This is a genomic window from Brachybacterium phenoliresistens (assembly GCF_000576425.1).
In the GTDB taxonomy this organism is placed as follows: Bacteria; Actinomycetota; Actinomycetes; order Actinomycetales; family Dermabacteraceae; genus Brachybacterium; species Brachybacterium phenoliresistens.
On record NZ_KK070002.1, the window covers coordinates 1 to 97,089 of the forward strand.

Here is a 97,089-nt window from a genome sequence, read left to right on the forward strand (position 1 = left end):
ACCCGGCCGGCGGCCCCCGCGCGACGGCGCAGGACCTGCTGCGCCGCATGCGCGTGGACCGCGACGCCGCCACCGCCGACGGCCCCGTGTGGTCGCCCGTGGCGACGGGCTTCGCCTCCGTGCCCTCCCCCGCGCTGCCCGAGGGCACCACCGGCGGGCTGGGCGGGCCGGTGCTCACCGTCCGCACCGCGGAGGAGTTCGCCGCGGCCGTCGCCGCCGAGGGTCCCGCCGTCGTCCTGGTGGAGGGCACGATCGTGTTCGCCCCCGGCACCATGACGGACGTCTCCGCGCACACGAGCATCCTCGGCGTCGGCGCCGGGGCGGAGATCGTCGGCGGCGGGATCCGCCTGCTGCACGTCTCGAACGTCATCATCCGCAACCTCACGTTCCGCGACTCGTACGTCGCCGGGGACTGGGACGGGAAGTTCGACGACAACGACAACGACGGCATCCGCGTGGACACCTCGGACCACGTGTGGATCGACCACTGCGAGTTCGCGCGCCTCGGCGACGGGCAGGTCGACATCCGCAAGGACTCGCGCGAGGTCACCCTGTCGTGGTCCGTGCTGCGCGACCACAACAAGACCCTCGGCGTGGGCTGGACCGACAACCTCGTGACCACCCTGACCATCCACCACGTCCGCTTCTCGAACGTGCACCAGCGCAACGGGAGCATCGACCAGGTGCGCATCGGCCACGCCTACAACGTGTGGCTGGCGGGGGCGAGCTCCTACGGGATGGCCTCGCGCGGGGCGACCCAGCTGCTCATCGAGCACAGCGTCTTCGAATCCGTGCGCAACCCCATCGGCCTGTCCAGCCCCGAGTCCCGCGTCGCCCAGAACGGCAATCTGCGCGAGGGCTGCTGGGGAAAATGGGAGGACAACGGCATCGACGTCGACCCGGCCGATCACTACGACTACGCCCTGGACCCCGTGGATGCGGTGCGGGACCTGCTGACCGCCCACGCCGGCCCGCGCACCCGGCGCGAGCTGGTGCCGCGCACCCTGCACGTCGCCCAGGACGGCAGCGGGGACATGCTCTCCGTGCACGCCGCGATCGGCGCGGCCTGGCGCAGCCCCCACCCGGTGGAGATCGTCGTCCACCCCGGCGTCTACCGGGAGGTGCTCACGGTGTGGCCGGGCTGCGACTCCCTGGTGATCCGCGGCGCCAGCGGGGACCCGGCCGATGTCACCCTCACCTACGACAAGCCGGCCACGGACTGGGCCACCGTCACGGTGCTCGCCGGTGCGGTCACCCTGGCCGCGCTCACCCTCGAGAACGCGTACGACGAGGCCGCGCACGGGGACCGGCCCGCGTTCCCGCTGCGCTCGGTCGACGACTCGCTGACCCTGCAGGACGTCGTCCTGATCGGCGGCCCGCACGAGATCTCGGACCCCCGCGCATGAGCGCCCGGCCCCCTGCCCCGCACATCGGCCCTCCCGCAGGGCCGCCGACCGATCCCGCCGCCCCTGCCCGGAAGGACCCCGCCATGTCCCGTACGCCCCGCCGTCTCGCGCAGATCGCCGCGGCCTCGGCCGCCCTGCTGCTGCTCGCACCCGTCGCCGCCCAGGCCGATCCGGATCCGGCGCGCGACCCGCGGCCCGCCGCGATCACCGAGCGGCAGGCGCTGCCGGACGGCGACGGCTGGGCGAGCGCCGAGGGCGGCACCACCGGCGGCTCGGAGGCGAGCGCGGAGCACGTCTACGACGTCTCCACCCGCGCCGAGCTCGAGGCGGCCCTCGTCGAGGCCGGGGACGCCCCCAAGATCATCCGCGTCCACGGCACGATCGAGGTCAACGCCGACGACGCCGGCACCCCGCTGAGCTGCGAGGAGATCGCCGAGGGCACCGGCTTCGACCTGGACGCCTACCTCGAGGCCTACGACCCCGAGACCTGGGGCACCGAGCGCGAGCCGGAGGGCCCGCAGGAGGACGCCCGCGCGGCGGCCGCGCAGAAGCAGCGCGCGCTGATCCAGATCGACGTGCCCTCGAACACGACGATCATCGGCGCCGAGGAGGGCGCGGGCCTGCGCGGGGCGAGCCTCTCGATCAGCGGCGTCGACAACGTCATCCTGCGCAACCTCGAGCTGTCGGACACCTACGACTGCTTCCCCGCCTGGGATCCGACCGACGGCGCGACCGGCGCCTGGAACAGCGAGTACGACAGCGTGCGGATCGTGAACGGCTCCACCCACGTGTGGGTGGACCACTGCACCTTCACCGATGCGCCGATGACCGACGACCAGCTGCCCGAGCACTTCGGCAGCACCTACCAGCGCCACGACGGCGCCCTGGACATCACCAACGGCTCCGACCTGGTCACCGTCAGCTGGAACCGCTTCGAGGACCACGACAAGCTGACCCTGGTCGGCTCGACCGACCGGACCGACCGCGGCGATCCCGGGAAGCTGCGCGTCACCTTCCACCACAACCTGTACGACGGGGTGGGCCAGCGCGCGCCGCGCGTGCGCTTCGGGCAGGTGGACGTGTACAACAACAGCTATGCGGTGCGCGAGGACCAGAGCGTGGGCTTCGGCTACTTCCTCGGGGTGGGCTTCGACTCCCACCTGTGGGCGGAGGCCAACAGCTTCGACCTGGGCGGCGTCGCCGAGGCCGGGGATGTCATCGCCGTCCTCAAGGGCACGCAGGTCACCACCCGTGGCAACCTGGTCGACGGGCGCGCCGCGGATCTGCGCGCCGCCTACAACGCCACCGTCCCCGAACAGGAGCAGCTGATGGAGGACACGAGCTGGACCCCGACCCTGCGCGCCTGCGTGGACCCGGTGCAGCGGGTCGAGGCCGTCGTCGAGGACTGGTCCGGGCCCCGCTTCGGGCCCGCGCCCGGCGGCATCGGCCCGGACTGCCGGGCATGAGCGGCACGGCCCGGGCGCGGCTGCGGGAGCTGCTGGGGATCGACCGCCTGGCCGCGACCGTCCCCGCCCGGCTCGCCGGCGGGGCCGATGCCGCGCCCGGGGTCGTGAGCACCACCGAGATCCTCGCGGCGGACGGCTCGGTCATCCCCGCCCACCTGCTGCGTCCCGATCCGGAGCGCGACCTGGGCGCCGCCGTGGTGCTCGTGGCCGGGCACGGCCGCGGCATCGACGACCTGGTGCGCACCGGTCCGGCCGATGAGTACCACGGCGCGCTCGCGCATCGCGTCGCCGCGGCCGGGTTCACCGTGCTCTGCCCGGAGATGCAGAGCTTCGGCCGGCGCCGCTCCGCACCGGCCCCGGGCGCCGAGCCCTACGGCCCGGCCGACAACTCCTGCCGCATCGACGCCCCGCGCCATCTCCTGGCGGGGACGACGCTGCTGGGCCGCCGGGTGCTGGATGCCGCCGCCGCGGCCGATGCCCTGCGGGCCCTGCCCGGGGTGGACGCGCAGCGGGTCGCGGTCGCCGGCGGCTCCGGCGGCGGCGCCGTCGCCCTGCTGCTCGCGGCGCTGGACGAGACGGTGGCCGCCTCGCTGGTCGCGACGTTCTTCTGCACCTTCGAGGCGAGCATCCTGGCGATGCCGCACTGCCCGTGCAACATCGTGCCCGGGCTGTTCGCCTCCGAGGACCCGGCCCTGCGCCTGGACATGGCCGACATCGCCCGGCTCATCGCCCCGCGGCCGCTGGTGCTCGAGGCCGGGCAGGCGGATCGGATCTTCCCCATCGACGCGACCCGGTCGGCGCACGCGGGGCTGGCGCCGGCGTGGGAGGCCCTCGGGGTCCCGGCGCCGCCGCTGGTGGTCACCGAGCACGGGCACCGCTTCGCCGGCGAGGAGTCGGTGGACCTCCTGGCCGCGGCGCTCGGCCGGGCCTGAGGCCGCCGGGGCCGCCGCCCGTTCTGCGCGCAGAGCGGGCGGCTGGTCGTCAGCGCCGGGGTGCGACGCGGAGCATGACCTCGCCCTGGTACTCCTGCGAGGACTGCATCGCCCCGCGGTACCAGGTGACGATCTGCCGCGACGGGTCCCCGGGCAGGGCGATGGGCCGGAAGTTCTCGACCTCGGAGTCCTCGGTGATCGCGGTCCACTCCCAGGTCTCGCCGCCGTCGGCGGTGCGGCCGTGGAAGATCTCGTGCCGGTCCAGGGCGGTCCCGTCGCGCGGGTCCACGATGCTCGACAGCCACAGGGCGTCGAGGTCGTCCGGGTCGATCGAGGCGAGCCCCGTGTAGTCCTCCTCGTGGGGCATGAGCTGCGGCCCGGCTCCGGCGAGCTCGCGCACCTCCCACTCCCCCGCGCCCGGCCGCAGCACGCCGCGGAAGAAGCGGTGGTCGATCGGCGCGTACTCCTCCTTCGGCGTGTTCCACGCCGGACGGGCCGTGTCCACGCCCAGCGCGTCGTCCGCGCGAGCGGTGAGGATCGCGACCAGAGTGCCGTCCTCGCCGCGGCGCACGTCGGTGGTCCAGGCATGGGTCATGACGCTGCCGCCCCAGGTGGAGCCGTTGGCGAAGACCTGCGTGAGGTCCTCCGCCCGCGGGGTCTCGTCCTCCAGCCCCCGGCCCAGCGGCGACACGACGGTGCCATCGGCCCGATGCAGGGCACCGCCCGCGAGATAGCCGTGCCAGATGGAGTTCGGGAAGTCCCGCGGGTGGTGCTCGGTGATGATGACGTCGATGCGGTCGTCGGTGCCGTGGCCGAAGCCGCCGAAGCGGGCGCCCGATGCATAGCGCGCGTAGCCGTTGACGTAGCCGATCTTCTCGCGGTGCAGCAGGCGGCCGCCGAACTCCCAGCTGCTGCCCTCGTCGTGGGAGACGAGGTAGCAGGGGTCGTCGTTGATCGCGCGCACGAAGCAGTACAGGACGCCGTCGAGCTGGTGGATGTTCTGGTAGGTCACGCCGCGGCCGCCGCCGGCGGCGCGGGCCTCCTCCTGCGAGCCGAACAGGTCCCCGACCCAGTCGAAGCTGTGCTCCTCGCCCCAGGTGGTGGGGTCGTCGACCTCGCTGATGCGCCAGCGGGTGAGCTCGTCGGACTTGTGCCGCGAGTAGACCGCGAGCCAGCGGCCGTCGCTGCGGCGCCACAGCGCCGGGTCGTCGTGGTCGTCGGACTCGAGGCCCGCGTGCAGGGTCACCGTCTGCGCGGCGCCGGAGGCGAGATCGACCACGTGCAGGTCGACGTCGCCGCCCCGGGAGTCACCGTCGGCGCCGGCCCGCGAGGCGACCGTGCCGATCAGGGCCCGGTTCGCGGCGGGATCGACGACGGCGCGCTCGTCCTGGAACCAGCACCAGGCGCCGTTGTCGGTGACGGAGAAGATCTGCGCGCCGTCGGCGGCGGCGGGCACCGCGGTCGCGGCGGGGGTCGGAGCGGCGGTCGGGGCGTCGGGGGAAGCGGAGCTGTCGCGTCCTTGCGATGTGGTCATGGGGCAAGTCTGCCAGGAATGGAAAGCGGTTCCCAGCCTCCGGGCCGGAAAACTGCCGGAAACGCGCCGCAAGTACTCGGGTCGGCCTCGGGTCGGCCTCGTGTCGGACCGTCGCTCGGGCCGCGATCTGGTCGAGGCGTGCACGGACGGCCGTCTCAGAGCCTCGAGCCAGGCGATTGCCTGGTCCGCGGACCTCAGGCAGCCGATCGTGCACACGGCCCGGGCCCGCCGACACTGCGGGCCGCCGGCGTCGGCGGCCGCGTCAGCTCCGAGGCGGCGACGGCGGCAAGAGCGGCGGCGGTGGGGGTGACGGCGGAGAGGGCGAGGGCGGCGAGGGCGGCGGCGGAGCCACGCTCTCGCGGCGCACCAGGTGCGTGGCCAGGCGGCGCGGCATCGCGGCGGCCCCGCCCGGCTCGGTGACGGCCCGCACGGCGGCCGCGCCCATCTCCTGGACCGGCACATGCACCGTGGTCAGGCGCGGGTAGGCGCCCTCCGACTCGGGGAGGTCGTCGAACCCGACCACACTGAGATCCCGGGGCAGCACCCGGCCCAGCCGATGGGCCTCGTGCATGATCGCCAGCGCGATCTGATCCGCCCAGGCCACGATCGCGGTGGGACGGTGGGCGTCCAGGGCGCTGCGGGTCTGCTCGGTGGCGCCGTAGAGCGACCAGCCGCTGGTGGCGCGGATCCGGTCGGCCAGTCCCGCCTCCCGCATGGCGCGCTCGTAGCCGGCGCGTCGCAGCAGGTCGGCGGGGGTGCCGCGCCCGCCCGCGTAGAGGATCCGGGAGTGCCCCTGCGCGATCAGCTCTTCCGTGGCCTGCTGACCGGAGAGCTCGTCGGTGGCCTCGATGTGCGCGACCCCGGCGGCATCCGTGCGGCGGGAGGCCACCTCGGCGAAGGCGACGTCGTGGGCGCGCAGCCAGGCGAGCTCCTCCTGGTCGAAGGTGTCCAGCACGCGGATCACCCCGGCGGTGCCGCGCGCGGCGGCGGCGCTCATCCACGCCTGCGCGGACTCGATGGTCACCACGAGCGCCACGTCCGCGGCGCGGGCCGCGGCGTGCATGCCCGTCATCAGCTGGTTCATCCAGCTGGAGTGCAGGTCGGGGACGACGACGTCGACCAGACGCGACCGGGCCGCCACATTGCGCTGGGCGGTGTAGGAGAGCTCGTGCAGGACCTCCTGGACGTGCGCACGGGTCGCCGGGGAGACGCCGGGACGGGCGTTGACGACCTTCGAGACCACCGCGACGGAGACGTGGGCCCGGCGCGCCACCTCCGAGAGCGTCACGCCGCGACGCCGGCCGTCAGGTTGCGTCATCGCGCCCTCCTCGTGCCCCTGGCCTGCACCCTCGCGGCCGGATCGTCCCGGCCCGGGGCCGAGCATAGCCGATGGAAAACTTTCTGCTTCGCTCTCTCCGATTGACCGGGCCCTTTCCCGGTGGTGCCATCGTCCTACCGATTTCCGGTCGACCCGCCACCAGGAGCACCCGATGTCCGCAATGTCGCGGCCCCGCCGCAGAGCTTTCCTCGCCGCCACAGCCCTGGCCGGGCTGGGGATCGCCGGAACCCGGATTCCCGCCCGCGCGGAGATCACGATCACCGATTCCGACGTGATCTTCCACGAGTTCACGAGCGACGCCGGGTTCGCCCATCCCGGGATCTCGCTCACCGCGGACGCGCTGCGGAACCTGCGCACCCAGGTCGCCGCGGGCGCCGAGCCCTGGCACAGCTACGCCTCCCAGCTGGCGCAGTCCTCCCGCGCCGGGCTCACCACGGCGCCGCGCAACCGGGACGGGGCCGATCCGGGCCGACCGCGCACCACCGTCTTCGCCAGCCGCGGCACCAACTCGCTGTTCATCGAGGATGCGCTGATCGCCTACACCCAGGCGGTCATGTTCGTGATCACCGGGGAGCCCCGGCACCGCGCGAACGCGATGGAGATCATCGGCCTGTGGGCGCAGATGGACCCCTCCGCCTTCGGGACCTTCCCCGATGCGCACATCCACACCGGGGTGCCGATGCAGCGCATGGCCACCGCCGCGGAGCTGCTGCGCTGCACCAGCGCGGCCGACGGCACCGCCGAATGGACCGCGCCGCTGCACGAGGAGTTCGGGGAGAACCTGGTCCGGCCGGTCATCGAGACGTTCCAGAGCAGCAACGACCACTTCATGAACCAGCACACGTACCCGCTGCTGGGCGCCATGGCGGGCGCGATCCTGCTGGACGACCGCGGGCTGTACGAGCGCAGCGTCGAGTGGGCCACCGTCAACGCGACGGCGAAGGACCAGGGCTTCAACGGGGCGGTCGCGCGGCTGTTCCGCTGGGTGGATCGCGACGACCTCACCGGGGAACCGCTGGCGCAGGGCCGGGTCCAGCACGTCGAGATGGGCCGCGACCAGGCCCACGGCTGCGGGGACCTCAACAACGCCTGGGAGCTCGCGCGGATGATGATGGCGCAGGGCACCCGCGTGGACCCGGTGGCCGGGACCGTCTCGGAGGCGGCCGATGCGGTGGGGCCCTACGAGTTCGGCGACGACCGGATCCTGGCGGCGGCGGACTACTTCTGGTCCTTCATGCTCGGCCATGATCCGGAATGGACGCCCGTGGCCTATGCGATCAGCCCCGACGGAACGATCCGGGACACGTACCGGCGCATCTCCCCCAGCTATCGCGGACGGTTCCTCACCGCGAATTTCTGGGATCTCGTGACCTATTACCGATATGAGCGCGGCGAGGAGCTCTCCACGAAGGCGCCGCATCTGGACGCGGCGTTCCGGATGCGTTTCGAGGATCGATTCCATTACCGGGGCGGCCTCACGAGCGCCTGGGAGAACGTCGACGGGGGCGGCGACTTCTGGCTGCACATCCCCGCCGCCGCCGCGGCCGATGGCGCGTCCCTGCTCCCCCGGCCCACGCCGGGCGCCGCCGAGATCCATCTGGCCGACCGCTGCACGGTCCTGGCCGGGGACGTCGACATCGCCCGCCCGAGCGCCGAGGCGCCGCACCTGAGCATCCACGCCGGGCGGGAGCCGTCGCGGGTCGCCGTGCTCAGCGCCTCCAGCCCGCAGGACCTCGTGGCGCTGCGGGTGCGCACGGACGGGACCGCCCTGCTGCGCGTCCTCCCCGGCGACCGGGCGGTGCCCCTGCCCGACACCGACGGGCAGTGGCGCATGGTCGCCCTGTCCGGCGGGTTCGCGGACCATCAGGAGCTCGAGGTGACGGCGACCGGCCGCGTGCAGGTCGACATCGGCCCCCTGCGCACCGATGCGGCCACGACGCTGACGCCGCCGGTGATCCCGGCCGATGCGCCGCGCCGCGTGATCGGCGTGGCCGGGGTGCCGCTGCGCATCGACCCGGGCATCCAGGGCTCGGGCGGGCAGCTGGTGCATGCCGCCGCCTTCCTGCCGTCCTGGGCGCGGATCGACCCGGCGACCGGGGTGATCAGCGGGGACCGCCCCCGGCCCGACAGCGGCGGTCTCACCTCCGTCATCGTGCAGGCCGAGGACGGCACGTCCGCGGTCGCCGGAACGCTGGAGATCGGCGTGGGCGCGAACCGGCGGGCCGCGCTGGAGCTCGCCGCCACCGGCCACGACCCGCAGGCCGACTACGTCTCCTGGAGCCTCGCGGCCTGGCAGGCCCGGGTCGACGCCGCCGAGGAGGCTCTCGGCTCGGCGGACGATGCGGACTTCGCAGTCCTGCTCGCCGACGTGGTGGCGGCCACCGCCGCGCTGGAGCTGCTCTCCCCGCGCCTCGAGGACGGATCCCTGGACTACGCGGGCCTGGTCACCGCCTCGACGCTGGGGATGCCGCCCACGGCGATGACCGACGGCGACCCCGGCACCTTCGCCTGGTACGGGATGGCGCAGGACCTCACCCACACGATCGAGTTCGGGCCGGACTTCGCGGTGCGGGCCGAGGCGTTCTCGCTGCAGTCCAACATCTTCGCGGACCGCCTGGCGACGTCGATCGTCCTGGGCTCCCCGGACGGCGCCACCTGGACGCGGCTGACCCCCGGGGCGGCCGAGCTCACCCAGGACCTGCAGCGCCTGGAGGTCGACCCCGCCCTGCGCGGCACCGCGTTCACCGCGCTGCGCATCCATCTCACCGACCCGCAGCCCGATGTCCTGTACGGGATCGTCCGCAACCTCATGGAGATCGCGGAGCTGCGCATCCACGGCGAGCGCGTGGAGACCGGCAATGTCTTCGAGACCATCGCCCTGAGCAGCGAGGATGCCCTCGCCGGGAAGGTCCGGGCGGGCGATGTCGTGCGCTGCGAGGTCCGCTCGAGGGTGCCGCTCGCCGCGCTGGACGTCCGCCTCCACGGCGCCGAGGCCGAGGTCGAGCTCGATGCCGACGGGCTCGGCGCCGTGGCCACCGCGGTCATCGGCGATGCCGGCGGCGGGCGGGTCTCCCTCGAGGTCACCGGCACCCGGGAGGACGGGACCGCCACGCCCACGCTCCGGAGCACGACCGACGGATCCTCCCTCCAGGTGGGCGGGGCGGCCGAGCGGCAGCTGCGCCTCGGCGAGGACGCCTCGATCGTCGCCTCGGCGCCGCAGTGGCCCGGCGGCGGGCTGGACGAGACCGCCGTCGCCGCGCTCGTGCACGACCGCGATCCCGAGACCTTCGCGGATCTCACCCAGGGGGCCGGGGCGTTCTTCCGCATCGACCTGGAGGCCGGGGCGCGATGCGTCCCCGAGGAGATCTGGATGCTGCCGCGCGCGTCCCATCCGCAGCGTCTGGACGGGACGCGCCTGCAGGGATCCGCCGACGGGCAGACCTGGCAGGACCTCACGGACCCGGTGGCCGGCGCCCGCGCCGGGACCTGGTCCTCGCTGCGGGGCGAGGAGATCCTCTCCGCGCAGGCCTGGCCCCACCTGCGCCTGATCAACGACACCGGCTGGAACGGGAACCTCGCCGAGCTCGAGATCTACGGGCAGGTGCAGCGATGACCCGCCCCGGGGGCCTGCTGACCCTGAGCCCGCCGCATCTGGCCGATGCCCTCTTCGGGCCCTCCCAGTCGGAGCGCCTGCACCGTCTGCTGCGCATCGGCCCGCCCGGGGTGGTCACCGACTTCGCGGCGATCGCCCCGGAGGTCCTCGCCCCGGTGCGCGTGCTGCTGACGGGCTGGAACCCGCCGCGGATCGACGAGGCCGTGCTCGCCCGGATGCCCGCGCTCGAGATCGTCTCCCACATGGGCGGGGCCCACCCGGACGCGCCGCTGCTGCGGGCGCGCGGGATCCGGACGATCGGCCAGAACCGCCGCAACGCGATCCCCACCGCGGAGTACGCCGCGAGCATGATCGTGCTGGCGAACAAGCAGGCCTTCCGCTCCTCCCGCCTCTATCGCCGCGAGCAGAGGTATCTCGACCGGGAGCTGCACTTCCCGGACTCCGGCAACCACGAGGCGCGGGTGGGGATCATCGGCGCCGGCGCGGTGGGACGCCACGTGATCGGCCTGCTCGCGCGCCACGACCTGGAGATCCTCGTGCACGATCCGATGCTGGCGGAGGACGAGGCCGCCATCCTGGGCGTGCGCCGCGCCGGCCTGGAGGAGATCTTCGCGAGCTGCCACGTCGTGTCCCTGCACGCCGCGGCGACGGCGGCGACCGCGGGCATGGTCGGCCGCGCCCAGCTGCGGGCGATGCCCGACGGCGCGACCCTCGTCAACACGGCCCGGGGCCAGCTCGTGGACCAGGAGGCGCTGCTCGAGGAGCTCGCCACCGGCCGCATCGACGCGATCCTCGACGTCAGCGAGCCGGACGTCCTCCCGCCCGGCCATCCCCTGTACTCGCTCGCCAACGTCCATCTCACCCCGCACATCGCGGGGTCGATGGGCCGCGAGCTGCACCGCCTGGCCGATGCCGCCCTCGATGCCGTCGAGGAGCATCTGGCGCCCGCGGCATCGGCCCCGGCATCAGCCCCGGCGCCGGCATCGGCCCCGGAACAGGCATCGGCGCCGTCATCGACCCCGGCGACGGAGGCGGCCCCCGCACCGGCCCCTCGGCCCTGACCACAGCCGCCGGCCGATCCCCTCGGCCCGGCACCCCACCATGCAGGACGACACGAAGGAGTGCACCACCATGGCAACCACGAGACGCAGCTTCCTGACCGGAGCCTTCGGCGCGGGGGCCCTCGCCCTCGGCGCGACCGGCTGCTCGGCGATCTCCGGCGAGGGCGGGGCCGCCGCTCCCGTCGGCAGCGACGGCAGCGGCTCCGCCCCGGCGCAGCTGCCCACCACCCTCGAGGCCGCCCCGCCCGAGGTCGAGGCGTTCCATCTCGCCGAGAACCCGGGCATGTCCGAGTCCTTCGCCCCGAGCGTGGATCGCGCCCCCGGCGACGGCAGCCTGACCATCTCCGTCTTCCAGTTCATCTGGGGCACGCCGCCGGTGGACCGCGAGAAGAACCCCTACTGGCAGGAGCTGGAGCAGCGCCTGGGCGTCACCTACGACCCCCAGTTCGTGCCCGCCGCCACCTACGACGCCAAGTTCTCGACCATGCTCGCCTCCGGGGACATCCCGGACCTGGTGTTCGTCAACGACCAGAGCGCCGTGCACCTGCAGGCGATCCGGGAGGGCGCCTTCGCGGACCTGTCCGAGACCCTCGGCGGGGACGGCATCTCCCGCTGGCCGAACCTCGCCGCCCGCTCGCAGGACGTGTGGCGCTCCTCCCTCAAGGACGGCCGGATCTTCCAGCTGCCCTCGATCGTCTGGCCCATCACCAACCTCGCGGTGATGCGCCGGGACGTCCTGGAGAGCACCAGCATCGGCCCGGAGCCGCAGGATGCCGACCAGCTGATGAAGGCCCTGATCGAGGCGAAGGGCACGACCCACGAGGGGCAGCAGGTCTACGGCTTCACCAAGATCGACCGGCCGATGTTCACCTCGCTGTTCCGCGTCGGCGCGGAGTGGCAGCGCGACGCATCCGGGGACCTGGTGCACATGAGCCAGACCGCGAACTACCGCGAGATGCTCACGTGGCTCGCCGCGGCCTGGAAGGACGGCGTGTTCGACCCCAATGCCCTCACCCCCGCCGCGGACAGCACCACCTGGCGCTCGGCCGTGGCCTGGGAGGCCGTCTCCAACGCCTTCGCCGGCCCCCTGTTCGCCGACACCGCCCGGGACCATCCCGGGGCGCAGCTGGACTACCTGCCGCTGCCCGGATTCGACGGCACCGCCCCGCTGTTCATCCGCAACGTGCCCTACGGCCGCTCCACGTCGATCTCCGCCGCCGCGGCCCAGGACGAGGAGCGCCTGACCGCGATCCTCGACGTCATGGACTACCTCTCCGCCCCCTGGGGCAGCGAGGAGTTCCAGTTCGTGCGCCACGGCATCGAGGGCCGGCACTGGGAGCTCGGCGAGGGCGGCCAGGTGCTGGGCATCGAGGAGCACGCCGCCGAGCTCGGGGTGCAGTACGTGGCCGTCGACTCGGGCTCCAACCCTTACCGCGGCCATCCGAGCGCCGCGGGCCTCGCCGAGCGGTTCTCCGCCGTCATGGAGTCCAACGCCGCGAACTCGCAGCCCCGCCTGCTCGAGGGCTACGAGTCGGCCTCGGCGACGTTCGTGACCAAGGGCGCCCAGCTCAAGCAGTCCCTGGAGGACTTCGAGAACGGCGTGATCACCGGGCGCGAGAGCGTCGACGACCTGGACGCCTTCGTCCAGAGCTACCTCGGCGCGGGCGGGGAGCAGGTGCGCAGCGAGTACGAGGCGGTGCTGAAGGCGGAAGGGCTGTGAGCACCGACGTCCATGCCGCGGGGCGGACCGGGCCCCGCGGTCAGGCCGGCTCCGGTGCGGCTGTCGGCGGTCAGGCTCACGGCGGTCCGGCCGCCAGTGGCGCGGTCGCCGGCGGGCCGGCCGACGGGGGCGCGGCCGTCGGCGGCGCGGCCGGCGCGAGGCCGGAGGGGGCCGCATCGGCCCCGCGCCCGGGCTCGGGGACGGCCGCCCCGCGGCGACGGCCGCTGCGCGAGCGCATGCGGCGCGAGCGGGCGATGTACGCCTTCATCGTGCCCGGCCTGCTGTTCTTCCTGGTGTTCGCGTACCTCCCGATGCTCGGGAACGTCGTCGCCTTCCAGGACTTCTCCCCGTTCCGCGGGATCGCCGGCAGCGCATGGGTGGGCCTGGACAACTTCACCGCCCTGGCGACCGACCCGGAGGTGCGCCGCGCCTTCGTCAACACGATCGTCATCGCCACCCTCCAGCTGATCTTCGCCTTCCCCGCGCCGATCCTGCTGGCGCTGCTGCTGAACAGCCTCCTGTCCGAGACCGTGCGGCGGTTCGTGCAGACCATCGTGTACCTCCCGCACTTCCTGTCCTGGGTGATCGTCATCGCCATCTGGACGCAGGTGGTCGGCGGGGACTCCCTGGCGACCTCGCTGCTGTCCCTGGTGGGCGTGGAGGGCTTCAACGCCATGGGCGAGGCGGAGACCTTCAAGATCCTCGTGGTCCTCCAGTCCATGTGGAAGGACGTCGGCTGGGGCACGATCATCTTCTTCGCCGCCATCGCCGGGATCCCCCGCGAGCTCTACGAGGCGGCCGCGGTGGACGGCGCCGGCGGCTGGCGCCGCACCTGGAGCATCACCCTTCCCGGCATCACCCCGGTGATCACCCTGCTGCTGATCCTCAACCTCGGCGGCTTCCTCACCGTCGGCTTCGAGCAGATGCTGCTGCAGCAGCCCGCCGTCGGGGCCGATGCCGCGCAGGTCCTGGACACCTTCGTGTACTTCCGGGGCGTCGCGGGAGGCCAGTGGGGCATCGCCGCCGCCGCCGGGATCGTCAAGGGCATCGTCGCCACCGTGATGGTGCTGGCCGCCAACCGCATCGCCAAGAAGCTCGGAAGCCAAGGAGTGTTCTGATGGCCGCACCGACCCTGTCCTCCCCCGCCGGCCGGGCCCGGCCGCACCGTCCCGCGCCGTCCCGCGGCCGCTCGCGCGGCACCGGCCGCGCCCCCTGGGAGCACGAGACCCCGCCGCTGGTGGCGGCGCTGAAGGCCGTCATCATCGTCGGGATCTCCCTGACCATGGTGTACCCGCTGGTGTACATCGTGATGATGAGCTTCGCCGCGCCCTCGCAGGCGCACTCGGGCACGATCCTGCCGACCGCCTTCTCCCTGGACGCCTACCGGGCGATCTTCCGCGGCGACGCGGTGCTGCAGGGCCTGGGCAACTCGCTGTGGCTGACGGTGGTGGGCACCTCCCTGTCGATGGTCTTCACCACCACCATGGCCTGGGGCCTCACCCGCACCCGCGACGTGCCCGGAGCCCGGCTCGTGCTGCTGCTGGCGCTGGGGACGATGCTGTTCAACGCCGGGATGATCCCGCACTACCTGCTGATCCGGTCCCTGGGGCTGCTGGACTCGAGCTGGTCGCTGGTGCTGCCGGGGCTGATCTCCGCGTTCAACATGGTCGTGGTGCGGAACTTCTTCATGGGGCTGCCGCGGGATCTGCTGGACTCGGCGCGGATCGACGGCGCCGGCGAGTGGCGGATCTTCCTGACCATCGCGCTGCCGCTGTCCAAACCGGTGCTGGCGGTGATGAGCCTGTTCTACGCCGTCGGCTGCTGGAACATGTACTTCAACGCCATGCTCTACCTCAACGACGCCTCGAAGTGGCCGATCCAGGTCGTGCTGCAGCAGTACGTGCTGGCCGGCGTTCCGCTGCCGGGCGCCGTGGCAGCGGCCGAGGCCCCGCCGCCGGCGCTGAGCCTGAACATGGCGATCATCGTGGTGGCGACCGTGCCGATCCTCGTGGCCTACCCCTTCATCCAGAAGTACTTCCGCTCCGGAGTGCTGACCGGTGCGATCAAGGGCTGAGCCCGGCCCCTGCCCGCCCCCTCCCCCGGCCGCGCTCCGGTACCCTTCGCTGGACCAGCACCGCGACGGCCGGGAGGAACGGGCAGATGCCGCAGAGGGTCACCATGGCGACCGTCGCCCGCCGGGCGGGGGTCTCGCCGATGACCGTCTCCAACGTCCTCAAGGGCAAGCAGAGCGTCTCCCCCGAGCTGCGCTCCCGGGTCGAGGCCGCCGTCGCGGAGACCGGCTACCGGTTCAACGCCACCGCGCGGACGCTGCGGTCCGGGCGCAGCGGGGTGATCGGTCTGCTCGCCCCGGGCAGCACCTCGCCGTTCTCCTACTACGGCATGCTGGGCGGCCTCATCGCCCAGGAGGCGCGCCGCCACGGCCTGACCCTCGCCATGGAGTCGCCGGAGCCGGGCCGCGAGGCGGAGATCGGGGCGATCGAACGCGCCCGCGCCATGAGCTACGACGGCATGATCGTCACGCCGCTCGCGATGGGCCCGGAGGACGGCCCCCTCCTCCCGCAGGACTTCCCCGTGGTGGTGCTGGGCGAGCGCCCCGCACCGCACGGGACCGCCCACATCTCGCTGCCCAACCATGCCGGGGCCTTCGACGCCACCACCCACCTGCTCGAGCGCGGGGCTCGGAGGATCGCCCTGGTCAGCGGCCGTCCCGGCCCGGAGGAGAACGTCCTGACCCGCCGCGCCGACGGCTACCGGGAGGCGCTCGCGGCCTGGGGGCCGGAGGCCGGCGCGCCGGTGCTGATCGAGGTGCAGGAGCTCGGCCCGCAGGCCGGGCGGGAGGCGGTGCGGGCCGCCCTCGCGCAGGGCCGGCGCCCCGACGCGTACCTGGGCATCACCGACTCGGTGGCGCTGGGCGTGATGCGCGGGCTCGCCGATGAGGGCCTGCGCGTGCCCGAGGACGCGCTCGCGATGGGCTTCGACGGCATCCCCGAGGGCGAGTTCTCGATCCCCTCGCTCTCGACGATCCGCCCCGATCACGCATGGATCGCCCGGCGCGCGGTCGACCTGCTGCTCGAGCGGATGGGCTCCGACGCCCCGGCGCAGCTCGGCGGCCTGGAGCTGACCGCTCCGCACACCGTCCTGCCCCGGGAGTCCACCGGGCGCTGACGCGCCGTCGCCGCATCTCGCCCCGATCCATCGGCCGGACCCCCTTGACCCCGCCCGTGTATCGATACATCATTCTGGTCGACGCCTTCCGTCCCCCTGCTCATCGAGGAGTACCCATGACCACCAGCCGCCGCCGCTCCCTCTCCACGGCCCGCACCGGCACCACCACCGGCCCCGCCCGCGTGACCGTCGACCTCGACCAGGGCGGCGACATCATCAACCGTCACGTCTACGGGCATTTCGCCGAGCACCTGGGCCGGTGCATCTACGGCGGGTTCTTCGTGGGCGAGGACTCCGAGATCCCCAACACCCGGGGGATCCGGGATGATGTCGTGGCGGCGCTGCGGGCGCTGGACATCCCGAACCTGCGCTGGCCGGGGGGCTGCTTCGCCGATGAGTACCACTGGAAGGACGGCATCGGCCCGCGCGAGCAGCGGCCGCGGATGGTGAACTCCCACTGGGGCGATGTGGTCGAGGACAACTCCTTCGGCACGCACGAGTTCATGGACCTGGTGGAGCTGCTGGGCACCGAGGCGTATGTCAACGGCAACGTCGGCTCCGGGACGGTGCAGGAGATGTCGGAGTGGATCGAGTACCTCACCCGTGATGACGACTCGCCGATGGCGGCGCTGCGTCGTGCCAACGGGCGGGACGAGCCGTGGAAGGTGCCGTTCTTCGGGATCGGCAACGAGACGTGGGGCTGCGGCGGGAACATGCGCGCCGACGAGTACGCGGCCCTGGCCCGTCAGTACTCGACCTTCGTGCGCGACCACGCCGGCAACACGGTCACCCGCATCGCCGCCGGCTCCCACGACGGCGACCTGGGCTGGACCGAGGAGCTCATGCGCGTCTTCGGCGACAGCCTCGAGAAGAGCCCCGAGCGCCGCCCCGGCCCGTTCCAGGCGATCTCGCTGCACTACTACACGATGACCGGCCCCTGGGAGGACAAGGGCTCCGCCACCGAGTTCACCGAGGACGAGTGGTACCTCGCCCTGTCCCGCGCCGCGCACCTGGACGAGCTGCTCACCCGCCACAGCACCGTCATGGACCGCTACGACCCGTACCGCACCGTCGGCCTCGTGCTGGACGAGTGGGGCACCTGGTGGAACGTGGAGCCCGGCACCAACCCCGGCTTCCTGTACCAGCAGAACACCCTGCGGGACGCGCTGGTCGCCTCGGTGCACTTCGACGCCTTCCACCGCCACGCGGACCGGCTGCTCATGGCGAACATCGCCCAGACCGTCAACGTGCTGCAGGCGATGATCCTCACCGATCCCGACTCCGGCGCCCTGGTCCTCACCCCGACCTACCACGTGTTCGCCATGAACACCGGCCACCACGACGCGGCCGCGCTGCCCGTGCACGTGAGCCTGCCCGAGGAGCCGCGCACCGTCGACGGCCGCGAGCTGCCGCTGCTCTCGGCGAGCGCCTCGACCAAGGACGGCCGCGCCCTGGTGTCCCTGTCCAACCTCGACGCCTCCGAGCCCCGCACCGTGGTGCTGGACCTGCGCGGCGCCGAGGTCACCGCCCACACCGGACGGGTCCTCGCGGCCGAGTCGACCGCGGCGCACAACACGCCCGAGGTCCCCGAGGCCGTCGCCCCGCGCGAGCTCACCGCGATCCGCCCTCACGAGCACGGCCTCGAGATCGACCTGCCCGCCGCCTCCTACGCGACGGTGGAGCTGACCCTGGGCTGAGGGCCCTCCGGTCGGGGGCCGACGGGCGGCACCCTCCGCACGGAGGCTTCCGACGCGGCACGACGACTGCACATGCGCAGTCGCCGTGCCGCTCGCCGGCGGGGCCGAGCACGAACGGCTGCCTCAGGGCCGATCGTGCACACCGCCGACGCCCCCCTGCCCCGCCCCGTCGTGCACCGGCAGCGCCGCGCACCTGCACTACCCTGCCGGGGTGACCCGCATCGGCATCATCGTGACCCACCCCGGCTTCTACTCCCGCGAGGACCCCGACCACGACACCGCGGCGCTGCTGCCGGCGCTGCGCGAGCGCGGCGCCGAGGCGGAGGCCCTCGTCTGGCACGACCCGGCGGTGGCGTGGGAGAGCTACGACCTGCTCGTCCTGCGCAGCCCCTGGGACTACGTGCTGCGCCCGGCGGACTTCCGCGCCTGGCTGGACCGCATCGAGGCGGCGGGCGTGCCGCTGCTCAACGAGCCCGCCCTGATCCGGTGGAACATGGACAAGATCTACCTCGAGCAGCTCGCCGAGGCCGGCGTCGCCGTCGTGCCCACCACCTACCTGCGGGAGGCGTCCGGGATCGCGGCAGCCCTGTCCTCGGCGGACGCCGAGCACGTCGTCGTGAAGCCGTCGGTGAGCGCCGGCTCCCAGCGCACCGGCCTGTTCGCGGCCGATGATCCCGCGGCGGCGCAGCTCGCGCGCGCCATCGTCGAGGCCGGCGACACGGCGATGATCCAGCCGGAGGTGCCGGAGCTCTCCGCCGGGGCGGAGAAGGCGCTGTACCTGGTCGACGGCCGCTTCACCCACGCGATCGCCAAGGGGGCGCTGCTCGCGCGCGGCGGCGGGATGATCGGCGGCGTCTACCAGGAGCGGCCGGAGCCGGTGGAGGCATCGGCCGAGGAGATCGCCGTCGCCGAGCAGGTGCTCGCGGCCGTGGTCGCTGTGACCGGCGCGGCGATGCCGCTGTACGCCCGGATCGACACCGTGCGCTCCGCCCGCTATGGGCTGGTGCTGCTGGAGGCGGAGCTGTTCGAGCCCGCGCTGAACCTGCACGTGGCCCCGCAGGTCACGGCGACCGTCGCCGAGGCGATCCTCGGCCGCGCCGAGGACCCGGCCCGGCCCTGAGACCGGAGCGCACGACGCCGCCGTCCCCGGGGGACGGCGGCGTCGCGACGGACCGGGACGCGCCGGATCAGCCGCCGGCGGCGGAGCGCTTCTTGCTGACCAGGTCGAAGGCGACGGCGGCCAGGAGCACGAGGCCCTTGATCGCCATCTGCCAGGACGGGTCGACCGAGAGGATCGACAGGCCGATGTTCAGCACGCCCATGATGAGCGCGCCGATCATCGCCCCGGAGATCCGGCCGACGCCGCCGGAGACCGCCGCGCCGCCGATGAAGCAGGCGGCGATGGCGTCCAGCTCGTAGCTCTGGCCGGCGCTCGCGACGGAGGACCCGGCCCGGGCGGTGACGACGATGCCGGCGACCGCCGCCAGCAGCCCGGCGAGCAGGAAGATCCCGAAGGTGACCTGCTTGGCGTTCACGCCCGAGAGCTCGGCGGCGCGGTAGTTGCCGCCGATCGCGTAGATGTTGCGGCCGAAGCGGGTGCTGCGCAGGATCACGGTGAAGATCATGACGAGCACGCCGACGATCACCAGGACGATGGGCAGCCCGCCGGTGGACTTGGCCAGCAGGTAGGTGAACACGCCGATCGCGAGGATCATCGCTCCGGTCTTGACCCAGAAGGCGCCGATCGGCTCGACCGCGAGGTCGTGGCCGCGCATGACGGCCCGGCGGCGCAGGCCCGACCACACCAGGCCGGCCGCCCCGAGGGCGCCCACCAGCAGGGTCACGCCGTCGAGGTAGCCGATCGGCGGGGTGTTCGTGAAGCCCAGGACGTTGGGCACGGAGCCGTTGGAGATCGCGTTGAACGCCTGGTCGTAGCCGGAGATCGTCTCGCCGACGAGGATCTGCGCGATGCCGCGGAAGATGAGCATCCCGGCCAGGGTGACGATGAAGGCGGGGATCCCGACGTAGGCGACCCAGAATCCCTGCCAGGCGCCGACGACCAGCCCCACGATGAGGGCCAGGAGGATCGCGACCGGCCAGGGCAGGCCCCAGCCGACCATGGCGATGCCGACGACGCCGCCGATCATCGCCACCGTCGAGCCGACGGACAGGTCGATGTGCCCGGCGATGATCACCAGCATCATGCCGATCGCGAGGATCATGACGTACGCGTTCTGCTGGATCAGCGAGGCCACGTTGTCGGGGGCGAGCAGCCGCCCGCCGGTGAGGATCTGGAACAGGATGATGATGCCCACCAGGGCCAGCATCAGCCCGGACTGGCGCAGGTCGATGTGCCGGGTCCGCCTCGTCCCGGCGGCGCCCTTCGGCCCGGCGGGGGCGCCGGTGCCCGGCGTCCGGTCTGCGGACGCGGTGGTCGTCTCGGTGCTCATGCGCGCACCCCTTCCTCCTGGGTCATGAGGCGCATGAGCGCCTCCTGGGTGACGTCCTCGCGGTCGATCTCGCCGGTGACGCGTCCCTGGTTGATGGCGTAGATCCGGTCGCACAGGCCGATCAGCTCCGGCATCTCCGAGGAGATGACGATGACGCCGCGGCCGGTCGCGGCCAGCTCGTGGATCAGCTGGTAGATCTCGAACTTGGCCCCGACGTCGATGCCGCGGGTGGGCTCGTCGAGGATCAGCACGTCGGGGTCGGTGTACATCCACTTCGCCAGCGCGACCTTCTGCTGGTTGCCGCCGGAGAGGTTGCCGACGACGGTCTCGACGCCGGCGGTCTTGATGCGGATGTCCCTCTGGTACTTCTGGGCGACCAGGACCTCGCGGTGCTCGTCGATCATGCCGCGGCGGGTGAGCTTGCCCAGCGCCGCCGCGGAGATGTTCTCGCGGATGGACTGGATGAGGTTCAGCCCGGCCTCCTTGCGGTCCTCGCTGACGTACGCGAGCCCGGCGGCGATGGCCCTGCGGACGGTGGAGACGTCGATCTCCCGGCCGTTCTTGAAGACCTTCCCGCCGCGGTAGGTGCCGTACTGTCGGCCGAACACGCTCATGACGAACTCGGTGCGCCCGGCTCCCATCAGCCCGGCGATGCCCACGATCTCCCCGGCGCGCACGCTGAGGTGCGCGTGGTCGACGGCGAGGCGGTCCGGGATGGTGGCGTGCTCGGTGGTCCAGTCCTCGATCCGCAGCAGCTCCTCGCCGATCTGCGGCGTCCGGTCGGGAAAGCGGGAGTCGAGGCTGCGCCCGACCATGCCGCGGATGATCCGGTCCTCGCCCGCATCGGGGTCGCGCATCGAGAAGCTCTCGACGGTCTCCCCGTCGCGGATGATGGTCGTCGTATCGGCGATCTCCTCGATCTCCCCGAGCTTGTGGGAGATGATCACGCAGGTCACGCCTTCGGCGCGGAGCTGGCGGATGAGCTCGAGGAGCTGCTCGGAGTCGTCGTCGTTCAGGGCGGCCGTCGGCTCGTCCAGGATCAGCAGGCGCACCCGCTTGGAGAGGGCCTTGGCGATCTCCACGAGCTGCTGCTTGCCCACGCCGAGCTGCCCGACGAGGGTGTCGGGGTTCTCGTCCAGGCCCACCTTCGCCAGCAGGCGGCGGGCCTCGCCGCGCATGCTCTCCCAGCGGATCATGCCCTTGTCGGTGTGCTGCCGGCCCAGGTAGATGTTCTCCAGGATCGACAGGTTCGCGCAGAGCGCCAGCTCCTGGTGGATGATCACGATGCCGGCGGCCTCGGAGTCCCGGATGGAGCGGAACTCGCAGATCTGCCCGTCGAAGACGATGTCCCCGGTGTACGAGCCGTGGGGGTACACGCCGGAGAGCACCTTCATGAGGGTCGACTTGCCGGCCCCGTTCTCGCCGCAGATCGCGTGGACCTCGCCGCGCCGGGCCTCGAGGTCCACGCGCTTGAGGGCGACGACGGGGCCGAAGGTCTTGCCGATCCCGCGCATCTCGAGGACGACGGGGGCGGCGGAGGCGTCGGCCGGGGCCGAGCCGACGGATCCATCGGCCGCAGGATCACCGGCGGAACCGGCGGGCTCAGGGGTGCGGGCGTCCATCACAGCCCCAGCTCATCGGCCGTGTAGAAGCCGGAGTCCACGAGCACGGAGGGGATGTCCTCCTTGGTGATGGACTGCGGCTCCAGAAGGAAGGTGGGCACGTCCTTGACGCCGTTGTTGTACCCGGCATCGGGCGTGATCTCCGGCTCCTCGCCGGCGATGATCGACTGGCACATGATCGCGGCGCGCTTGCCCTGCTCGCGCATGTCCTTGAAGACGGTCATGCCCTGCTTGTCGGCCAGCATGTTCAGCACGTTGGCCTTGTCGGCGTCCTGGCCCGTGACGAAGGGCCAGTTCTGGCCGGGCACGTAGCCGCGCGCCGCGATGGCCTGCTCGATGCCCAGCGCCAGGGAGTCGGCCGGGGCGAGCACCGCGTGCAGCGGCGTGCCGTCGGCGTAGAAGGAGTTCAGGCGTGTCTGCATCTCCGACTGGGCCTTGGCGCTGTCCCAGCCGAGGATGCCGATGCTGGTCCACTCCTCCGCGCTCGCGGGCACCTTCCCCGAGGGGGAGATCGCCCGGCCGTCGGCGAAGTAGGGCTCCAGCACGTCCCAGGTGCCGCCGAAGAACTGGGCGGCGTTGGGGTCGTCCGGCGAGCCGGCGAACAGCTCGAGGTGGAAGGGCCCGGGCTCGGACTCCATGCCGAGCGCCTCGACGATCGCCTCGCCCTGCATCTGGCCGACGCGGAAGTTGTCGAAGGTGACGTAGTAGTCCACCGCCTCCGAGCCCTCGATGAGGCGGTCGTAGGCGATGACGGTGATGCCCTTGGCGGCGGCCTGCTCGATGACCGGGCCCAGCACCGTGCCGTCGATCGAGGCGATGACGACGATGTCGACGTCGCCGGTGACCATGTTCTGGATCTGGCTGATCTGCTGGTCCGTGCGGTTGTCGGCGTACTGGAGCGTGGTGCGGTACCCGAGGGCCTGCAGCTCCTTCTCGAGGTTGGCGCCGTCGCGGTTCCAGCGCTCGAGGGACTTGGTGGGCATGGAGATGCCGACGTAGGCGTTCTCGGGGTCGATCTGCCGCTCGGTGGTGGGTCGCTCGGCGACGCAGCCGGCCAGGGCGAGGGCCGCGAGACCACCCGCCCCTCCGAGCAGTCGGCGCCGTGTGGGGCGTGGGACGGACATGTGTTCTCCTCGTCGTCGAAGGGGATCCGTGGAGAGGGACGGGCGGCCGGAGCACGGTCCGGCGGTCGAGGACGGGCCGAGATGGCGGGTCCGGGAGGGAGGATCGGGTCGGGGGGGGGATCGAGCAGAGGCGGGATGGAGCGGAGGCGGGGATGGGTGGGGGCGGGGATGGGGAGGGGGCGGGGATGGGGGGGGGCGGCCGATGGGCGCGGCCGGCGAGCGCCGACCACGGGAACCGCTCTCCGCACCCTACTCCTCGGTAGCACCGGGGCGGAGCAGGGTGCGGAGCGACGCGTGGAGCAGGGCGCGCAGCAGGGCGCGGGGCGCGGTCAGCTCCAGCTCTCGGTGCGGTCCTTGAGCTCGCGGTAGGCCTCCAGCACCTGCGGGGTGGCCTCCGCGGAGACGACCTCGGACCCGGTGATCTCCCAGCTCGGAGGCTGCTCGGTGCCCGCGAGCGCCCAGGCGGCCTGGCGCGCCGCGCCGAGGGCGACGTACTCGCCCTCGGGCGCGATGGTGACCTCACGGCCGAAGATCGCCGGGGCCAGGGCCCGCACCGCGGGGTTCCGGGCCGCGCCGCCGATGAGCGTGATGCGCCGTGCGGCGGTGCCGGTGCGCTCCTCGAGGGCGCCGATGCCGTCGGCCAGCGAGCACAGCAGCCCCTCGACGCAGGCGCGGGCGACATCGGCCCGGCTCGTCGCGGTCGACAGTCCCGTGAACGTGGCGCGGGCGGCGGGACGGTTCGGGGTGCGCTCCCCGTCGAAGTACGGCAGCAGCGTCGCGCCGCCGGCGCCGGGGGTGCTCGACAGGGCCAGGCGCGAGAACTCGTCCCAGTCCACGTCCAGCAGGGAGCGGCCGAACTCGAGGATCCGGGCGGCGTTGATCGTCGTGGTCATCGGCAGGAAGCGGCCGGTCGCATCGGCGAAGCCGGTGACCGTCCCGGTCTCGTCGCCGGGCTTGGCCTCGGAGACCATCGCGCACACGCCCGAGGTGCCGATGGAGACGGACACGTCCCCGGGGCCCAGGCTGAGGCCCAGGGCCGCGCCGGCGTTGTCCCCGGTGCCGGCGGCGAGGGCCGCCCCGCCCGCCGTGCGGGCCATGACCTCCTGCGGCGTCCGCGGCAGGCGCGGCAGCACGATGCCGTGGCCCAGGGCGCGCTCGGCGAGCTCGGGCGCCCACGCCTCGGTGCGCACCGAGTAGTAGCCGGTGCCGGTCGCGTCGCCGCGGTCGGTGAAGGGCTCCTCGCTGCTCGCCGAGAGGTCCAGCCCCGCCAGGTGCGCGGAGACGTAGTCGTGGGGCAGCAGGACCCGGGCCGCGCGCGCCGCGTTCTCCGGCTCGTGGTCGCGCACCCAGCGCAGCTTCGAGGCGGTGAACGAGGCGACCATCAGCGAGCCGATCTCCTCGACGCACGCCGCCGGGCCGCCCATCTCCTCGATCAGCGTCTGCGCCTGCGGCGCGGAGCGGGTGTCGTTCCACAGCAGGGCAGGGCGCACCACCTCCCCCGACTCGTCCAGCAGCACCATGCCGTGCTGCTGCCCGCCCACGGCCAGGGCATCGGCCTTCTCGAGCAGGGGGCCGGCGGCCTCGTCGACCGCGGAGAGCCAGGACCGGGGATCGACCTCGGTGCCGTCGGGGTGGGAGGCGCGGCGCTCCTCGAGCACCTGGCCGGATTCGGCGTCGACCAGGATGGCCTTGGTCGACTGGGTCGAGGAGTCGATGCCGAGCACGAGCGTCATGGACGGAACCTTTCAGAGGATGCGCCGGACGAGCGCGGGGACGTGATGGGTCGGCACGGGCGGGATGCCCGGAGCGGGGCCACGAGGGGATGCGGGCAGGAAGGGTGAACGGCGGGAGCGATGGGGCCGACCCCGGCGAGGGGGCCGACCCCGGCGCCAGAACCGATCCACGGGACCAATACGGGGACATGGGCCCATATACGGCCTGTATCCCCGTATTGGTCCCGTGGTCCTGCGCCGCGGGGGGATCAGGCGCGGAAGCCCAGGAGGTGCTGCATGGCCAGCTGCTGCAGGCGCACGAAGCCGTAGTTGCGCTCGCCGGCCTTGTCCGCGTCGAACTCCTCGAAGGAGGAGCGGTCCGCGAGCAGGTCCGCGAGGGTCTCGCCCTCGGCGAGCGTCGGCTGCGCGAGCTCCTCGATGCCGGAGTAGGCCAGCGCCTCCTGCACCTCGGAGTCGGCGCGGAAGGCCAGGGCGCGCTCCTTGAGCATCAGGTACATCTCCATGTTCGCGGCGGCGGAGTCGTACTGGCCGGTCTCGTGCTCGGTGCGTGAGGGCTTGTAGTCGAAGTGGCGGGCGCCCTCGTAGGCGCCGGGCTTGGACGGGAAGCCGTTCTCGAGCAGGTCCACGGTGAAGAAGGCGCTGATCAGGTCGCCGTGGCCGAAGACGAGGTCCTGGTCGTACATCGGGCCGTGCTGGCCGTTGAGGTCGATGTGGAAGAGCTTCTCGCTCCAGAGCGCCTGGGCGAGGCCGTGGGTGTAGTTCAGGGTGGCCATCTGCTCGTGGCCGGTCTCGGGGTTGATGCCCACGATGTCGCCGTGCTCGAGCTGCTCGATGAAGGCCAGGGCGTGGCCGACGGTGGGCAGGAAGATGTTGCCGCGGGGCTCGTTCGGCTTGGGCTCGAGGCCGATGCGCAGGTCGTAGCCCTTGTCCTTGATGTACCCGGCGACGGAGTCGATGCCCTCGCGGTAGCGCTCGAGGGCGGCGAAGTGGTCCTTGGAGCCGTCGTACTCGGTGCCCTCGCGGCCGCCCCACATGACGAAGGTCTTCGCGCCGAGCTCGGCGGCGAGGTCGACGTTGGCGAGCACCTTGCGCAGGCCGAAGCGGCGCACGGAGCGGTCGTTCGAGGTGAACGCGCCGTCCTTGAAGACGGGGTGGGCGAAGGTATCGGTGGTGACCATCTCGATGACCAGGCCGGTCTCCTCGGTGACGGCCTTGAGCTGGTCGATGATCCGCTGGCGCTCCTCGGGGGTGGCGTCGAAGGGGACCACGTCGTTGTCGTGGAAGGTGAAGCCCCAGGCGCCCAGCTCGGCGAGCTTGCGGATGTGGGCGGCCAGCTCGAGCGCGGGGCGGGTGGCCAGGCCGAACTGGTCGCGGGCCTCCCAGCCGGTGGTCCACAGCCCGAAGGAGAACTGGTCATCGCGGGTGGGGGTGGGTGCGGTCATGGTGCTCCTCCATCGGAACGGTCGCCTTAGTAAGTTACCGTTACTAATGTAGACGTGGGACCCTGGTCCGCACAACCCGAGCGCGCACATCCGATCCGGCAGAAGGAGCGCATCCATGCAATCGACCGATCTGAGAGAGCACAACCTCTCCGTCGTGCTGCGCTCCCTGGTCGCCTCCTCCGAGCCGGCTTCCCGGGCCGCGATCGCGAAGGCCACCCGCCTGACCAAGCCCACCGTGTCCAAGCTCGTCGAGGAGCTGGTCGGGGCGGGCCTCGTGCAGGAGGGCTCCCCGCAGGTGCGCGGGACGGGCCGGCCCATCGTCCCCCTCTCCCCCGCCCAGGGGACGCTGGTGGCCCTGGGCCTGGAGGTCGCAGCCGATCACATCTCCTGCCTCGCCGTGGACCTGGCCGGCCGCGAGGTCTCCCAGCACACCGAGTACCTGCACGTCACCGCCCGCTCCGTGGATGCGGCCGTGGACCGCTCCGCCCGGCTCATCGCCGCCGCACGGACCGCGGCGGGCGCCGTGCCCACCGTGGGGATCTGCGTGGCGCTGCCCGGCCGCATCTCCCCCGACGGCTCGCGGGTGCTCTCGGCGCCCAACCTCGGCTGGACCGATGTCCCCTTCGTCGAGCGCCTGGCCGCGCACCCGCTGCTGGACGGGCTCCCCGTGCGCGCCCAGAACGACAACCGCCTGGCGGTGAACACGGAGCTGGACCGGCGCCCCGGCGCGTCCTTCCTCTACGTGCGCGGGAGCACGGGCGTGGGCGGCGCGATCGTGCTCGAGGGCTCGGTCCTGGACGGGCAGCACGGCTGGGCCGGCGAGATCGGGCACACCGTCATCGAGCAGGGCGGGGCGCGCTGCCGCTGCGGCCGCCGCGGATGCCTGGAGGCGTACGTGTCCTACCACGCGCTGCGCGAGCGCGCGGGCCTGAGCGAGGACGTCCTCATCGAGGACCTCGTGGACGCCCTGGCCCTGAGCACCGACCGGGCCGAGGTCATCGGCACCATCGGCCGCTCCCTGGGGCTCGCGATCGCGAACGCCCTGAACGTGCTCGACCTGTCGACCGTGGTCCTCTCGGGCTACCTCGCCCCGATCGCGGAGGAGATCTCGCCCGTCGTGCGAGCCACGGTGGAGGCCCATGCGCTGGCCGTGGAGGCCGGGCCGGTGACCATCGAGCGCTCGGACGGCCTCGCCGACCCCTCCCTGCGCGGCGCCGCCCGCGCGGCCCTGGACCCGGTGCTCACCTCCCCCGGCACCTGGATCCGCCAGCACGTCTGACCGGCCCCGCCACGCGACCCCGAACACCCGGCCCCGCCGCGGGATCCCCGGCCCTCGTCCTGCGCGCGTCGATCAGCGCGGGGCGGCGGTGGACTCGCGCTCGACGAGGTGGGTCTCGAGCTTGAAGGGGTGGGCGAACAGGCCCGGATCCGCGGAGAGGGCGAGCAGGCGCTCGACGGCCACCTGCCCCATAGAGAACAGCGGCTGATGCACCGCGGTGAGCTGGGGAAACGTCCAGCGCGCGATCATCGAGTCGTCGAAGCTGATCACGCTGAGGTCCCGCGGCACCTCGAGGCCGCGCTCGCGGGCCGCCCGCAGCACGCCCACCCCGAGGGTGTCGGAGACCGCGAAGATCGCGGTGGGCGGATCGGGCAGCGCCAGCAGCCGCTGGGCGCCGCGATGCCCCTCGGCGTAGTCGAAGTTCGCGCCGACCACGAGCTCCTCGTCGAAGGGCAGGCCGGCCTGCTCGAGGACGGTCCGATAGCCGAGCACGCGCTGGCGGGCCGGGATCGAATCGGCCGGCCCGGACAGCACCCCGATGCGGCGGTGCCCCAGCTCCACCAGACGCTGGACGGCGGCCATGCCGCCCTCCCAGTTCGTGGCGGAGATCGTCACCAGGCCGCGCACCTCCTCGTGATGGACCACCGGGTCCACCACGATCAGCGGCAGGTCCAGGTCGCGGCTCCAGCGCACGTGCTCGGGCCCCACGGGCGTGGTCACCGCGACCACGCCGTCGATGCCGCGGGCGGCCAGATCCGCCATCCAGCCCCGGGACAGCGGGGCCAGGCGCTCCTCGCGCTGCGCCTTCATGACCAGCAGCTCGATGTCGGCACGGTGGGCCGCCTCCTCCGCCCCCTCGAGCACCTGCAGCTCGTAGGGGCTGGTCAGCGTGTTGAAGACGATGCAGACCCGCCGCCGGGGCGCCGGGGCGCGACGGCGGGGCTCGTAGCCCATCTCCTGGGCGACGGCGGTGACCTCGAGGCGGGTCTGCTCGCGCACGTCGTCGCGGCCGTTCATCACCTTCGAGGCGGTGGCCAGCGAGACCCCGGCCGCGCGCGCCACCTCCGTGAGGGTCACCCGGGACTCCTTGGGCACCATCGGTCCACCTCCTGCACCCCGCGCGATCGGACGTCTGTGCGGGAACGTTCCGAGCATCGTACCTCAGATTTCGAAAACTCCGGCTTCTTTCGAGGCGGCGAGGACACCTCGGGGGCCTCGCGCCGGCGCCCCGGTCCGCCCGCGGCGGCAGCGGCTCCCCCGGCCCGCCGGCCGACGCTCCGCGCCGCCGCCCGCCCGCCGGCGGCGCCCGCTCGTCGCGCCGCTCCGGCGCCCTGCGGGGCCGCGAGAGCAGTGCCGGACGGACCCGATGACGACGCCTCGACGGGCGAGCGCTTTCCATCTCGTTTCCATCGATGCAAGCCTCTGACCAGCCCATCCGCACTTCCTGGACGCCCGTGCATCACGATCGGGCATCGGCCTTGACCCGGCGCTCGTTGCTTTGTAAATTAGCCACACTTATTCCGGTGCGGACCGCGCACCGCCCAGCTCGGCACTGTCGACGGCGACCCCAGGAGCACACCATGCACACCCCGAACCTCTCGCGACGTTCCCTGCTCGGCCTCTCGGCCGGCGCCTCCGCGATCGCCCTGGCCGGCTGCGGCACCGCCGGACCGGGCGCCGGAGGCGGCGGCGGGGACACCGCAACTTTCTGGGCCCTTTCCGGCCAGCCCAACGAAGGCATCTACGGCGACGCGGTCGAGGCCTTCAACGCCGAGGGCGAGGGCACGGTCGAGATCACGTTCTTCCAGAACGACGCGTACAAGCAGAAGATCCGCACGGCCATCGGCGCGGGCGAGGCCCCGACGATCATCTACGGCTGGGGCGGCGGCGGTCTGCGCACCTACGCCGAGGAGTCCCAGGTCGACGACCTCACCGGGTGGCTCGGGGAGAACGCCGCCTTCCGCGACCGCTTCGTGGAGTCGGTGTGGGGCGCGGCGACGGTGGACGAGAAGGTCTACGCCGTCCCGCTCGGCTCCACGCAGCCGATCATCCTGTTCCACAACACGAAGGTCCTCGAGGACATCGGCGGCGCGGCCCCCGCGACCTGGGACGAGCTGCTGGACGTGGTGGAGAAGGCGAAGTCCGCGGGCGTGGCCCCGATCTCCCTGGCCGGCCAGTCCCGCTGGACCTCGATGATGTGGCTGGAGTACCTGCTGGACCGCGTCGGCGGTCCGGAGGTCTTCGCCCGCATCGCGGCCGGCGAGCCCGACGCCTGGCTGGACCCCGCGGTCATCACGATGGGCGAGCGGGTCCAGGAGCTGCTCGAGGCCAAGGCCTTCGCCGACGGCTTCGAGTCGATGGCCGCGGACTCCAACACCGACCAGGCCCTGCTGTGGTCGGACAAGGCCGCACTCATGCTCCACGGCGGCTGGACGTTCGGCTCCATGAAGGCCAGCGGCGGCGACTTCGTCCAGAGCGGCCGTCTGGGCTTCTCCGCCTTCCCCACCATCGAGGGCGGCAAGGGCGAGCTGAGCAACCTCGTCGGCAACCCCTGCAACTACCTCTCGATCTCCTCCTCCGCCACGGACGAGGCGAAGGAGGTCGCGAAGACCTACTTCCTGGACGGCTACATGACCGAGGACGTCACCAAGGCCATCGTCGAGTCCGGGGCCGTCCCGGTCGTGACCGGCCAGGACGACGCCCTCGCCGCGAGCGAGGACGCCGAGTACCTGCAGTGGGTCTACACCTCCCTGCAGGATGCGCCCGCCTTCACGCAGTCCTGGGACCAGGCCCTGCAGCCCACCGTGGCCGAGACGCTCCTGGTCACCATCGAGCAGCTGTTCCTGGGCCAGGTCACCCCCGAGCAATTCGCGGAGACGATGAACGGGACGGCGGCCTGAGCATGACGACCGCCTCCCCCGCATCGGCCCCGGCCCGGGCACAGCGCCCGGGCCGGCGGCCTGCCGGCGCGCCCGAGCCCGTCCAGCTGTCCCACCTGCTGTTCGCGGCGCCCGCGCTGCTGTTCTTCACCGTCTTCGCGCTGCTGCCGCTGATCGGCGTGGTGGTGCTGTCCTTCACCACCTGGAACGGGATCGGGACGATCGAGTTCACCGGGCTGACCAGCTGGAAGGAGGCGCTGACCCGCTCCTCGACGTGGCACGGCCTGTGGCTGGTGATGCTCATGATCGCCGCGACGTGGCTGCTGCAGACCCCGCTGAGCATCCTGCTGGGGACCTTCCTCGCCGGGGCGCAGCGCTACCGCAACGTCCTCGCGATCCTGTACTTCCTGCCGCTGCTGCTGAGCTCCGCCGCGATCGCGATCACCTTCAAGTCCCTGCTGGACCCGAACTTCGGCCTGGCCAGCGGGCTGAACATCGCCTGGCTCGCGCAGAACTGGCTGGGCGACGCCCGCCTGGTGTGGGTGGTGCTGCTGTTCATCATCGCCTGGCAGTTCATCCCCTTCCACACCCTCATCTACCAGGGCGCGGTGCGGCAGATCCCGGCGAGCATGTACGAGGCGGCGCAGATCGACGGCGCCTCCCGCGCGCGGCGCTTCCTCTCGATCACCCTGCCGCAGCTGAAGTTCACGATGATCACCAGCTCGACGCTGATGGTGGTCGGTGCGCTGACGTACTTCGACATCATCTTCGTCCTCACCCAGGGCGGGCCGGGCGTGGCCACCCGCATCCTCCCCCTGGACATGTACCTCACCGGCTTCCGCGGCAACGAGATGGGCGTGGCCAGCTGCCTCGCCGTCATGCTCGTGGTGATCGGCCTGGGCCTCGCGCTCGGCGTGCAGAGCCTGGGCGGCAAGGACGCCTCCGCGAGCCAGATGGAAGGAGCCTGAGCATGAAGCGCAACTGGATCGGAGGCACCTTCGGCTGGCTGTGGCTGCTGGTCGTGCTCCTGCCCATCTACTTCGTGGGGATCACCGCCTTCAAGTCGATCTCCACCTACTTCGGCTCCAACCCGGTGCTGCCCTCGCTGCCGGTGGCCGTCGAGAACTTCACCGCGGTGCTCGAGGCCGACTTCGGCATGTACCTCCTCAACAGCGTCCTGGTGGCGCTGGGGACCGTGGTGCCGCTGGTGCTCATGGCCTTCATGGCCTCCTACGCGATCGTGCGCGGGGCGCGGCGGGTCTTCGCCCCGGTGCGCAGCATCTTCCTGCTGGGCCTGGCGATCCCCGTGCAGGCCACCATCGTGCCGATCTACCTGCTCATCATCCAGATGCGCATGTACGACTCGCTGGCCGCGCTGATGCTGCCCGGCATCGCCTTCGGCCTGCCGCTGAGCATCCTCATCATCGCCAACTCGCTGCGCGACGTGCCCAACGAGCTGTTCGAGGCCATGTCCATCGACGGCTGCACGGAATGGCAGAAGATGTGGCGCCTCGCGCTGCCGATGACCCAGCCGGCGCTCGTGACCGTCGCCGTCTACCAGGCGCTCATGTCGTGGAACGGCTTCCTGTTCCCGCTGATCCTGACGCAGAGTCCTGACAAGAGGACCCTTCCCCTGGCACTGTGGTCCTTCCAGGGCGAGTACGCGACCAACGTGCCCGTCGTCATGGCCGCCGTCGTCCTGTCCTCGATCCCGATCCTCGTCCTGTACGCCTTCGGCCGCCGCTACCTGGTCAGCGGCATGACCGCCGGCGCCGGCAAGTGACGCGACCCCACCCCGACCCGCGCCGCGCATCGCGCCGCGCAGAAGGAGGAGAGACTTCGTGACCTCCCCGCATCCCGCCGAGACCGCCCCCGCCCCGCTGCGGGTGGGCATGATCGGCTACGGCTTCATGGGCGCCGCCCATTCCCATGCCTGGCGCACCGCCCACCGCTTCTTCGACCTGCCGCGCACCCCCGAGCTGCGCACCCTCGCCGGGCGCAGCCCCGAGGCCCTCGCCCAGGCCGCCGATCGCTACGGCTTCGCGCAGACCACCACGCGGTGGCAGGACGTGGTCGAGGATCCCGAGATCGACGTGGTGGACGTGTGCACCCCCGGCGACACCCACCACGAGATCGCCCTCGCGGCGCTGCGCGCCGGCAAGCACGTGCTGTGCGAGAAGCCGCTGGCGAACTCCGTCGAGGAGTGCGAGGAGCTGGCCGCGGCCGCCGCCGAGGCCCGCGCCCGGGGCGTCCGATCGATCTGCGGCTTCTCCTACCGCCGCACCCCCGCGCTCGCCTATGCCCGCCAGCTCGTCCAGGAGGGCGCCGTCGGCGAGATCCGCCAGGTGCGGGCCCAGTACCTGCAGGACTGGCTCTCCGACGCCGATGCGCCCATGACCTGGCGCCTGCAGAAGGACAAGGCCGGCTCCGGGGCCCTCGGCGACATCGGTGCGCACGTCATCGACCTCGCGCAGTGGATCACCGGCACCGACATCACCGCGGTCTCCGGCACCCTGCAGACGGTCGTGCCGACCCGTCCCGCCGCCGGGGACATGCAGGGCCTGGGCGGCAAGGGCGATGCGAGCGGGGAGCGCCAGCAGGTCACCGTCGACGACCTCGCCCTGTTCACCGCCCGCTTCGAGGGCGGGGCGCTCGGCGCGTTCGAGGCGACCCGCGTCGCCCAGGGCCGCAAGAACGCCATGCGCCTGGAGATCCACGGCGCGAAGGGCGCGATCGCCTTCGACTTCGAGCGGATGAACGAGCTGGAGGTCTACGACGCGACGGCCGGCGCCGGGCGCCAGGGCTTCTCCCGCGTCCTGACCACGGAGCCCGAGCACCCCTACGCCGCGGCCTGGTGGCCCACCGGCCACGGCCTCGGCTACGAGCACACCTTCACCCACGAGATCGCCGACCTCGTCCGCGCCATCGGCGAGGGCAGCGACCCCTCCCCCTCCTTCGAGGAGGCGCTGCAGGTCCAGCGCGTGCTGGCCGCCGTCGAGCAGAGCTCCCACGACGCGAGCCGCTGGACGTCGCTGCCCGCACCGGCCCCCGAGGCCGCGTCCCCGAACCCCACCGATGCCGCAGGAGGCACCCGATGACCGACCCCCGCACCGCCCTCGTCGTCCGCGGAGGCTGGGACGGGCACCAGCCCGTCGAGGCGACGAACCTGTTCATCCCCTTCCTGGAGGAGAACGGGTTCACCGTCCGGATCGAGGAGTCCCCCGCGATCTACGCCGACGCGGAGTACATGGCCACGGTCGACCTCATCGTCCAGTGCAACACGATGAACACCATCGAGCGCCCCCAGTTCGAGGGGCTGCGCGCGGCGATCGAGGCCGGCACCGGCATGGCCGGCTGGCACGGCGGCATCGCCGACAGCTACCGCAACGAGTCCGACTACCTCACCCTGATCGGCGGCCAGTTCGGCTGCCACCCCGGCAAGCATCCCGACGAGCGCACCGGCGAGCAGTCCGACAACTACGTCCCCTACACGGTGAACATGCTGCCCGCGGCGGCGGAGCACCCGATCACCCGGGGCATCAGCGACTTCGACCTGGTCACCGAGCAGTACTGGGTGCTCTCGGACGACTACATCGACGTCCTGGCCACCACCACCCAGAAGGTGCGCGAGTGGGATCCGTGGAACCGCCCCGTCACCTCCCCGGCGATCTGGACGCGCCAGTGGGGCCGGGGCAGGATCTTCGTGTCGACCCCCGGCCACCGCGTCGAGGTCCTCGAGGACCCCAACGTCCGCACCATCATCGAGCGCGGCATGCTCTGGGCAGCCCGCTGACCACCCCTTCGATCCCAGGAGAACCTCGCCCATGCGCATCGGCATGATCGGCTGCGGCAACATCGCCGCCCAGTACCTCGCCTCCTTCCCCCTCCTGCCCGATGTCGAGCTGGTCGCGGTCGCGGACCTCGACCCGGAGCGCGCCCGCGCCGTCGCCGCGGAGCACGAGGGCGTGCGCGCCCTCACCGTCGACGAGCTGCTGGTCGACGAGGCCGTGGACACCGTCCTGAACCTCACCATCCCCGCCGCCCACGCGGAGATCGACCTGCGGGCCATCGCCGCCGGCAAGAACGTCTACTCCGAGAAGCCCTTCGCCGTGGACACGGCCGATGGCGCAGCGGTCCTCGCGGCCGCCGAGCAGCGGGGCGTGCTCGTGGGCAGCGCCCCGGACACCGTGCTGGGCACCGGCACGCAGACCGCCCGGGCGGTGATCGACGCCGGGAGGATCGGCACCCCCGTCGCGGCGACCGCCACCATGCTCACCCCCGGCCACGAGCGCTGGCACCCGAACCCGGACTTCTACTACACCCCGGGCGGCGGCCCGCTGCTGGACATGGGCCCGTACTACATCCATGCCCTGGTCACGCTGCTGGGCCCGGTCTCCGCGGTGATCGGCGCCGGCAGCCGCTCCCGCGACGAGCGCGAGATCGGCTCCGGCCCGCGCGCCGGGCAGCGGATCCCCGTCTCGATCGACACCCACATCACCGGGGTGCTGGTCCACGCCTCCGGCGCGCTGTCGACGCTGGTCATGAGCTTCGACGCGGTCGCCACCTCCGCCCGGCCCATCGAGGTGCACGGCACCGAGGGCTCCCTCGCCGTGCCGGACCCCAACCGCTTCGAGGGGGAGGTGTCGCTGCACAGCCTGGGCGGCGAAGGCTGGACGGACGTCCCCGTCAGCGCCGGCTACGTGGAGGCCGGCCGCGGCATCGGCCTGCAGGACATGGCCGTGCGCGGCTCCGACCTGCGCGCGAGCGGGAGGCTGGGACAGCACGCGCTCGAGGTCATGAACGCCGTGCTCGCCTCCTCGGTCAGCGGCGCGCGGATCGAGATCGCCAGCACGGTCGAGCGTCCCGAGGCCGTGCCGCTGCAGGATCTCCGCACCGCGGCGACGGCCTGAGACCCGCGGAGGGAGCATCGGCCCCGGCCGATGCTCCCTCCGGGGCGGCCCGGCCATCGGCCCGGCCATCGGCCCGGCCGATGGGCCCTCCGGGGCGGCCCGACCGATGGGCCCTCCGAGGTGGCCGGAGCGGACTCCCTGCCACGTTCCCAGAATTTCGTCGAAACGCTTCGCCTGCATGGTCCACAATGGACCTGTCGCCCGGCACCCGGGCGGCCAGGATCACCGACGGCGCGCCGCATCGGCCGCGTCCGAGACAGGACACGCAGCATGGCAACCATGACCGACATCGCCCGCGAGGCGGGCGTCTCCCTGAGCACGGTCAGCTATGCCCTCAGCGGGAAGCGCCCGATCTCCCCCGCGACCCGGGAGCGCATCCAGTCGGCCATCGACCGCCTGCAGTACCACCCGACCGCGAGCGCGCGGGCCCTGGCCTCGCAGCGCACCTCCCTGCTCGGGGTCGCCGTGCCCCAGCGCGAGGACGTCGACGCCCACGTGATCATGGAGTTCGTCAGCTCCATCCTCACCGCCTCCCACGAGCAGGACTACGACCTCCTGCTGGTCGCCGCCGAGGACCACGAGCGCACCCGCCGGGTGATGGACGAGGGCAAGGTCGACGCCCTGATCGTCATGGACCTCGTCGAGGACGACCCGCGCATCCCCTCCCTCGCGGCGCTGCCGCGGCCGGTGGTGCTCATCGGGTACCCGCAGGAGTCCGGGGGGCTGGCCTGCGTGGACTTCGACTTCCTCTCCGGGGCGATGCTCGCCGTGCGCGAGCTGCACGCCCGCGGCTCCCGCCGCATCGGCATGCTCACCTCCCCCGCCGCGACGCACCGCCCCTCCCCCACCTACGCCCGGCGCTCCCGCCTGGGATACACGATGGCCTGCACCGAGCTCGGCATCGCACCGACCATCGTCGAGGTCCCCTCCGACGCCGAGTCCCTCGGCGCCTTCGTGCGCGAGCAGCTCGTGCAGGAGCAGCGCTTCGACGCCCTCTTCGTGCACCAGGAGCCCGCCCTCGCCCACCTGGGCCGGGCCTTCGCCGCCCAGGGCGTCGCCTGCCCCGAGGACGTGCAGATCGTCGCGATCTCCCCGGAGGACGTCGCCGTGAGCGGCCCCTGGGACGTCTCGAACGTCGAGCTGCCGATCAGCTCCATCGGCCGCACCGCGCTGGCGATGCTGCTGGAGATGCTCAGCGGCCCGGCCGCCCCGCCCCACTCCCGCCTGCTCAGCCCCACCTTCACCCCGCGCGGCACCACCCGCGCCTGAGGTCCCCCGCACCGGCCGGCAGGCGGTGCGCGGCGTCGCGCGCGAGCACGAACGGCGGCCCAGGAGCCGCGAGCCAGGCGATCGCCTGGTCCGCGGACGCTGGACCGCCGTGCGTGCACGCCGGAGTCGGCGCCGGATCAGCCGAACTCGGCGACGACCTCCTTGCGCAGGGCGTCCTGGTCCTTGGCGTTGGCCATGTCGACCTCGAGGACCTGCTGGTAGCCGAGGCCGTCGGCGGTGGACTGCATCTCCGCCAGGAGGGCGTCGAACTCGGCCTGGTCCTTGGCGAAGGCCATCTTCCAGGAGCTCTCGACGATCACGGCCTTGACCTGGTTGCGGATCGTGGAGATCTCCGAGGAATCCTCCGGCGCCACGTAGCTCGCCCCGGCGCCCACGGCCAGCATGTCGTTGGCCTGCAGGTACTCCATGGTGGTCGCGTGGCCGCCCATGCGGCCGGCCCAGTCCTCGGTGAGGGGGTTCGCGGCGGTGGCCTGGTAGGTCTCCCACATCTTGTAGTTGAAGGGGAAGCCGGTCTCGGGGTCCTCGTCGTTGCCGATGACCGTGGTGACGTTCAGCCAGGAGGTGCCGTCGATGTAGCTGCCGCCGCCCCACTCCTCGGGCACGTTCCCGCCCTCGCCCAGCAGCACCTGGCGGCCGAAGTCGGTCAGCTCGGGCTTGCCGTCGGCGTTCAGCTCCCAGGTCAGGCCCTGCGGCCCGGCGGCGCCCATGGTCTGGCTGGAGTTCGCGTAGACGCCCTCGGAGGAGTACAGCCAGTCGATGAACGCGGCGCCGCGCGCCGGGTCCTCCGCGTTCGAGCCGACGCCGAAGACCTGCTTGCCGCCGTACACCGAGGCGCCGTAGGAGAAGATCTTCTGGTCGGCCAGCGGCGCGATCATGAAGCCCTTGCCCTCGGCCATGTTGGCCTCGGTGTTGAAGGCGGCCTGGCCCTGCCAGGGCCAGAACGAGAACAGCACCTGGCCGGCCTGCATCTTGGAGAACAGGGTGTCGTAGTTCTGGGTGGTCGACTCGGGGTCGAGGATGCCCAGCTGGTTGGCCTCGAAGAACCACTTCAGCACGCGCACGTACAGCGAGCCGGGGTCCAGGATCGACTGGAAGTCGGAGCCGTCGGCCTTGGCCAGGACGAAGCCGACCTCGTCGTAGCCGTAGTAGCAGCAGGGCTGCTTGGCGTTGTTCATGTAGTTGCCGTCCCAGTCCGCGAAGAGCGACAGGGCGTAGGTCCGCTTGCCGTTGGCGGCGGTGGGCTCGGCGTCCTGCATCTGCTTGAGGACGGGCAGCAGGTCCTCGAGGGTGCCGATCTCTGGGTAGCCGACCTTGCCGTAGACGTCCCAGCGCACGAAGGGGCCGAAGGTCGGGTCGATGCCCTCGCTCGGCTCGGAGGGCTTCAGGGTCGAGACCTGGGTGGGGATGGCGTAGATGCCGTCCAGGCCCTCGTTGACCTTCTGCACCGCCGCGTCGAAGCGCGCGGAGCTCTCCATGTGCTCGTACCAGGAGGAGATGTCCATGAGCAGCCCGCCCTCGACGAGCTCGGTGAGCTTCTGCCCCTGGTCGGTCAGGACGATGTCGCCCAGGTCCCCGGCGGAGACGCGGGTGTTGTACAGGGTGTCCCCGCCGCCGGCGACGTTGGGGGCGATGACGTTGAGGGTGAGGTTGAAGCGGTCGGTGACGAGCTTGCCGAACCAGCCGGGCTGCTCGCCCATCTGGTTGGCGAGGCCGTCGAAGACGTCGGCGGTGAGCGCGTCGTCCCAGGCGGTCGGGAAGGGCTCGGCGGGACCGTCGCCCGGCCCGGAGTTCGAGCCGGAGCAAGCGCTCAGGCCCAGTCCGGACAGGGTGAGGACGGCGCCTCCCGTGAGCAGGGAGCGGCGGCGGACGTCAGAGAGCATGTCTCCTCCTTGAGAGTGATCTGGTGGTGCGCGGGTCGAGCGGGACGGGGCGGGGATCAGCCCTTGACGGCGCCGAGCATGATGCCCTTGACGAAGTAGCGCTGGAACAGCGGGTAGACGAAGAGGATCGGCATCACCACGACCACGGCGACGGTGGTGCGGATCGAGGTGGCCGTCTGCTGGGTCGCCGCGGAGGCGATGGCGCCCATGTTGCCGCCGGACTGCTGCGCGGCCTGGGCGAGGGAATCGGCCTGGTTGATGTACATGTAGAGCAGGAACTGCAGGGTGTACAGGCTCTGGTCGGTGATGTAGATCAGGGTGTCCTGGAAGCTGTTCCACTGGGTCACGGCGGAGAAGATCGCGATGGTCGCGAGGATCGGCGTCATGTTGGGCAGCGCGATCCGGAAGAACACCTGGAAGATGCTCGCGCCGTCCATCTCCGCCGCCTCCTGCAGCTCCTCCGGCATCGCCTCGACGTAGGTCTTCACGAGGATGATGTTGAAGGGCTGCACGACCAGCGGGAGGATGTACACCCAGAAGCTGTTGGTCAGCCCCAGCGTCTTCATGATGATGAAGACCGGGATGAGGCCGGCGTTGAAGTACATCGTGATGATCACCAGGCGGTACCACAGGGCGCGCTTCCACAGCTTCGCCTGGGTGAACATGAATCCGAGGTAGGCCGAGGCGAGCACGGTGGCCGCGGTCCCGATCACGGTGCGGCCGATGGAGACGGCGGCGGCCGTGGGCAGGCCCTGCAGCTCGAAGACCTGGCGGTAGTTGTCCAGGTGGATCCCCTGCGGCAGCCAGCGGATGTCCCCGAGGGCGGAGACGTCGTTCGCGCTGATCGAGTTGATGATCAGGTAGTAGAACGGGTAGCCGCAGACGAACGCCAGCAGGGCGAACACGAGGGCGTTGAGGATGCTGAAGGGGACATCGCCCTTCTCGCGCTGGCGGCTGCGCCGGCGCGGGGCGAGGACGGTCTTCGGGGCGGTGGTGGAGGTCATCAGGGTTCCTCAGATGAGCGAGGTGCCGCGCACGCGCTTGGACAGGGCGTTCACCGACAGCAGCAGGACGACGGAGATGACGCTCTTGAGCATCGAGATCGCGGTCGCGAGGGACAGGTTGTTACCGGTCATGCCGATGTTGTAGACGTACAGGTCCAGGACCTGGATCGTGTCCTTGTTGAAGGCGTTCTGGAACACGTAGTACTGCTCCATCCCGTTGTTCAGGATGTTGGCGATCGCCAGCATGAGCAGGACGAAGTAGGTGGGCATCAGCTGGGGGACGGTGATGTGCCACATCGTCGAGAAGCGCCCGGCGCCGTCGACCTTCGCGGATTCGTAGAGCGACTGGTCGATGCCCGCGATCGCGGCGAGATACAGGATCGCGCCCCAGCCGAGCGTCTTCCACACGCCCCACAGCGCCATCTTCAGCCAGACGTGCTCGTCGCTGTCGAGGAACTTGAGGGGCTCGGAGATGAGGCCGATGCTCTCCAGCAGGCCGTTGACCATGCCCGTCGTCGAGAACATCGAGAACGCGATCATGTACACCAGGACCCAGGAGATGAAGTTCGGGAGGGTCGTGAGCGTCTGGATGAGGTTCTTGAACCAGGTCGCCCGGATCTCGTTGAGGAAGACCGCGAAGGCCAGCGGCAGCACCGAGGCGGCGATGCCGAGGAAGCTCATGGCCAGCGTGTTCAGCATGACCTGGACGATCTGGTCGACCTGCGTCGGCGAGCTGACGAGCATCGTGAACCACTGCAGCCCGACGAACTCGGAGCCGGACAGGCCGCGGGCGGGGCGGTAGTCGAACAGCGAGTAGATCCAGCCGTACAGCGGGAAGTAGCTGAACAGGAACACCAGCACCAGCAGCGGCACGATGCTCAGGAACAGCACGAACCCCTCGCGTCGCTGGCTGGGGAGCCGGCCCCGCCCCCGGGAGCCGTCATCGCGCCGATCCGGCGCCTTCGCGGCGGTCGCCGCCTCGGTGTTCATGGGAGCAACCACGTCGCCCAGCCTCTCGTCATCGCGCCCGTGCGGGCGCCGGGTTCCGTCTCTGCCACTGCGCACTCCGTCGTGTCGAAGCAACGGCGGCCGGGGGCTCCTCGCGGCACGCCAGTTTGTTAGCCCCGAACACTAATCAGCGGCGGGGTGCGCGTCAAGAATTTCTCCGAAGCGCTTCGACACCAGCGGGCGCGAGATCCCCGCGGACGCCGGCCGCGGCGCCGCCCGTCGGCGCAGGACCGCAGGCAGGGCGCGGTTCCGGGAGGCCAGGTCACGAAGGGGTCACGATGCTGCGGGCGCGCCGTCGCGACGCCGCCGGGTCGCCCGTCCCCGCGCAGAGGCACCCGGCGCCGGGCGGCGACGCCGGAGCGGGGTCGGGGCGCTCAGGCCCCGCCGGCGTGCCGGGAGTGCACGGGGCGCAGCAGCAGCGCCATCAGGTAGGCGCCGAAGGAGCAGCCGATGGTCACGAGGATCCAGCCGAGCACCGGCATGATCACCACCAGCGCGAGCCCGGTGACCGGGATCAGCACCAGGCCCATGGTCCGCAGCGGCTCGGCCCCGGGCAGCAGCAGGGCGTTGCGGACGGTCCGCCCGATCCCGGCGTCGAAGGCCGCCACCAGGGCGAGGCCGTGGATCAGGGCGGCGAGCAGGTATGCCGCGCCGAGCCCGGCGACGGCGGCCGCCATCAGCGACAGGGGCGAGTCCAGCATCAGCCAGAAGGCGGCGGCGAAGGCCAGCAGCAGCATCGGGATCGACAGCAGCAGGTGCACCGCGGTGGCGCGCAGCGCGTTGCGCCCGAGGGCGAGGACGAAGTCCTTGACGAGATAGCCTCGCTCCTCGTCGGCGTAGCGCAGGGTCACCTCCAGCAGCGCGCTGCCGGCGGCGCCGAGGGTGATCACCGGCAGGCAGGCCAGGAGGAACAGGAGGTTGAGCACCACGAAGGAGAGGAAGGTGGTCAGGCCCTGCACGGCCCTGCCGCCGGGGTCGATCCGCGAGCTGTTCATCGGGGAAGTCTGACACGCCCGCCCCGTCCGCAGGCCGTCGACCCCCTGGACATGTGTCGAAGCGATTCGATATGGTCTCCGCACTGCCTGCCCGGCCAGGCGCGGGCCCGGGCCCCGCATCGCCGCACCGCCCCGATCCGCGCCGCCGCCCGGAGCCGGGCCGTCCCGGGCCCGTCCGCACCGCCGTCCCGGCCCCTGCCCCCGCACCGTCCCGACCTGCATCGTCCCGACCTGCACCGTCCCGACCCGACCCGACCCGACCCGACCCGACCCGACCCGAAGAAGGATCCATGACGTCCAGCGACCTGCGTCCCGACCGCCTCGCGCGGATCCCGGCGGCCGACGCCCGCCGACTGGCCTGGGCGCGCGACGCCGTGGCCCGCATGACCCGCGAGGAGAGGATCGCCCAGCTGCACCAGTACGCCCCGGGCGTGGAGCGCCTCGGCATCGGCCCCTTCGTCACCGGCACCGAGGGCGTGCACGGCGTCGCCTGGAAGGGGAAGGCCACCCAGTTCCCCCAGCCCGTGGGGATGGCCGCGAGCTGGGACCCGGAGCTGCTGGAGCAGGCCGGCGCGACCGTCGCCCTCGAGGTCCGGGAGATGCACGCGGAGGACCCGGCCGTCTCCCTCAGCGTGTGGGCGCCCGTGGTCAACCTGCTGCGCCACCCGCTGTGGGGGCGCACCGAGGAGGCCTACACCGAGGACCCGCTCCTGAACGCGGTGCTGGCCTGCGGCTTCAGCAGCGGCCTGCGCGGTCGCGGCGAGACCTGGCAGACGCTGCCCACCCTCAAGCACTTCCTGGCGTACTCGAACGAGACCGATCGCGCCGCCACCAGCTCCGAGATGCCCGACCGCGTCCTGCACGAGATCGAGCTGCCCGGCTTCGTCGAGCCGGTGGCGCGGGGGCTGGCCGCCTCCGTGATGCTGTCCTACAACCTCGTCGACGGCCGGCCCGCGCATCTCACCGACCTGCTGGAGACGCAGCTGCGCGCGCACCTGCCCGATCCCGACCTGCTGTTCGTGGTCTCCGATGCGGGGGCGCCGGGAAACCTGTTCCGCTCCCAAAAGGTCACGGCCGATGCCGCCGCGGCCTACGCCGCCATGCTGCGCGCGGGCGTGGACTCCTTCACCGACAACGACACCGATCCGCGCGAGAGCGTCGAGGCGATCACCGCGGCGCTCGAGCAGGGGCTGATCGAGGACGCGCACGTCGAGCGGGCGCTGGTGCGACAGCTCCTCGCCCGGGCGCGCACCGGGGAGTTCGACGACCGGATCGAGCCCGGCAGCCCCGCCGATGCCTCGTCCGCCGGATCGGCCGAGGCGGGCTCCGCGGCCCCGTCCCCCGCCGTGCCCTCCCGCGCCGCGCGCCGGGAGCTCTCCCGCGAGGTCGCGGTGCGGTCGGCCGTGCTGCTGTCCCGGCGCGACGAGTCCGCGCTGCCGCTGCCGGCCGGACCCCTGGCCGTCCTCGGCGAGCAGGCCCACAGCGTCCTGCGCGACTGGTACAGCGGGGAGTTCTGCGAGGTCACCTCCATCGCGCAGGCGCTCTCGGCACGCCATGACGGGCCCGTGCGCACGGCGCGCGGACTGGACCTGGTCTCCCTGCACGTGCGCTCGACCGGCGCGCACCCCGGGGTCCCGGCCCTCGACCTCGCGCCGGAGGACGCCGCGGTGCGCCTGGCCGCGGACTCCTCGCTGCGGCTGCGGAACCCGGGGGCCGATGGTCCCGCCGCGGCCGCGGCGCCCGCGCGCTTCGCGGTGATCGACCTGGGCGAGGACGTCGTGGCGCTGCGCGAGGTCACCACCGGCCTGCTGCTGGCGCCGGACGACCGCGGCCGGCTCGCCGCGCGCGGCGAGCGCATCGGCGGCTGGATCGCCCAGGAGACCCTGCGCCGGGTGGTCGGACCGGACGGCAGCTGGCAGCTGCAGCACGTGGGCACCGGCCGCTTCCTGGGCGTGGAGCACCACACCGGGGCGCTCGTCCTGCGCACGGCCGCGCCCGCCTCCGGCGCCGTGCTCGCCGTGCAGGTGCACCGCACCGCCGCCGAGGAGGTCGACGCCGCCCTCGGCACGGGGACCGCCCAGGCGGCCCGCGCCGTGGTGCTGGTCCTCGGCAACGACCCGCACGTCCACGGCCGCGAGACCGAGGACCGCCCGCACGTGCGGCTGCCCGCCCCGGACCGTGCGGCCGCCGAGCGCCTCGCGGCCCTCCCGCCCGAGATCGCGACCGTCCTGGTGATCACCTCCTCCTACCCCTACGACCTCGAGGGCCTCGAGGAGCGGGTCGGCGCGGTGGTGTGGTCCTCCCACGCCGGGGAGGCCGAGGGCGAGGCGATCGCCGACCTGCTCACCGGCGCCCGGGACTTCTCGGGCCGCCTCGCCCAGGCCTGGCCGGACTCCTCGCCGCTGCCGCCGCTGCTGGACTACGACGTGATCCGCGCCGGCTCGACCTACCAGTACGGACAGTCGGCCCGGTTCCCCTTCGGCCACGGCCTCGCCGTGGACGCCGTGCGCTGGCACGACGCCCGCATCGACGCCGGCGAGGACGGGCTGACGGTCTCCGTCGACCTGAGCGCACCGGCCGAGCGCGCGACCGCCGGCCCGCTGCGCGAGGTGGTCCAGGTGTACGTCGATGCGCCGGCATCGGCCTTCTCCCGCCGCGAGCACGCGGTGCCCGCGACCCGCCTGGTCGGCTTCACGGCCCTCGAGGTGCCCGCCGACGGCTCCGTCACCGCGCAGGTGTCCGTCCCCTACGCCCGCCTGGCGCTGTGGGCGAGCGACCGCGACGCCTGGGAGCTGCCCGACGGGCCGGTGCGGGTGCGTGTCGCGCGCTCCTCGAGCGTGGCCGAGGCCGAGGCCGAGGTCTCCGTCCCCGCGGCGGTCCTCGCCGCGCACGCCCTGCCCGCCGAGGCCGCATCGGCCGATGAGCTGCGCATCCCCGCCCATCGGGCGGAGCGGACCTGCGGCGCCGTCCGGGCGGCCGCCTCCCTGCTCGAGGGCACCGAGATCCGGCCGCTCGGCGCCGCCCCCGGCACCGCCGCCTTCGTGCTCGCCGCGGGCACCCGGATCGACGGGCTCGAGGTCCGCGCGCTGGACGGGGAGACCCCCGCCGGCCGGGCGGAGCTCGTGGACCCCGACGCCCCCGACCCCGCATCGGCCCCCGCCCTCCCGCTGCCCCACCGCGTCCCCGCGGACGGGACGCGCCCCACCGGACGGGTGCTCGTGCGCCTGTCCGGCCCCCTCGCCCTGACCGCCCTGCGCTGCGCCGCCCCGCCGGCCGCCCAGGCCTGACCCGCGCCCCACGATCTGGAGACCCCCATGAAATTCACCGACGGCTACTGGCTGGTCCGCGACGGCGTCACGCTGCAGCGCCCCGCCGAGGTCCACGACATCGAGGTGCGCGAGGACTCCCTGCGCGTCTTCGCGCCGGTCACCCGCATCACCTCGCGCGGCGACACCCTGAACAAGCCCGTCATCACGGTCACCTTCACCGCCCCGCGGGCCGATGTGATCGCCGTGGAGATCGAGCACTTCGCGGGCGCCCGGCAGTCCCTGCCCCGCTTCGACCTCGCCGCCGAGGCCACGGCCCCCGTCATCGAGCGGGCGGGCGAGGGCGAGGGCGAGACCGTCACCTTCACCTCGGGGCGCCTGGCCGCGCGCGTGGCGCTGCACGGGCCGTGGCACGTGGACTACCTGTGGGACGGCGACGTGCTCACCAGCTCCACGGCCCGCTCCGTCGGCTACGCGCAGGTCGAGGGCGAGGGGCCCTACGTCCTCGAGCAGCTCTCCCTCGGCGTGGGCGAGAGCATCTACGGCCTCGGCGAGCGCTTCGGCGCCTTCGTGAAGAACGGCCAGAGCGTGGACATCTGGAACGCCGACGGCGGCACCAGCTCCGAGCAGGCCTACAAGAACATCCCCTTCTACCTCTCCTCCCGCGGCTACGGCGTGCTGGTCGACGATGCGGGCCCCGTCTCCTTCGAGGTGGGGTCCGAGAACGTCACCGCCACCCAGTTCTCCGTCCCCGGGGAGCGGCTGCGCTACGAGGTCTACGGCGGCGGCGCGCCGCTGGAGGTCCTGGACCGCTACACCGCCCGCTCCGGCCGGCCCCCGCAGCTGCCGGAATGGTCCTTCGGCCTGTGGCTGTCCACGTCCTTCACCACCGAGTACGACGAGGACACCGTGCTGTCCTTCGTCGACGGCATGGCCGAGCGGGGCATCCCGCTGTCGGTGTTCCACTTCGACTGCTTCTGGATGCGCGGCTTCCACTGGTCCGACTTCGTGTGGGACCCGGCGACCTTCCCGGACCCCCGCGGGCTGATCGCCAAGCTCCACGAGCGCGGGCTGAAGGTGTGCGTGTGGATCAACCCGTACATCGCCCAGCGCTCCCACCTGTTCGCCGAGGGCGCGGAGCAGGGCCACCTGGTGCGCACCGTCGACGGCGACGTCTGGCAGAGCGACCTGTGGCAGGCCGGCATGGGCCTGGTCGACTTCACCAGCAAGGAGGCCACCGCCTGGTTCACCGGCAAGCTCGAGGCCCTCCTCGACGACGGCGTGGACGCCTTCAAGACGGACTTCGGCGAGCGGATCCCCCACGAGGGCATCGTCTGGGCCGACGGCTCGGACCCGCTGCGCGAGCACAACTTCTACACCCAGCGCTACAACCAGGCCGTCTTCGAGCTGCTCGAGCGGCGCCGCGGCGAGGGGGAGGCGGTGCTGTTCGCCCGCTCCGCCACCGCCGGCGGTCAGCGGTTCCCCATCCACTGGGGCGGCGACTGCGAGTCGACCTACGAGGCGATGGCCCAGTCCCTGCGCGGCGGGCTCTCGCTGACCAGCTCCGGCTTCGGCTTCTGGAGCCATGACATCGGCGGCTTCGAGGGCACCCCCGACCCGACGGTGTTCAAGCGCTGGATCGCCTTCGGCCTGCTGTCCACCCACTCGCGCCTGCACGGGTCGAACTCGTACCGGGTGCCGTGGCTGTTCGACGAGGAGGCCGTCGAGGTCATGCGCGAGTTCACGCGGCTCAAGCAGACCCTGATGCCCTACCTGCTGGCCACCGCCGAGAACACCGCCCGCACGGGGCACCCCGCCATGCGGTCGATGGCCCTGCAGTTCCCCGAGGACCCCGCCGCCCGCACCCTGGACATGCAGTACATGCTGGGCTCGGACATCCTCGTCGCCCCCGTCCTCCAGCCCTCCGGCGAGGTCGACGTGTACCTCCCGGCCGGACGCTGGGTGCACCTGCTGGACGGCGAGGAGGTCGAGACCGCCACCGGCACCTTCCTGCGGCGCCGCTACGACGTGCACTCGCTGGGCCTGTTCGCCCGGGCGGGCTCCGAGGTCCTCGCGCAGGTGCGCGGATGAGCGCGGCGCAGGGGTCGGGGCCCGAGGTCGGTCGCCGGGCCCGGGAGCCCTACGTCCCGCCGGCGTTCCTGTTCGGCGGCGACTGGAGCCCTGAGCAGTGGGACCCGGCCACCTGGCAGGAGGACGTGGCGCTCATGCGCCGCGCCCGCGTGAACACGGTGACCCTGGGCGTGTTCTCCTGGGCGAGCCTCGAGCCGGCCGAGGGACGCTACGAGACCGCCTGGCTGGACGCGGTGATCGACCTGCTCACCGACGCCGGCATCGGCTTCTTCCTGGCCACCCCGACGGCCTCCCCGCCGCCGTGGTTCTCCCGCGCCCACCCCGATGCGCTGCCCGTGCGCCCCGACGGGGTGCGCCTGACCCACGGCTCGCGCGACACCTACGCCGTGAGCGCCCCCGCCTACCGCGCCGCGAGCCGGGCCATCGCCCGCATGCTCGGCGAGCGCTACGGCGAGCACCCCGGCCTGCGCGGATGGCACCTGCACAACGAGTACGGCACCCTGGACCACGGCCCGCACGCCGCCCGGGCGTTCCGGTCCTGGCTGCAGGAGCGGTACGGCTCGCTCGAGGCGCTGAACGCGGCATGGTGGACGGCGTTCTGGTCGCAGGGCTACAGCTCCTTCGAGGAGATCGAGCCGCCGCGCGCCACCCAGTACCTGCACAACCCGGCCCAGCTGATCGACTTCCGCCGCTTCAGCAGCGACGAGATGCTCGCGGCGCTCGTCGAGCAGCGCGAGGAGATCCGGCGGGCGGGCTCGACTGCGCCCGTGACCACGAACTTCATGCTCCCCACCTGGAACCACCTGGAGCAGTGGTCCTGGGCGGGCGAGCAGGACGTCGTGTCCCTGGACCACTACCTCGACACGACCGGGCCCGATGCGGAGGCGCACGTCGCCTACGGCTCGGACCTCGCCCGCTCGTGGTCCGGCGGTCCGTGGGTGCTCATGGAGCAGAACCCGACCGGCATCCGCGTGGGCGATCGCACCTACGCCAAGCCGGCCTCGCGGATGATCCGCAACTCCCTGGGATACATCGCCCGCGGCTCCCAGGCCTCGCTGTTCTTCCAGTGGCGGGCCTCCGCCGGCGGCTCCGAGCAGTGGCACGGGGCGCTGGTCCCCCACGCCGGCGGGGAGACCCGGGCCTTCGCCGCGGTCGAGCACCTGGGCGGGATCCTCGAGCGGATCGCCCCGGCCCTCGCCCCGCCGGCCTCCGGGCCGATGGTCCCCGCGCAGGTCGGCATCGTCTGGCACGCCGACGGCTGGTGGGCGCTGGAGACCCCGCACCTGCCCAGCGACGCGATGACGTACTCCGCGCAGCTGCGCGGGACGCACCGGTCCTTCTGGCGGGCGGGGATCGCCACCGACTTCCTCGCCCCGGGGGCCGATGCGCGCGGCTACCGGCTGCTCGTGGTCCCCACGCTGGCGCCGATGACGCCGCAGCAGGCCGCATGGCTCGAGGACTACGTCCGCGGCGGCGGGACCCTGCTGGTCGGGCCGATGACCGGGATCTCCGACGAGAACCTGCGCGTGGTCCCGGGCGGCCACCCCGGGATGCTCCGGGACCTCCTGGGCGTCCGCGGCGAGGAGGTCCTGCCGCTGGAGCCCGGGCAGATGCTCACGCTCTCGGACGGCACCGCGGTGCAGGAGTGGACGGAGCTGCTCACGGCGACCGACGCCGAGGTGCTGGCGACATACACCCATCCCGAGCTCGACGGCTCCCCCGCGATCACCGCGGCCCGCCGCGGGGACGGGCGCGCGGTGTACGTCTCGGCGGATCTGGTCCAGGAGTCGCGGGACGCCCTGCTGGCCGGCCTCGCCGCCGAGCTCGGCATCGCCCCGACGCTCCCGGGCGCCGCCGGGGCGGGCCTGGAGGCCGTGCGCCGCCGCGGCGCGGAGGCCGACCATCTGTTCCTGCTGCACCACGGCTCCGCGCCGGTGCGCGTCCAGGCGGAGGGCACCGACCTCGTCTCCGGGGAAACGGCGGCATCGGGCCTGGTCATCGCCCCGGGCGAGGTCGCCGTCGTGTCCGTGGCCCCCGGCGCCCCCGCCCGCCTGCTGCCCGACGCCTGATCCCCGGCGCCGCGCCGCGCCGGATCCCGACCGTCCGCCCCTCCCCCTCGACCCCGCCCCGGAGGACCCGCCCCATGGCCCTGTTCGACCTGCCCCTCGCCCAGCTGCGCACCTACCGTCCCGAGCTCGACGAGCCCGCCGACCTCGACGACTTCTGGGCCGGGAAGCTCTCCCGCGCCCGCGCCCATGCGCCGCTCATCCAGGTCGCGCCCGTCGAGACCGGCCTGACGCTGGTGGACACCTGGGACGTCACCTTCGCCGGGCACGACGGCGACCCGATCCGTGCCTGGTACCTGCGGCCGGCCGGCGTCCCGGGCGACCTGCCGGTGGTCGTGGAGTACATCGGCTACGGCGGCGGCCGCAGCCTCCCGCTGGAGCATCTCGCCTGGCCGGCGGCCGGCTACGGGCACCTGGTGATGGACACCCGCGGCCAGGGCTCCGGCTGGGGCTCGGGCGGCGCCACCCCGGACCCGGTGGGCTCGGGACCGGCCGCCCCGGGGTCGATGACCCGCGGCATCGACGACCCGGAGACCGCGTACCTGGGCCGTCTGATGACCGATGCGGCCCGCGCCGTGGATGCCGCCCGCGTCCTGCCCGGCGCCGACGGCCGCGTCGCGGTGACCGGCAACAGCCAGGGCGGCGGCCTCGCGCTCGTCGCCGGGTCGCTGGTGCCGGACGTCTCCGCGGTGATGGCGAACGTGCCCTTCCTGTGCCAGATCCGCCGGGCCATCGACATCACCGACTGCGACCCGTACCAGGAGATCGTCCGCTACCTCGCGGTGAACCGGGACCGCGAGGCCGCCGTCGAGCGCACCCTGGGCTACCTCGATGCGGTGCACCTGGTGCGGCGGGCCCGGGCCGATGCCCTCTTCTCGGCGGCGCTGCGGGACATGACCTGCCCGCCGTCGACGATCTTCGCCGCCCGCAACCATTACGCGGGCACCCTCCCGGAGGGCTCGCCGGAGGCGCCGTCCACGCAGATCGAGGTCTACCCCTACAACAACCACGAGGGCGGCGCGGCGGTCCAGCACGATCTCCAGATCCGCTGGCTGCGTGAGCGCCTCTGATCCCGCGCGCGCCCGCCCCTCCGGCCCCGATCCTGCGCGGAGTCCCGCGCACTGCGCGCCCGATCATTCGGAAAGTTTCTAGTCTTGCGAGCGGTACTGACCTCTTGACCTTCTCATCGGCCCCCGGTAGCTTCGGGGCATTCCGGAGCATCTATCGCAAGTTTTCGACGTGGAGAACCCGCACGCCCCGGAACCACACCACTGCGCACCCGGGAGCCGATGATGTCCCCTTCCCTCCTCGCACGCCCCAGCCGCCGCGCCTTCACCGGCATGAGCATCGCCGCGACGGGCCTGCTGGGCCTCACCGCCTGCGGCGAGGACGCCGGGCCCGATCCATCTCTCGAGGCCTCCTCCCAGGACCGCGGGGCGATGGATGACTTCGAGGCGGACCAGCAGTTCACCGCGACCGAGCCGCTGCAGCTGTCCATCCTCTGGACGGACTGGCCCGAGCAGCCCGTCCTCGACAGCTGGCAGATCTTCGATCGGATCAAGGAGCTCAGCAACGTCGAGCTGCAGCTCACCCACGTCCCGTTCAGCGACGTCGTGGAGAAGCGCAGCCTCCTGATCAGCGCCGGGGATGCCCCGGACCTGATCCCCCTGATCTACCGCGGCGACGAGACGCCGTTCGTCTCCTCCGGGGCGATCCTCCCGATGAGCGACGTCGTCGAGCACATGCCCAACTTCCGCCGGTACGTCGAGGAATGGGACCTCGGAGAGATGGTCGACGGCCTCCGCCAGGCCGATGGCAAGTACTACATGCTGCCCGGGCTGCAGGAGGTCTGGGTCCCGTCCTTCTCCCTCATCATCCGCACGGACGTCTGGGAGCAGGCCGGCGTCCCCGTCCCGCGCGCCTGGGACGAGGTCCGCGAGGGGCTGCGGGCCATCAAGGCCGCGCATCCGGAGTCCCTCCCCCTCGCCGACGGCTTCGAGGGCCAGTCGCTCATCAACTATGGCGGCTACGCCTTCGGCACCCGCGCCGGCTGGGGCTTCGGCAACGGGATGGTCGGCGGCATCGACGCCCCCTTCGAGTACGCCGCGACGACCCCCGAGTACAAGGCGATGGTCGAGTACTACCGGGGCCTGGTCGAGGAGGGACTGCTGGACCCGGAGTCGCTGAGCGCCGCGAACGACGGCTCCGGCGCCGGCGGCGTGGCCGAGAAGTTCGCCCAGGGCACGTGCTTCGCCGCCTCGGGCTCCTCCGGCACCGCGATCGAGTTCGCGCAGGCCCTGGACGCCGCCGGCGGAGACGCCTCGACCATCCGTCTGATCCCGCCGCCCGGCGGCCCGGGCGGGAGCATCATGGGGCCCCGCAACTTCTGGCATGGCTTCATGCTCAGCTCCCGCGTCGCCGAGCGCGAGGACTTCCTCGCGATCCTGCAGTTCCTGGACTGGCTGTACTACGGGCCCGCCGCCCGGGAGATGACCCGCTGGGGCGTCGAGGGCGAGACGTACGCCAAGGACGGCGACGGCAGGATCACCCTGACAGAGGGCTATTCGCTGAACGCCTTCGACCTGAACGTCGGCGCGGAGATCGATATCCAGACCGATCTGGGCTTCTCGACCTTCCTCTCCGAGGCGACCGAGTCGCGCTCCCTCAAGGAGTCCTACAACTCCGAGACCTTCCGGGAGTACGTCGAGGACGTGCTGGCGACCCTCGAGCCGATGCCGCCCTGGGCGCCCGCCCCGCTGGACGAGGGGGAGCTCGAGCGTTCTGCCCTGATGGCGACCTCGCTCAAGGATGCGGTGGACACGAACACGCTCCGCTTCATCCTGGGCGAGCGCGATATCCAGGAGTGGGACGCCTTCGTCGGCGAGCTCGAGGCCGCAGGCCTGGCCGACTACCTCGAGCTGTACCGGGGTGCGCGCGAGCGCTTCGTCCGGTCCGCGTCCTGACCCGCCCGGATCGCCCCGGTCCGCAGATCCGTGGACCGGGGCGGATCCATGCCTGCGCCCGATCTCATGCTCCTCACGGGATGGATCGCCTCTCGACCCCGGCGGGTGCGCGCTCCCCGGGCCGCACAGCGAGCATCCGCCGGAGTCGAGATCACGCAGGAGGTGCGGGACGGCGACAGGCGGTCGGCGGGCTCAGGGCCGCAGGGCGGTGGTGAGGGCGAGGGCGGCGGCTCCGACGGAGCAGGGATGGGGCTGCACGGTCGAGACGGCCACGTGCACGTCCGCGCCCAGGGCCCCGGCGCGCTCGCGCAGCGAGGCGGTGACGGCGTCGCGGTACAGCTTCGGGGCCATGGAGATGCTGGTCCCGCTCAGCACCACGCTGCGCACCCCGAGCGGCCCGATGATGTTGCCGATGACCAGCGCGATCGTCCGGGCGCTGTCCAGGACGATGCGCGTCGCGCCCGCGTGGCCGTGGGCCGCCGCCTCGGTGAGCCGGGCGTGGTCGGTGATGACGCGGGTGCCGTCCGGGTCCAGGCCCAGCTCCTCGCCGAGCCCGTCCTGGACGGCCCGGCGGATGTCGGCCGCGTTCGAGGACGTCTGGTGCAGGCAGCCGCGGCCTCCGCAGGGGCACGGCGGCCCCTCGGGGTCGACGATGACGTGGTCCAGCGAGCTCGAGCCGGGGATCTCGGGCAGGATCGGCCCTCCCGCGGAGAGCACGACCGCGCCGATGCTCGGCCCGAGGTGCACGGTGAGGCAGGCCGACTCCTCCTGCTCGCCCACCCAGTAGCTCCCCAGCCCCGCGCACAGGGCCGGGCTGCCGAAGGTCGTGGGCAGGTCCAGCTCGCGCTGGAGGAGGTCGCGCACGTGCGCAGCGGCGGCGGCGTCCTGGCGCAGGTCGGCGATGCCGATGCCGGCGCAGCCCCCGCGCTCGTCGTCGATCCGGGTGCGCAGGTCGCGCAGGCGCTCGAGGAGCGCCGCCTCGTCCAGGGCGAGGGCGGGGCCCTCGGCGGCGTCCGGGGCCGCCGGCCGGCCGTCCTCGGCCGCGGCGGCGCTCGCGCCGAGGGGCATCACGGCGCGGAAGCGGAGGCTCCCGTCCATGTTCATGGCGACCAGGGAGAGCCGGTCGAGCTCGAGGGTGCAGCCCAGGGACCAGCGGGAGGCGGTGTTGACCCGCAGCAGGCTCGCCGGCTTGCCGCCGGTGGAGCGGGCGCGGCCCACCTCGACCACGAGCCCCTCGGCGAGCAGGCGCTTGACGGAGTTGGTGACCGTCACCGCGGTCACCCCGAGCTCCGCGGCGAGCGCGGTGCGGGTGGTGTCGGGGACCCGGCGGATCGCGTCGAGGACCGCGGCATCGGTCGCCGCGCCGCTGCGCGGTCGAAGAGCTGCCATGGGGTTTCCTCTCGACGGTCGATCGGGCGGAGCGGGGACGCAGCGGTCGGGCGCCGACGGCACCGCCTCGACACCGCGGTCTCCGTCGATGGTCGCGGACCCCGGAGGCGCCCGCGCTGATCGTGACATCTTCGTGACGCTCGAGGCGCGGGAACGCGGTTGACGCCGCCGTGAACATGCTCGCATACTTGCGCTTACTTCACAAAGTTGGTTAAGTAAGTCCCGTTGGCAGCGGCCGGTCCCTCGGACCCGCCGCTCCAGTCCCCACCGTTCCCGCACCACCCTCCCGCCCGATCGGGCACCACAGATCTCACGCACTGCCGCGTGGAGAAGGAGAGCGACGATGCATCTCAGCCGCAGGACCCTCGGCAAGCTGTCCCTGGCCGCCCTGGCCCCGCTGGGGCTGGCCGCCTGCTCGGGCCAGTCGAACCTCGAAGGCGGTGCGTCCGGCTCGGACAAGCCGATCGTGACCACGTACAACGGCTCCGGCGCCGGCTTCACCAAGAACTTCAACCCGCACTCGGCCTCGGTGCTGAGCATGGTCCAGGGGATGATCTTCGAGCCTCTGTTCTACTTCAACCCGCTCAACGCGATCGATGCGGACCCCGTCCCCCAGCTGGGCGAGTCCTACTCCTGGAACGAGGACGGCACGGCCCTGACCGTCACCGTCCGCAGCGGCGTGACCTGGTCGGACGGCACCCCCTTCACGGCGAAAGACGTCGCCTTCACCTTCAACCGCATCAAGGACACCCCGGCCCTGAACGGCTCCGGCAAGGCGCCCTCGGCGGAGGCCACCGACGATGCCACCGTCGTGATCACCTACCCGGCGCCCTCCTTCGTCGAGGGCCCCAACGCCCTGGGCCGCACCTGGATCATCCCCGAGCACCGGTTCGCGGACGTGGCGGACCTCGCCACCGACGCCAACGAGGAGCCCGTGGGCACCGGACCGTTCGTGCTCTCGGACTTCACCGCCGAGTCCTACCTGCTCGGCGCCAACGAGTCCTACTGGGAGGAGGGAAAGCCCGCCATCGGCGGCGTGCGCGTGATCTCCCTGTCCGGCAACCAGTCCGCCACCGACAAGTGGCTCGCCGGCGAGATCGACTACATGTCCACCGCCATCCCGGACCTGGACACCCACGTCGCGAACAACCCCGACCTCAGCTACACCAACACCGGCACCTCGCAGGCGGCCCTGTTCGCCGCCGCGAACCCCGAGCTGGGCTGCGAGGGCCCGCAGACGGACGTCGCCGTGCGCCAGGCGCTCTACTACGGCATGGACCGCGAGCAGCTCTCCAAGCTGGCGTTCTTCGACCTGGGCACCGACATCTCCCCCGCCTTCGCGCTGCCCGAGCGGGACAAGGAGTTCATCGACCCGTCGATCGAGCTGGCCCCCTGGAACGCCGATCCCGCCAAGGCCGAGCAGATCCTTCAGGACGCCGGCTACGCCAAGGGCGGCGACGGCATCTACGCCAAGGACGGCGTGCGCGTGTCGATGACCGTCAGCTGCCCCACGGGCTGGACGGACTTCGTCACCGCCCTGGACACCCTCAAGCAGCAGTACTCGCAGATCGGCATCGAGCTGATCCCCCAGCAGGTCTCCGTCAACGAGTGGAACGACGCGAAGTCCAAGGGCACGTTCCAGCTGGTCATCGACTCCGTCGGGCAGGGCCCGGCCCCGGACCCGTTCTACCCGTACCACACCTTCTTCGGCACGGACTCGACCGTGCCCGTCGGGGAGAACGGCAACCCGTACCAGAACAGCTCCCGCTTCTCCGACCCCGACGTCGACGCGGCGCTCGAGGTCGCGGCCGGGACCGACGACCCGGAGGTGAAGAAGCAGCAGTACTTCATCATCCAGAAGAAGATCGTCGAGGCGATGCCGTACATCCCGCTGCTGATCGGCTCGAGCCTGACGGAGTACAACTCCTCGAAGGTCACCGGCTGGCCGACCGCCGAGAACCTGTACGCCTACCCCATGTCGTGGTCCGCCCCGGACAACGCCCAGGTCCTCAAGACCGTCACCCCCGCCTGAGAACAGCGCTCCCCCGGACGCCGGGCGCCCCGCACGACGGGGCGCCCGGCCCCGCCCGGCGCTCGTGCAGAAAGGACCTGCGGTGCACATCGCGCGGAAGCTCGGCTTCTACCTCGTGGCCCTCTGGGCCGCCGTCACCCTCAACTTCTTCATCCCCCGGGCGCTGCCCGGCAGCCCCGTCGACGCCGTGCTGGCCAAGCTCGCCCTGCGCGGCCCCGTCGACCCGGGCACCCGCCACGCGATCGAGGTGATGCTCGGCGCCGACGACCAGGGCTCGATCATCGAGCAGTACTTCCAGTACCTCGGCAACCTGCTGCGCGGGGACCTCGGCACCACCGTGACCTACTTCCCCGCGCCCGTGACCGAGGTGATCGGCCAGGCGCTGCCCTGGACGCTGGTGCTGGTGGGCCTGTCCACCTGCGTCACCTTCCTGCTCGGGGTGGGGCTGGGCACCGTGGCCGGCTGGCGGCGCGGCACCTGGCTGGACTCCCTGATCCCCGCCACCACGATCCTGCAGTCCGTGCCCTACTTCTGGCTGGCGCTGCTGTTCGTGTACGCCTTCGCGGTGAACCTCCGCCTGTTCCCGATCTCCGGCGGGTACGACGTCACCCTGGTGCGCCCCGCCCTGGACTACCCCTTCCTCTCCAATGCGGTCTACTACGCCTTCCTGCCCGCGCTGACCATCGTGCTCAGCTCGCTGGGCGGATGGCTGCTGGGCATGCGCAACATGATGGTCTCCACCCTCAGCGAGGACTACATCCTCACCGCGGAGGCGAAGGGCCTCAGCCCGCGCCGCATCATGCTCACCTACGCCGCGCGCAACGCCGTGCTGCCCAGCGTCTCCGGCTTCGCGATCTCGCTCGGCTTCGTCGTCTCCGGGTCCATCGTGGTGGAGTCGGTGTTCTCCTACCCGGGGATCGGCTACACGATGCTGCAGGCGGTCAACAACAACGACTACGCCCTGATGCAGGGGCTGTTCCTGATCATCACCGTGGCCGTGCTGGGGGCCAACCTCGTCGTCGACCTGCTGTACGGCGTCATCGACCCCCGCACGCGGGCCCGCGGCTGAGACGGAGGAGAGACCATGACCACCAAGCCCAACACCGCGGCGATGGCCGTGTCCGCCCAGCGCCGGCGGCTGCCGCGATTCCTCACCCCCACGCTGATGGTCGGCGGCGGCATCGTCGTGCTGATCACCCTGTTCGGGCTCATCGCCCCCTTCTTCGTGGCCGATCCCAACGCCGTGGACAACATGGGCATGCAGCCGCCCTCGGCCCAGCACTGGCTGGGCACCACCCAGACCGGCCAGGACGTGCTGGCCCAGCTCGCCTGGGCCACCCGCGGCTCGCTCACCGTCGGCATCATCGTGGCCGTGATGGCGCTGTTCCTCTCGGCCTTCTTCGGGATCCTCGGCGGATACCTGGGCGGCTGGCTGGACGAGGCGTTCTCCCTGTTCACCAACGTCGTCCTCATCCTCCCCGGCCTGCCGCTGATGATCGTCATCGGCTCCTACGTCGAGCAGCGCGGGCTGATCCTCATCGCCGTGGTCCTCGCGATCACCTCGTGGGCGGCGGCCGCCCGCGTGCTGCGCTCCCAGACCCTGTCGATCCGCGGCCGCGACTACGTGCAGGCCTCGAAGATCGCCGGCGAGCGCCCCTGGCGCATCATCGCCGTGGAGATCCTCCCGAACCTGCTGCCGGTCATGTCCAGCAGCTTCGTGTTCGCCCTCGTCTCGGCGATCCTCGGCGAGGCGGGGCTGAGCTTCATCGGCCTCGGCGTGGTGGGCACCCACACCTGGGGCTCGATGCTCTTCTACGCCCAGAACGGCCAGGCCCTCACCCTGGGCGGCTGGTGGTGGTTCGTCCCGCCGGGCGCGATGATCGCGGCCCTGGGCGGCGGCCTGTCCCTGATCAACTTCTCCATCGACGGGATCATCAACCCCCGTCTGCGCACCGCCCCCGCCGCCGCGCGGACGGCGCGCCACGCCCAGAAGGAGGCGGCAGCGGCATGAGCACCCCCACCCCCGATCCCGCATCGGCCGCCGCGGCCGATCCCGCGCAGCACCACCCGAGCGCCGCGGATCTCGCCGCCTCCGCCGCGAACCGCGAGCTGGTGGACATCGAGCACCTGCGCGGGGACGACTCCCCGCTCTCGCAGGAGCCGGTGCTCACCGTCTCCGACCTCAGCATCGAGTACCAGGTCGACCCGCCGGTGCGGGCCGTCCGCAGCGCGAGCTTCCAGCTGCGGCGCGGCGAGGTGCTGGGCCTGGCCGGGGAGTCCGGCTGCGGCAAGACGACCCTCGCCTACGGCCTGAACCAGCTGCACCGGCCGCCGGCGCGGATCGTCGAGGGCTCGGTGACCTTCCACGGCCAGGACGGCCACGACGTGGATGTGCTGGGGCTCCACGGCGCGGACCTGCGCGCCTTCCACTGGTCCCGCATCGCCATGGTGTTCCAGGGGGCGATGAACTCCCTGAACCCCGTGATCAGCGTGCGCGCCCAGCTGGACGACGTGTTCACCACCCATCGGCCGGAGATGTCCAAGGCCGAGCGCCTCTCCCGCAGCCGCGAGCTGCTGGACCTGGTGGGCGTGGATCCCGACCGGATCGGCGCCTTCGCCCACGAGCTCTCCGGCGGCATGCGCCAGCGCGTGATGATCGCGATGGCGCTGGCGCTGGATCCCGAGCTGATGATCATGGACGAGCCGACCACGGCGCTGGACGTCGTGGTGCAGCGGGAGATCCTCCAGGAGATCCTGCGCCTGCGCCACGAGCTGGGCTTCGCGGTCATCTTCATCACCCACGACCTGCCGATGCTGCTGGAGATCTCCGACCGGATCGCCGTGATGCGCGCCGGGCAGATCGTCGAGCTGGAGACGGCCGAGGAGCTCTACTTCGCGCCGAAGCATCCCTACACCCGCAAGCTGCTGGGCTCGTTCCCCTCGCTCACCGGCGACGCGGGCGACTTCATCCGGGCCGGCTACTCCGACGAGGAGACCCGATGACCACCCTCACCGCCCAGAACATCCACAAGACGTACACCCTGCGCAACGGCCTGCGCTTCTCCAAGCTCCAGGCCGTCAAGGACGTCTCCTTCGAGCTGACCGCCGGCCGGACCGTCGCCCTGGTGGGCCAGTCCGGCTCCGGCAAGTCGACCATCGCCAAGCTGCTCATGCAGCTCGAGCACCCGACCTCCGGGCAGCTGCTGCTGGACGGCAGGCCCATCGGCCGCCGCGGCGCCGCCCTGACGGCCTACCGCGACGACGTGCAGATGGTCTTCCAGGACCCCTTCGCCTCCCTGAACCCGTTCCACTCGATCGGCCACCACCTGCGCCGGCCGCTGCTGCTGCACGGGAAGGCCACCGCGAAGACGGTGGACGCCCGGGCCGCCGAGCTGCTGGAGCGGGTGAACCTCTCCCCCGCCGCGAGCTTCCTGGAGCGCCGCCCCCACGAGCTCTCCGGCGGGCAGCGCCAGCGCGTGGCCATCGCCCGGGCCCTCGCCCCGGGGCCGAAGGTGCTGGTCGCCGACGAGCCCGTGTCCATGCTGGACGTGTCCGTGCGCCTGGGCGTGCTGAACCTCCTGGCCCGCCTGCAGCGGGAGGAGCAGCTGGCGATGCTGTACATCACCCACGACCTCGCCACCGCCCGCCACTTCTCCGACGAGATCCTCGTGATGTACAAGGGCGAGGTCGTCGAGCGGGGAGCGGCCGATGATGTCATCCTGAACCCGCAGGCCGAGTTCACCCGCACGCTGCTGAAGGCCGCCCCCGAGCCGGGCACCAACCAGCGCTTCCTCGCCGAGGCCCGTCGCCGCGGCGTCCCCATGCCCGACCATCTCGCCCACCGGGAGGACCAGTGACCCCAGCGAGCGCCCTGACGCCCGTGACCTCGGTGCGCCGAGCATCCGACTCCGCCATCGACCGCCTCGACCTGCACGAGGGCTGGACCCTCACGGTGCTGGACGGCCCCGCCCCGTTCCCCGTCCAGGACATCCCCGCCACCGTGCCCGGCACCTTCCTCACGGATCTGCTGGACGCGGGCCTCATCGAGGACCCGTACCTCGACGAGAACGAGAAGGCGCTGGCCTGGAGCGGCGAATGCGACCTCTCCTACCGCACCTCCTTCAGCCTGGGCGCCCTGCCCGGCGAGCGCACCGACCTGGTGGCCCGCTCCCTGGACACCGCCGCGACCGTGATCCTCAACGGCGAGACCGTCGCCGTCGTGCAGAACCAGCACCGCTCCTGGCGCTGGGCCGTCGAGCACCTGCTGCGCGAGGGCGAGAACACCCTCGAGATCCGCTTCGCCTCCCCGCTGCGCACCGCCCGGGAGAACCAGCAGGTCATCGGCGAGCTGCCGAAGATCGGCAACGAGCTGCCCTACAACGCGATCCGCAAGATGGCCTGCAACCTCGGCTGGGACTGGGGGCCGGTGCTCGTGACCAGCGGCATCGCCGGGCCCATCGGCCTGGAGACCTGGAGCGGGGCGCGCCTGGCGACCCTGCGCCCGCAGGTCGACGTCATCGGCGAGGACGGCTCCGTGCGCGTCCGCGCCCAGGTCGAGCGCGCCGCGGACGCCGCTGCCCCGGCCGCCCCGGATGCCCCGGATGCCCCGGCCGCGGCCGATGCCTCCGAGGAGCTCGCGCTGCGCCTGGTGGTCACCGACCCCGACGGCGCGGAGGTCGCGACCCTCGAGCACGCCCTGACCGGTGCGGAGCGCGAGGTCGATCTCGCCGCGGCCGTGCCGGCGGTGCGCCGCTGGTGGCCGCGCGGCTACGGCGAGCAGCCGCTGTACACCGTCGCCGTGTCGCTGCGGCGCGCGGACGGCACCGTGCTCGATGCGAGCGCGCACCGGGTGGGCTTCCGCACCGCCGGCTTCGTGGAGGAGACCGACGAGATCGGCACCTCCTTCACCATGGTCGTCAACGACCGCCCCATCCTGATCAAGGGCGCCAACTGGATCCCCGACGACTGCTTCCCCACCCGCCTGACGCAGGAGTCCTACCGCCGCAGCATCGGCCACGCGCTGGACGCGGGGATGAACACGCTGCGCATCTGGGGCGGCGGGCTGTACGAGGACGACGTCCTCTACGACATCTGCGACCAGGAGGGCCTGCTGGTGTGGCAGGACTTCGCGATGGCCTGCGCCGCCTACTCCGAGGCCGAGCCGCTGCGCTCCGAGATCGAGGCGGAGGCCCGCGAGAACATCGTGCGCCTGGCCTGGCATCCCGCGCTGGTGCACTGGAACGGCTCCAACGAGAGCGTCGAGGGCTACTACCACTGGGGCTTCCGCGAGGTCATCGCGGAGGGCACCGGCTGGGGGAACGGCTACTTCACGCAGCTGCTGCCGTCCCTGGTCGCCGAGCTGGACCACTCCCGCAGCTACACGCCCTCGAGCCCCTACTCCCGGCCGAAGGTCGAGGACCCGCGCAACCCCGACCACGGGACCGTGCACAACTGGGTGGTGTGGGCCTCCGAGGAGGACAACAACTACGTCCACTACCGCGACACCTCCCCGCGCTTCGCCGCCGAGTTCGGCTGGCAGGGACCGGCGTCCTGGGCGACCGTGGAGCGGGCCATCACCGAGCGGCCCCTGCGCGCGGACTCCCCCGCGATGCTCAACCACCAGAAGGCCATCCGCGGCCAGGAGAAGCTCGTGGCCGGCTACCGGCCCCACTTCCCCGACCCGGACCCGGCCTCCTATGCGGACTTCCATTTCACGACCTCGCTGAACCAGGCGCGCGCGCTGCTGGTGGGCATCAGCCACTACCGCTCGCTGTGGCCGCGCTGCGGCGGCACCATCATCTGGCAGCTCAACGACTGCTGGCCCGTGACCTCGTGGGCCGCGGTCGACGGCGACGACCGCCGCAAGCTGCTGTGGCACGCCATGCGCGAGCTGTACCGGCCGGTGCTGCTGAGCGTGCAGCCCGGGCGCGACGGCGACCCTGCCGGCCCGGGCCTGCGGGTGAGCCTCGGCAACGACCGGGACATGGAGCTCGCCGGCACGCTGCTGCTGCGCCGGCAGACCCTCGCCGGGGAGGTCCTCGCCGCCGCGGAGGCTCCCCTCGCCGTCCCGGCGCGCAGCGCGTCCGCGGTGCCGGTCCCCGAGGAGCTCGCCCTCGCGCAGGACCCGGCCGGCGAGGTGCTGGTCGTCGAGCTCGCCGGCCCGGCAGGCTCCGCGGCCGAGGCGGGCGGGGCGCCGCGCGCCGTGCACTGGTTCGCGGAGGACAAGGACCTGGCGCTGGAGGCCGATGCCCTGATCGCGAGCGCCCGCGCCGAGGGCGAGGACGTGGTCCTGGACCTCGAGGCCCGTTCGAGCGTCCGCGACGTCTGCGTGATCGCCGACCGCGTCCACCCGGACGCCGTCGCCGAGCGGCAGCTGCTCACCCTGCTGCCCGGCGAGCGCGCGAGCATCCGCATCCGGGTGCCCGGCGGCGCCGCGGACCCGGCGGCGTACGCCGCCCCCGGTGTGCTGCGGCACGTGGGCGAGCTGCTGGCCCGCTCCCGCGCCGCGCAGCCCGCCGGGCCTGCCCAGCCCGCCGCCGCCCGGGAGGAGGCCCGCACCTCGTGAGCACCGTCGGCCTCGTCGTCCCCGGCGACATCTGGTCCGCCCGCAGCGAGCAGTTCCTGAACCAGGTGCTCGCCGGGATCGAGGACGTCGTCGTGGCGGCGGGGCACACGGTGCTCACGCACGCCGCCGGCTCCGTCGAGGAGGAGATCGCCGTGCACCGGCGCTGGGCCGCCGAGGGAGCGGTCCGCGCCGTCGTGCTGCGCGACCTGGGCGCGCAGGACCCGCGCCCGGGGATCCTCCACGACCTGGGGCTGCCGTACGTGCTGATCGGCGACGTGGTCCAGGAGGACGGCCCCGGCGCCGGCGTCCCCACCGTCACCGTCGACAACGCCGGGATCATGCGGGAGGTGCTCGGCACCCTGCTGGAGATGGGCCACCGACGGATCGTCCACGTGGGCGGGCCGCCGCACCTGCTGCACTCCGCCCTGCGCCGCGCCGCCTACCGCGAGGTGATGGCCCGGCACGGGCTCGAGGACCTCGGCATCGACGGCGACTACACGCGCGCCTCCGGGGCGGCGGCGCTCGAGGCCGTGCAGGCGCGCCTGCCGGGCGTGCCCGCGACCGACCCGCCGGCGCCGAGCCGCGCCGTGCTCGTCCTGGACAACGACGCCATGGCCCTGGGCGCCCTCGAGCGCGCCCGGGAGCTGCGCCTGCGCGTGCCCGCGGACGTCTCCCTGGTCTCCTGGGAGGACTCCATGGGCTGCCAGCTCAGCGAGCCGCCGATGACGGCGCTGGGCCATTCCCTGAGGTCGACGGGGATGCAGGTGGGCCGGGCGCTCGCCCTCCTCGTCGAGGACCCGCCCCGGGTCATCCGCCACCGCCCCTCGACGCCCGTCCTGCTGCGGCGCGAGACCCTCGCCGGGCCCCCGGCGGACGCCGCGCCCCCGCGCTGAGGCTCCGCGCGCCCGCTCAGAGCCTCCGCGCGCCGGCTCCGCGCCACAGGCGCCGCGGCGCTGGCTCCTGCCGCGACGACCGCCCGCAGGGCCCTCGCGCCCGCGCGTCCGGACAGGGCCGAGGCCGGCCCCGGACCGCGCACCGCACGGCATCGGCATGTCGTGACCTGATCGAAACTTCCGTGCACTTTTTCCTCGGTGCCGGCGCATCTCCGCAGCTGGCCCGCGACCGCGGACCTCCGGCCGAATCCCTGCGCGCCACCGACAGGCATCCCGGAAAGCCGCTGCAAACTGCGGGTTCTCTCGATCCCGCAGCCCTCCGCGACGACCTTCCGCAGCAGGCAGACTCCGTTGCCGCCTGTTGCCATACGGCGATTGACGCTCCAAAACCCCTCCGCTACTGTGAGCGGGCGTACCCGGTTTTACGAAAACTTCAGGCACCGATGCCGACCAGGGTCGCCACTCACACGCACGAGGAGGTGCATGACCCCGTGACCACGTCCAGCCCCCCGCAGGAGCTGCCGGCCGTCGCCGAGGGGACCAGGCCGCGCACGAGCCCGCCCCGACGGACGTCCCGCCGCCGCCCCCTCGGGCGCGACATCCGCAAGGACTGGCGGCTGTACTCCCTGCTCGTCATCCCGCTGGTGTACCTGCTGATCTTCAAGTACATCCCCATGGCCGGGAACATCATCGCCTTCCGCCGCTTCCGCGCGGGCGGGTCGATGTTCGGCGACGAATGGGTGGGCCTGCGCTACGTCCAGAAGTTCCTCGAGGACCCCGCGTTCTGGAAGGTCTTCTCGAACACGGCCATCCTCGGCGTGCTGAGCCTGATCATCGTCTTCCCGATGCCGATCATCCTGGCGCTGCTGCTCAACGAGGTCCGCAAGACCTGGTTCAAGCGCTTCGTGCAGACCGTCTCCTACCTCCCCCACTTCATGTCGATCGTGATCGTCGTGGGCATGGTGATGCAGCTGGTCTCCCTCAACGGCACCGTGAACTCCGTGATCACGGCCCTCGGCGGGGACCCGGTCAACTTCATCGCCCAGGCCGGCTGGTTCCGCACGCTCTACATCAGCTCGGAGGTCTGGCAGACCGTCGGCTGGGGCACGATCCTCTACCTCGCCGCGCTCACCCAGGTCGACACGCAGCTGTACGAGGCCTCCCGCATCGACGGCGCGAACCGCCTCCAGCAGACCTGGCACGTGACGCTGCCCGGCATCACGCCGACGATGATCACCCTGCTGATCCTGAACATCGGCACGTTCCTCTCGGTGGGCTTCGAGAAGATCCTGCTGCTGTACAACCCCCTGACCTACGACACGGCCGATGTCATCGCGACCTACCTGTTCCGCGTCGGCCTGGTGTCCAACAACTTCAGCTATGCCACGGCCATCGGCCTGTTCGAGGCGATCATCGGCCTCGTGCTCGTGCTCGGTGCCAACGCCCTGTCCCGCCGCGTCGTCGGCTCGAGCCTGTGGTGAGGAGAGGACGATGAGAGAGTCCCGCAGCTACCGGACCTTCACGGTCCTTAACACGATCTTCCTGCTCGGCGTCGTCTTCCTGACGATGTACCCCTTCCTGAACATCATCGCCCAGTCCCTCTCGAGCGAGGCCGCGATCATGGCGGGCCGGGTCACCCTGTTCCCGATCGGCTTCACCACCGAGACCTACGAGGTCGTGATGTCGGACCGGCTGTTCTGGGTCAACTACAAGAACACCGTGGTCTACACCGTCGTCGCCACCGCGATCTCGCTGGTGCTCACCACCATGTACGCCTACGCCATCTCCCGGATGCGGCTGCGCGGGCGCGGGCTGTTCATCGGCATCGCCGTGTTCACCATGTTCTTCAACGGCGGCCTCATCCCGAACTACATCCTCATCAACTCGCTGAACATGGACAACAGCATCTGGGCGATCGTCATCCCCAATGCCGTGAGCATCTTCAACCTGCTGGTGATGAAGGCGTTCTTCGAGAACCTCCCCCTCGAGCTCGAGGAGGCGGCCGCGATCGACGGCCTGACCACCTACGGGATCCTGCTGCGCATCGTCATCCCGCTGTCCAAGGCGATCCTGGCGACGATGCTCCTGTTCTACGCGGTCTCCCACTGGAACTCCTGGTTCCAGGCGTTCATCTACCTCTCCGACAAGGAGCTGTTCCCGGTCACGATGTACCTGCGGAACATGATCGCCGGCACCAGCCAGACCTCCGACGTCGCCGCCGCCTCCGCGGACGCCCAGAACAACGTCTCCTCCAACATCAAGGCGGTGACGATGGTCCTCACCGTCCTGCCGATCCTCTGCGTGTACCCGTTCATCCAGCGGTACTTCGTCTCCGGCGTCATGCTCGGCTCCGTCAAGCAGTGACCCGCCCGGGGACCGTCCCTCCGGCGCGGCCCCCTCGCCTCCGCAGCGCATCCCGTCCGATCCCACCTGTTTTTCACCGACGAAAGGCACCACCATGTTCTCCAGGCGCTCATTCCTCGCCGCGTCCTCCGCGACCGCGGGGCTCACCCTCTCCCTCGCCGCATGCTCCTCCGGCGGCGCCGGCGGCGGCGGCGAGCCGGTCGACACCTCCGAGCTCAGCACCGGGGCGATGGACGACTACACCGTCGGCAGCCAGTTCACCGCGACCGAGCCGTTCGACCTGCCGATCCTCTTCAACGACAACGCGGCCTACCCCTACCGCGCGGACTGGCTGTTCTGGACGGAGCTGACCAAGCTCACCAACGTCACCCTGAAGCCGACCGTGGTGCCGATGTCGGACTACGAGCAGAAGCGCTCCCTGCTGGTCAGCGCGGGCGATGCCCCCTACGTCATCCCCAAGACCTACCCGGGCCAGGAAGACGCCTTCGTCACCTCCGGCGCGATCCTCCCCATCAGCGACTACGTCGAGCACATGCCCCACTACCAGGACAAGGTCTCGACGTGGCAGCTGGAGGAGGAGATCGACGGCCTCCGCCAGGCCGACGGCAAGTACTACGTGCTGCCGGGCCTGCACGAGGAGGTCTGGCCCGACTACACCCTCGCCTACCGCGTGGACGTGCTCGAGGAGCTGGGCCTGGCCGAGCCCACCACCTGGGACGAGCTGCTGGACGTGTACCGCAAGGTCCGGGAGGCCAAGCCCGACATGTGGCCGCTCTCGGACCGCTTCGCGGGCGACTGCCTGCTCGGGCTGGTCGCGGCCAGCCACGGCGTGGGCGCCGGCTGGGGCCTCGGGGACGGGGTCGTGCGGGAGGAGCCGGGCAGCGAGACCCTCGTCTTCGGCCCGCAGCAGGAGGAGTACCGGGCGATGACCGAGTGGTTCTCCACCGGCATCGCCGAGAAGCTCATCGACCCCGAGAGCTTCACCCAGGAGGACGACCCGGCCGTCCAGAAGTTCGTGACCGGCAAGTCCTTCTCCCTCTCCACCAACTCGCAGACCGTCATCGACTACCGCACGGGCCTGGCCGAGAACGTCGGCGAGCAGGCGGTCGTGAAGAAGATGCTGCTGCCGGGCGGGCCGCGCGGGCAGATCATGGCCGGCTCCCGCCTCGAGAACGGCGTCATGTTCACCGCGCAGATGGCCGAGGACGAGCACTTCCTGGCGATGCTGCAGTTCATCGACTGGCTGTGGTACTCCGACGCCGGCCAGGAGTTCGCCAAGTGGGGCGTCGAGGGCGTCACCTTCGAGCGCGAGGGCGACAAGCGCGTCCCCGCAGCCGATGTCACCTTCCTCGGCATCAACCCCGAAGGGACGAAGGACCTGCGCAAGGACTACGGCTTCTCCGGCGGCAACTACGCCTACGGCGGCACCACCGATCTGCTGCGCTCGACCATGAACGACGAGGAGATCGCCTGGCAGGAGGAGATGGCCGCCACCCACGAGCCCGCCGAGCCGATGCCCCCGTACCCCTTCGACGAGATCCAGCAGGAGGACGCCACCCTCGTCATCACGCCGCTGACGGACTTCGTGGACCAGAGCACCCTCAAGTTCGCCACCGGCCAGCGGGACCTCGCCGAGTGGGACGCCTTCGTCACCGAGTGCGACGACAACGGCGCCGCGAACTACATGGAGATCGTCCACGAGGCGCAGGCCGCCTTCGAGGGCTGATACCGACATGGCCACCGCACCGGCATCGAAGGGCGCCCCCGAGGGGCGCGACGTCCACGAGCGCGGCATCTGGCGCGCCGCGTTCGTCCTGTACGACCTGGCGCTGCTCGCGGTGCCGCTCGCTCTCGGCGGCGCCCTGGTGCTGGCCGCGGTGGTCCTCTCCCAGGGGACCCTGCTGGGACTGCTCCTGGTCCCTGCGGAGGCCTGGCTGATCGGGTCCCTGGTCGTGGCCGCGCTGCACGCGGTCCACGACCAGGACCTCACCACCGACATCCGCCCCCTGCGCCGCCTGCTGGCCGGGCTGCGCCAGGGGCACCGCCAGGCGGCGGTGCTGTGGATCCCCGTCGGCCTCATGGCCGCGGGGCTGATCGGCGGCGGGATGATCGGCGGCGGGGCCGGCCCCGATCTCGCCGGCCTGGTCCTGCTCCTCGCCGTCGCCCTCATCGCCCTGCTGGGCAGCGTGATCGCCAGCCGCTTCACCGTCAGCGGCATCGGCCTGTGGCGGGCGGCGCTGGGCGCGGTCGCCGTCTCCCCGCGCGGCGTGCTCGGGGTAGGGCTCACGCTCCTGGCCGCCGTCCTCAGCGTCGCGGTCCTCGGCGAATGGGTGCTGCTGCTGGTCGCCGCCCCGCTCGTGCTGCTGCTGGACCGTTCCGCCCGCCCCCTCGTCCTCGCCCTGGAGGAATCCCTCGATGACCGCTGACCCTGCGGCCCGCCCGCTGCCCGCCCGCTTCCCCTACGGCGGCGACTACTGCCCCGAGCAGTGGCCGGCCGAGGTCCGCGCCGCCGACCTCGATGCTCTCCAGGACATCGGCGTGAACACGGTGACCCTGGGCGTGTTCCTGTGGTCGAGCCTGCACCCCGCGCCCGGGGTCTACGACTTCTCCCTGCTCGACGAGATCCTCGAACCGGTGCTGGCCCGGGACATGCAGATCGTCCTGGCCACCCCGACCGGCGCCCACCCCGCCTGGATGGCCCGCACCGCCGATGTCACCCGGGTCGACTTCGAGGGGCGGCGCCACCTGTTCGGCGCACGCCACAACAGCTGCCCGAGCTCGGCGACGTTCCGTGCGGAGTCCGCCGAGATCGCCGGGCTGCTCGCGCAGCGGTACCACGACCTCCCGGGCCTGGTGGCCTGGCACATCGGCAACGAGTTCGGCGGCATGTGCTACTGCGAGAGCTGCGCGGCGGGCTTCCGGCGCTGGCTGCAGGAGAAGTACGGGACCCTCGAGGAGCTCAACCGCCGCTGGTACACCCTGTTCTGGGGCCACACGATGCACTCCTTCGAGGACATCGTCCCGCCCAGCGCCCTCAGCGAGCACTGGAACGGCCCGGCCTACACGGCCTTCCAGATCATCACCCTGGACTACCGCCGCTTCCAGTCCGAGGCGCTGCGGGAGTGCTTCCGCCTCGAGAAGCAGGCGATCCGCCGCCACAGCCCCGACGTCCCCGTCACCGCCAACCTGATGGGCTTCTTCCCGGGCATCGACTACCGCCGCTGGGCCGATGACCTCGACATCGTCTCCTGGGACAACTACCCGCGCATCGGCCACGGCCCCGGCAGGGTGGCGCTCGCGCACGAGCTCATGAAGGGGCTCGCGCCGGATCGGCCGATGTGGCTGATGGAGCAGACCCCCTCGCAGACCGCCTGGCGGCCCGACAACCCGCTGCAGGAGCCGGGGCTGCTGCGCCTGCGCACCTGGCAGGCCATCGCCCACGGCGCCGAGGCCACGCTCTACTTCCAGATGCGCGCCTCCCGCGGGGCCAGCGAGAAGTTCCACGGCGCGATCCTGAACCACGCCGCGCGCACCGACACCCGCGTGGTGCGGGAGGTCGCGCAGATCGGCGCGGAGGTGCGCGCCGCGGCCCAGCTGCGCGGCTCCCGCACCGAGCACCGGGCGGCCGTCTGCGTGGACTGGGACAGCTGGTGGTCCCTGGAGATGAGCGACGGCCCCACCCGGCGCGTGCCCTACGTCGAGGAGATCACCCGCATCCACCAGGACCTCTTCGACCGCGGCATCGGGGTGGACGTCCTCTCCCCCGACGCCGACCTCACCGGCTACGACCTGATCCTCGCGCCGGTCCTGTTCGTCACCGGCCCCGAGCGGGCCGCGAACCTCGAGCGCGCCGTCGCCGCCGGCGCGGACCTCGTCACCGGGTTCCTCAGCGGACGCGTCGACGAGGACGACCAGGCCCCCACCCTCGACGTCCCCGGGCACCTCGCCCCGCTGTGCGGGATCCGGGTGGACGAGACCGACTCCCAGCCCGAGGGCGTCGATCGGGAGATCCGCTGGGCCGATGGCACCATCTGCCGCGCCGACACGGTCTTCGACCTGGTCACACCGGTGGATGCAGAGCCCCTCGCGGACTACGGCTCCGGCTTCTACGCCGGGACCGCCGCCGTCACCCGCCGCGACACCGGCGCGGGGCGCGTGTTCTACGTCGGCGCGCGCCTGGACGAGGCAGGGCTGCGGACGCTGTGGGACCAGGTGCTCGGGGCGGCCGAGGACCGTGCGCCCGGGCTCGAGCGGGTGCGCCGCCGCACCGAGGACGCGGAGGTGCTGTTCCTGCTCGCCCACGACGGCGCCCACCGGGTCGTCCTCGACGCGGCCTCGACGGACCTGCTCACCGGCGACTCCTTCCCGGCCGGGGCGGTCCTCTCCCTCTGCGCGCCGGAGGTGCGGGTGCTGCGCCGGCCCCTCGAGGGGGCGCCCGCATGAGCGCGCCGGCATCCCTGTTCACCGGGATCATCGCCGCGAACGCCCGCGAGGACCTCGGGATCTACGGCGTGCACGTCCACCAGGAGGGCGTGGGCGAGGCCGAGCACCGCTTCCGCGCCGACGACCTCGTCCACGTGTTCTCCTGCTCGAAGACGTTCACGGCGCTGGCCGTGGGCATGCTCGGGGACGCCGGCGCGCTGCGGGTCACCGATCGCCTGGTCGACGTCGTCCCGCCGCGCGGCGAGGTCGCCCCCGGCGTCGAGGACATCACCCTCGAGCACCTGCTGACCATGACCTCCGGCAGCTCCTTCACCTGCTTCACGGAGCGCGAGAAGCTCGAGGCCGATGTGGCCTCCGCCTTCTTCGCCGCCCCGCTGTCCAGCGCCCCGGGCGCGCGCTTCGACTACTCCAACGGCTCCACCTACATGCTCGCGCGGGCGGTCGACGCCGTGGCCGGCGAGGACCTGCGCGAGTTCCTCATGCCGCGCTTGTTCGCGCCGCTGGGCATCGCCAACCCCCAGTGGTTCCGCTGCCGGGGCGGTCATTCCTGGGGCGCCTACGGCCTGCACCTGCGTACCGCGAAGCTCGCCCGGCTGGGCCGGCTGCTGCTGCAGTCCGGCGCCTGGGACGGCACACAGCTCGTCTCCTCGGACTGGGTCGAGGCGATGCACGCCGACTGGGTCCCCACCGGCCGCGAGGACGGCGAGGACACCGCCCGCTACGGCTACCAGGTCTGGGACTGCGCGCCCGAGGGCGCCTGGCGGGCCGACGGCAACTACGGCCAGTACTCGATCGTGCTGCCCCGCGAGCGGGCCGTCGTCACCGTCACCGCGCACCTCGAGGGCGGGAGGATGCACGAGATCCTCACCGCCCTCTGGCGCGACCTGCTGCCGCGGCTGCGCTGATGCCGGGCGCCCCGGCCCGATCAGCTGCGGCCGAGCACCTCCGCGGTGAGGATCGTGCCGCCGAGGCTCCAGCCGTCGCCGTGCACCTCCTCGAGGATCACGAGGGCGGTGGCGCGGGCGAGGGGTCGACGTCGCAGCGCGCCTCAGGCCATCCCGCCGTTCGCGCGCAGCACCTGGCCGTTGACCCATCGGCCGTCGGGCCCGGCGATGAAGGCGACGACGCCCGCGATGTCCTCGGGAGTGCCCAGGCGCTCCAGCGGCGGGGTCTTCGCGAGGGCGTCGATCTGCTCCGGCGTCTTGCCGTCGAGGAACAGCGCGGTGGCCGTCGGCCCCGGGGCGACGGCGTTGACGGTGATGTCGCGGCCGCGCAGCTCGCGGGCGAGGATCAGCGTGATGCTCTCGACCGCGGCCTTGCTGGCCGCATAGGCGCCGTACTCGGGGAACTGGGCGGCCAGGACCGTGGTCGAGAAGGTGACCAGGGCGCCGCCGGCGCGCAGCCGCCGGGCGGCCTGCTGCGCGACGACGAAGGTGCCGCGGATGTTGGTCCGGTGCAGCGCGTCGAGGGCCGCCAGGTCGAGGTCGGCGATGCGCGAGAGGGCCATGCGCCCTGCCGCGTGGACGACGACGTCGACCCCGCCGAACTCCTGCTCGGCCCGATCGAACAGGGCCGCCATCTCCTGCTCGTCGGCGACGTCGCCCTGCACGGCGAGGGCGGTGCCGCCGGCGGCGGAGATCGCGGCGACCGTCTCCTCGGCCGCGGCGGCACCGCCGGCGAAGTCGACGACGACGGCGAACCCGTCGGCCGCGAGGCGCTGCGAGACCGCCCGGCCGATGCCGCGCGATCCGCCGGTGACGAGGGCGACCCGCTGGGTCGCTGGGGTGTGGGTGTCTGTCATGCCGTCCACTGTCCGCCGGCGCGAGCGGCGGATCCAGGGGATCACGTCCCATGGTCCGCGCTCCCGCCCCTCCGGCAGACTGGGAGCATGACCCCCGCGAACCACTCCGAGCTCGGCACCTTCCTCCGGTCCCGGCGCGAGCGCATCCGCCCGGATCAGGTGGGGCTTCCGCTCGGACCGCGGCGACGGGTGCCGGGACTGCGGCGCGAGGAGGTGGCGCAGCTGGCCGGCGCCTCCGTCGACTACTACACCGAGCTGGAGCGCGGCGCGGGCTCGCAGCCCTCGGAGCAGATGCTCGCCGCGCTCGCGCGCGCCCTGCGCCTGTCCCGCGACGAGCGCGACTACCTGTTCCACCTGGCCGACCGGCCGGTGCCGGTGGACGCCGGGGCGAGCGCGCACGTGCACCCCGGGATGCTCGACCTGCTCAGCCGGCTGCCGGACACCCCGGCGCAGGTGATCACCGACCTGCACGAGACCCTGGTCCAGAACCGCCTGGCCGTGGCGCTGCTGGGCGACCACAGCGGTCTGCGCGGCCGCCGGGCGAGCTTCATCCACCGGTGGTTCCTCGAGGAGGAGGCCCGGCGGCTCTACCCCGAGGCCGATCACGCGCGCCAGTCCCGCTCCTTCGTCGCCGACCTCCGGGCCGCGGCGGCCGCCCGGGGACCACGCGACCCTGAGGTCGCCGCGCTGGTCGCCGAGCTGACGCAGGCCTCCCCCGAGTTCGCCGCCCTGTGGGCCGAGCACGATGTCGCGGTCCGCCGCGAGGACCGCAAGCGCCTGATCCATCCCGCGCTCGGCCTGATCGAGGTCACCTGCCTCCACCTGTTCAGCGAGGACAGGCGCCAGCGGCTGCTGTGGTTCACGCCGGCGCTCGGCTCCGACAGCGCGGACGCCCTGGAGATGCTGTCGGTCATCGGCGCCCAGGACCTCGCCGACGAAACCGCCTGACGGATCACGGATTACCCGTCGACCTGCTCGGGCGAGATGACAGGGAGAAGTCGGACGAGATGGCAGGGAGAAGTCGGACGAGGCGGCAGGGAGAACCGGCAGGAACCGCCGCAGGATGACTCCGTCCGATATCCGGATAACCCCCGGAGGAATGGCCTCGTGAGGACGCGCCGGAATGACATCGCCGCGCGCTCGAGGCGGCGGCGATGCCCTTCCGGGCGATCCCCGGCGGGGACCGCGCCTCAGCGCACGACGTAGGTCGTGATGCTCTGCGCGGGCAGCTCGCCGCGCAGCGCCCCGGCGCTGTCGATCACCGGAGCCTCGACGACGGCCGAGCGCTCCTCCGCCGAGGTGCGCCAGGCCTCGACCGACGCGGGCCGCATCCCGGCCAGCTCGTAGGCCCTGCTCAGCGGCGTCTCGGAGGAGTTGATGGCCACGATGACGACGGAACCGTCGGCCGCACGATAGGCGGACTCCCGCACCCCCTCGGCGCCGTCGCCGTCGAGCACGAGCCGCTGCGAGCCTGCGCGCAGGAACCGCGAGAAGTGCGACATCACGTGGCCGCGGTGGCTGATCGAGCCGTCCTCGCTGATCGGACCGTAGTTGCGGCGGATGTACCACCACACGTAGGCCTGGAACTCCGCGACGACGAAGGAGTCATGGATGCTCTCGCCGACGACGAGGGACTCCGGCCAGCGCTCGTTCGAGTCCGGCTCGCTGTTGGGGACGTACACCTCCGTCATCCACAGCTCGCGATCCCCCTTGTTCTCGTGGAACAGCGGGTACTCGAACGCATCCGGCTGCGTGCCGTACAGGTGCGCGCCGAGGATGTCGACGTTCGCCCAGGCCGCCTCGGAGCGGATGATCGGGTCGGAGGTGTCCTTGAGGTACTGGAAGGACTCCGGCGCGATGATGCGGCAGTCGATGCCGCCCGCGTGGTTCTCGAGGAAGTCGATCATCTCCGCCGGCGTCCACCAGGTCCACTCGTGCGCGTAGTCGGGCTCGTTCTGGATCGAGATGGCATGCAGGTCCACCCCGTTCTCGCGCATGAACGTCACGAAGTCCTGCAGGTGCTGGGCATAGGCCGGGTAGGCGTCGTGACGCAGCCGCATCGCGTCCTCCTGGACCTCGATGCGGCGCACACGGATCCCGTCGACAGCGGGCCGGCCGTCGACGGTCACGAGCTCCACGGCGTTGCCGCCCGCCTCGAAGGGGACGTCGACCTCGACCTCCTGCCAGTCCTTCGCCGAGGCGGTCGCCGGGAGCTCCAGCTCCGTCGCGATCACGTCACCGTTGATGCGAACCTGCAGGTGAGCGGGCTGGGACGGGAGGGCGTAGCGGATCGAGAGCCGGTACGGAGCCGTCCGGTACGCGGTGACCGCATCCCAGGAGATGACCGCGCCGGAGTCCGTCGTCGGCACGACGTACCCCTCTCCACGATATCCGGAGACCCCTGTGGCCACGCGCACGCCCTCGAGCCGCTGCGCCTCCTCCGCGGGGAACGGCGAGCCGGCTCCGCCCGGCTCCTCGCGGCGGAAGGTCTCGCGCATCTCCTTAGGCGGGTACCAGGGGGAGGCGAAGACGATCGCCCCGTGCTCCTGGGCGCGCAGCGCGGTCTCGAGCTGCAGGCCCCAGGTCTCGCGCCGGTCCGAGACGGGGATCCGCAGCACGGCGAAGCCCAGCTGCCCCTCCTCGGTGCCGAACGCCGTCTCGCGCTGGTCCGGGGTGAGGTCGGGGATCCACTCCGGGAAGTTGATGCCGCCGACGCCGCGGATGGTCTGGCGCGGCTGGGAGGTGCGGATCACGGCCTGGCCGGCGGCGGCGCCCTTCTGCGGGGTGCTCTCGGCATGCGCGACGGGCAGGCCTGCGGCGGCGCCGACCACCGGCGCGATACCGAGGCCGGCCAGCGCGACGCGGCGGGAGACGGTTCCCGCGCCGTCGGCGCCGGAGGCAGGGGCGGGCGGGTGGGACGCGGAGCGCGGGGACGCGGGGAGGGGGTCGTGCGAGGACATCGTCGTCCATCCTTTCGGAAACTTTTCGTGAACGGAGGGCTCCAGTCCACCCGAGCGCACCACCGATGTCAACCGCTTTCCGGATTTTCCGGGATCGCCCGCGATCCTCGTCCGAGGATGCGCCCGGGAAAGGACCCGTTCCGCGACCGGAGGTCCTCGACCCGAATGCGCCGAGAATGCGCGCCCGGCCCGCACGGAACTGCGGTGTTGACGCGCCCGGAAGGACGGCATCCCGTCGGAGAAATGGGGAGAAGGAGCTCGCCGCCCGGTGCACCATGAGCACGCGGGACGCTGCCGGCGCGCCCCGAGGGCGCTCGCCGCCCGGAGCGGCGGCGCGGAGGGTCAGGACAGCTGCAGGCCGGTCAGGCAGGTGGGGGCGTCGGCGGTGGTGGCGAAGGGGATCGAGCCCGTCTCCTCGCCGATCGCGGCGGTGATGGTGCCGGCCACGTCGCGCGGCAGCCAGAAGCCCGCGAAGCCGTTGGCGCCGGTGGTGGTCTCCTCCTGGACCAGGACGGTGCCGCCCTCGTCGACGATCTCGACATGCACGGCGGTGTCGGCGAGCTCGCCCTGGCAGCCGCCCAGGCTGTGGAAGAAGCAGTCGTGGGTCTGCGAACGGAAGGGGGCCAGAGCCAGGGAGAACAGGTCCTCCGGCAGCGCGACCTCGATCGCGCGACCCTCGGGATCGAACACGACCCGATCCGCCTGGACCGAGGCCATCAGCGCCAGCGGGCGGGGACCGGGGTGGGCGTCCAGCGCCTGGACCGCCTCCTGCACGGTGCGGGCGCGGATGCCGAGATCGGCGAGCATGCTCCGCACCTCCCGGGGCAGCGCGCCGGGCTCTGCCGCGCAGGCGGACAGCAGCAGACCGCCGGCGCCGACGGCGGCCAGGGACGCGGCGCCGCGCAGCAGGTCGCGTCGGCTGCCGCTCACGCGCCGGGCTCCTCGGAGCCCGCTGGCGGTGCGGTGGACTCGCGGACGATCAGCTGGGTCTCGAGCTTGAACGGGTGCGCGAACAGCCCCGGGTCCGAGGCGAGCGCCAGGGCGCGCTCGATCGCGACCTGCCCCATCGACGCCAGCGGCTGGCGCACGGTGGTCAGCTGCGGGTTGGACCAGGTGGCGATGAGCGTGTCGTCGAAGCTGACGACGCTGAGCCTGTCGGGGACCCGCAGGTCGCGGGCGCGGGCGGTGCGCAGCACGCCGATCGCGAGGGTGTCGGCGACGGCGAAGATCGCGGTGGGCGGCTCGGGCAGGTCCAACAGCGCCTCGGCGGCCGCGCGCCCGTCGTCGTAGCCGAAGGAGCTGTGCCGCACCAGCTCCGGGTCGAAGGGGACCCCCGCCTGCTCGAGCGCGCTGCGGTAGCCCTGCAGGCGCTGGCGCGCCGGCACCGAGTCCTCCGGGCCGGCGACCACGCCGATGCGCCGATGCCCCAGCTCCAGCAGATGCCCCGTGGCCGTCTGCCCGCCCTCCCAGTTCGTCGCGGAGATCGTCACCAGCGAGGTGTCGGAGGTCGAGACCGGGTCGACCACGAGGATCGGCACCCCGATCTCGCGGCTGTAGCGGGCGTGGCGGGCGTCGACCTGGTGGGTCACGGCGATCACGGCGCCGATGCCCCGGTCGGCCGCGGCCTGCAGCCATTCGCGCGAGAGGGCCTCCCCCTCCGGACCGCCGTCCTCGCTGTGCACGGTGACCTGCAGGTCGTACCCGGCGCGGGAGGCGGCGCGCACGGCGCCGTCCAGCACGTGCAGGGCGTAGGGGCTGGAGAGGTCGTCGAAGACGATGAGCAGACGGTGCTGGCCGCCCGGGGGCTCGCGCCGCCGTGCGACATAGCCGAGCTCCTGGGCCGCCTCGGCCACGCGGGTGCGGGTGGAGTCGCGGACGTCGGCCCGGGAGTTCATGACCTTGGAGGCGGTCGCCAGGGAGACCTGCGCCCGCTCCGCGACGTCGCGCAGCGTCACCCGACCGTGCCCCGCCGTGACCACATGCGCTCCTTCGTGCCGCTCCCGCGTTCTCGTCCCCGCATGGTATCGGAGCATCGGCCCCCGCCCCGACCCGGCGGTCGCCGGGCGGACGGGTGCGCAGGCGGCGCGGCGCGGGATCAGCGCGCCGGCGGGGGCGCCGTGGACTCGCGCACCACCAGCCGGGTCTCCAGCTTGAACGGCATCGCGAAGCGCCCGGGATCCGCCGCGAGCGCGGCGGCGCGCTCCACCGCGACCTGCCCCATGGACGACAGCGGCTGGCGCATCGTGGTCAGCTGGGGGTTCGACCAGGTGGCCACCAGGGTGTCGTCGAAGCCGATCACGCTGAGCCGGTCCGGGACGCTCAGGCCCCGGTCGCGGGCCGCGCGCAGGACGCCGACCGCGAGGGAGTCCGCGACGGCGAAGATCGCCGTCGGAGGATCGGGCAGGTCCAGCAGCTGGCCCGCCGCCGTCCGCCCGGCCTCGTTCGCGAAGGACCCGCCGCGCACGAGCTCCCGGTCGAAGGGGATGCCCGCGTGCTCGAGGGCGCTGCGATAGCCCTGCAGGCGCTGGCGCGCCGGGACCGAGGCGCTGCGCCCGCCCACCACGCCGATGCGCCGGTGCCCCAGGCCGAGCAGATGCTCGGCGGCCGCCCGGCCGCCGTCGAGGTTGGTCGAGGAGATGGTCACCAGCGACGAGTCGCCCGTGGTCTCCGGGTCGACGGCGATTACGGGGACCCCTGCCTCCGCGCTCCATCGGGCCAGCCGGGCGTCCACCGGCCGGGTCACGGCGATCACGCCCTGGATGCCGCGGGCGGCGACCTCCTTCAGCCAGGGGCGGGACAGGGCCGTCCGCCCCAGGGACTCGTGGTCCCCGTCGAGCGCGATGTGCAGGTCCACGCCGGCGCGGGCGGCGGCCCGCACCGCGCCGTCGAGGACATGCAGGGAGTAGGGGCTGGTGAGGTCCCGGAAGACGATCATGAGCGACACCGCGGGCCGCCCGCCCTCGCGCCGCCGGGCCTCGTACCCGAGCTCCCGCGCCGCCGCCGTCACCCGGGACCGGGTGAGGTCCCGGACATCGGCCCGGCCGTTCATCACCTTCGAGGCGGTGGCCAGGGAGACCTCCGCCCGGGTGGCGACGTCCCGCAGGGTGACCCGGGCGCTGTCGATGCCCGTCATCGGTCCTCAGCCCTTGACCGAGCCCAGCATGATGCCGGAGACGAAGTAGCGCTGCACGAAGGGATAGACGCAGAGGATCGGGATGAGCACCAGCAGCATCGTCACCGACTGGATGTTGGCGTTGATGGCGTTGACGGTCGAGCCCGAGGCGGCGGCGCCCTCCGAGGTCGCCGTCGAGGCGCCGGCGATGAGGTTGCGCAGGAACAGGGTCACCGGGAACAGGTCGCTGCGGTCCATGTACAGGAAGGCGCTGAACCAGTCGTTCCAGTACTGGACGGAGTAGAACAGGACCATCGTCGCGATGACCGCCTTGGACAGCGGCAGCACGATCCGGAAGAAGATCCCGAACCAGGACAGGCCGTCGATCTGCGCGGCCTCCTCGAGCTCCCCGGGGAGGTTCTCGAAGAACGCCTTCATCACCAGCAGGTTGAAGACGGACAGCGCCGGCGGCAGGATCACCGCCCACATCGTGTTCTTCATCCCCAGCGAGGAGATGAGGACGTAGTTGGGGACGATGCCGCCGTTGAAGAACATCGTGAACACGGCGATGCCGACCAGCAGCCCCCGCCCGCGCAGATGCCGCTTCGAGAGGACGTAGGCGTAGGTCGTCGTGAGCACCATCGCGATGGTGGTGCCGATGACCGTGTACAGCACGGTGTTCCCGTAGCTGCGCCAGAACGAGCCGTTCTGGGCCACCGCCTTGTAGGTGTCGACGTTGAAGTCGACGGGCAGCAGGTTCACCTTGCCGGCGTTGATCGCCCCGGCGGAGCTGAAGGACTGCGCCAGCAGCATGATGAACGGGTAGAGCATGATCGCGCAGATGACCAGCAGCGCGAGGATGTTGACCACGGCGAAGACCCGGTAGGACACCGAATCCTTCACGCGGGTGCTGCGCGGCGCGGGCGCCGGGGCGCCGCGCTCGGACTGGAATGCTTCGATCACCACAGGCTCGTCCCCACCAATCGCCGCGAGATGTAGTTCGCCGCCATCACCATGCCGAATCCGATCAGCGCCTGGAACAGCCCGATGGCCGCCGCGTAGCTCAGGTTGTTGGACATGAGGCCCACGCGGTACAGGTAGGTGGAGATGACGTCCGCCGTCGGGTATGTCAGCGGGTTGTACAGGAGCAGCACCTTCTCGAACCCGACGTTCAGGAACGTGCCGATGTTCAGGATGAGCAGGGTGACCATCGTCGGGCGGATGCCCGGCAGGGTCACGTGCCAGGTCTGCTGGAGGCGGTTCGCCCCGTCGATGCGCGCCGCCTCGTAGAGGGAGTCGTCCACCGCGGTGAGCGCCGCGAGGTACAGGATGGTCCCCCAGCCGACGGTCTGCCAGGCCTCCGAGGCCACGTAGATGAACCGGAACCATTCGGGGCGCTGGGTGAACGCGACCGCGTCGCCGCCGAAGGAGGTGACGATCTGGTTGACCGTCCCCTGCAGCGACAGCAGCTGGAAGACCATGCCCACCACGATCACCACCGACAGGAAGTGCGGCAGGTAGGTGATCGACTGGACGATGCGCTTGAAGTGGCGCACCCGCAGCTCGTTGAGCATGAGCGCGAGGATGATCGGCAGCGGGAAGCAGACCGCGAGGGTCATCGCGCCGATGATCGCGGTGTTCGCGAACACCTTCCAGAAGGCCGGGTCGCTGATGAACATCTCCACGTAGAAGGTGCCCACCCATTCGTCGCCGAAGATGCTTCCGCCGGGGCGGAACCGGCGGAACGCGATCGCGTTGCCGAGCATCGGCAGGTACCGGAAGATGCCCAGGAAGATCAGCGGCAGCACCGCCAGGGCGTACAGGGGCCAGTCCCGCTGCAGCGCCCGCTTCCAGGCGGCGCGGCGGCGGGCCGGATCGATCCCCGCCGGGGCGGGGCTCGGTGCGGGCGCGGGCGCCGTGCTGCTGCGCGGGGCCTCGAGCTGGGTCATGCGGGCCTCCTCCTCGCGAGGGATTCCACGGCGATCAGCCGACCGTCTCGGCGAAGCGGTCGCGGGCGCCGTTGATGAGGTCGACGTACTTCTGCAGACCGGCGGCCTCGAGCTCGCCCAGGAAGGCATCCCACTCGGCGATGTCGCGGTCCCCCATGATGAACTGCAGCGTCGCGGTGTCCACGGCGTCCTTCAGCGGAGTCGCCATGAGGGAGGACTGCTCGAGCTCGGCCTCGTCCAGCGGCGCCGGCGGGTAGGGATCGCGCGGGGTGCGGGTGGTGAGGACGTCGTCGATGTACTGGATGGAGGCGGGGGTGCTGTAGGACTCCTTGAGCGCCCGGGACTCGGTGGACTCCGCCGGGAAGGTGGAGAAGCCCAGGTCGATCTTGATGTCCGTGCCGGCGCCCGTGTTGATGTCGAAGTCGTCCAGGGAGTAGCCGTCCATCAGCGCGATGGTGCCGTCCTCGGCCTTGGTGTAGGTCTCGTCCTGGACGCCCCAGCGCAGCATCTCGCGGGCGTCGGGGTTGTAGTAGAGCCAGTCGAGGAACTGGATCGTCGCCAGGAAGTTCTCCGAGCCGGTGATCGAGGAGCTGAGCATGAAGCCGTGCCAGAAGTTGCGCGGCTCGACGTTGCTGCCGGCCGGGCCGGTGGGCGGCGGCACGAGGCCGACGTCGTGCTTGCCCGCGCCGACGGTCTCGTCCAGAGCCTGGGCGAACTCGATGGCCGTGCCGGAGGAGCCCGACGCCGCGAAGCAGAGCTCCTGGGCGAACTTCTCGCTGACATCGGCCGCGCCGGAGCCGTCGTTCGAGGCGGTGAAGGACTCCTTGTCCAGCAGCCCGTCGGCCACCAGGGAGCGGAAGTACTCCACGAGCTGCTTGTAGCCCTCGGTGGTGGGGGCGTAGGCGAGCTTGCCGTCCTCCCCCTCGACCAGCCCGTTGCCGAAGCCCCAGCCGGCCTTGGTGCCGAAGGCGTGGGAGGCGAAGTTGAGCATGGACTGGCCCTCGAAGCCGTCCGCCAGCGGGGTCGAGTCCGGGTACTGCTCCTTGATCGCGAGCAGCGCCTCGCGCAGCTCGTCCCAGCTGTCCGGGATCCCGCCGGCGACCGCCTCGAAGACGTCCTTGCGCAGCACGAGGCTGAACACGGGGACGGAGACCTCCTGCAGGCCCGGCAGCATGTACGCCTTGCCGTCGGCCTGGCGGATGTTGTCGATCATCTCCGTGAGGCCCCACTCCTGGACGTACTTCTGGAAGTTGGGCATGTGCTCGATGTAGTCGCTCATCGGCACCACCGCGCCGGAGGACACGAACGGGGCGTCCTCGCCGGTGTACACCAGCGGGATCACGGTGGGGGCGTCCCCGGCGCTGATGAGCAGGTTGCGCTTCTCGGTGGCGTCACTGAAGGGCAGATGGGTCAGCGTGATGTCGACGTTCGTGAGCTCCTTGATGCGCTCGAAGATGCGCCAGCTGTCCTTCACGGGGACGTCGGGCCAGTCGGTCCACAGCATCGAGACCTCGAAGGGCTCGCTCGCGGTGAACTGCGTGTCGGCGGCGAATCCCTCCATCGCCCCGACGTTCTGGGTGCTCACGTCCACGGGCTCGTCGCTCGAGCCGCTGGAGCACGCCGTCATGGCGACCGTCGCGAAGGCCGCGGCGGAGAGCCCCACGAAGCTGCGGCGGCCGGTGATGAAGGGCGGGATGTTCGATGTCGTCATTGCCATCTCCTGTTCAGGACGAGCGCCGGGCAGCGGTGCCGGCAGCCGGTCGGATCACGACGGGACTGGGGTGCGCGCCGGGGAGGACCCCGAGCGCGCGTGCCCTCCCCCAGCGGTGGAGGAGGACGGTGCGGAGGAGGATCAGGCGTTCCGCCCCCGCGGCAGGACCTGCAGCCCCGGGCACCATCGCCGGAACCGCGAGCCGATACTTTCCTTAAAGTTTCGGTGCGGAACAAACGTAGCGCCCCGGAACCCGGTCGTCAAGCGATCTCGAGCAGTCGGACGCGCCGGCATCCAGAGACGCTCCATGAGGCGTAGACCTGCAGGAATGGCGTCCGCAGCGACGCCGGCTCCGGCGCAGGGGTGCCACGACATCGGGTCTCGATCCGGCAACGTCAGCCTGAAAGATTTCGTTCTGCACGGGAAAGCGCCTTCTTCGGACGGTGCGCGCTGCCCCGCCCTCCGGTCCCGCGGGGCGCGGCGTCGATCGGGATCGGGGCCGGGCCGGGGTGACGAGGGGCAGGGGCCGGGTGACGCGGGCCGGGCCGGGGTGACGCGGAGCCGGGGCCGAGAGACGCGGGCCGGGCCGGGGCCGGGCGACGAGGGCCGGGCCGGGCGATGCGGGTCCGCGGGTCCGCGGGTCAGCGGGTCCGCGGGTCCGCGGGTCCGCGGGGTCAGCCCAGGGTGACCGTGGCCGACGGCGCGGCGCCGTCCAGCTGCGCCTCGGCCGCTCCCCCGAGGGCCTCGACCCGGTAGCCGCCGGCGAATCCCCGGAAGCGCAGCACGCCCTCGGCGTCGGTGCGCACGGTGACCGGGTCCCGCCACCACTGCCCGCGGATCAGCCCGCGCAGCGCCTCGTAGGACGGCTTGGGCGTGCCGTCCCGGCGCACCAGGCCCGCCGGCGCGCCCAGCCAGGCCCCCTCGTCGCCGAGGCCCCAGTAGGTCAGCGACTCGACCTGCGGGTGCGCGAGGACGGTGCGGTAGTGGCGCACCAGCTCGTCCGCCTGGCGCGCCTCGCCCTCGGGGGTGGAGGGCCAGTCCGGGACCTGGTGGTCGTTGAGGTCCTCGATGTGCGCGGGCATGAGGTCGCCGGAGACGAGGGTGGTCTCGGTGAGCTCGAGGGGCAGGCCGAAGCGGGAGAACCTCTCGAGGATCTCGTGGATCTGCTCCTCGCCGCGGTAGCCCTGGTGCATGTGGGTCTGCAGGCCGATCGCGTCGATCGGCACCCCGAGCCCCAGCAGCTCCTCGATGACCTCCTCGAAGCGCGGGGTGAGGTCGAAGTCGTTGAGCACCAGGCGGGCGGCGGGGTCGGCCTGCCGGGCGGTCTCGAAGGCCATCGCCACGACGTGCGCCCGGCCGCGGGCCCGGGCCAGGCGGGTGACGGCGTTCTCCTCCGCGGTGAAGCGCGGGAGGATGACCGTCTCGTTGATGACGTCCCATTCGTCGACGGCGCCGGCGAACTCGCCGGCCTCGCGGCGGATCCGGGCGCGGATGGTGCGCTCGACCTCGTCGTCGTCGAGGTCGAGCAGCCAGGGCGGGGCGAGGGTGTGCCACAGCAGGGGGTGGCCCTTGACGCGCCGCCCGTGCTCGCGCAGCCAGCGGACCGTCCGCCAGGCCTGCGCCGCCCCGGTGCTCCCGGGGTCGGGCTCGTACCAGCGCCAGTAGAACGGGACGGTGCCCATGGAGAACAGGTCCAGCCACAGCTCGTCCAGGCCGGGCGCGTCGGCGGTCGCGTCGGCGGCGTCCGGGCTCGTCGGATCGGCATCGGCCGCGGAGGCGGCATCGGCCCCCGGGCCCTCGCCGGGCGCACCGGGCATCCCGAAGGCGATGCAGCCGAAGCCGAAGGCGTGGGAGCGCTGCTCCAGACGCACCTCGACCTCCGCGGCGGGGGCGCCGTCGGGCCGCCGCACCAGCAGCGCGAGGTCGTGCACCCGGCCCTCCGGACCGGTCGGCCCGGGGATCGCGGAGGTCACGCGGGGGCTCCGACCTGGGCCGCGGGAGCGGTGCGCCGGACGGCGACGGGGGTCTCCAGGACCCGCGGGACGTCCTCGATGTCGCGCACGGCGCCCTCGATGCGGAACGAGCCCTCCAGGGTGCGGTCCTCGCTGGAGGCGCCCAGGCGCACCACGAGCTCGCCGGGCTCGACGATGCGCCGCAGCGTCGGGCCGGTGAAGGAGGTGCGGTCGGCGTGGAGGCGGAAGGAGACCTCGGCGCTCTCCCCGGCCGCGAGCGCGATCTTGGAGAAGCCGACCAGGCGCTTGAGCGGCCGGACCACGCTGGCGACGGGGTCGCTGAGGTACAGCTGGACGACCTCCTTGCCATCGCGGTCGGAGGTGTTGGTGACGCGGGCGCTGATCTCGACCTCGCCGTCGGGCGCGATCACCGTCTCGGAGATCCGCAGGTCGGAGTAGGCGAAGCGGGAGTAGGAGAGGCCGAACCCGAAGGGGTACAGCGGCTTGGGGTCGAGGTTGGAGATGCCGTCGCTCTCCCACGCGAGCACGGGCGCGAGGTAGGTGCCGGGCTGGCCGCCCACGTGCGCGGGGATGCCGATGGGCAGGCGGCCCGAGGGGTTCACGCGGCCCGAGAGCACGCCGGCGATCGCGCCGCCGCCCTCCTCGCCGGGCATGAAGGCCTGCACGATCGCGGCGCAGCGCTCGGCGTAGGCGCCCAGCGCGTAGGGGCGGCCGGTGACCAGCACCAGCACCACCGGGGTGCCGGTGGCCAGGACCGCCTCGACCAGCTCGCCCTGCACGCCGGGCAGGGACAGGTCCACGACGTCGCAGCCCTCGCCGGAGGTGCCGGCGCCGAACAGGCCGGCCTTGTCGCCGACGGCGACCACGGCGACGTCGGCCGCGCGGGCGGCGCGCACGGCGTCCTCGATGCCGGAGCGGTCCTCGCCGGTGAAGTCGGTGCCGCGCACCGTCTCCAGGGCGGCGTCCGGCAGCTCGGCGGCGAGCGCCTCGGCGAGGCTCGGTACGGGCACCGAGGTGCCGGCGTCGGCGAGGCGCGAGAGGACATGGTTGGTGAAGCTGTAGCAGCCCAGGAAGCTGCGCGGCTCGGTGGCGCTGGGGCCGAGGAGGGCGATCCGGCCGTGCCCGGCCAGGGGCAGGGCGCCGTCCTCGTCGCGCAGCAGGACGATCGACTCCTCGGCGAGGGTGCGGGCCAGGGCCCGGTTCTCCGCGGTGTCGAGGTCGATCGCGGCTCCGTCGCGGGTGATGTCGAAGCCGGCGTCCAGCAGGCCCAGCTCGACCTTCTGGCGCAGCACGCGGCGCACGGCGGTGTCGAGCACCTCGACCTCGAGCTCGCCGTCGGCGATCGCGGCGGGCAGCTCGTCGAAGCAGTTGGTCTCGGGCAGCTCGACGTCCATGCCGGCGCGCAGGGTGGTGATCGCGGCCTCGCGGGGGCTGCCGACCACGCGGTGCATCGACTCCAGGAAGTTCACGGCCCAGTAGTCGGAGACGACGGTGCCCTCGAAGCCCCAGCGGCCGCGCAGCAGGTCGGTCATGAGCTCGCGGGACGCCGCCGGCGGCACCCCGTCGATGTCGGCGTAGGAGTTCATCACGGCGCCGGCTCCGCCCAGGCGCACGGCCATCTCGAAGGGCACCAGGTCGATGTCGGCCAGCTCGCGGCGGCCGATGGAGACCGGCGCGTGGTTGCGCCCGGCGCGCGAGGCGGCGTGGCCGGCGAAGTGCTTGAGGGTCGCGATGACGCCCGATTCCTGCAGGCCCTGCACGTAGGCGGTGGAGAGGGCGCCGATGAGGAAGGGGTCCTCGCCCATCGTCTCCTCGATCCGGCCCCAGCGGAGGTCGCGCACCACGTCGAGCACGGGCGAGAGGCCCATGTGGGTGCCCAGCGCCCGCATGTCCGCGCCGATGCGGCGGGCCATCTCGTGGACGAGGTCCGGGGAGAAGGCCGCACCCCAGGCGATGGCGGCGGGGTAGGTGGTGGCGCGGTGCGCCATGAGGCCGGTCAGGCACTCCTCGTGGGCGATCGCGGGGATGCCGTGGCGGGAGGAGGAGACGACGACCTTCTGCAGGGCCCGCAGGTGCTCGATCCCCTCGGCGACCTCGAAGGGAGAGCTGCCGAAGGCGCGGGTGATGTGGCCGAGGCCGTCCCGGGAGGCGTCCTCGAAGGGGTCGCGCCCCTCGTCGAAGGTGGACTGCATGGGGGCGAAGCTGCCGGCGTCGCCCAGCTCCGGGCGCTTCCAGTAGCTGCCGAGCTGGGCGACCTTCTCCGCGACGGTCATGTCCGCCAGGAGCGCCTCGACACGCTCGGACACGGGGCGTGCCGGGTCGTTCCAGATGGGGGTCATGGTTCCTCCGCTCACGGGCGGGACCTCCGGGCCCGGCGCACGTCGACGGCGACGCGGCCACAGCGGCCTGAAAGTCCATCGTTCTTCCCGAATAGTTTCGCTGGATCTACCGTAGTGCTCACGCCTTCAGCGGTCAATCCCCGAGGCCGGTGGGCCAGCACACGCTCGAAAGTTTCACGTCGCCGCCGCTCCGCTCCCGCTCACCTGCCACGCCCGGGCGACCTCGCACGCCGCGGCGAGCCCGGGAGGACGCCGCGAGCGGGCGACGGGGTGCGGCATCCCGCGCGCGCCGGGCTTGACGGAATCGATGTGAACGTTGACACTCGGAGAACTCCTGCTCACGCGTCCCGCTGGAGGACCGCCCCGCCCGGAAGGCCCGCCCCATGACCTCGCTCCCGCGCCGCCCGTCCATGACGGACGTCGCCGACCGTGCCGGGGTCTCGTACCAGACCGTCTCGCGCGTCCTGAACGACCCGCACCGCGTCAAGCCCGCGACCCGCGAGCGGGTGCAGGCCGCCATCGAGGAGCTCGGCTTCACCCGCAACCGCGCCGCGCGCGCCCTGCGCACCACGCGGTCCCGGATCATCGGTGTGCTCACCGACGGCTCCTCGCTGTACGGGCCGGCGACCACGCTCAGCGCGGTGGAGGCCGCCGCCCACGAGGCCGGGTACACGACCCTGCTGGCCTCGGTCGGCCCCCACGGCGCCTCCGGCGAGCGCACCGGGCGGGAGCTGCTGGAGAGCGGCGCCGACGGCATCATCGTCATCGCCCCGCACGAGGGCATGGTCCCGGCCCTCGAGGCGATCGCCCGCACCACCCCGATCGTCTCGGTCACCGCCGGCGCCCCCGCCATCCCCGGGGCGACCATGGTCACCGTGGACCAGGCCCGCGGCGCCCGCAGCGTCGTCGAGCACCTGGCCGAGGCGGGCTGCCGCTCCGTCGTCCACCTGCAGGGACCCCCGTCCTGGTTCGACGCCCGCGGCCGCCGGGCCGGCTTCGTCGAGGCGGTCGACCAGCTGGGCCTGGACGCGGAGATCACCGAGCCCGGCGACTGGTCCCCCGGCTCCGGCGCCCGCATCGCCGAGGCGCTGCTGCGCGGCCCCCTGCCCGATGCGGTCTTCGCCGCCAACGACCACATGGCGCTCGGGCTGCTGCACGTGCTCCATGCCCGCGGGGTGCGCGTGCCGGAGCAGGTCGCCGTGGTCGGCTTCGACGACATCAGCGGCGCCGCCTACTTCACCCCCTCGCTCAGCACGGTGCGCCAGCCCTTCGACCGCCTCGGCCAGGCCGCCGTCGCCCGGCTGATCTCCGGCCTCGGCCCCGCCCCCGAGGAGGCCGCGCCGGCCGCCGCGCCGTCCGGCCTCGCGGCGGATCTCGCCCCGGAGCTCATCGTGCGACGCTCCTCGTCGCTCACCGCCCCGGCGACGACGGACGAGCCGCCCGTCAGCTGACCGAGCCGTCTGCTGACCGAGCTCCGGCTCCGCTGTTTTCGAGCCCCAGAGGCCCGCTCCCCCGGATGCGGCGGACACGAACGGCCGTCTCAGAGCCTCGAGCCAGGCAATCACCTGGCTCGAGGCTCTGAGGCAGCCGTTCGTGCACAGGGCCACCGCCGCACGGCAGACGGGCACCCCACGGCAGGCGGGGCCGGGCAGGGTCGGGCACGCCGGGCCGGCAGGGCAGGGCTGGTCAGTCGCCGCCGCGCAGCAGGGGCGGGTTCAGCACGGTGCCCTCGCCGGCGGCGAAGAGGCGCGCGGGGCGGCCGCCGGTGCCGTCGGTCTGCGTGCCGAGGTCGACGACGAATCCCGGGGAGCGGGTGGCCTTGCGGTGGAAGTTGCCGGGATCCAGGCTCGTCCCCCAGACGCTCTCGTAGACCCCGCGCAGCTGCGAGATGGTGAACTCGGGCGGCAGGAACGACGTGGCCAGGGTCGTGTACTCGAGCTTCGCGCGGGCGCGCTCGACGGCGGTCCCGAGGATCTCGGCGTGGTCGAAGGCCAGGGCGGCGGGGTCGATGTCGGTGAGGTTCCAGAAGCGGGCATCGGCCGCACCGGGGCCGAACACCGGGTCCGGCAGATCCGCGCCGAGGGCCATGAACGCGACCGAGATGACCCGTCCGCGCGGGTCGCGGCCCGCATCGCCGAAGGTGCGCAGCTGCTCGAGGTAGGTGTGCTCGCGGCCCAGGGAGGCCTCGCTCTGCAGCACCCGATGCGCCGCGGCGAGCAGGTCCTCCTCGAGCTGGACGAAGCCGCCCGGCAGCGCCCAGGTCCCGGCATAGGGCTCGTCCTCGCGCTGCACGAGCAGCACGCTGAGCCTCCCCTGCCGCAGGGTGAGCACGACGAGGTCGACGGCGACGTTGATGGGAGCGGCGGCGGCATCCATGCGGTCACCCTAACCCGGGGATTGTCAGGATGACGTGAAGTGCGGTCAGGTCTCCACGATCCGGACATTCCGGCCCGCCGGCACCCGTGAGGGACCGGGGCCGGGTCCGGGCGCGGGGGCGCCCCCGGGGCGCTCAGGGAGCGGGGAGCGTGATGACGCTGAACGACCACGCGGGCACGGCCATCTCGAGCCGGCCTCTCCCGTGGAGGCTCTCGACGCCGATCGGGTGCGGCCAGGCCTCGAAGGGCGCCCCCTCGTCCGGGTCGGGGCCGGCGAGGATCTCGGCAGTCCCGGTCACCGGCCCGTCCCACGACGTGGTGATCTCCAGCGGGCGCTGCTGCGCCGTGGCGTTGACGACCTTGAGGATCCGCGTCCCGTCCTCGCGGGCCACGGCGCCGACGACGACGAGCTCGTCGGGATCGCCCCGGTCCTGCACGTCGTGCGCGAGCTCCCCGTCGATCCACACGCGCAGCCGCACGGAGCCGGCGACGAGCTCGGCGCGGACCCGGACATGCCGCGGCACGCCGGTCGCGAACCCGCGCAGCGGCGTCGGCCCGTCGATCTCGTCGCCGATGCCGTCGTCGGAGCGCCCCACGACGCTCGTCCGGTTCTGCCAGCCTCCGAGCTGCACCGTGTAGTGGGTGGTGCCCGCGGGACCGCCCAGATGGATCTCGGCGCCCTGCGCGCCCTCGATGCGGGTCAGCTGGACCGAGATCTCGCACGCATCCGCGCCCCAGCCGGGCAGCGCGATCTCCTCGCCGTCCGCCGCGGTGACCTGGTCGGGGTGGGTGATGCCGTCCACGGCGATCTCGCTCCACCGCACCCGGTTCCCCGGGCTGCGCAGGCGCACCGATCGCGCATCCGGCACGCCGCGGACCCGGGGTGCGGCGCCGGTGACCTCGAGCCCGCAGACGTGCTCGCCCCGGGCGTGGGAGAACATGCGCTGGACGTGGTAGCTCGCGGAGGGGCGGACCTCGGTGTCGGTGAAGTAGATCAGATCGGGCGTCCACTGCGTGTGGCCGACCCGGGCCAGGAGGGGCGCGTAGGAGGCCAGCCGCACGACGTCGGAGTTGCGCTCCATCCCGATCATCCCGGCGGCCTCCGCGAGCGCCGAGCGCAGCCGGGACGTCCTCGCCGCGTACTCGCCGACGTAGACGGCGGGACCGGACCGGTCGTAGGTGTCGAACCGGCGGGTGTTCTGGTGGAACCAGTGGGGCGTGCGGTAGCCGTGCTCGTCCACGATGGCGACGTCCTCCTCGCGGGCGAACGTCCAGCCGTCCTCGAAGTCGGTGCCGAACGGGTTGGGGCCCGCGGTGCCGATCACCGTGATCTCGGGATGCTCGGCGCGCAGCGCGGCGTGGATCTGGTGGAAGCGGTCCCGGAAGTCCGCGGTGATCTGGTCCTCGTTGCCGACCCCGAGATAGCGCAGGCCGAACGGCTCGGGGTGGCCGAGCGCGGTGCGGACCGCGCCCCAGCGGGTCTCTGCCCCGCCGTTGGCGAACTCGACCAGGTCCAGGACGTCGCGGATGTACTCGGGCATCTCGTCCTGCGGGATGGCCCGGGGCCCTCCCGGCAGGTTCTGGCAGCAGACCCCGGCGGGGACGATCGGCATCGGGGTCGCCCCGAGCTGCTCGCACAGCAGGAAGTACTCCAGGTAGCCGATGGACATCGACTGGTGGTACCCCCAGGTGTTCCGCAGGTGCCGGCGCTCATGCCGGGGCCCCAGCGTGGTCTTCCAGTGGTACATGTTCTCCAGGCCGAGGCCGTGCGCCACGCAGCCGCCCGGGAAGCGCACGAAGGAGGGCTTCAGTTCGGCCAGCGCCGCGACCAGGTCGGGCCGGAAGGTCCGGGGCCGGCCGGTCCCGGGGTCGATCGGCCGCAGGCTCACCACGTCGAGGTCGGCCGTGCCCCGGGCGAGCTCGAGGGCCAGCGCGGCGTCCTCGACGTCGGCCGGCAGCTCGAGCCGCGTCTGGAGGAACGTCCATTCCCGGGCGGGGGCGTCGAGGGCGAGGGAGGTGCGCGCGATCTCGCGATCGCCGCGGGTCAGGCGCACGGTCAGCGACGCGGCGGCCTCGTCGACCCGCCGGAGGGCGAGCTCGAGCAGGTGGGGGCCGGCGCCGAGGGTCATCCCGTCGTACCCGTGGTTCGTGATCGATGCGGCGGTCCGCTCGCCGTGCAGCCGCACGTGGGTCGCGGTGGCCGGGTCGACGGGGTCGGCGGAGCGGACGGTGACGGAGCCCTGCGCGGTCCACGCGGTGAGCGGGCCCCAGCCCGGGCGATCCTCCGGGCTGTACTCGAACTGCCCGTTCTGGACGACGTCGGCGTTCAGCCCGCCGTCCAGGGCGTCGTTGATGTCCTCGAGGAAGATCCCCCAGAGGTCGGGGCTCGCACGGCGGCCGGTGGGCTCTCCGAGGGCGATGTGCAGGGCCGGGGTGTGCGGGGTCATCGGGCTCCGTCGGGGATCGTGGGGCGGCGCGGGCTCGTCGTCCGGCGGGTCGGGAGCACCAATGTATCGATAAATGGCCGTCCGTCAAGAGCCCTCGGCGACGGCGCGGCACCGGGCGCGGCGCCGCGGATCCCTCACCCCTCGATCCGGATCCCCAGGTGGGCGGCGAACAGCTCGGCGAGCTCGACGGCGCGGCCGCGGTCCAGCGTCGCCCCGCGCAGGCCGGAGAGGTCGTCGACCGCCTCCACCTGCAGGCCGCGCAGGTCCACGTCCTGCAGCCGGGACTGCGCCACGTCGAGGCGGTCAGCCCGGCACCCCTCGAAGGCCACGCGCGCGGCCCTCGCCCCGCCCAGGTCCACCTCGACGAAGGTGCAGTCCTCGAAGAGGACGTTCTCCAGCTCGGCCCCGCGCAGGTTGATCCAGTCGATCTTGCAGCCCGTGAACCGCACCGAGCTCAGCGAGGACTCGTACACGTCCAGCGCACCGATCCGCGACCCGGTCACCTCCACATCGCGCAGGGTCGAGCGGGCCAGGTCCAGCACCGGGGCGTTCAGGCGCTCCAGACGCGTCTCCAGCACCCGGGATCCGCGCAGCACGGTCTCGTGGGCGGTGGCGGAGACCAGGGAGCACTCCGAGAGCACCAGGCCTGCGAGGTCCCGCCCGGAGAGGTCCGCGTCCTCCAGCAGGCGCCCCTCGAGGGCGGCGCCGGGCTCGAGGTCATCGGCCGCGGCGGGCTCGAGGTCCAGCAGGGTCACGCGGTCCAGGACCGGGGGCCTGGTGCGGGCGGAGCGTCTCATCGGGCCTTCTTCCTGTCGGTCCGGCTCGTCGCGGTCCGCGCGGCGGCCGAGGGGGCGCTCTGCCGCGCCCCGGAGCGGGTGCGGCGGACGGTGACATCGGGGGCGGCATCGGGCGCGGGATGCTCCTGGCGCCGCAGCAGCAGGGATTCGCGCAGGTAGGGCAGGGAGAACTCGACGTAGCCGCGGCCAGCGGGCTGGATCAGGTCGTCCTCGATGAGCCGGCGGCGGTACACGGACTGGTAGCCGTGGTCGCGGCCCAGGCGCCGGCCGATCTCCGCGGTGGAGCTGGGGCCCTCGTCCTCCAGCATCGCCTCGAGGTAGGCGAGCTTGCCCGCGGCGATGCCGCGCAGCGCCGGGCCGTGGACGTTCATGTGCATCTGGCGGATCGCGCTGTCGCGGGTGCGGCGCACGTCCTCGAGCGCGATCTCCGCCGCGCCCTGGCTGTTCTCCCAGGCCTGCGCCCCGACGTACTGGATGAGGTACGGGTAGCCGCAGGAGATCTCGCCGGCCACCACCGCGGCCTCCGGGCCGATGCTCCGGTCCGTCCCGGCGATGGTCAGGCGGATCGCCTCCGCGGCCGTGCCGACGTCGACCGCGCCCAGCTCGACGCGATGCGCGCGGCGCAGGAAGGTCGTCTTGCCCTGGGCCAGCAGCGCCTCGATGCCCGAGCGGATCCCCGCGCCGATGAACGCGACGGGCCGCCCGGTGCGCACGAGGTCCTGGTACAGCTGGGTGACGCCGGCCAGCTGGTCGAGGTCCACGGACTGCACCTCGTCCACGCTCAGCAGCAGCCCGCCGCCGCTCGCACCGGCCAGCTCCGCCAGCCGCGCGAGGGCGGTCGCCGTGCTCGGCCCGCCGGAGTACCGGTCCACGGTCTCGGTCCGCACGGAGCCGATGCTCGCGATGCCCGCCCCGGTCAGGCGCGTGCCCTCGGCGTCGGGATCGACCTCCCGCAGGCGCTCCAGCACCAGCTCGCGCAGCTCCTCCCCCAGCGAGGCGGCCGCGGTGTGCAGGCGCAGGACCTCCCAGCCCTGGTCCTGGGCGATCATCTCCATCTCCGTGAGCAGCACCGTCTTGCCGGTGCCGCGCGCGCCGGAGATCAGCGTGGAGCGCTGCTCGCTGCCGGGATGGTCCTCGAGGGCGTGCTCGAAGGCGTCCAGGGCGAAGCTGCGGCCGGCCAGGGCGATCGGCACGGCGCCGAAGGACGGCCGGAACGGGTTCTCCATGGCGACTCCAGGCGAGGGCGGGGCGGTGGGCACCCCCGATCGTGCCACGCGGCGCCGACGACCGGCGCGGCCGGCCGGCCGGGCGCGGGCTACCGGATGCCGGCGATGATGTCGTCGACGACCTTCTCGGCGATCGTCCGCACGGTCTCCGCGTCGGCGCCGCGCAGGGGGCCGCGGACCAGCAGCTCGGCGCAGCCGTGCACGGCCGACCAGCAGGAGAACTCGGCGCCGGGGCGCCGGGACGGGGACAGCACGCCGGTCTCGACGCAGTCGTCCAGGGCCGCCAGCAGCTCGAGGAACGGCGCGGCGTGGGCGGGGCCCTCGTCCGGCGGATCGCCGGCGCCGAGCAGCGCGGTGGCGAACCAGCCCGGCTCGGCGAGGGCGAAGTCGATGTATCCCAGGCCCACCCCGCGCAGCCGGTCCAGGGCGCGGGCGGCGGCATCGGCCGGTCCGTCGGAGCGCGCGCGCCGCTCCCGCATCGGCACCACCATGCGGGCCTGGACCTCGCGGGCGGCGGCCCGGAGGAGGGCCTCGCGGTCGCGGACGTGGCGGTAGGCGGCGGCCGGGGAGACCCCGACCCGCCGGGTGACCTCCCGCAGGGAGACGGCCGCGGGCCCGCCCTCGCGGGCGAGGTCCAGGGCGGTCTCGAGGAGGGCGGCGTGCAGGTCGCCGTGGTGGTACGGCCGGGACGGCTCCGCGGTGCTGTCCGAGGACATCTGCTCCTCCTCTCGCTCTTGACGGTGCGCGCGGCCGATCCTACGCTGGGAGCACGCCATGTGGACGGTGTTCACATGAGCGGACCCGCCGGTTCGCCGCAGGGCATCGCCGCCCCCGATCGCACCCCGGAGGTGCCCCATGTCCCCCGAAGCCACCGCCCTCCCGCCCGTGGTCGACGCCGCGACCTGGCGCCGCGAGCTCGACGCCCTGCGGGTGCGCGAGAAGGCCGCCACCCGCGAGCTCGACGCGATCGCCGCCCAGCGCCGCCGCCTGCCCATGGTGAAGATGCCCGACTACATGCTGACCTCGAAGGACGGCCCGGTGCGGCTGGTCGACCTGTTCGACGGCGCCTCCCAGCTGATCACCTACCACCACATGTGGAGCCCCGGGGCGCCGTGGCAGTGCGGCGGCTGCACTGGTTTCACCTCCCAGTACACGCGCCTGGAGTTCCTGCGCTCCTATGACGCCCGCTTCGTCGTCGTCACCCAGGGCGAGATCGACGAGGCCCTCGCCTACCGCGAGAAGGTCGGCAACGAGATGGAGTGGTACTCCACCGCCGGCAGCCCCTTCGGGGCCGATGTCGGCGCCGGGCCGGGCGAGGGCTTCGCGGTGAACGTCTTCCTGCGCGACGGCGAGGACGTCTACCGCACCTGGCACACCGACGGGCGCGGCACCGAGCAGATCTCGCACACCTTCCCCCTCATCGACCTCCTGCCCTGGGGCCGCCAGGAGGAATGGCAGGACTCCCCCGAGGGCTGGCCGCAGTCCGGCACCTACGAGGGATGGCTCGACTCCCCCGACATCGCGACGCTCTACGGAAGGACCCCCTCATGACCTCCCCGACCGCCCCCACCCGCGACCAGGAGCCGCGCCTGGTCGTCTCCCGCACCCTCGATGCCGCGCCCGAGGCCGTGTTCTCCCTGCTCACGGACCCCGCGCAGCACCATCGGCTGGAGCCGACGGACTGGGTCGGCGAGGCCCTGGACCCGCAGCAGGGGCCGATCACGGCCGAGGGCCAGGTCTTCGGGATCCGCATGTTCCACGTCAACGCCGGCGGCGAGTACCACATGCACAACCGCGTGATCGCCTACGTCCCGCAGCGCACCCTGGCCTGGGAGCCCGGGCAGTACGACGACTCCGGGGAGCTGGGGACCGGCGGCTGGACCTGGCGCTACGACCTCGAGCCCGCCGAGGGCGGGACCCGCGTGCAGATCACCTACGACTGGAGCGAGGTGCCCGATGCGATGCGCGAGCAGTTCGGGATCCCGCCCTTCGGGCCGGACTACCTCGAGCGGTCCCTCGCCTCGCTCGCCGAGGCGCTCGGGGAGGACGCGTAGGGCGATCCGGGCCGCGCGAGGCGCAGCACCGCGGCGAGGGCCACGGTGAGGATCCCCCACAGCCCGACCACCGGCGGCAGGGTCCCGGCCAGGCGGTACGCCGCGCCGAGGCTCGCCGGCGGGCCCTCGAGGGCAGCGCTCACCGCGACGGCGCCGAGCAGCAGCATCGGCAGGGACAGCCACCAGCCCACGCGCAGCATGCGCGGCGCCGGAGCCGTCGGCCCCGGTTCGCGCCCCCGCAGCCAGTGCACTCCGGCCACGCCGAGGAGGATCAGGCCGCCCAGCCCCGAGCCGTACTGGAGCACCTTGTAGCCCGGCAGCGGCCCCCACGGCCGGGCGAGGGCGGGGAGCAGGACCGTGCCGAAGCGGCCCTCGTGGGTGAAGCCGTCCCACAGGATGTGGCTCGCGATCCCGGCGGCGAGCCCCACCAGGACGAGCGCAGCGCCGCCGGCGGAGGGGAACGTCTCCCGCAGGGCCGCGGCCGGGCCGCGATCCCAGGTCCCCGGCAGCCGTGAGCCCAGGGCCCGGGGCGCGAGGGCGCGAGCGACCGGGCGCAGCAGCACCCGCCAGATCAGCAGCAGCGCGAGCGCGATCAGCACGGTCGCCGGGATCCAGCGCGGATCATGCGTCAGGGCGTAGTCCACGCCCGTGCCCCGGAGGAACATCGGCAGATCCGGCGCCATCGCCCCCACGGCGATGGCCGCCGCCAGCCCGGGACGACGGGCGAACGGCAGCGCGAGGACGGCGTGGCTCGGGGTGAACGGCATGGCGGGAACATATCCGTCCGCCCTGCGCACGCCCCGATGCCCGACGCCCCGCGGGGCGGCCCGCCGTCATGCTCAGGCCGGCACGAACTCCGAGCGCTGCGTGCCCAGGCCCTCGATGCCGATCTCCACGACGTCGCCCGCGGCGAGATAGGGGAACCGGCCCGACAGCGCGACGCCCTGCGGGGTGCCGGTGTTGATGAGGTCGCCGGGCGAGAGCACCATGTACTGCGAGAGATGGTGGACCAGCTGCGCGACGGTGAACACCATGTCGGCGGTGGTCGAGTCCTGGCGCCCCTCCCCGTTCACGGCGGACCACAGCCGCAGGGACTGCGGGTCGATCTCATCGGCCGGGACCAGGTCGGGGCCGACGGGGTTGAACGCCTCGGCGCACTTGCCCTTGGACCACTGGCCGCCGGACTGCTCGAGCTGGAAGTCCCGCTCGGAGACGTCGTGGCTGGTCACGTACCCCGCGATGACGTCGAGGGCGTCCTGCTCGGACTCCAGGTACTTCGCCTCGCGGCCGATGACCACGCCCAGCTCGACCTCCCAGTCCACCTTCGCGGCGCCGCGCGGGATCGGCACGGCGTCCTGCGGGCCGACCACGGTGTTCGGGTGCTTGAAGAAGATGATGGGCGTGGTGGGCGGCTCCGCCCCGGACTCCGCGGCGTGGGCCGCGTAGTTCTGGCCGATGCAGATGACGGCCGCGGGCCGGGCGATCGGGGAGCCGATGCGCTCGGACTCCGCGCCCTCCCACACGGGCAGCTCCCCCGCGGCGAGCTTCTCGCGCACATGGGCGATGCCGTCGGCGGCGAGGAAGTCCCCGTCGATGTCTCCGGTCAGGGAGTCCAGCCGATAGGTCACCCCGCCCTCGACGACGGCCGGCTTCTCGTGTCCGCGGGCACCGATTCGGCGCAGCTGCATGGGGTTCCTCCTCAGGATCGGCCCGATGATTCGAGGCGCGGTTCAAGCACCGCGGACCAGTCTGGCACGCGCGACCCTCCCTGTCTCCCGACAAGTCAGCCGGTGGGCACGGCAGAACGGCCCGGCGTCCCCCGTGCCCGCGCCCTCGCGGTGCACACTGAAGCTCCACCCGCCCCTCGATTCATCGGATGAATAGCGGTATCGTGCCGGGCGAGCCCACCGCCGATTCCCGCCGAGGAGATCCCATGACCGCACCGACCGACCCCGCCCTCGAGTTCGACGGGATCCGCGCGCTGGTCACCGGCGGCGGCGCCGGCATCGGCGCGGCGACCGCCACGGCGCTCATGTCCCGCGGCGCCCGCGTCGCGGTGCTGGACCTCGACCCCTCCGGCGCCCCCGACGGCGCCCTGCCGCTGCGCTGCGACCTCGGGGACACCGCCGCGGTCGAGGCGGCCGTCGAGGAGGCCGCCGCCCAGCTCGGCGGGATCGACGTGGTCATCAACAACGCCGGCATCGGCGCGCAGGGCGACGTGGCCGCGAACTCCGACGAGGAGTGGCTGCGGGTGCTGGACATCAACGTCCTCTCGGTCGCCCGGGTGACGCGGGCGGCGCTTCCGCATCTGCGCCGCTCGGAGTCCGCGGCCGTGGTGAACACGGCCTCGATCGCCTCCGCCCTGGGCCTTCCCGACCGCGTGCTCTACTCCGCCTCCAAGGGCGCCGTGCAGGCGATGACCCTGGCCATGGCGGCGGACTGGGTGCGCGAGGGCATCCGCGTGAACGCCGTCGTCCCGGGCACCGCCAACACGCCGTGGGTGGGCCGCCTGCTCGATGCGGCCGATGATCCCGCCGCCGAGCGCGCCGCCCTCGAGGCCCGCCAGCCCCACGGCCGCCTCGTCGAGCCCGAGGAGGTCGCCGAGGCCCACTGCTACCTCGCCTCCCCCCGCAACCGCTCGACCACCGGCGTCCTCCTGCCCATCGACGGCGGCATGACAGGCCTGCGCACCCGCCAGTGACC

Annotated in this window: 72 protein-coding genes; 42 read left to right on the forward strand and 30 right to left on the reverse strand. The window is 72.5% G+C overall.

What is annotated here, in order from left to right:
• The 3 genes from BF93_RS15260 to BF93_RS15270 form a co-directional block, all read left to right on the forward strand.
• Positions 1-1,406, forward strand: a 1,406-nt coding sequence (locus BF93_RS15260; protein WP_462934462.1) for a pectate lyase family protein, incomplete at its 5' end; no start/stop codon positions are given.
• Between the two features lie 83 nt (positions 1,407-1,489).
• Complete coding sequence (locus BF93_RS15265; RefSeq protein WP_038373843.1) at positions 1,490-2,872, forward strand: pectate lyase family protein; 1,383 nt, start codon at positions 1,490-1,492, stop codon at positions 2,870-2,872.
• On the forward strand, positions 2,869-3,804 hold the full coding sequence (locus BF93_RS15270) for an acetylxylan esterase (protein WP_038373845.1): 936 nt from the start codon (positions 2,869-2,871) through the stop codon (positions 3,802-3,804). The genes BF93_RS15265 and BF93_RS15270 overlap by 4 nt, the downstream gene beginning before the upstream one ends.
• Positions 3,805-3,853: 49 nt before the next feature.
• Here the strand turns inward: BF93_RS15270 and BF93_RS15275 are convergent, their stop codons facing one another.
• Positions 3,854-5,338: a hypothetical protein gene (locus BF93_RS15275; protein WP_232226461.1), complete on the reverse strand. Its 1,485-nt coding sequence runs from the start codon at positions 5,336-5,338 to the stop codon at positions 3,854-3,856.
• 262 nt (positions 5,339-5,600) lie between these two features.
• Positions 5,601-6,656 (reverse strand): LacI family DNA-binding transcriptional regulator, encoded by a 1,056-nt coding sequence (locus BF93_RS15280; RefSeq protein ID WP_038373846.1) that lies wholly within the window; start codon positions 6,654-6,656, stop codon positions 5,601-5,603.
• A gap of 172 nt (positions 6,657-6,828) precedes the next feature.
• Between BF93_RS15280 and BF93_RS19865 the strand changes: the two genes are divergently transcribed.
• The 8 genes from BF93_RS19865 (at position 6,829) to BF93_RS15320 (ending at position 19,074) form a co-directional block, all read left to right on the forward strand.
• The gene (locus tag BF93_RS19865; protein WP_198025452.1) at positions 6,829-10,290 is read left to right on the forward strand and encodes a hypothetical protein; all 3,462 of its coding nucleotides are present in this window, start codon (positions 6,829-6,831) and stop codon (positions 10,288-10,290) included.
• Positions 10,287-11,351, forward strand: coding sequence for a hydroxyacid dehydrogenase (locus BF93_RS15290; protein WP_051487051.1), 1,065 nt, complete (start codon positions 10,287-10,289; stop codon positions 11,349-11,351). Before BF93_RS19865 ends, BF93_RS15290 begins: the two co-directional genes overlap by 4 nt.
• Positions 11,352-11,421: 70 nt before the next feature.
• Positions 11,422-13,071 carry a type 2 periplasmic-binding domain-containing protein gene (locus BF93_RS15295; protein WP_038373848.1) on the forward strand — a complete coding sequence of 550 codons (1,650 nt, stop codon included), beginning with the start codon at positions 11,422-11,424 and terminating at the stop codon, positions 13,069-13,071.
• A gap of 254 nt (positions 13,072-13,325) precedes the next feature.
• Positions 13,326-14,189: an ABC transporter permease gene (locus tag BF93_RS15300; RefSeq protein WP_232226462.1), complete on the forward strand. Its 864-nt coding sequence runs from the start codon at positions 13,326-13,328 to the stop codon at positions 14,187-14,189.
• The gene (locus BF93_RS15305) at positions 14,189-15,145 is read left to right on the forward strand and encodes a carbohydrate ABC transporter permease (RefSeq protein ID WP_084148601.1); all 957 of its coding nucleotides are present in this window, start codon (positions 14,189-14,191) and stop codon (positions 15,143-15,145) included. The genes BF93_RS15300 and BF93_RS15305 overlap by 1 nt, the downstream gene beginning before the upstream one ends.
• 86 nt (positions 15,146-15,231) lie before the next feature.
• Positions 15,232-16,257, forward strand: a complete 1,026-nt coding sequence (locus BF93_RS15310) for a LacI family DNA-binding transcriptional regulator (protein ID WP_038373850.1) — start codon at positions 15,232-15,234, stop codon at positions 16,255-16,257.
• A gap of 116 nt (positions 16,258-16,373) precedes the next feature.
• Entirely contained in the window at positions 16,374-17,954 is a 1,581-nt protein-coding gene (locus BF93_RS15315) for an alpha-N-arabinofuranosidase (protein ID WP_084148602.1), read from the forward strand.
• Positions 17,955-18,165: 211 nt separating this feature from the next.
• Positions 18,166-19,074, forward strand: a complete 909-nt coding sequence (locus BF93_RS15320) for an ATP-grasp domain-containing protein (protein WP_038373851.1) — start codon at positions 18,166-18,168, stop codon at positions 19,072-19,074.
• A gap of 67 nt (positions 19,075-19,141) precedes the next feature.
• On the opposite strand, the gene mmsB is transcribed toward BF93_RS15320, so the two are convergent.
• The 5 genes from mmsB to xylA all read right to left on the reverse strand — a co-directional run bounded on the left by mmsB (position 19,142) and on the right by xylA (position 26,325).
• Positions 19,142-20,404 (reverse strand): multiple monosaccharide ABC transporter permease, encoded by a 1,263-nt coding sequence (gene mmsB, locus BF93_RS15325; RefSeq protein ID WP_038373852.1) that lies wholly within the window; start codon positions 20,402-20,404, stop codon positions 19,142-19,144.
• Positions 20,401-21,918: a sugar ABC transporter ATP-binding protein gene (locus tag BF93_RS15330; RefSeq protein WP_038373923.1), complete on the reverse strand. Its 1,518-nt coding sequence runs from the start codon at positions 21,916-21,918 to the stop codon at positions 20,401-20,403. The genes mmsB and BF93_RS15330 overlap by 4 nt, the downstream gene beginning before the upstream one ends.
• 107 nt (positions 21,919-22,025) lie before the next feature.
• Positions 22,026-23,150, reverse strand: a complete 1,125-nt coding sequence (locus BF93_RS15335) for a substrate-binding domain-containing protein (RefSeq protein ID WP_038373854.1) — start codon at positions 23,148-23,150, stop codon at positions 22,026-22,028.
• A 329-nt stretch (positions 23,151-23,479) separates the two neighbouring features.
• On the reverse strand, positions 23,480-24,883 hold the full coding sequence (xylB, locus tag BF93_RS15345) for a xylulokinase (RefSeq protein ID WP_038373857.1): 1,404 nt from the start codon (positions 24,881-24,883) through the stop codon (positions 23,480-23,482).
• Positions 24,884-25,131: 248 nt separating this feature from the next.
• Entirely contained in the window at positions 25,132-26,325 is a 1,194-nt protein-coding gene (xylA, locus tag BF93_RS15350) for a xylose isomerase (RefSeq protein WP_038373859.1), read from the reverse strand.
• Positions 26,326-26,440: 115 nt separating this feature from the next.
• On the opposite strand from xylA, the gene BF93_RS15355 reads away from it, so the two are divergent.
• Entirely contained in the window at positions 26,441-27,604 is a 1,164-nt protein-coding gene (locus BF93_RS15355; RefSeq protein ID WP_038373860.1) for an ROK family transcriptional regulator, read from the forward strand.
• Positions 27,605-27,676: 72 nt separating this feature from the next.
• Here BF93_RS15355 and BF93_RS15360 read toward each other — a convergent pair whose 3' ends face one another.
• A complete protein-coding gene (locus tag BF93_RS15360; protein ID WP_232226463.1) occupies positions 27,677-28,681 on the reverse strand; it encodes a LacI family DNA-binding transcriptional regulator in 1,005 nt (334 codons plus the stop codon).
• A 503-nt stretch (positions 28,682-29,184) separates the two neighbouring features.
• On the opposite strand from BF93_RS15360, the gene BF93_RS15365 reads away from it, so the two are divergent.
• The 7 genes from BF93_RS15365 to BF93_RS15395 all read left to right on the forward strand — a co-directional run bounded on the left by BF93_RS15365 (position 29,185) and on the right by BF93_RS15395 (position 36,662).
• Positions 29,185-30,504, forward strand: coding sequence for an extracellular solute-binding protein (locus tag BF93_RS15365; protein WP_038373863.1), 1,320 nt, complete (start codon positions 29,185-29,187; stop codon positions 30,502-30,504).
• Between the two features lie 2 nt (positions 30,505-30,506).
• Complete coding sequence (locus BF93_RS15370) at positions 30,507-31,451, forward strand: carbohydrate ABC transporter permease (RefSeq protein ID WP_084148604.1); 945 nt, start codon at positions 30,507-30,509, stop codon at positions 31,449-31,451.
• Positions 31,452-31,453: 2 nt separating this feature from the next.
• Positions 31,454-32,266 (forward strand): carbohydrate ABC transporter permease, encoded by an 813-nt coding sequence (locus BF93_RS15375; RefSeq protein WP_038373864.1) that lies wholly within the window; start codon positions 31,454-31,456, stop codon positions 32,264-32,266.
• Positions 32,267-32,375: 109 nt separating this feature from the next.
• The gene (locus tag BF93_RS15380; protein ID WP_051487063.1) at positions 32,376-33,581 is read left to right on the forward strand and encodes a Gfo/Idh/MocA family protein; all 1,206 of its coding nucleotides are present in this window, start codon (positions 32,376-32,378) and stop codon (positions 33,579-33,581) included.
• Positions 33,578-34,276 carry a ThuA domain-containing protein gene (locus BF93_RS15385; protein WP_038373865.1) on the forward strand — a complete coding sequence of 233 codons (699 nt, stop codon included), beginning with the start codon at positions 33,578-33,580 and terminating at the stop codon, positions 34,274-34,276. Before BF93_RS15380 ends, BF93_RS15385 begins: the two co-directional genes overlap by 4 nt.
• A gap of 31 nt (positions 34,277-34,307) precedes the next feature.
• Positions 34,308-35,393, forward strand: a complete 1,086-nt coding sequence (locus BF93_RS15390; RefSeq protein ID WP_038373867.1) for a Gfo/Idh/MocA family protein — start codon at positions 34,308-34,310, stop codon at positions 35,391-35,393.
• 270 nt (positions 35,394-35,663) lie between these two features.
• Positions 35,664-36,662 carry a LacI family DNA-binding transcriptional regulator gene (locus BF93_RS15395; RefSeq protein ID WP_038373868.1) on the forward strand — a complete coding sequence of 333 codons (999 nt, stop codon included), beginning with the start codon at positions 35,664-35,666 and terminating at the stop codon, positions 36,660-36,662.
• 137 nt (positions 36,663-36,799) lie between these two features.
• Here BF93_RS15395 and BF93_RS15400 read toward each other — a convergent pair whose 3' ends face one another.
• The 4 genes from BF93_RS15400 to BF93_RS15415 form a co-directional block, all read right to left on the reverse strand.
• Positions 36,800-38,563 (reverse strand): type 2 periplasmic-binding domain-containing protein, encoded by a 1,764-nt coding sequence (locus BF93_RS15400; RefSeq protein WP_038373869.1) that lies wholly within the window; start codon positions 38,561-38,563, stop codon positions 36,800-36,802.
• 56 nt (positions 38,564-38,619) lie between these two features.
• Positions 38,620-39,567, reverse strand: coding sequence for a carbohydrate ABC transporter permease (locus tag BF93_RS15405; RefSeq protein ID WP_038373871.1), 948 nt, complete (start codon positions 39,565-39,567; stop codon positions 38,620-38,622).
• Positions 39,568-39,576: 9 nt separating this feature from the next.
• Positions 39,577-40,557 carry an ABC transporter permease gene (locus BF93_RS15410; RefSeq protein ID WP_051487052.1) on the reverse strand — a complete coding sequence of 327 codons (981 nt, stop codon included), beginning with the start codon at positions 40,555-40,557 and terminating at the stop codon, positions 39,577-39,579.
• Between the two features lie 392 nt (positions 40,558-40,949).
• Positions 40,950-41,570 (reverse strand): DUF624 domain-containing protein, encoded by a 621-nt coding sequence (locus tag BF93_RS15415; protein WP_038373872.1) that lies wholly within the window; start codon positions 41,568-41,570, stop codon positions 40,950-40,952.
• A gap of 290 nt (positions 41,571-41,860) precedes the next feature.
• On the opposite strand from BF93_RS15415, the gene BF93_RS15420 reads away from it, so the two are divergent.
• The 5 genes from BF93_RS15420 (at position 41,861) to BF93_RS15440 (ending at position 51,956) form a co-directional block, all read left to right on the forward strand.
• Positions 41,861-44,857, forward strand: coding sequence for a glycoside hydrolase family 3 protein (locus BF93_RS15420; protein ID WP_051487053.1), 2,997 nt, complete (start codon positions 41,861-41,863; stop codon positions 44,855-44,857).
• A 27-nt stretch (positions 44,858-44,884) separates the two neighbouring features.
• Positions 44,885-46,927, forward strand: a complete 2,043-nt coding sequence (gene yicI, locus BF93_RS15425) for an alpha-xylosidase (RefSeq protein ID WP_038373873.1) — start codon at positions 44,885-44,887, stop codon at positions 46,925-46,927.
• A complete protein-coding gene (locus BF93_RS15430; RefSeq protein ID WP_084148606.1) occupies positions 46,924-48,996 on the forward strand; it encodes a beta-galactosidase in 2,073 nt (690 codons plus the stop codon). Before yicI ends, BF93_RS15430 begins: the two co-directional genes overlap by 4 nt.
• 74 nt (positions 48,997-49,070) lie before the next feature.
• Positions 49,071-50,063 carry an acetylxylan esterase gene (locus tag BF93_RS15435; RefSeq protein ID WP_038373874.1) on the forward strand — a complete coding sequence of 331 codons (993 nt, stop codon included), beginning with the start codon at positions 49,071-49,073 and terminating at the stop codon, positions 50,061-50,063.
• A gap of 222 nt (positions 50,064-50,285) precedes the next feature.
• Positions 50,286-51,956 carry an ABC transporter substrate-binding protein gene (locus BF93_RS15440; protein WP_156954168.1) on the forward strand — a complete coding sequence of 557 codons (1,671 nt, stop codon included), beginning with the start codon at positions 50,286-50,288 and terminating at the stop codon, positions 51,954-51,956.
• Between the two features lie 192 nt (positions 51,957-52,148).
• On the opposite strand, the gene BF93_RS19645 is transcribed toward BF93_RS15440, so the two are convergent.
• Positions 52,149-53,345, reverse strand: coding sequence for an ROK family transcriptional regulator (locus tag BF93_RS19645; RefSeq protein ID WP_038373877.1), 1,197 nt, complete (start codon positions 53,343-53,345; stop codon positions 52,149-52,151).
• 343 nt (positions 53,346-53,688) lie between these two features.
• On the opposite strand from BF93_RS19645, the gene BF93_RS15450 reads away from it, so the two are divergent.
• The 13 genes from BF93_RS15450 (at position 53,689) to BF93_RS15510 (ending at position 70,547) form a co-directional block, all read left to right on the forward strand.
• Positions 53,689-55,377, forward strand: a complete 1,689-nt coding sequence (locus tag BF93_RS15450) for an ABC transporter substrate-binding protein (protein ID WP_051487054.1) — start codon at positions 53,689-53,691, stop codon at positions 55,375-55,377.
• A gap of 82 nt (positions 55,378-55,459) precedes the next feature.
• Positions 55,460-56,446: an ABC transporter permease gene (locus BF93_RS15455; protein ID WP_038373878.1), complete on the forward strand. Its 987-nt coding sequence runs from the start codon at positions 55,460-55,462 to the stop codon at positions 56,444-56,446.
• 15 nt (positions 56,447-56,461) lie between these two features.
• Positions 56,462-57,388: an ABC transporter permease gene (locus BF93_RS15460; RefSeq protein ID WP_038373879.1), complete on the forward strand. Its 927-nt coding sequence runs from the start codon at positions 56,462-56,464 to the stop codon at positions 57,386-57,388.
• Positions 57,385-58,380, forward strand: a complete 996-nt coding sequence (locus BF93_RS15465) for an ABC transporter ATP-binding protein (RefSeq protein ID WP_084148607.1) — start codon at positions 57,385-57,387, stop codon at positions 58,378-58,380. Before BF93_RS15460 ends, BF93_RS15465 begins: the two co-directional genes overlap by 4 nt.
• On the forward strand, positions 58,377-59,234 hold the full coding sequence (locus tag BF93_RS15470) for an ABC transporter ATP-binding protein (protein WP_038373880.1): 858 nt from the start codon (positions 58,377-58,379) through the stop codon (positions 59,232-59,234). Before BF93_RS15465 ends, BF93_RS15470 begins: the two co-directional genes overlap by 4 nt.
• Positions 59,231-61,942 carry a glycoside hydrolase family 2 protein gene (locus BF93_RS15475; protein WP_198025454.1) on the forward strand — a complete coding sequence of 904 codons (2,712 nt, stop codon included), beginning with the start codon at positions 59,231-59,233 and terminating at the stop codon, positions 61,940-61,942. Before BF93_RS15470 ends, BF93_RS15475 begins: the two co-directional genes overlap by 4 nt.
• The gene (locus BF93_RS15480) at positions 61,939-62,835 is read left to right on the forward strand and encodes a LacI family DNA-binding transcriptional regulator (protein WP_051487056.1); all 897 of its coding nucleotides are present in this window, start codon (positions 61,939-61,941) and stop codon (positions 62,833-62,835) included. Before BF93_RS15475 ends, BF93_RS15480 begins: the two co-directional genes overlap by 4 nt.
• A gap of 491 nt (positions 62,836-63,326) precedes the next feature.
• A complete protein-coding gene (locus BF93_RS15485; protein WP_232226464.1) occupies positions 63,327-64,316 on the forward strand; it encodes an ABC transporter permease in 990 nt (329 codons plus the stop codon).
• A 10-nt stretch (positions 64,317-64,326) separates the two neighbouring features.
• A complete protein-coding gene (locus BF93_RS15490) occupies positions 64,327-65,199 on the forward strand; it encodes a carbohydrate ABC transporter permease (protein ID WP_038373883.1) in 873 nt (290 codons plus the stop codon).
• Between the two features lie 94 nt (positions 65,200-65,293).
• Positions 65,294-66,925 (forward strand): ABC transporter substrate-binding protein, encoded by a 1,632-nt coding sequence (locus BF93_RS15495; RefSeq protein ID WP_038373885.1) that lies wholly within the window; start codon positions 65,294-65,296, stop codon positions 66,923-66,925.
• Positions 66,926-66,932: 7 nt separating this feature from the next.
• Positions 66,933-67,625 carry a hypothetical protein gene (locus BF93_RS15500; RefSeq protein ID WP_038373886.1) on the forward strand — a complete coding sequence of 231 codons (693 nt, stop codon included), beginning with the start codon at positions 66,933-66,935 and terminating at the stop codon, positions 67,623-67,625.
• Positions 67,615-69,642, forward strand: coding sequence for a beta-galactosidase (locus BF93_RS15505; RefSeq protein ID WP_038373887.1), 2,028 nt, complete (start codon positions 67,615-67,617; stop codon positions 69,640-69,642). Before BF93_RS15500 ends, BF93_RS15505 begins: the two co-directional genes overlap by 11 nt.
• Positions 69,639-70,547 (forward strand): serine hydrolase domain-containing protein, encoded by a 909-nt coding sequence (locus BF93_RS15510; RefSeq protein ID WP_038373889.1) that lies wholly within the window; start codon positions 69,639-69,641, stop codon positions 70,545-70,547. Before BF93_RS15505 ends, BF93_RS15510 begins: the two co-directional genes overlap by 4 nt.
• A gap of 143 nt (positions 70,548-70,690) precedes the next feature.
• Here the strand turns inward: BF93_RS15510 and BF93_RS15515 are convergent, their stop codons facing one another.
• A complete protein-coding gene (locus tag BF93_RS15515) occupies positions 70,691-71,443 on the reverse strand; it encodes an SDR family oxidoreductase (protein WP_038373891.1) in 753 nt (250 codons plus the stop codon).
• 87 nt (positions 71,444-71,530) lie between these two features.
• Here BF93_RS15515 and BF93_RS15520 point away from each other — a divergent pair, with 87 nt between their 5' ends.
• Positions 71,531-72,391: a helix-turn-helix transcriptional regulator gene (locus BF93_RS15520; protein ID WP_038373892.1), complete on the forward strand. Its 861-nt coding sequence runs from the start codon at positions 71,531-71,533 to the stop codon at positions 72,389-72,391.
• A gap of 242 nt (positions 72,392-72,633) precedes the next feature.
• Here the strand turns inward: BF93_RS15520 and BF93_RS19115 are convergent, their stop codons facing one another.
• The 9 genes from BF93_RS19115 to BF93_RS15565 form a co-directional block, all read right to left on the reverse strand.
• The gene (locus tag BF93_RS19115; RefSeq protein ID WP_051487057.1) at positions 72,634-74,403 is read right to left on the reverse strand and encodes a carbohydrate-binding protein; all 1,770 of its coding nucleotides are present in this window, start codon (positions 74,401-74,403) and stop codon (positions 72,634-72,636) included.
• A 342-nt stretch (positions 74,404-74,745) separates the two neighbouring features.
• Positions 74,746-75,333 (reverse strand): CueP family metal-binding protein, encoded by a 588-nt coding sequence (locus BF93_RS15530; RefSeq protein WP_038373894.1) that lies wholly within the window; start codon positions 75,331-75,333, stop codon positions 74,746-74,748.
• Positions 75,330-76,382, reverse strand: coding sequence for a LacI family DNA-binding transcriptional regulator (locus BF93_RS15535; protein WP_038373896.1), 1,053 nt, complete (start codon positions 76,380-76,382; stop codon positions 75,330-75,332). Before BF93_RS15535 ends, BF93_RS15530 begins: the two co-directional genes overlap by 4 nt.
• 116 nt (positions 76,383-76,498) lie before the next feature.
• Positions 76,499-77,536: a LacI family DNA-binding transcriptional regulator gene (locus tag BF93_RS15540; protein WP_038373898.1), complete on the reverse strand. Its 1,038-nt coding sequence runs from the start codon at positions 77,534-77,536 to the stop codon at positions 76,499-76,501.
• 6 nt (positions 77,537-77,542) lie between these two features.
• A complete protein-coding gene (locus BF93_RS15545) occupies positions 77,543-78,475 on the reverse strand; it encodes a carbohydrate ABC transporter permease (RefSeq protein ID WP_084148616.1) in 933 nt (310 codons plus the stop codon).
• Entirely contained in the window at positions 78,475-79,464 is a 990-nt protein-coding gene (locus BF93_RS15550) for an ABC transporter permease (RefSeq protein WP_038373900.1), read from the reverse strand. The genes BF93_RS15545 and BF93_RS15550 overlap by 1 nt, the downstream gene beginning before the upstream one ends.
• A 34-nt stretch (positions 79,465-79,498) precedes the next feature.
• Positions 79,499-81,175 carry an ABC transporter substrate-binding protein gene (locus tag BF93_RS15555; protein ID WP_051487058.1) on the reverse strand — a complete coding sequence of 559 codons (1,677 nt, stop codon included), beginning with the start codon at positions 81,173-81,175 and terminating at the stop codon, positions 79,499-79,501.
• Positions 81,176-81,849: 674 nt separating this feature from the next.
• Complete coding sequence (locus BF93_RS15560; RefSeq protein ID WP_038373902.1) at positions 81,850-83,148, reverse strand: endo-1,4-beta-xylanase; 1,299 nt, start codon at positions 83,146-83,148, stop codon at positions 81,850-81,852.
• On the reverse strand, positions 83,145-85,487 hold the full coding sequence (locus BF93_RS15565) for a beta-glucosidase family protein (RefSeq protein WP_038373903.1): 2,343 nt from the start codon (positions 85,485-85,487) through the stop codon (positions 83,145-83,147). Before BF93_RS15565 ends, BF93_RS15560 begins: the two co-directional genes overlap by 4 nt.
• A 383-nt stretch (positions 85,488-85,870) precedes the next feature.
• Here BF93_RS15565 and BF93_RS15570 point away from each other — a divergent pair, with 383 nt between their 5' ends.
• A complete protein-coding gene (locus BF93_RS15570) occupies positions 85,871-86,938 on the forward strand; it encodes a LacI family DNA-binding transcriptional regulator (RefSeq protein ID WP_038373904.1) in 1,068 nt (355 codons plus the stop codon).
• A gap of 235 nt (positions 86,939-87,173) precedes the next feature.
• On the opposite strand, the gene BF93_RS15575 is transcribed toward BF93_RS15570, so the two are convergent.
• The 5 genes from BF93_RS15575 to BF93_RS15595 all read right to left on the reverse strand — a co-directional run bounded on the left by BF93_RS15575 (position 87,174) and on the right by BF93_RS15595 (position 93,048).
• Entirely contained in the window at positions 87,174-87,863 is a 690-nt protein-coding gene (locus BF93_RS15575) for an NUDIX hydrolase (protein WP_038373905.1), read from the reverse strand.
• Positions 87,864-87,996: 133 nt separating this feature from the next.
• Positions 87,997-90,309, reverse strand: coding sequence for an alpha-L-arabinofuranosidase C-terminal domain-containing protein (locus tag BF93_RS15580; RefSeq protein WP_051487059.1), 2,313 nt, complete (start codon positions 90,307-90,309; stop codon positions 87,997-87,999).
• Between the two features lie 134 nt (positions 90,310-90,443).
• Positions 90,444-91,106: a pentapeptide repeat-containing protein gene (locus BF93_RS15585; RefSeq protein ID WP_038373907.1), complete on the reverse strand. Its 663-nt coding sequence runs from the start codon at positions 91,104-91,106 to the stop codon at positions 90,444-90,446.
• The gene (locus BF93_RS15590) at positions 91,103-92,332 is read right to left on the reverse strand and encodes an ATP-binding protein (RefSeq protein ID WP_084148610.1); all 1,230 of its coding nucleotides are present in this window, start codon (positions 92,330-92,332) and stop codon (positions 91,103-91,105) included. Before BF93_RS15590 ends, BF93_RS15585 begins: the two co-directional genes overlap by 4 nt.
• A gap of 89 nt (positions 92,333-92,421) precedes the next feature.
• On the reverse strand, positions 92,422-93,048 hold the full coding sequence (locus tag BF93_RS15595) for a TetR/AcrR family transcriptional regulator (protein ID WP_038373909.1): 627 nt from the start codon (positions 93,046-93,048) through the stop codon (positions 92,422-92,424).
• 139 nt (positions 93,049-93,187) lie between these two features.
• Between BF93_RS15595 and BF93_RS15600 the strand changes: the two genes are divergently transcribed.
• Both BF93_RS15600 and BF93_RS15605 read left to right on the forward strand, forming a co-directional pair.
• Positions 93,188-93,883: a DUF899 domain-containing protein gene (locus tag BF93_RS15600; RefSeq protein ID WP_038373910.1), complete on the forward strand. Its 696-nt coding sequence runs from the start codon at positions 93,188-93,190 to the stop codon at positions 93,881-93,883.
• Entirely contained in the window at positions 93,880-94,386 is a 507-nt protein-coding gene (locus BF93_RS15605; protein WP_051487060.1) for an SRPBCC family protein, read from the forward strand. Before BF93_RS15600 ends, BF93_RS15605 begins: the two co-directional genes overlap by 4 nt.
• On the opposite strand, the gene BF93_RS15610 is transcribed toward BF93_RS15605, so the two are convergent.
• Both BF93_RS15610 and BF93_RS15615 read right to left on the reverse strand, forming a co-directional pair.
• Positions 94,332-95,153, reverse strand: a complete 822-nt coding sequence (locus BF93_RS15610; protein ID WP_084148611.1) for a DUF4184 family protein — start codon at positions 95,151-95,153, stop codon at positions 94,332-94,334. The genes BF93_RS15605 and BF93_RS15610 overlap by 55 nt on opposite strands.
• 72 nt (positions 95,154-95,225) lie before the next feature.
• Positions 95,226-96,074, reverse strand: coding sequence for a fumarylacetoacetate hydrolase family protein (locus BF93_RS15615; protein ID WP_038373911.1), 849 nt, complete (start codon positions 96,072-96,074; stop codon positions 95,226-95,228).
• A 245-nt stretch (positions 96,075-96,319) separates the two neighbouring features.
• Here BF93_RS15615 and BF93_RS15620 point away from each other — a divergent pair, with 245 nt between their 5' ends.
• Positions 96,320-97,087 (forward strand): SDR family NAD(P)-dependent oxidoreductase, encoded by a 768-nt coding sequence (locus BF93_RS15620; RefSeq protein ID WP_038373913.1) that lies wholly within the window; start codon positions 96,320-96,322, stop codon positions 97,085-97,087.
• Positions 97,088-97,089 lie beyond the last annotated feature (2 nt).

Excerpts from the sequence above, each read along its gene's own strand:
- BF93_RS15315 (WP_084148602.1), top strand. The coding sequence starts at position 16,374 with ATGACCACCAGCCGCCGCCGCTCCCTCTCCACGGCCCGCACCGGCACC.
- BF93_RS15355 (WP_038373860.1), top strand. The coding sequence starts at position 26,441 with ATGCAATCGACCGATCTGAGAGAGCACAACCTCTCCGTCGTGCTGCGC.
- BF93_RS15505 (WP_038373887.1), top strand. The coding sequence starts at position 67,615 with ATGACCGCTGACCCTGCGGCCCGCCCGCTGCCCGCCCGCTTCCCCTAC.
- BF93_RS15290 (WP_051487051.1), top strand. The coding sequence starts at position 10,287 with ATGACCCGCCCCGGGGGCCTGCTGACCCTGAGCCCGCCGCATCTGGCC.
- BF93_RS15375 (WP_038373864.1), top strand. The coding sequence starts at position 31,454 with ATGAAGCGCAACTGGATCGGAGGCACCTTCGGCTGGCTGTGGCTGCTG.
- BF93_RS15330 (WP_038373923.1), bottom strand. The coding sequence starts at position 21,918 with ATGCGCGGGATCGGCAAGACCTTCGGCCCCGTCGTCGCCCTCAAGCGC.
- BF93_RS15465 (WP_084148607.1), top strand. The coding sequence starts at position 57,385 with ATGAGCACCCCCACCCCCGATCCCGCATCGGCCGCCGCGGCCGATCCC.
- BF93_RS15435 (WP_038373874.1), top strand. The coding sequence starts at position 49,071 with ATGGCCCTGTTCGACCTGCCCCTCGCCCAGCTGCGCACCTACCGTCCC.
- BF93_RS15460 (WP_038373879.1), top strand. The coding sequence starts at position 56,462 with ATGACCACCAAGCCCAACACCGCGGCGATGGCCGTGTCCGCCCAGCGC.
- BF93_RS15495 (WP_038373885.1), top strand. The coding sequence starts at position 65,294 with ATGTTCTCCAGGCGCTCATTCCTCGCCGCGTCCTCCGCGACCGCGGGG.
- BF93_RS15575 (WP_038373905.1), bottom strand. The coding sequence starts at position 87,863 with ATGGATGCCGCCGCCGCTCCCATCAACGTCGCCGTCGACCTCGTCGTG.
- BF93_RS15400 (WP_038373869.1), bottom strand. The coding sequence starts at position 38,563 with ATGCTCTCTGACGTCCGCCGCCGCTCCCTGCTCACGGGAGGCGCCGTC.
- BF93_RS19115 (WP_051487057.1), bottom strand. The coding sequence starts at position 74,403 with ATGTCCTCGCACGACCCCCTCCCCGCGTCCCCGCGCTCCGCGTCCCAC.
- BF93_RS15590 (WP_084148610.1), bottom strand. The coding sequence starts at position 92,332 with ATGGAGAACCCGTTCCGGCCGTCCTTCGGCGCCGTGCCGATCGCCCTG.
- BF93_RS15420 (WP_051487053.1), top strand. The coding sequence starts at position 41,861 with ATGACGTCCAGCGACCTGCGTCCCGACCGCCTCGCGCGGATCCCGGCG.
- BF93_RS15565 (WP_038373903.1), bottom strand. The coding sequence starts at position 85,487 with ATGACCCCCATCTGGAACGACCCGGCACGCCCCGTGTCCGAGCGTGTC.
- BF93_RS15585 (WP_038373907.1), bottom strand. The coding sequence starts at position 91,106 with ATGAGACGCTCCGCCCGCACCAGGCCCCCGGTCCTGGACCGCGTGACC.
- BF93_RS15390 (WP_038373867.1), top strand. The coding sequence starts at position 34,308 with ATGCGCATCGGCATGATCGGCTGCGGCAACATCGCCGCCCAGTACCTC.
- BF93_RS15580 (WP_051487059.1), bottom strand. The coding sequence starts at position 90,309 with ATGACCCCGCACACCCCGGCCCTGCACATCGCCCTCGGAGAGCCCACC.
- BF93_RS15280 (WP_038373846.1), bottom strand. The coding sequence starts at position 6,656 with ATGACGCAACCTGACGGCCGGCGTCGCGGCGTGACGCTCTCGGAGGTG.
- BF93_RS15615 (WP_038373911.1), bottom strand. The coding sequence starts at position 96,074 with ATGCAGCTGCGCCGAATCGGTGCCCGCGGACACGAGAAGCCGGCCGTC.
- BF93_RS15490 (WP_038373883.1), top strand. The coding sequence starts at position 64,327 with ATGAGAGAGTCCCGCAGCTACCGGACCTTCACGGTCCTTAACACGATC.
- BF93_RS15300 (WP_232226462.1), top strand. The coding sequence starts at position 13,326 with ATGTACGCCTTCATCGTGCCCGGCCTGCTGTTCTTCCTGGTGTTCGCG.
- BF93_RS15555 (WP_051487058.1), bottom strand. The coding sequence starts at position 81,175 with ATGACGACATCGAACATCCCGCCCTTCATCACCGGCCGCCGCAGCTTC.
- BF93_RS15385 (WP_038373865.1), top strand. The coding sequence starts at position 33,578 with ATGACCGACCCCCGCACCGCCCTCGTCGTCCGCGGAGGCTGGGACGGG.
- BF93_RS15295 (WP_038373848.1), top strand. The coding sequence starts at position 11,422 with ATGGCAACCACGAGACGCAGCTTCCTGACCGGAGCCTTCGGCGCGGGG.
- xylA (WP_038373859.1), bottom strand. The coding sequence starts at position 26,325 with ATGACCGCACCCACCCCCACCCGCGATGACCAGTTCTCCTTCGGGCTG.
- mmsB (WP_038373852.1), bottom strand. The coding sequence starts at position 20,404 with ATGAGCACCGAGACGACCACCGCGTCCGCAGACCGGACGCCGGGCACC.
- BF93_RS15450 (WP_051487054.1), top strand. The coding sequence starts at position 53,689 with ATGCATCTCAGCCGCAGGACCCTCGGCAAGCTGTCCCTGGCCGCCCTG.
- BF93_RS15515 (WP_038373891.1), bottom strand. The coding sequence starts at position 71,443 with ATGACAGACACCCACACCCCAGCGACCCAGCGGGTCGCCCTCGTCACC.
- BF93_RS15370 (WP_084148604.1), top strand. The coding sequence starts at position 30,507 with ATGACGACCGCCTCCCCCGCATCGGCCCCGGCCCGGGCACAGCGCCCG.
- BF93_RS15570 (WP_038373904.1), top strand. The coding sequence starts at position 85,871 with ATGACCTCGCTCCCGCGCCGCCCGTCCATGACGGACGTCGCCGACCGT.
- BF93_RS15595 (WP_038373909.1), bottom strand. The coding sequence starts at position 93,048 with ATGTCCTCGGACAGCACCGCGGAGCCGTCCCGGCCGTACCACCACGGC.
- BF93_RS15610 (WP_084148611.1), bottom strand. The coding sequence starts at position 95,153 with ATGCCGTTCACCCCGAGCCACGCCGTCCTCGCGCTGCCGTTCGCCCGT.
- BF93_RS15620 (WP_038373913.1), top strand. The coding sequence starts at position 96,320 with ATGACCGCACCGACCGACCCCGCCCTCGAGTTCGACGGGATCCGCGCG.
- BF93_RS15365 (WP_038373863.1), top strand. The coding sequence starts at position 29,185 with ATGCACACCCCGAACCTCTCGCGACGTTCCCTGCTCGGCCTCTCGGCC.
- BF93_RS15395 (WP_038373868.1), top strand. The coding sequence starts at position 35,664 with ATGGCAACCATGACCGACATCGCCCGCGAGGCGGGCGTCTCCCTGAGC.
- BF93_RS15335 (WP_038373854.1), bottom strand. The coding sequence starts at position 23,150 with ATGTCCGTCCCACGCCCCACACGGCGCCGACTGCTCGGAGGGGCGGGT.
- BF93_RS15540 (WP_038373898.1), bottom strand. The coding sequence starts at position 77,536 with ATGACGGGCATCGACAGCGCCCGGGTCACCCTGCGGGACGTCGCCACC.
- BF93_RS15305 (WP_084148601.1), top strand. The coding sequence starts at position 14,189 with ATGGCCGCACCGACCCTGTCCTCCCCCGCCGGCCGGGCCCGGCCGCAC.
- BF93_RS15310 (WP_038373850.1), top strand. The coding sequence starts at position 15,232 with ATGCCGCAGAGGGTCACCATGGCGACCGTCGCCCGCCGGGCGGGGGTC.
- BF93_RS19645 (WP_038373877.1), bottom strand. The coding sequence starts at position 53,345 with ATGGCAGCTCTTCGACCGCGCAGCGGCGCGGCGACCGATGCCGCGGTC.
- yicI (WP_038373873.1), top strand. The coding sequence starts at position 44,885 with ATGAAATTCACCGACGGCTACTGGCTGGTCCGCGACGGCGTCACGCTG.
- BF93_RS15500 (WP_038373886.1), top strand. The coding sequence starts at position 66,933 with ATGGCCACCGCACCGGCATCGAAGGGCGCCCCCGAGGGGCGCGACGTC.
- BF93_RS15265 (WP_038373843.1), top strand. The coding sequence starts at position 1,490 with ATGTCCCGTACGCCCCGCCGTCTCGCGCAGATCGCCGCGGCCTCGGCC.
- BF93_RS15440 (WP_156954168.1), top strand. The coding sequence starts at position 50,286 with ATGTCCCCTTCCCTCCTCGCACGCCCCAGCCGCCGCGCCTTCACCGGC.
- BF93_RS15275 (WP_232226461.1), bottom strand. The coding sequence starts at position 5,338 with ATGACCACATCGCAAGGACGCGACAGCTCCGCTTCCCCCGACGCCCCG.
- BF93_RS15415 (WP_038373872.1), bottom strand. The coding sequence starts at position 41,570 with ATGAACAGCTCGCGGATCGACCCCGGCGGCAGGGCCGTGCAGGGCCTG.
- BF93_RS15600 (WP_038373910.1), top strand. The coding sequence starts at position 93,188 with ATGTCCCCCGAAGCCACCGCCCTCCCGCCCGTGGTCGACGCCGCGACC.
- BF93_RS15380 (WP_051487063.1), top strand. The coding sequence starts at position 32,376 with ATGATCGGCTACGGCTTCATGGGCGCCGCCCATTCCCATGCCTGGCGC.
- BF93_RS15520 (WP_038373892.1), top strand. The coding sequence starts at position 71,531 with ATGACCCCCGCGAACCACTCCGAGCTCGGCACCTTCCTCCGGTCCCGG.
- BF93_RS15410 (WP_051487052.1), bottom strand. The coding sequence starts at position 40,557 with ATGAACACCGAGGCGGCGACCGCCGCGAAGGCGCCGGATCGGCGCGAT.
- BF93_RS15430 (WP_084148606.1), top strand. The coding sequence starts at position 46,924 with ATGAGCGCGGCGCAGGGGTCGGGGCCCGAGGTCGGTCGCCGGGCCCGG.
- xylB (WP_038373857.1), bottom strand. The coding sequence starts at position 24,883 with ATGACGCTCGTGCTCGGCATCGACTCCTCGACCCAGTCGACCAAGGCC.
- BF93_RS15510 (WP_038373889.1), top strand. The coding sequence starts at position 69,639 with ATGAGCGCGCCGGCATCCCTGTTCACCGGGATCATCGCCGCGAACGCC.
- BF93_RS15270 (WP_038373845.1), top strand. The coding sequence starts at position 2,869 with ATGAGCGGCACGGCCCGGGCGCGGCTGCGGGAGCTGCTGGGGATCGAC.
- BF93_RS15605 (WP_051487060.1), top strand. The coding sequence starts at position 93,880 with ATGACCTCCCCGACCGCCCCCACCCGCGACCAGGAGCCGCGCCTGGTC.
- BF93_RS15550 (WP_038373900.1), bottom strand. The coding sequence starts at position 79,464 with ATGACCCAGCTCGAGGCCCCGCGCAGCAGCACGGCGCCCGCGCCCGCA.
- BF93_RS15405 (WP_038373871.1), bottom strand. The coding sequence starts at position 39,567 with ATGACCTCCACCACCGCCCCGAAGACCGTCCTCGCCCCGCGCCGGCGC.
- BF93_RS19865 (WP_198025452.1), top strand. The coding sequence starts at position 6,829 with ATGTCCGCAATGTCGCGGCCCCGCCGCAGAGCTTTCCTCGCCGCCACA.
- BF93_RS15470 (WP_038373880.1), top strand. The coding sequence starts at position 58,377 with ATGACCACCCTCACCGCCCAGAACATCCACAAGACGTACACCCTGCGC.